Annotated in this window: 115 protein-coding genes and 2 tRNA genes (1 of these 117 running past the window's edge); 66 read left to right on the top strand and 51 right to left on the bottom strand. The window is 56.9% G+C overall.

Translation table 11 applies throughout. The features are described 5' to 3' along the window. The 9 genes from AC2FH8_RS15595 to AC2FH8_RS15555 form a co-directional block, all read right to left on the bottom strand. On the bottom strand, window positions 1-695 hold the 5' portion of the coding sequence (locus AC2FH8_RS15595; protein WP_142637960.1) for a type II secretion system F family protein. Its footprint begins 283 nt before the window's first position; only the first 695 of its 978 coding nucleotides appear in the window; its start codon is at window positions 693-695; its stop codon lies off the left edge, out of view. Between the two features lie 10 nt (window positions 696-705). Then, entirely contained in the window at window positions 706-1,674 is a 969-nt protein-coding gene (locus AC2FH8_RS15590; protein WP_142637962.1) for a type II secretion system F family protein, read from the bottom strand. 11 nt (window positions 1,675-1,685) lie between these two features. After that, window positions 1,686-3,128 carry a TadA family conjugal transfer-associated ATPase gene (locus AC2FH8_RS15585; RefSeq protein ID WP_142637964.1) on the bottom strand — a complete coding sequence of 481 codons (1,443 nt, stop codon included), beginning with the start codon at window positions 3,126-3,128 and terminating at the stop codon, window positions 1,686-1,688. Window positions 3,129-3,152: 24 nt separating this feature from the next. Further along, entirely contained in the window at window positions 3,153-4,388 is a 1,236-nt protein-coding gene (locus AC2FH8_RS15580) for a CpaE/TadZ family protein (protein WP_496690178.1), read from the bottom strand. 194 nt (window positions 4,389-4,582) lie between these two features. Further along, window positions 4,583-5,212 (bottom strand): OmpA family protein, encoded by a 630-nt coding sequence (locus AC2FH8_RS15575; protein ID WP_282027744.1) that lies wholly within the window; start codon window positions 5,210-5,212, stop codon window positions 4,583-4,585. Window positions 5,213-5,229: 17 nt separating this feature from the next. Then, window positions 5,230-6,636: a type II and III secretion system protein family protein gene (locus AC2FH8_RS15570; protein WP_142637970.1), complete on the bottom strand. Its 1,407-nt coding sequence runs from the start codon at window positions 6,634-6,636 to the stop codon at window positions 5,230-5,232. A gap of 194 nt (window positions 6,637-6,830) precedes the next feature. After that, window positions 6,831-7,712 (bottom strand): Flp pilus assembly protein CpaB, encoded by an 882-nt coding sequence (gene cpaB / locus AC2FH8_RS15565; protein WP_142637972.1) that lies wholly within the window; start codon window positions 7,710-7,712, stop codon window positions 6,831-6,833. Between the two features lie 143 nt (window positions 7,713-7,855). Then, the gene (locus tag AC2FH8_RS15560; RefSeq protein WP_142637974.1) at window positions 7,856-8,065 is read right to left on the bottom strand and encodes a hypothetical protein; all 210 of its coding nucleotides are present in this window, start codon (window positions 8,063-8,065) and stop codon (window positions 7,856-7,858) included. An 81-nt stretch (window positions 8,066-8,146) separates the two neighbouring features. Further along, window positions 8,147-8,353: a hypothetical protein gene (locus tag AC2FH8_RS15555; RefSeq protein WP_142637976.1), complete on the bottom strand. Its 207-nt coding sequence runs from the start codon at window positions 8,351-8,353 to the stop codon at window positions 8,147-8,149. 352 nt (window positions 8,354-8,705) lie between these two features. Here AC2FH8_RS15555 and AC2FH8_RS15550 point away from each other — a divergent pair, with 352 nt between their 5' ends. Continuing rightward, window positions 8,706-9,572 carry a lytic transglycosylase domain-containing protein gene (locus AC2FH8_RS15550; RefSeq protein ID WP_496690177.1) on the top strand — a complete coding sequence of 289 codons (867 nt, stop codon included), beginning with the start codon at window positions 8,706-8,708 and terminating at the stop codon, window positions 9,570-9,572. A gap of 43 nt (window positions 9,573-9,615) precedes the next feature. Here the strand turns inward: AC2FH8_RS15550 and AC2FH8_RS15545 are convergent, their stop codons facing one another. From AC2FH8_RS15545 to tldD, 5 genes are all read right to left on the bottom strand, one after another. Beyond that, window positions 9,616-10,242 carry a 3-oxoacid CoA-transferase subunit B gene (locus AC2FH8_RS15545; protein WP_142637980.1) on the bottom strand — a complete coding sequence of 209 codons (627 nt, stop codon included), beginning with the start codon at window positions 10,240-10,242 and terminating at the stop codon, window positions 9,616-9,618. Further along, entirely contained in the window at window positions 10,242-10,946 is a 705-nt protein-coding gene (locus tag AC2FH8_RS15540) for a CoA transferase subunit A (RefSeq protein WP_496690176.1), read from the bottom strand. Before AC2FH8_RS15540 ends, AC2FH8_RS15545 begins: the two co-directional genes overlap by 1 nt. A gap of 91 nt (window positions 10,947-11,037) precedes the next feature. Continuing rightward, window positions 11,038-13,671 (bottom strand): type I DNA topoisomerase, encoded by a 2,634-nt coding sequence (gene topA, locus AC2FH8_RS15535; RefSeq protein WP_496690175.1) that lies wholly within the window; start codon window positions 13,669-13,671, stop codon window positions 11,038-11,040. A 150-nt stretch (window positions 13,672-13,821) separates the two neighbouring features. Further along, a complete protein-coding gene (dprA, locus tag AC2FH8_RS15530; RefSeq protein ID WP_496690174.1) occupies window positions 13,822-14,952 on the bottom strand; it encodes a DNA-processing protein DprA in 1,131 nt (376 codons plus the stop codon). 237 nt (window positions 14,953-15,189) lie between these two features. Beyond that, window positions 15,190-16,611 carry a metalloprotease TldD gene (gene tldD, locus AC2FH8_RS15525; RefSeq protein ID WP_496690173.1) on the bottom strand — a complete coding sequence of 474 codons (1,422 nt, stop codon included), beginning with the start codon at window positions 16,609-16,611 and terminating at the stop codon, window positions 15,190-15,192. Window positions 16,612-16,787: 176 nt separating this feature from the next. On the opposite strand from tldD, the gene coxB reads away from it, so the two are divergent. From coxB to AC2FH8_RS15470, 11 genes are all read left to right on the top strand, one after another. Further along, window positions 16,788-17,699: a cytochrome c oxidase subunit II gene (gene coxB / locus AC2FH8_RS15520; RefSeq protein ID WP_142637990.1), complete on the top strand. Its 912-nt coding sequence runs from the start codon at window positions 16,788-16,790 to the stop codon at window positions 17,697-17,699. A gap of 87 nt (window positions 17,700-17,786) precedes the next feature. Next, window positions 17,787-18,743: a heme o synthase gene (gene cyoE / locus AC2FH8_RS15515; RefSeq protein ID WP_142637992.1), complete on the top strand. Its 957-nt coding sequence runs from the start codon at window positions 17,787-17,789 to the stop codon at window positions 18,741-18,743. Beyond that, window positions 18,740-18,901 carry a cytochrome c oxidase system small membrane protein gene (locus tag AC2FH8_RS15510; protein WP_185956706.1) on the top strand — a complete coding sequence of 54 codons (162 nt, stop codon included), beginning with the start codon at window positions 18,740-18,742 and terminating at the stop codon, window positions 18,899-18,901. Before cyoE ends, AC2FH8_RS15510 begins: the two co-directional genes overlap by 4 nt. After that, entirely contained in the window at window positions 18,901-19,476 is a 576-nt protein-coding gene (locus tag AC2FH8_RS15505; RefSeq protein WP_496690172.1) for a cytochrome c oxidase assembly protein, read from the top strand. Before AC2FH8_RS15510 ends, AC2FH8_RS15505 begins: the two co-directional genes overlap by 1 nt. Window positions 19,477-19,498: 22 nt before the next feature. After that, entirely contained in the window at window positions 19,499-20,314 is an 816-nt protein-coding gene (locus AC2FH8_RS15500) for a cytochrome c oxidase subunit 3 (RefSeq protein ID WP_142637996.1), read from the top strand. A gap of 155 nt (window positions 20,315-20,469) precedes the next feature. Continuing rightward, window positions 20,470-21,147, top strand: coding sequence for an SURF1 family protein (locus AC2FH8_RS15495; RefSeq protein WP_496690171.1), 678 nt, complete (start codon window positions 20,470-20,472; stop codon window positions 21,145-21,147). Then, window positions 21,144-22,532, top strand: a complete 1,389-nt coding sequence (gene thrC, locus AC2FH8_RS15490) for a threonine synthase (RefSeq protein WP_496690170.1) — start codon at window positions 21,144-21,146, stop codon at window positions 22,530-22,532. The genes AC2FH8_RS15495 and thrC overlap by 4 nt, the downstream gene beginning before the upstream one ends. Then, window positions 22,529-23,791 carry a M16 family metallopeptidase gene (locus AC2FH8_RS15485; RefSeq protein ID WP_142638002.1) on the top strand — a complete coding sequence of 421 codons (1,263 nt, stop codon included), beginning with the start codon at window positions 22,529-22,531 and terminating at the stop codon, window positions 23,789-23,791. Before thrC ends, AC2FH8_RS15485 begins: the two co-directional genes overlap by 4 nt. Continuing rightward, window positions 23,791-24,375 carry a GNAT family N-acetyltransferase gene (locus AC2FH8_RS15480; protein ID WP_271950493.1) on the top strand — a complete coding sequence of 195 codons (585 nt, stop codon included), beginning with the start codon at window positions 23,791-23,793 and terminating at the stop codon, window positions 24,373-24,375. The genes AC2FH8_RS15485 and AC2FH8_RS15480 overlap by 1 nt, the downstream gene beginning before the upstream one ends. A gap of 104 nt (window positions 24,376-24,479) precedes the next feature. Further along, window positions 24,480-25,298 carry an MBL fold metallo-hydrolase gene (locus AC2FH8_RS15475; protein WP_496690169.1) on the top strand — a complete coding sequence of 273 codons (819 nt, stop codon included), beginning with the start codon at window positions 24,480-24,482 and terminating at the stop codon, window positions 25,296-25,298. Between the two features lie 38 nt (window positions 25,299-25,336). Next, window positions 25,337-26,752: an FAD-binding oxidoreductase gene (locus tag AC2FH8_RS15470; RefSeq protein ID WP_496690168.1), complete on the top strand. Its 1,416-nt coding sequence runs from the start codon at window positions 25,337-25,339 to the stop codon at window positions 26,750-26,752. 12 nt (window positions 26,753-26,764) lie between these two features. Here the strand turns inward: AC2FH8_RS15470 and AC2FH8_RS15465 are convergent, their stop codons facing one another. Then, window positions 26,765-27,304: an adenine phosphoribosyltransferase gene (locus AC2FH8_RS15465; protein ID WP_142638010.1), complete on the bottom strand. Its 540-nt coding sequence runs from the start codon at window positions 27,302-27,304 to the stop codon at window positions 26,765-26,767. Between the two features lie 312 nt (window positions 27,305-27,616). On the opposite strand from AC2FH8_RS15465, the gene AC2FH8_RS15460 reads away from it, so the two are divergent. After that, a complete protein-coding gene (locus AC2FH8_RS15460) occupies window positions 27,617-27,790 on the top strand; it encodes a hypothetical protein (RefSeq protein WP_185956707.1) in 174 nt (57 codons plus the stop codon). A gap of 4 nt (window positions 27,791-27,794) precedes the next feature. Here the strand turns inward: AC2FH8_RS15460 and AC2FH8_RS15455 are convergent, their stop codons facing one another. From AC2FH8_RS15455 to AC2FH8_RS15445, 3 genes are all read right to left on the bottom strand, one after another. Beyond that, the gene (locus tag AC2FH8_RS15455) at window positions 27,795-28,424 is read right to left on the bottom strand and encodes a LysE family translocator (protein ID WP_496690167.1); all 630 of its coding nucleotides are present in this window, start codon (window positions 28,422-28,424) and stop codon (window positions 27,795-27,797) included. A gap of 51 nt (window positions 28,425-28,475) precedes the next feature. Then, window positions 28,476-29,492, bottom strand: a complete 1,017-nt coding sequence (locus tag AC2FH8_RS15450; RefSeq protein ID WP_496690166.1) for a DUF418 domain-containing protein — start codon at window positions 29,490-29,492, stop codon at window positions 28,476-28,478. A 99-nt stretch (window positions 29,493-29,591) separates the two neighbouring features. Continuing rightward, window positions 29,592-30,464 carry an S-methyl-5'-thioadenosine phosphorylase gene (locus tag AC2FH8_RS15445; protein WP_496690165.1) on the bottom strand — a complete coding sequence of 291 codons (873 nt, stop codon included), beginning with the start codon at window positions 30,462-30,464 and terminating at the stop codon, window positions 29,592-29,594. Window positions 30,465-30,765: 301 nt separating this feature from the next. Between AC2FH8_RS15445 and AC2FH8_RS15440 the strand changes: the two genes are divergently transcribed. After that, entirely contained in the window at window positions 30,766-32,400 is a 1,635-nt protein-coding gene (locus tag AC2FH8_RS15440; protein WP_142638018.1) for a SulP family inorganic anion transporter, read from the top strand. Between the two features lie 31 nt (window positions 32,401-32,431). On the opposite strand, the gene AC2FH8_RS15435 is transcribed toward AC2FH8_RS15440, so the two are convergent. Further along, window positions 32,432-33,070 carry a CatB-related O-acetyltransferase gene (locus AC2FH8_RS15435; protein ID WP_496690164.1) on the bottom strand — a complete coding sequence of 213 codons (639 nt, stop codon included), beginning with the start codon at window positions 33,068-33,070 and terminating at the stop codon, window positions 32,432-32,434. After that, window positions 33,070-33,675 carry a flavin reductase family protein gene (locus tag AC2FH8_RS15430; protein ID WP_496690163.1) on the bottom strand — a complete coding sequence of 202 codons (606 nt, stop codon included), beginning with the start codon at window positions 33,673-33,675 and terminating at the stop codon, window positions 33,070-33,072. Before AC2FH8_RS15430 ends, AC2FH8_RS15435 begins: the two co-directional genes overlap by 1 nt. A 71-nt stretch (window positions 33,676-33,746) precedes the next feature. Between AC2FH8_RS15430 and AC2FH8_RS15425 the strand changes: the two genes are divergently transcribed. The 5 genes from AC2FH8_RS15425 to AC2FH8_RS15405 all read left to right on the top strand — a co-directional run bounded on the left by AC2FH8_RS15425 (window position 33,747) and on the right by AC2FH8_RS15405 (window position 36,776). Next, window positions 33,747-34,241 carry a GNAT family N-acetyltransferase gene (locus AC2FH8_RS15425; protein ID WP_142638024.1) on the top strand — a complete coding sequence of 165 codons (495 nt, stop codon included), beginning with the start codon at window positions 33,747-33,749 and terminating at the stop codon, window positions 34,239-34,241. 53 nt (window positions 34,242-34,294) lie between these two features. Next, complete coding sequence (locus AC2FH8_RS15420) at window positions 34,295-35,053, top strand: EcsC family protein (protein WP_142638025.1); 759 nt, start codon at window positions 34,295-34,297, stop codon at window positions 35,051-35,053. 96 nt (window positions 35,054-35,149) lie between these two features. Continuing rightward, window positions 35,150-35,608: an NUDIX hydrolase gene (locus AC2FH8_RS15415; RefSeq protein WP_271950475.1), complete on the top strand. Its 459-nt coding sequence runs from the start codon at window positions 35,150-35,152 to the stop codon at window positions 35,606-35,608. Between the two features lie 70 nt (window positions 35,609-35,678). Then, complete coding sequence (locus tag AC2FH8_RS15410; protein WP_271950473.1) at window positions 35,679-36,134, top strand: DUF1178 family protein; 456 nt, start codon at window positions 35,679-35,681, stop codon at window positions 36,132-36,134. Between the two features lie 3 nt (window positions 36,135-36,137). Then, window positions 36,138-36,776: an SDR family NAD(P)-dependent oxidoreductase gene (locus tag AC2FH8_RS15405; RefSeq protein WP_496690162.1), complete on the top strand. Its 639-nt coding sequence runs from the start codon at window positions 36,138-36,140 to the stop codon at window positions 36,774-36,776. Here the strand turns inward: AC2FH8_RS15405 and AC2FH8_RS15400 are convergent. Further along, the gene (locus AC2FH8_RS15400; RefSeq protein ID WP_271950471.1) at window positions 36,770-37,126 is read right to left on the bottom strand and encodes a hypothetical protein; all 357 of its coding nucleotides are present in this window, start codon (window positions 37,124-37,126) and stop codon (window positions 36,770-36,772) included. The two genes, AC2FH8_RS15405 and AC2FH8_RS15400, sit on opposite strands and share 7 nt — an antisense overlap. 164 nt (window positions 37,127-37,290) lie before the next feature. Here AC2FH8_RS15400 and AC2FH8_RS15395 point away from each other — a divergent pair, with 164 nt between their 5' ends. From AC2FH8_RS15395 to AC2FH8_RS15370, 6 genes are all read left to right on the top strand, one after another. Next, a complete protein-coding gene (locus AC2FH8_RS15395; protein WP_142638035.1) occupies window positions 37,291-38,529 on the top strand; it encodes an aspartate kinase in 1,239 nt (412 codons plus the stop codon). A gap of 46 nt (window positions 38,530-38,575) precedes the next feature. Further along, window positions 38,576-40,819, top strand: a complete 2,244-nt coding sequence (gene ptsP / locus AC2FH8_RS15390) for a phosphoenolpyruvate--protein phosphotransferase (RefSeq protein WP_142638037.1) — start codon at window positions 38,576-38,578, stop codon at window positions 40,817-40,819. A gap of 138 nt (window positions 40,820-40,957) precedes the next feature. After that, on the top strand, window positions 40,958-42,403 hold the full coding sequence (zwf, locus tag AC2FH8_RS15385; protein WP_496690161.1) for a glucose-6-phosphate dehydrogenase: 1,446 nt from the start codon (window positions 40,958-40,960) through the stop codon (window positions 42,401-42,403). A gap of 2 nt (window positions 42,404-42,405) precedes the next feature. Then, window positions 42,406-44,211 carry a phosphogluconate dehydratase gene (edd, locus tag AC2FH8_RS15380; RefSeq protein WP_496690160.1) on the top strand — a complete coding sequence of 602 codons (1,806 nt, stop codon included), beginning with the start codon at window positions 42,406-42,408 and terminating at the stop codon, window positions 44,209-44,211. A 5-nt stretch (window positions 44,212-44,216) separates the two neighbouring features. Further along, entirely contained in the window at window positions 44,217-44,849 is a 633-nt protein-coding gene (locus AC2FH8_RS15375) for a bifunctional 4-hydroxy-2-oxoglutarate aldolase/2-dehydro-3-deoxy-phosphogluconate aldolase (protein ID WP_142638043.1), read from the top strand. A 50-nt stretch (window positions 44,850-44,899) separates the two neighbouring features. Beyond that, window positions 44,900-46,090: a pyridoxal-phosphate-dependent aminotransferase family protein gene (locus AC2FH8_RS15370; protein ID WP_496690159.1), complete on the top strand. Its 1,191-nt coding sequence runs from the start codon at window positions 44,900-44,902 to the stop codon at window positions 46,088-46,090. A 126-nt stretch (window positions 46,091-46,216) separates the two neighbouring features. Here AC2FH8_RS15370 and AC2FH8_RS15365 read toward each other — a convergent pair whose 3' ends face one another. Further along, window positions 46,217-47,332, bottom strand: a complete 1,116-nt coding sequence (locus tag AC2FH8_RS15365) for a pyridoxal phosphate-dependent aminotransferase (RefSeq protein ID WP_271950460.1) — start codon at window positions 47,330-47,332, stop codon at window positions 46,217-46,219. An 87-nt stretch (window positions 47,333-47,419) separates the two neighbouring features. On the opposite strand from AC2FH8_RS15365, the gene AC2FH8_RS15360 reads away from it, so the two are divergent. Both AC2FH8_RS15360 and AC2FH8_RS15355 read left to right on the top strand, forming a co-directional pair. Further along, window positions 47,420-48,496, top strand: a complete 1,077-nt coding sequence (locus AC2FH8_RS15360) for an SMP-30/gluconolactonase/LRE family protein (RefSeq protein ID WP_496690158.1) — start codon at window positions 47,420-47,422, stop codon at window positions 48,494-48,496. Window positions 48,497-48,562: 66 nt separating this feature from the next. Further along, a complete protein-coding gene (locus AC2FH8_RS15355; RefSeq protein WP_496690157.1) occupies window positions 48,563-49,345 on the top strand; it encodes a crotonase/enoyl-CoA hydratase family protein in 783 nt (260 codons plus the stop codon). Window positions 49,346-49,550: 205 nt separating this feature from the next. On the opposite strand, the gene AC2FH8_RS15350 is transcribed toward AC2FH8_RS15355, so the two are convergent. Continuing rightward, window positions 49,551-50,714 carry a benzoate/H(+) symporter BenE family transporter gene (locus AC2FH8_RS15350; protein ID WP_246097247.1) on the bottom strand — a complete coding sequence of 388 codons (1,164 nt, stop codon included), beginning with the start codon at window positions 50,712-50,714 and terminating at the stop codon, window positions 49,551-49,553. A 143-nt stretch (window positions 50,715-50,857) separates the two neighbouring features. After that, the gene (locus AC2FH8_RS15345) at window positions 50,858-54,010 is read right to left on the bottom strand and encodes a valine--tRNA ligase (protein WP_281995776.1); all 3,153 of its coding nucleotides are present in this window, start codon (window positions 54,008-54,010) and stop codon (window positions 50,858-50,860) included. Window positions 54,011-54,152: 142 nt separating this feature from the next. On the opposite strand from AC2FH8_RS15345, the gene AC2FH8_RS15340 reads away from it, so the two are divergent. From AC2FH8_RS15340 to AC2FH8_RS15330, 3 genes are all read left to right on the top strand, one after another. After that, window positions 54,153-56,444 (top strand): xanthine dehydrogenase family protein molybdopterin-binding subunit, encoded by a 2,292-nt coding sequence (locus AC2FH8_RS15340; protein ID WP_496690156.1) that lies wholly within the window; start codon window positions 54,153-54,155, stop codon window positions 56,442-56,444. Next, window positions 56,422-57,498 (top strand): T6SS phospholipase effector Tle1-like catalytic domain-containing protein, encoded by a 1,077-nt coding sequence (locus AC2FH8_RS15335; RefSeq protein WP_142638056.1) that lies wholly within the window; start codon window positions 56,422-56,424, stop codon window positions 57,496-57,498. The genes AC2FH8_RS15340 and AC2FH8_RS15335 overlap by 23 nt, the downstream gene beginning before the upstream one ends. A 124-nt stretch (window positions 57,499-57,622) precedes the next feature. Then, a complete protein-coding gene (locus tag AC2FH8_RS15330) occupies window positions 57,623-58,711 on the top strand; it encodes a Hint domain-containing protein (protein ID WP_496690155.1) in 1,089 nt (362 codons plus the stop codon). A 101-nt stretch (window positions 58,712-58,812) separates the two neighbouring features. Here AC2FH8_RS15330 and AC2FH8_RS15325 read toward each other — a convergent pair whose 3' ends face one another. Beyond that, entirely contained in the window at window positions 58,813-59,388 is a 576-nt protein-coding gene (locus AC2FH8_RS15325; protein ID WP_142638060.1) for a GcrA family cell cycle regulator, read from the bottom strand. A 126-nt stretch (window positions 59,389-59,514) separates the two neighbouring features. Here AC2FH8_RS15325 and AC2FH8_RS15320 point away from each other — a divergent pair, with 126 nt between their 5' ends. Beyond that, window positions 59,515-60,318, top strand: coding sequence for an ABC transporter permease (locus AC2FH8_RS15320; protein ID WP_496690154.1), 804 nt, complete (start codon window positions 59,515-59,517; stop codon window positions 60,316-60,318). Here AC2FH8_RS15320 and AC2FH8_RS15315 read toward each other — a convergent pair. After that, window positions 60,300-61,193 carry a DMT family transporter gene (locus tag AC2FH8_RS15315; RefSeq protein WP_496690153.1) on the bottom strand — a complete coding sequence of 298 codons (894 nt, stop codon included), beginning with the start codon at window positions 61,191-61,193 and terminating at the stop codon, window positions 60,300-60,302. The two genes, AC2FH8_RS15320 and AC2FH8_RS15315, sit on opposite strands and share 19 nt — an antisense overlap. Before the next feature lie 47 nt (window positions 61,194-61,240). After that, window positions 61,241-61,618, bottom strand: coding sequence for a MerR family transcriptional regulator (locus tag AC2FH8_RS15310; protein WP_496690152.1), 378 nt, complete (start codon window positions 61,616-61,618; stop codon window positions 61,241-61,243). A gap of 61 nt (window positions 61,619-61,679) precedes the next feature. Here AC2FH8_RS15310 and AC2FH8_RS15305 point away from each other — a divergent pair, with 61 nt between their 5' ends. From AC2FH8_RS15305 to AC2FH8_RS15280, 6 genes are all read left to right on the top strand, one after another. Continuing rightward, window positions 61,680-61,937, top strand: a complete 258-nt coding sequence (locus tag AC2FH8_RS15305; protein ID WP_142638066.1) for a zinc ribbon domain-containing protein — start codon at window positions 61,680-61,682, stop codon at window positions 61,935-61,937. A gap of 239 nt (window positions 61,938-62,176) precedes the next feature. Next, window positions 62,177-63,364 carry an aspartate aminotransferase family protein gene (locus AC2FH8_RS15300; protein WP_496690151.1) on the top strand — a complete coding sequence of 396 codons (1,188 nt, stop codon included), beginning with the start codon at window positions 62,177-62,179 and terminating at the stop codon, window positions 63,362-63,364. 28 nt (window positions 63,365-63,392) lie between these two features. Next, a complete protein-coding gene (gene argF, locus AC2FH8_RS15295; protein WP_271950442.1) occupies window positions 63,393-64,319 on the top strand; it encodes an ornithine carbamoyltransferase in 927 nt (308 codons plus the stop codon). A gap of 57 nt (window positions 64,320-64,376) precedes the next feature. Then, window positions 64,377-64,718 carry a 5-carboxymethyl-2-hydroxymuconate Delta-isomerase gene (locus tag AC2FH8_RS15290; RefSeq protein ID WP_142638071.1) on the top strand — a complete coding sequence of 114 codons (342 nt, stop codon included), beginning with the start codon at window positions 64,377-64,379 and terminating at the stop codon, window positions 64,716-64,718. 309 nt (window positions 64,719-65,027) lie between these two features. Further along, window positions 65,028-65,990, top strand: coding sequence for a pirin family protein (locus AC2FH8_RS15285; protein WP_496690150.1), 963 nt, complete (start codon window positions 65,028-65,030; stop codon window positions 65,988-65,990). Window positions 65,991-66,057: 67 nt separating this feature from the next. Continuing rightward, entirely contained in the window at window positions 66,058-67,023 is a 966-nt protein-coding gene (locus AC2FH8_RS15280) for a 2-dehydropantoate 2-reductase (protein ID WP_496690149.1), read from the top strand. Between the two features lie 4 nt (window positions 67,024-67,027). Here AC2FH8_RS15280 and AC2FH8_RS15275 read toward each other — a convergent pair whose 3' ends face one another. The 3 genes from AC2FH8_RS15275 to hrpB form a co-directional block, all read right to left on the bottom strand. Next, complete coding sequence (locus tag AC2FH8_RS15275) at window positions 67,028-68,506, bottom strand: inorganic phosphate transporter (RefSeq protein ID WP_496690148.1); 1,479 nt, start codon at window positions 68,504-68,506, stop codon at window positions 67,028-67,030. 93 nt (window positions 68,507-68,599) lie between these two features. Then, complete coding sequence (locus AC2FH8_RS15270) at window positions 68,600-69,058, bottom strand: NUDIX hydrolase (protein WP_282027762.1); 459 nt, start codon at window positions 69,056-69,058, stop codon at window positions 68,600-68,602. 139 nt (window positions 69,059-69,197) lie between these two features. Continuing rightward, window positions 69,198-71,630, bottom strand: a complete 2,433-nt coding sequence (gene hrpB / locus AC2FH8_RS15265) for an ATP-dependent helicase HrpB (protein ID WP_496690147.1) — start codon at window positions 71,628-71,630, stop codon at window positions 69,198-69,200. 153 nt (window positions 71,631-71,783) lie between these two features. Between hrpB and meaB the strand changes: the two genes are divergently transcribed. The 5 genes from meaB to AC2FH8_RS15240 all read left to right on the top strand — a co-directional run bounded on the left by meaB (window position 71,784) and on the right by AC2FH8_RS15240 (window position 75,773). Then, window positions 71,784-72,761: a methylmalonyl Co-A mutase-associated GTPase MeaB gene (meaB, locus tag AC2FH8_RS15260; protein ID WP_142638208.1), complete on the top strand. Its 978-nt coding sequence runs from the start codon at window positions 71,784-71,786 to the stop codon at window positions 72,759-72,761. A 149-nt stretch (window positions 72,762-72,910) separates the two neighbouring features. Next, window positions 72,911-74,059: a Hint domain-containing protein gene (locus tag AC2FH8_RS15255; RefSeq protein ID WP_496690146.1), complete on the top strand. Its 1,149-nt coding sequence runs from the start codon at window positions 72,911-72,913 to the stop codon at window positions 74,057-74,059. Between the two features lie 160 nt (window positions 74,060-74,219). Beyond that, entirely contained in the window at window positions 74,220-74,507 is a 288-nt protein-coding gene (gene rpmB, locus AC2FH8_RS15250) for a 50S ribosomal protein L28 (protein WP_142638086.1), read from the top strand. 408 nt (window positions 74,508-74,915) lie between these two features. Further along, on the top strand, window positions 74,916-75,266 hold the full coding sequence (locus AC2FH8_RS15245; RefSeq protein ID WP_142638088.1) for a hypothetical protein: 351 nt from the start codon (window positions 74,916-74,918) through the stop codon (window positions 75,264-75,266). A 42-nt stretch (window positions 75,267-75,308) separates the two neighbouring features. Beyond that, on the top strand, window positions 75,309-75,773 hold the full coding sequence (locus tag AC2FH8_RS15240) for a copper chaperone PCu(A)C (protein WP_281995789.1): 465 nt from the start codon (window positions 75,309-75,311) through the stop codon (window positions 75,771-75,773). 81 nt (window positions 75,774-75,854) lie between these two features. Here the strand turns inward: AC2FH8_RS15240 and AC2FH8_RS15235 are convergent, their stop codons facing one another. Further along, window positions 75,855-76,463 (bottom strand): HdeD family acid-resistance protein, encoded by a 609-nt coding sequence (locus AC2FH8_RS15235; protein WP_496690145.1) that lies wholly within the window; start codon window positions 76,461-76,463, stop codon window positions 75,855-75,857. Between the two features lie 54 nt (window positions 76,464-76,517). Then, window positions 76,518-77,213, bottom strand: a complete 696-nt coding sequence (locus AC2FH8_RS15230) for an NAD-dependent deacylase (RefSeq protein WP_496690144.1) — start codon at window positions 77,211-77,213, stop codon at window positions 76,518-76,520. 28 nt (window positions 77,214-77,241) lie between these two features. Between AC2FH8_RS15230 and AC2FH8_RS15225 the strand changes: the two genes are divergently transcribed. Beyond that, a complete protein-coding gene (locus AC2FH8_RS15225) occupies window positions 77,242-77,685 on the top strand; it encodes a low molecular weight protein-tyrosine-phosphatase (protein WP_142638096.1) in 444 nt (147 codons plus the stop codon). A gap of 67 nt (window positions 77,686-77,752) precedes the next feature. Here AC2FH8_RS15225 and AC2FH8_RS15220 read toward each other — a convergent pair whose 3' ends face one another. The 3 genes from AC2FH8_RS15220 to AC2FH8_RS15210 form a co-directional block, all read right to left on the bottom strand. Beyond that, window positions 77,753-78,679 carry a DMT family transporter gene (locus tag AC2FH8_RS15220; protein WP_496690143.1) on the bottom strand — a complete coding sequence of 309 codons (927 nt, stop codon included), beginning with the start codon at window positions 78,677-78,679 and terminating at the stop codon, window positions 77,753-77,755. 159 nt (window positions 78,680-78,838) lie between these two features. After that, window positions 78,839-79,780, bottom strand: a complete 942-nt coding sequence (locus AC2FH8_RS15215; protein WP_496690181.1) for a LysR family transcriptional regulator — start codon at window positions 79,778-79,780, stop codon at window positions 78,839-78,841. Window positions 79,781-79,846: 66 nt separating this feature from the next. Continuing rightward, on the bottom strand, window positions 79,847-80,158 hold the full coding sequence (locus AC2FH8_RS15210; RefSeq protein WP_142638101.1) for a hypothetical protein: 312 nt from the start codon (window positions 80,156-80,158) through the stop codon (window positions 79,847-79,849). Window positions 80,159-80,350: 192 nt separating this feature from the next. Here AC2FH8_RS15210 and AC2FH8_RS15205 point away from each other — a divergent pair, with 192 nt between their 5' ends. The 5 genes from AC2FH8_RS15205 (at window position 80,351) to AC2FH8_RS15185 (ending at window position 85,161) form a co-directional block, all read left to right on the top strand. After that, a complete protein-coding gene (locus AC2FH8_RS15205; RefSeq protein ID WP_496690142.1) occupies window positions 80,351-81,364 on the top strand; it encodes a hypothetical protein in 1,014 nt (337 codons plus the stop codon). Between the two features lie 142 nt (window positions 81,365-81,506). Continuing rightward, entirely contained in the window at window positions 81,507-83,306 is a 1,800-nt protein-coding gene (gene lepA / locus AC2FH8_RS15200) for a translation elongation factor 4 (RefSeq protein WP_281973236.1), read from the top strand. Between the two features lie 72 nt (window positions 83,307-83,378). Beyond that, the gene (locus tag AC2FH8_RS15195) at window positions 83,379-84,260 is read left to right on the top strand and encodes a DUF2971 domain-containing protein (protein ID WP_496690141.1); all 882 of its coding nucleotides are present in this window, start codon (window positions 83,379-83,381) and stop codon (window positions 84,258-84,260) included. Window positions 84,261-84,570: 310 nt separating this feature from the next. Beyond that, window positions 84,571-84,750 (top strand): CTP synthetase, encoded by a 180-nt coding sequence (locus AC2FH8_RS15190; RefSeq protein ID WP_142638109.1) that lies wholly within the window; start codon window positions 84,571-84,573, stop codon window positions 84,748-84,750. A gap of 90 nt (window positions 84,751-84,840) precedes the next feature. Then, on the top strand, window positions 84,841-85,161 hold the full coding sequence (locus AC2FH8_RS15185) for a hypothetical protein (protein WP_142638110.1): 321 nt from the start codon (window positions 84,841-84,843) through the stop codon (window positions 85,159-85,161). A 1,289-nt stretch (window positions 85,162-86,450) separates the two neighbouring features. On the opposite strand, the gene AC2FH8_RS15180 is transcribed toward AC2FH8_RS15185, so the two are convergent. From AC2FH8_RS15180 to AC2FH8_RS15165, 4 genes are all read right to left on the bottom strand, one after another. After that, on the bottom strand, window positions 86,451-86,588 hold the full coding sequence (locus AC2FH8_RS15180; protein WP_142638111.1) for an entericidin A/B family lipoprotein: 138 nt from the start codon (window positions 86,586-86,588) through the stop codon (window positions 86,451-86,453). A gap of 76 nt (window positions 86,589-86,664) precedes the next feature. Beyond that, window positions 86,665-87,459, bottom strand: a complete 795-nt coding sequence (locus AC2FH8_RS15175; protein WP_496690140.1) for a metal ABC transporter permease — start codon at window positions 87,457-87,459, stop codon at window positions 86,665-86,667. Next, a complete protein-coding gene (locus tag AC2FH8_RS15170) occupies window positions 87,459-88,208 on the bottom strand; it encodes a metal ABC transporter ATP-binding protein (protein ID WP_496690139.1) in 750 nt (249 codons plus the stop codon). Before AC2FH8_RS15170 ends, AC2FH8_RS15175 begins: the two co-directional genes overlap by 1 nt. Then, complete coding sequence (locus AC2FH8_RS15165; protein ID WP_142638114.1) at window positions 88,205-88,684, bottom strand: Fur family transcriptional regulator; 480 nt, start codon at window positions 88,682-88,684, stop codon at window positions 88,205-88,207. The genes AC2FH8_RS15170 and AC2FH8_RS15165 overlap by 4 nt, the downstream gene beginning before the upstream one ends. 93 nt (window positions 88,685-88,777) lie before the next feature. Here AC2FH8_RS15165 and AC2FH8_RS15160 point away from each other — a divergent pair, with 93 nt between their 5' ends. Continuing rightward, window positions 88,778-89,815, top strand: coding sequence for a zinc ABC transporter substrate-binding protein (locus tag AC2FH8_RS15160; RefSeq protein ID WP_496690138.1), 1,038 nt, complete (start codon window positions 88,778-88,780; stop codon window positions 89,813-89,815). A gap of 23 nt (window positions 89,816-89,838) precedes the next feature. Here AC2FH8_RS15160 and AC2FH8_RS15155 read toward each other — a convergent pair whose 3' ends face one another. After that, window positions 89,839-90,174, bottom strand: coding sequence for an ArsR/SmtB family transcription factor (locus tag AC2FH8_RS15155; protein WP_142638116.1), 336 nt, complete (start codon window positions 90,172-90,174; stop codon window positions 89,839-89,841). A gap of 320 nt (window positions 90,175-90,494) precedes the next feature. Between AC2FH8_RS15155 and AC2FH8_RS15150 the strand changes: the two genes are divergently transcribed. The 6 genes from AC2FH8_RS15150 (at window position 90,495) to AC2FH8_RS15125 (ending at window position 94,261) form a co-directional block, all read left to right on the top strand. Then, window positions 90,495-91,127, top strand: a complete 633-nt coding sequence (locus AC2FH8_RS15150; protein WP_142638117.1) for an ATP-dependent Clp protease proteolytic subunit — start codon at window positions 90,495-90,497, stop codon at window positions 91,125-91,127. 133 nt (window positions 91,128-91,260) lie between these two features. Beyond that, on the top strand, window positions 91,261-92,526 hold the full coding sequence (gene clpX, locus AC2FH8_RS15145; RefSeq protein WP_142638118.1) for an ATP-dependent Clp protease ATP-binding subunit ClpX: 1,266 nt from the start codon (window positions 91,261-91,263) through the stop codon (window positions 92,524-92,526). A 66-nt stretch (window positions 92,527-92,592) separates the two neighbouring features. Then, complete coding sequence (locus AC2FH8_RS15140) at window positions 92,593-92,967, top strand: Rid family hydrolase (protein ID WP_142638120.1); 375 nt, start codon at window positions 92,593-92,595, stop codon at window positions 92,965-92,967. A gap of 79 nt (window positions 92,968-93,046) precedes the next feature. Then, window positions 93,047-93,430, top strand: coding sequence for an NADH:ubiquinone oxidoreductase subunit NDUFA12 (locus AC2FH8_RS15135; protein ID WP_142638122.1), 384 nt, complete (start codon window positions 93,047-93,049; stop codon window positions 93,428-93,430). 13 nt (window positions 93,431-93,443) lie between these two features. After that, window positions 93,444-93,896: an outer membrane lipid asymmetry maintenance protein MlaD gene (gene mlaD, locus AC2FH8_RS15130; protein ID WP_496690137.1), complete on the top strand. Its 453-nt coding sequence runs from the start codon at window positions 93,444-93,446 to the stop codon at window positions 93,894-93,896. Beyond that, window positions 93,893-94,261 (top strand): DUF2155 domain-containing protein, encoded by a 369-nt coding sequence (locus AC2FH8_RS15125; RefSeq protein WP_142638127.1) that lies wholly within the window; start codon window positions 93,893-93,895, stop codon window positions 94,259-94,261. Before mlaD ends, AC2FH8_RS15125 begins: the two co-directional genes overlap by 4 nt. Here AC2FH8_RS15125 and aat read toward each other — a convergent pair. From aat to AC2FH8_RS15105, 4 genes are all read right to left on the bottom strand, one after another. Further along, on the bottom strand, window positions 94,216-94,848 hold the full coding sequence (gene aat / locus AC2FH8_RS15120) for a leucyl/phenylalanyl-tRNA--protein transferase (protein WP_496690136.1): 633 nt from the start codon (window positions 94,846-94,848) through the stop codon (window positions 94,216-94,218). The genes AC2FH8_RS15125 and aat overlap by 46 nt on opposite strands. Before the next feature lie 48 nt (window positions 94,849-94,896). After that, the gene (accC, locus tag AC2FH8_RS15115; RefSeq protein WP_496690135.1) at window positions 94,897-96,246 is read right to left on the bottom strand and encodes an acetyl-CoA carboxylase biotin carboxylase subunit; all 1,350 of its coding nucleotides are present in this window, start codon (window positions 96,244-96,246) and stop codon (window positions 94,897-94,899) included. Between the two features lie 9 nt (window positions 96,247-96,255). After that, window positions 96,256-96,747 carry an acetyl-CoA carboxylase biotin carboxyl carrier protein gene (accB, locus tag AC2FH8_RS15110; protein WP_496690134.1) on the bottom strand — a complete coding sequence of 164 codons (492 nt, stop codon included), beginning with the start codon at window positions 96,745-96,747 and terminating at the stop codon, window positions 96,256-96,258. A gap of 152 nt (window positions 96,748-96,899) precedes the next feature. Next, window positions 96,900-97,436, bottom strand: coding sequence for a helix-turn-helix domain-containing protein (locus tag AC2FH8_RS15105; protein WP_142638135.1), 537 nt, complete (start codon window positions 97,434-97,436; stop codon window positions 96,900-96,902). A gap of 223 nt (window positions 97,437-97,659) precedes the next feature. Between AC2FH8_RS15105 and AC2FH8_RS15100 the strand changes: the two genes are divergently transcribed. The 5 genes from AC2FH8_RS15100 to AC2FH8_RS15080 all read left to right on the top strand — a co-directional run bounded on the left by AC2FH8_RS15100 (window position 97,660) and on the right by AC2FH8_RS15080 (window position 103,563). Then, complete coding sequence (locus AC2FH8_RS15100; protein WP_281995802.1) at window positions 97,660-98,958, top strand: helix-turn-helix domain-containing protein; 1,299 nt, start codon at window positions 97,660-97,662, stop codon at window positions 98,956-98,958. 78 nt (window positions 98,959-99,036) lie between these two features. Continuing rightward, window positions 99,037-99,417 (top strand): response regulator transcription factor, encoded by a 381-nt coding sequence (locus AC2FH8_RS15095; protein WP_142638139.1) that lies wholly within the window; start codon window positions 99,037-99,039, stop codon window positions 99,415-99,417. Continuing rightward, window positions 99,414-99,716 carry a hypothetical protein gene (locus tag AC2FH8_RS15090; RefSeq protein ID WP_496690133.1) on the top strand — a complete coding sequence of 101 codons (303 nt, stop codon included), beginning with the start codon at window positions 99,414-99,416 and terminating at the stop codon, window positions 99,714-99,716. Before AC2FH8_RS15095 ends, AC2FH8_RS15090 begins: the two co-directional genes overlap by 4 nt. Then, the gene (locus AC2FH8_RS15085) at window positions 99,716-102,394 is read left to right on the top strand and encodes an ATP-binding protein (protein WP_496690132.1); all 2,679 of its coding nucleotides are present in this window, start codon (window positions 99,716-99,718) and stop codon (window positions 102,392-102,394) included. Before AC2FH8_RS15090 ends, AC2FH8_RS15085 begins: the two co-directional genes overlap by 1 nt. Before the next feature lie 50 nt (window positions 102,395-102,444). After that, entirely contained in the window at window positions 102,445-103,563 is a 1,119-nt protein-coding gene (locus AC2FH8_RS15080) for a FliM/FliN family flagellar motor C-terminal domain-containing protein (protein WP_496690131.1), read from the top strand. A gap of 8 nt (window positions 103,564-103,571) precedes the next feature. Here the strand turns inward: AC2FH8_RS15080 and AC2FH8_RS15075 are convergent, their stop codons facing one another. Genes AC2FH8_RS15075 through AC2FH8_RS15060 form a run of 4 tightly spaced genes read right to left on the bottom strand, consistent with a single transcriptional unit; the run spans window position 103,572 to window position 105,765 of the window. Further along, window positions 103,572-104,003: a protein tyrosine phosphatase family protein gene (locus AC2FH8_RS15075; protein WP_142638147.1), complete on the bottom strand. Its 432-nt coding sequence runs from the start codon at window positions 104,001-104,003 to the stop codon at window positions 103,572-103,574. 9 nt (window positions 104,004-104,012) lie between these two features. Continuing rightward, window positions 104,013-104,444, bottom strand: a complete 432-nt coding sequence (locus AC2FH8_RS15070) for a DUF6691 family protein (protein ID WP_142638149.1) — start codon at window positions 104,442-104,444, stop codon at window positions 104,013-104,015. Then, on the bottom strand, window positions 104,444-104,866 hold the full coding sequence (locus AC2FH8_RS15065; RefSeq protein WP_142638151.1) for a YeeE/YedE family protein: 423 nt from the start codon (window positions 104,864-104,866) through the stop codon (window positions 104,444-104,446). Before AC2FH8_RS15065 ends, AC2FH8_RS15070 begins: the two co-directional genes overlap by 1 nt. Before the next feature lie 35 nt (window positions 104,867-104,901). Further along, complete coding sequence (locus AC2FH8_RS15060) at window positions 104,902-105,765, bottom strand: MBL fold metallo-hydrolase (RefSeq protein WP_496690130.1); 864 nt, start codon at window positions 105,763-105,765, stop codon at window positions 104,902-104,904. Between the two features lie 246 nt (window positions 105,766-106,011). On the opposite strand from AC2FH8_RS15060, the gene AC2FH8_RS15055 reads away from it, so the two are divergent. Next, the gene (locus AC2FH8_RS15055) at window positions 106,012-106,227 is read left to right on the top strand and encodes a hypothetical protein (RefSeq protein ID WP_142638155.1); all 216 of its coding nucleotides are present in this window, start codon (window positions 106,012-106,014) and stop codon (window positions 106,225-106,227) included. 9 nt (window positions 106,228-106,236) lie between these two features. Here AC2FH8_RS15055 and AC2FH8_RS15050 read toward each other — a convergent pair whose 3' ends face one another. After that, complete coding sequence (locus tag AC2FH8_RS15050) at window positions 106,237-106,455, bottom strand: carboxymuconolactone decarboxylase family protein (RefSeq protein WP_142638212.1); 219 nt, start codon at window positions 106,453-106,455, stop codon at window positions 106,237-106,239. A gap of 162 nt (window positions 106,456-106,617) precedes the next feature. On the opposite strand from AC2FH8_RS15050, the gene AC2FH8_RS15045 reads away from it, so the two are divergent. Then, the gene (locus tag AC2FH8_RS15045; RefSeq protein WP_142638157.1) at window positions 106,618-106,884 is read left to right on the top strand and encodes a DUF2312 domain-containing protein; all 267 of its coding nucleotides are present in this window, start codon (window positions 106,618-106,620) and stop codon (window positions 106,882-106,884) included. A 22-nt stretch (window positions 106,885-106,906) separates the two neighbouring features. Here AC2FH8_RS15045 and AC2FH8_RS15040 read toward each other — a convergent pair whose 3' ends face one another. Continuing rightward, the gene (locus AC2FH8_RS15040; RefSeq protein WP_246097250.1) at window positions 106,907-107,464 is read right to left on the bottom strand and encodes a hypothetical protein; all 558 of its coding nucleotides are present in this window, start codon (window positions 107,462-107,464) and stop codon (window positions 106,907-106,909) included. A gap of 499 nt (window positions 107,465-107,963) precedes the next feature. Between AC2FH8_RS15040 and AC2FH8_RS15035 the strand changes: the two genes are divergently transcribed. The 3 genes from AC2FH8_RS15035 to AC2FH8_RS15025 all read left to right on the top strand — a co-directional run bounded on the left by AC2FH8_RS15035 (window position 107,964) and on the right by AC2FH8_RS15025 (window position 108,961). Continuing rightward, window positions 107,964-108,039 (top strand) — tRNA-Thr (locus AC2FH8_RS15035). Window positions 108,040-108,278: 239 nt separating this feature from the next. Continuing rightward, window positions 108,279-108,364: transfer RNA gene (locus AC2FH8_RS15030), tRNA-Leu, on the top strand. A gap of 225 nt (window positions 108,365-108,589) precedes the next feature. Then, the gene (locus AC2FH8_RS15025; RefSeq protein WP_142638196.1) at window positions 108,590-108,961 is read left to right on the top strand and encodes a rhodanese-like domain-containing protein; all 372 of its coding nucleotides are present in this window, start codon (window positions 108,590-108,592) and stop codon (window positions 108,959-108,961) included. A 48-nt stretch (window positions 108,962-109,009) separates the two neighbouring features. Here AC2FH8_RS15025 and AC2FH8_RS15020 read toward each other — a convergent pair whose 3' ends face one another. Beyond that, window positions 109,010-109,810 (bottom strand): alpha/beta fold hydrolase, encoded by an 801-nt coding sequence (locus AC2FH8_RS15020; RefSeq protein WP_399171133.1) that lies wholly within the window; start codon window positions 109,808-109,810, stop codon window positions 109,010-109,012. Between the two features lie 49 nt (window positions 109,811-109,859). Between AC2FH8_RS15020 and AC2FH8_RS15015 the strand changes: the two genes are divergently transcribed. Continuing rightward, entirely contained in the window at window positions 109,860-110,234 is a 375-nt protein-coding gene (locus AC2FH8_RS15015; RefSeq protein WP_282027770.1) for a hypothetical protein, read from the top strand. Window positions 110,235-110,366: the final 132 nt, after the last annotated feature.

The following is a 110,366-nucleotide window of genomic DNA, read 5'->3' as shown; positions in this document are numbered from 1 at the left end:
TTGTCCTTACCGGCCTTCAATTCGTGGGCGACGACTTCAAATTCAAGCGAAATCTCAGGGTAGGAAGCTTTCATTTCGCGTGCGACGCGAACGATGGCCTGGTCCAGCGACTGGCCAGCCTCGACACAGACCAGCATCAGGTCAAGAGTATCGGGAAAGCCTGCGGTGATCGCTTCTTGCCGTTCTGCGACCCTTCGGGTGATCCAATAGCGTGGCAGAAAATACCCGGCGGCCGACGGGACAAGAACTCGTATTATCATCTGCTGTGCGGTAAATTCCTGACCGTCGGAAAGGACAGTGACCAGCAAAACACCAATCACAATTCCGATGATGCCCAAGGAAAATTGAGCGAAGTGGAAGAACCGAACTGCGTCCTTTGATTGATACCCCGCCTGCCGCAGTTTCAGCTGCATGGCAGACAGTTCTTCCTTATTCTGTGGCTCAAGGAAGTTGGCAAACTTCTCAAGCTGCTCGTTTCGCCCGCTGGTTCTGAGCTTGTCCTTTTTGACCTTCTTATCCTGTCGAGGGGCTGCATTAGAACGCTGCAGTTTCTTCAGGGGATCTTCTGGCTGGCTCAGGATCAAGGGGACTGTGATCAAGATCATGAACAGTCCAAGTACACCAACCACGATCAGTGGACCGAAGGGGCCAAGGAGCTCGGTTAGAAAGTCATTTATTTGGGTCAGGATTTCCATGGTGGTGTCCTCAGACCTTGATGTCGGTTAGAATGCGCATGACGATCAGGTTCAGTGTCAGCATGATGCCGACAAAGAAACAGGCAGGAATGAACCATGGGTGATCCATAACTTCGTCATAGTACCCGGGGTCGTTCACCAAAATGAATCCCAGGCAGAACAGTGGAAATCCAGATAGGAATTTTCCTGACCATTTTGCCTCGGCTGTGATAGCGTTGACGCGCCGGAAAAGTCGAAAACGGGCCCGGATCACCTTGGCCAGACCGGCCAGAATTTCGGCCAGGTTACCACCGGATTGCTGTTGGATGCCGACGGCCACTGCCAAAAACCGTAGATCCTGCATATCCAGTCGTTGTGCCAGATCTTTGAGAGATTCACCGACGTCACGGCCATAGGCACATTCATCAGCGATAACTCCGAATTCAGTGGCGAGTGGATCCTGGACTTCATTTGCGACGATTTGAATGGTGGACACAAAAGGGTTCCCGACGCGAAGCGACCGAACCATCAATTCCACAGCATCTGGCAACTGTTCTTCCAGCATTGCCATACGCTTTTTGGCCTTGTTGTTTACCCACGCATAGACACCACCAACACCGATTGCGACCGAAATTGCGGCCCGCATTATGGTTTCCGTTCCCGTTGCAATGCTGAGCCCCATGAAGGCAAAGCCTGTCACCAACACCATAATCAGGATCAACTGACGGGGTGTGAAGGCGATGGCGGCCTTCTGAGCCTTGTCCGCCAACAGGGAATAGAGCGGAATACTCTGGGACTTCATATGCTGCTGCATTTCCTTGCGCAGCTGTTCCAGAACTTGTTCGCGCCCGACGCCTTTATCCAGCATGTCCAGACGGCGGTTCACGCGGCTGTTCAGACTGATGGATTTTCCGAAGGCAACCAGATAGATTCCTTCCACCAACGCAAGTACGCCTACGAAGATCGCGACGTAGATCAGTGCCTCCATAGGCAGTTGCATTTCAAGATCTCCTACATAGTCGTTGGTTCGTAAATCGAAGGGGGCAGATCATAGCCCCACAGACGGAAGCGTTCGGAGTAGTGGCTGCGAACGCCTGTCGCGGTAAAATGGCCAATGATCTTGTTGTCGGGCGTTAATCCAACGCGTTGAAAACGAAAGATTTCCTGCATGGAAATCACATCGCCTTCCATACCAGTGATTTCGGTGATCGAAGTCATACGCCGCGAGCCGTCCTGCAGGCGGCTTGCCTGAACGATCAGGTTCACAGCACTGGAGATCTGGCTACGGACGGCCTTGATCGGCATTTCGATCCCGGCCATCGCGATCATGTTTTCAAGGCGCGAAATCCCGTCTCGGGCCGAGTTCGCGTGGATCGTTGTCATCGAGCCATCATGGCCAGTGTTCATGGCCTGTAGCATGTCGATAACTTCCGATCCCCGTGTCTCACCCACGATGATACGGTCGGGACGCATACGAAGGGCGTTTTTCAGACAGTCGCGGGGGCTGACTTCACCCTTGCCTTCGACGTTAGGCGGGCGGCTTTCCATCCGGCCAACATGAGACTGTTGCAGCTGGAGTTCCGCTGTATCCTCGATGGTCAGAATACGCTCGGCGTCGTCGATAAAGCTGGACAATGCGTTTAGCGTGGTTGTTTTACCGGAACCGGTACCGCCCGAAACGATCACATTCAGGCGTGTAGATACAGCAGCCTGCAGATAGGCGGCCATTTCTTCGGTGAAGGCACCAAAATTCACCAGGTCATCAATGGCCAGCTTATCTTTTTTGAACTTACGAATGGATACCAGCGAGCCGTCAACGGCAATCGGTGGCACCATGGCGTTGAAACGCGAGCCATCCGCCAGACGGGCGTCCACATAGGGGTTGGATTCGTCAACACGGCGGCCCACGGCGGATACGATCTTGTCGATGATCCGCATCAGGTGCTTTTCGTCTTTAAAGGTAACGTCGCTAATTTCTAGCTTACCGAACCGTTCAACAAAAATTTGCTGCGGGCCGTTGACCAGAATATCGCTGACAGAGTCGTCCTGAAGCAAGGTCTCGAGAGGGCCAAGACCGGTTACTTCGTCATACAGTTCCTTGTTCAGCTGTTGCCGGTCGTCGCGGTTTAGAACGATGTTGCGGGATTCCAGAACCTCACTGGCAATCGCACTGATTTCCGAGCGCAGCTCGGATTCTCCAGCTTTCTCAAGGGCCGCAAGGTTCAGGTTTTCAAGAAGCTCGCGGTGGAGTTCGATCTTGATTTCGCCCAGACGCTCTTTGCGCTTGCGTTCCTTGTCCGCCCCTACAACCTCGACCGCCTTTTTGGGGGTGGGTCGCCGGGCAACAGCAGTAGCGGTTGATGCTTGCTCCGCTGCAGGTGCAGGTGTGGCCTCGGGCGATTTAGCCGGTGCCTGGACCGGTTGTGCTTCGGGTTTTTTATATCTTGAAAACACGGCGGCTCTCCCTGTGGGATTGTGTTATGCGGCTTCGGCGCTACTGCTGCCCAGGCTGTGCAGCGACTTCGCAAGCTTTGCGATTTCCTTGCGCAGTGGGTTCTTGGCCGCAGCGTTGGCCAATGGCAGACCGTGATCACCGCTTTGCATCACCGGTTTGCCGCCATCCGGCAGTTGAAGATCAATAGAGATACCCAGGCTTTCACCCATGCGCTTGACCCGGCCCTTACCATTCAGATCGGTAAATTTCGGGGCGCGATTGAGAGCGAAACGCAACTTATTGAAGGGTAGTTCCTCGGCCTGTAAAGCGCGCTTGAGGCGCAATGCGTTCTGAGCCGAACGCATGTCCAGTTCTATCAGGGCAAAGTAAACATGGGCGGCCTGCAGTACAGTTTCCGACCAGTGAACCAATGTCGTTGGCATGTCGACGATCACATAATCGAAGTGCTTTCGTGCCTTTTCGATCACCCGTTCGATATCTTCTTGCGTAATCAGATCCAAAGGCACCATATCCGACGGCGCAGTTAGCACCTGCAGCTTGTCCTCATAGGACTGAAGCGCCTGGGTAAAGAGGTCATCATCCATTGCCGCCGTATCAGACAGCATCTCGAATACAGTTTCTCGACGGGGAAGATCCAGATATGTCGAAACCGTTCCGTATTGCAGGTCCAGGTCAATCAAACAAACCGAAGGGGCCTCTTTGTCAGAGACCGTTGCCAGTTCCCAAGCTAGGTTGACGGCCATAGTCGTCGACCCGACCCCACCGGCAAGTCCTTGAACCACAAACAAAGCACCCTCTTTAGAGTCGCCAGCTGCACGTGCGGCATCTGATCCGGGGGCAACGGCGACGGGTTCGGGTTTGTTCATCCGGTCGATTGCTTCTTGCAATTCACCTTCTGGAAGAGGGTAGGGGACGAATTCGTCCGCGCCCTTGCGCAACAACTGATGCAGCGAAGCCGGGGTCACGTCCTCGGCAATCAGAACTATTTTGATTTTTTTGTCTTTGGCCTGTGTGATGATTTCACCCATCAGTGACAGGTTGTCTTCATCCTCGCCATCAATGGCCAACGCGACAAATTGCAGTGAATTCGCCTCGGGTTGGTTGAAAAATGTCAGGGCTTCGGCAAAGCCGAGATCGCCCCAACGCTCACCCAAAGCGCCTTCCATATCTTCTATAAGCAGATCGAAATTCTGGACATCACGACTAATCGTGCAGGCCAGAATTGCAGTCTCTTCGTTTTGCGGCGTGGCGCTTGTCATTAACACAATCCTCGTCGAAGGGTAGGCGAACCATCCTGGCCCAGAGGACAGGATTGGCTTGCTGTCACCCTATTGCGGCCATTTTCGGACGCAGGTCACCCAATTGTTGAAAATGTGGCTTGGAACTTAGGCAAGAATTAGGCGCAAAAGAACCAATTGTAGGGAATTGGGCGACGATGTCGCCCAATCACAGTTTATTGTTCGCTTGTATCGCCAATAGCTGTTTCGCGGCGCAGCTGGGATTCATAAACCGCGCTTTCCACGTACTCACGATTGACGATAGCGGCGTATTTGCCATCGAGTAGCTGGGGTGCACGATCAACGAAGCCTGATACTTCGGTCACGGTGCGCCTGTTGCGACGGTCTCGATCCGGCGTAGCCACGAGAGGTCGAGACTTACCGAATGAAACAACCGCCTCCAACCGCGAGCGAGAGATACCCTGCCGCGTAAGGAACGCAACAGCCGCATTCGCGCGCCGCTGGCCCAGGCTTTGGTTATATGCCGTTGATCCAACAGCATCCGTATGGCCATAGACCCGGAACCGTGCCTCGGGGAACTGTTTGATCCAGTTCGCCTGACGCAAGAGTACTCGCTGAGCTGTTTCGTCCAGTTGCGCGCTGTTGAAATCAAAGTTGATCTGGGTCGGCACTTCGGCTGCGAACCGTTGGCCCAGGATCTGGGCATATGTCAGTTCGCCATTCATTACTTGAATGTTATTCAGTGTCGCATTCCCGAACGCGCCTTGATCGGCTTCGTATCCGGCCTCACGCGTACATGCGGCGACAGCGACCGAAAGACCCAGTGTGATGATCCACTTCTGCATTGGTCCTATCCTCCTAATCAATCCAGGACGTAGCCGTACGAGCTACCGAAGTCCTGATTCGCGACTTCCGAAGCTGCACCGGCACCCAGACGTTCAGTCCGACCGACTTTGCCATTAACGAACAGATCAAATTCGCTGGGTGGTTTGACCCGATCCGTAGGCAGAGCCAGTGCCTCACCACGTGTCGGCGACACAAGGTGGGCTGTGATGATGATCACCAGTTCACTTTGCTGACGCTGATATTCCGCGCTGCGGAAGAGGGCGCCAAGAACCGGGACGTCACCCAACCAAGGAATCTGGCTGTTCAGGTCGGTGAAATCATCCTGGATCAAGCCAGCGATCGCAAAGCTTTCACCATCGCGCAGCTCAACCGTTGTGCTGGTCTGGCGTGTGATGAAAGATGGAACATTATCACCTTGAATGGTGAAGTTCGACGAACCATCGATAGCTGACACGGCAGCAGCCATTTCAAGGTTGATCAGATCACCATCCACAACGCGGGGGATAAAGTCGATTTCAACACCGAAGGCTTTGTATTCAATCGCAATTACGCCGTCGTCCTGCGGTACCGGAATAGGAACTTCACCACCTGCAAGGAACGTCGCTTCCTGACCCGAAAGTGCGGATAGGTTAGGCTCTGCTAGGCTGCGCGCCAGTCCTTTGGACTCGAGTGCCTCCAGCAGCAGACGAACCTGTGTGGAGCCTGCGCCAAAGCCGAACAGAATTGCGCCGGTATTCGTCTGTACCGCCGGAATGTTGTTGTTCAGGGCATTTGCCAAAGCACCAGCATTGTTCAGCGTGTTGATACCGCCAGTCACATCACTGCCGCCGAAACCAAGCGATGCAGTCAGGCTTTTAGCCACCGACCGATTCATCTCGGCAAAGCGCACTTTCAGCATGACCTGCTGAACGCCGCCAACCGACATCAGGTTCGATACGCGCTCCGGTGCATAGCGCTCTGCCAGCTCCAATGCCCGCGCCAACTTGGCAGCGCTAGAAATTGTGCCAGAAAGAACGATACCGTCATTGGCGGTGCGAACTTCGATAGGCTCGGTTGGCAAAATCTGGCGCAGACGTTCTTTAAACTCGGTAACATCCGGTGCCACACGGACCCGAACATTAGCAAGTAGATTACCTGCACCGTCGAACAATGTCAGGGTCGTCAGGCCAGGAGCCTTACCCAAAACATAGATAGTACGATCCGAAAGCGACGAAATATCAGCGATGCCTGCATTGGCGATGCTGAGCTCGGCAAACGGTTGCTCACTTTCTACAACTATTGCGCGGTTCATTGGCACATCAAGCGTTTCCGCTGTACCCTTCTTTACCACGCGAAGTGTTTCAGCCCAGGCAGCATTGCCGACTGGGCCAACTACGAGCGCCAAGCCCAATAGGGCTGCGCTTATCCAGGAACTTCTTTTCATGTGACCTGCCTCTCCGATCACGCCTCGTTTTTTGCGGCTACTGCCTTATGTCTGATAACACTGCGCGAATTGAGAATTTATTGCAATAATCAATGGTTTCTGGAATTTTCCTTATGTGGACAATGCGCAACATGCGAACAAATTAGGGCCGCGCAATTCGCGCGGCCCCGGTCATGTAACGCACTGATTTTCTGTTAATTTGTGCAGGGTGTTACTATTCCCGTGTCGACGATCTCGGCACCGCGGCGCGTCTTGACCGTACAGACCTCTTCCGCGATTTTGGGTGCCACGGGGACGACATCTTTAATGCCCAGAAGTTTTCTTTGGTCAACTTCGACCGCGCTTGCGATTGTGTCGTCTTGCACGCCAACCAGCGCCAAAGACAGGCGGCCGGTGTTCTGAGCCTGAGCCAGTGCCGCGATTTGTTCCGGAGTAGCAGCGACCGTAACGGTGCGCGCGATCGTGGCTCCGGTCAGATCGGACCCGGCGCTCTGGTCAACAGCGATCAACTCAATGCTGGTTTGAATCAGGCGGGTGATTTCGCCGCGCGACCCATCGATTCCGCCACCATACGAACCGGTCCAATAAACATCGATACTGTCACCAGGGCGAAGGAAGCCGGATACGCCCGAGGCAACGTCCACGCTGATTGCAAATGCGCGCTTACCTTTCGCGATTCGTGATGTCAGACCCGCTGCCTCGCCTGGTTTGGTTACTTTGACCTCCATCAGGGCTTCGTCTTTTTCCATGGTCCTCAGAACGAAGCGGTCGCCACTTGCATCCTCTGGAAACAGGACGGCCATTTCAAGGAAGCTTCCTTCGGGAATTGCATCCTCAGGCCATTTCACGATCCGCACATCTTCAGCGGCCAGACGCTCACCATACTTAAGAGCACGGTTCGAAACCAGAACGTCCACCGTCGGGACGGACTTAACATTTGCCAATGCTTCCTGAGCCGCCAAACGTTCTCTGGCCAATTCCGCCTGATACTGAGAAATATAGTCCCGCGCCATATAAACAGCTCCTCCTGCCAGAGCCACCCCAACAATCAGGACAAGTCCAAATACTGCACGCATGCGCGTTCCCTCATTTATTTGTATGCGATGTCAGTCGTCATAGGGAATACGACTTCAACTGACTATTGGTTACAGGAGAATTGTGTCGAAAAGGGGGACAATGAAGTATTTTTTTGACGCCCGTGTCCTTAGTGCCAGATTGATCAATCTGATTCCGATGCCTGTTCCTGATTCGCAGAATAGACCTCTATACCGCGAAGTGCGTTACCCGTCTCGGTATCGACGTGTTGTACCCCGCCCGTCAAGTTGAATACGGTGACAAGTCCAAGGCCGACCAGCGCAGCAGTAAGCACCACCCAATCAACGGTGATTGCGCCATGTTCCCCGGATAAGAATTTTGAAATACCCTTCATCGCAGGACCTCGTCTTTTTTCTATAAAAAAGGGGGCCGCGATCTGACGAGCGCAGCCCCCTTCAAAATTCTATCTAAATAATTACGGGGTTGTTGGGCCCGCGTTAGGTGCAGTAACAACAACACCCGTCAGGGCGGTGTCAATGTCGCCAGCCAGATCGTCGACACCGTCGCTAACCTGTGTCCAAGCAACAGCGGCCAGGCCAACAACAGCTGCGGTCAGAACGACCCAGTCTACTGTTACGGCGCCGTCTTCGTCAGTGGTGAAGTTCTTGATGAACTTGATCATGTTACGTCCCTCCTAAAGGATCTAATAAGTCTAATGAACCTCGGCGTCTTCCAGAGCTTCGTCTCTCAGTCCGCTCCCGATCGTCTCGGTATGGCATTATGTTTGCCTGTTGGGCGTGGCAGGAATTGGGCCAAACCCCAAATTTTTGTGCCTCAGCTTAACTTTTTGGTAGCCTTCCGATTAACTAATTGAAATTAAAGAAATAAAAATAATCCCTTCGTACGAGTACCGATAAAACCCGATGCAAAATGGCGCCAAATGAGGCGAAATTGCCCCAATTCACATTGTTTTTCTGGCCTTACAGACAGATTCGGGGTTCAAATTGACGCAAAAGAGAACGTGAGGCAGGCAAATGAATCTCCGGAACGCAATAACTTGCGCCGGCTTGGCGCTGGCAGTGGTGTCGGCACCTGTGTCTGTCCCCGCCAACGAAGTCGAACCGCGCGGCGTATATAAACGGATCAAAGCAGCCAAGCCCGGACAGCGCCCGCGCATTACGGTTCAGATATCGCCTACAGAACATGCCTCAGCACCTTCGGCGCCCAGCACAGGGGCTGAGATCGTAGTTCCTGAGATTATCGCGAGGACACGTGTTACGCCTCCGGGGTTTCCGGGAATTACGCCGCAAAACAAACCCGTCGGGTCATATAAAGCGTTCTGGGACAGGATCTCACCCGGGATAGATGAGGCCAGTTCGGGTCGTTTGCAGGACTCGATAAATGCGCTTGCCGCCATAAACGTAGCCTCGCCCCGATTGCAGACGCTTCAGAATATTGCTCAGCGGCAGGGGATCGACATTTTACGCTCGACCGTAGGGACAAATGTGTCGCCTGCGTTGGTGCTGGCCGTCATCTCGGTTGAATCGGCAGGCCGGGAGAAGGCGGAAAGTTCGGCCGGGGCGCAGGGGCTGATGCAGCTTATGCCCGCGACCGCGAAACGATTTGGGGTCGAGGACAGCCTTCACCCGGGGCAGAACATCTCGGGCGGAGTGAAATACCTGAACTGGCTGATGGAAGAGTTTGGAAACGACCCGATCCTGGTCCTGGCCGGATATAATGCGGGCGAGGGTGCGGTTCGCAAACATGGTGGTGTACCGCCTTATGCGGAAACACGGGACTATGTGCCCAAGGTTCTCGCGGCTTTTCAGGTGGCGCGAGCGCTGTGTTCGACACCGCCCGAGTTGATTTCTGACGGGTGCGTGTTTCAGGCTCTTAATTGACCAAGGCCCACACTGAAGTGGGCCTTGCCATTAGGTGAATTGATCAGTCGACAATCGTCGCCTGTGTCGCGGCGCGCATCTCATCTTCGCTGACACCATCTGCGAGCTCTACGATCTTCAGGCCGCCATCGACCACATCCAGAACTCCAAAATTGGTGATGATGCGATCCACAACACCCTTGCCGGTCAGCGGCAGGGTGCACTCTTTCAGCACTTTCGATTCACCGTGTTTGTTGGTGTGATCCATAACCACGATCACACGTCCGACACCTGCAACCAAATCCATCGCGCCGCCCATGCCTTTGACCAGCTTGCCGGGAATCATCCAGTTGGCCAGATCGCCTTTTTCATCCACTTCCATGGCACCCAGGATTGCCGCGGCGATTTTGCCGCCCCGGATCATGGCGAAAGACGTAGCGCTGTCGAAATAAGCAGTCCGAGACAGTTCGGTGATCGTCTGCTTGCCTGCGTTGATCAGGTCCGGGTCTTCGTCGCCCTCGAAAGGAAAGGGACCCATACCAAGCATTCCGTTTTCGGATTGCAGGGTGATATCCTTGTCGCCAACATAATTTGCCACCAGCGTCGGGATACCGATGCCGAGGTTTACATACATGCCGTCTTCCAGCTCTTGCGCCGCGCGGGCGGCCATCTGATTCCGGTCCCAGGGCATTATGCGTCCTCCTTCTTGCGGGTGGTGCGCTGTTCGATGCGCTTTTCGTGATTGCCCTGAATGATACGATGCACGTAAATTCCAGGTAGGTGGATCATGTCAGGGTCCAGAGAGCCACGGGGCACGATCTCTTCAACTTCGACCACACAGATCTTACCGCAAGTGGCGGCGGGCACGTTGAAGTTTCGGGCGGTCTTGCGGAACACTAGATTGCCGGTGTCGTCGGCTTTCCACGCCTTGATAATCGCCAGGTCTGCAAAAATACCTTCTTCGAGAATATAGGTCTCGTCGTTGAAGTCTTTGTGTTCTTTCCCATCGGCAATAACAGTGCCTACGCCCGTTTTTGTGTAGAAACCCGGGATCCCGGCACCACCTGCGCGCATCCGTTCGGCCAGGGTGCCTTGAGGGTTGAATTCCAGTTCAAGCTCACCGCTGAGGTACTGACGCATGAATTCGGCGTTTTCGCCCACATATGAACTGATCATCTTTTTGACCTGCTTCGTTTGCAGCAGGATACCGATACCGAAATCGTCCACGCCCGCATTGTTCGAGGCAAAGGTCAGGTCTTTGGTACCCGAGGTCTTGATTGCCTCAAGCAGAAGCTCGGGAATCCCGCACAGGCCAAACCCGCCAGCGGCGATCAACATGCCATCCGAAAGCACGCCATCGAGCGCTTCGTTGGCATTGGCATAGATTTTCTTCATGGAAAACTCCCCCAATGAGATGGTGTTGGGCAGGTTGTGCCGTCACGTCACGGGGAAGTCAATGAAACCGGGCGAAGGGTGGTATTTCTACCTAACCGGCCTTCTTGGTTGTCTTCTTGGCGGCTTTTTTCTTGGGCGCCGCCTTTTTCTTGGTCCCTTTCAGGGCCGCGCGCTCATTGACCAGTTCGATGGCCATTTCCTGCGTTACGTCCTCGGGTTTGATGTCCTTGGGAATGGTCGCGTTGACCTTTTCCCACTTCACATATGGACCATAGCGCCCATCCAGAACCTGCATTGCGCCACCATCGGGATGTTCCCCCAGTTCTTTCAGCGCTTTGGCCGCAGCCCGGCGTCCGCGTCCCGGATTGGAGCGCTTTTCAGCAAGCAATTCGACCGCGCGGTTCATGCCGATCTCGAACACGTCATTGGGGTCTTTGAGGTTTGCATAAACCGGTTTGGCCTCATCCGCCAGCTGGTGCATCAGATATGGTCCGAACCGCCCGAAATTCGAGCTGATCATACCACCCTCGGGGTGCTCACCAATCTGGCGGGGCAGGGATAGCAATGTCAGCGCCTTGTCCAGATCCATATCATCCTTGCTCCAGCCACGTGGCAGCGAGGCGCGCGGAGGTTTCTTGTTCTCGGGCGTTGGCTCTCCACGTTGAACATAAGGTCCGAACCGACCGGTCTTCAGCCAGATATCATCACCTGAATCTTCACCCAGCAGGCGCTCTTCACCCTCGGCACCTTCACCGGCGATAGGACGGGTATAGGTGCATTCGGGATAGTTGCCGCAGCCGACGAACCCGCCAGTGCGTGAAGTTTTCAGGTGCAACTGGCCTGCGCCGCATTTCGGACAGACACGCGGGTCAGATCCATCCTCGCGTGGCGGATAGAGCTGCGGTGCCAATGCTTCGTCCAGTTTGTCCAGCACTTCGGAAATGCGCAGTTCCGATGTCTCGCCAATCGCGGCCGAGAAGTCGCGCCAGAATTTGCCCAACAGATCCTTATAGTCCCGATCACCTGCACTCACATCGTCCAGCTGTTCTTCCAGATTGGCGGTGAATTCATAACCGACATACTGACGGAAGAAGTTCAGCAGAAAAATCGTGACGATCCGCCCCTTTTCTTCGGGGATCAGCCGGTTCTTGTCCTTGCGTACATATTCCCGGTCCTGAATCGTTGTGACAATCGAGGCATAGGTCGACGGTCGCCCGATCCCCAGCTCTTCCATCCGCTTGACCAGCGTCGCCTCGGTATAGCGCGGCGGCGGTTGAGTGTGATGTTGCAGCGCCAGAACTGATTCATTGTCTGACAGAATGGCCTCTTTCGCGGCCCGGTCCGTGCCATCGCTTGTCGCTTTGGTGAACTGATCCCGCAACGTGGTTTTAGAGAACCGTGCGGGGTCGCCCTGCATGATCTGGGGCAGGCGTTTGTCATCCTCATCGGCGACATCATCGCGGCCTTCTTCATAGACACGCATGAACCCGTCAAACATCACCACCTGACCGGTCGCGCGCAGGCCAACCTGCCCATCTTCGCTGCCGATTTCGACAGTTGTGCGTTCCAGCCGGGCAGCAGCCATCTGGCAGGCAATGGTGCGTTTCCAGATCAGGTCATAGAGCTTGCGCTGATCGTCGTCCGTTACCTTCAGCGCTTTGGTATCGCGGGTCATATCCGTAGGCCGGATGCATTCGTGGGCTTCCTGCGCGTTCTTTGCCTTGTTCTTATAAATGCGAGGGCTGTCCGGCACATATTCCGCGCCATAGCGGTCGGCGATGGTCTCGCGCGTAGCCGCCACGGCCTCGGGGGCCATGTCGATGCCATCGGTTCGCATATAGGTAATGTAGCCGGCCTCATACAAGCGCTGTGCCACTTGCATCGCGTGACGCGCACCCATGCCGAACTTGCGGCTGGCCTCTTGCTGCAGGGTCGAGGTCATGAAGGGTGCGCTGGGATTTCGAGCGGCGGGTTTCGCCTCGACCGAAGTGACACTGAGCGCGCGGCTGGTGATCGCCTGCACCGCCAGTTCGGCCTGGGTTGAGTTGGACAGATCGTGCTTGTCCAGCTTTTTACCGGCCAGTGTGACTAGGCGTGCCTCATAGGTCTGACCACGGGGTGTTTCGAACAGGGCGCGCACCGACCAGTATTCCACCGGTTTGAACGCCTCGATTTCCATCTCTCTCTCGACGATCAGGCGCAGGCAGACAGACTGCACGCGGCCTGCGGATTTTGCACCAGGCAGTTTGCGCCACAAGACGGGCGACAGGTTGAACCCCACAAGATAATCCAGCGCACGGCGGGCCAGATAGGCCTCGACAAGTGGCATGTCCACCTGACGGGGGTTTCGCATTGCCTCGGTCACTGCGTCCTTAGTGATGGCGTTGAAGGTCACCCGGCTGACAGGCGTATCCTTTTTGATCGACCGGCGTTTGGTCAGTGCTTCCTGCAAATGCCAACTGATCGCTTCACCCTCACGATCGGGGTCGGTGGCGAGGATCAGGGCGTTGTCTTCTTTCAGCGCGTCGGCGATGGCTTTGACATGTTTGCGGCTGTCATTCCCGACCTCCCATTTCATCGCAAACTCATCCTCGGTATCGACCGAGCCATCTTTGGGCGGCAGATCTCGAACATGGCCGTAAGACGCCAGAACCGTGTAGTCCGGGCCAAGATATTTATTGATTGTTTTGGCCTTGGCAGGGGATTCTACAACAACTACAGGCATTTAAGGGGAAACCTCGCTCGACGGAATTGGCGCCTTCTATGAGTGTGCAAGATGTGTAGGGCAAGAGCGAATTGTCAATGCGTTCCTTTGAAAGCAAGGATTTATAGGCGATTTCAATGGGATACATGTGTAAGATTGGATATCCAACACTCAGGCGGTCAATGACAGAAGACCCCCGGGTTGGCGTTGAATACGTCCGTCCAGTTCCAGATCGACCAAAACCGGGGCAATTTCACCCGCCGTTGCCTCAACATCGCGGATCAACTGGTCTTCGGCGATAGGAGAGGGGCCGAGCCGGGTCAGAATTAGGCGTTCCAGGTCATTGGTTGAGCATGGTGTGCGGGGTAAATTCTTTTGGAGCATTTGCTGGGGTTCGAATAGGTTCGCTTGCTGCGGTAGCGCTTCGATCACATCTTCTGCAGACCTTATCAAAGTAGCACCGTCGCGGATCAGCAGGTTGCAGCCAGCCGCACGCGCGTCAAACGGGTGTCCGGGCACAGCCAGAACATCGCGCCCCTGGTCCAAGGCGTCGCGCGCTGTAATCAGGCTGCCGGATTTGGCGGCGGCTTCGACCACAATAACGGCCTTTGCCAGGCCCGAAATGATCCGGTTACGACGCGGGAAATGGCGCGCCTGTGGCGTGACGCCCATGGGTTGCTCCGAGACGCGCAGCCCGGAACCTGCGATTTCAGCGGCAAGATCGGTATTTTCAGCAGGGTAAACCACGTCGACCCCCCCCGCCATAACGGCGATGGTGCCTGTTTCAACCGTGGCTAGGTGCGCCGCGGTATCAATCCCGCGGGCCAGGCCAGAAACGATCACATAACCCTGTTTTCCCAGATCGGTCGCCAATCCGCGCGCCATTCGCGCGCCCAGAGATGAGCAGTTGCGGGCACCGACCATAGCGACCGAGGGGCGCTGTAAAAGAGAGAGGTCGCCGATTGCCCACAACATTGGCGGAGCATCATTCAGATCATGTAAAGCGGATGGGAAATCGGCGGACCCTAGGCACAAAAGCCGCGCATTGGCAGCTTTTGCGGCCTTGAGTTCCGCCTCAATCACGCCGGGCGGGCAGATTTCATACCCTTCTATTCCGGCAGCGCGTGCCATTTCCGGCAGCGCGGCCAGCGCATTCTGCGCCGAGCCATGTTCGCGAAGCAGCCGCCGAAACGTCGCCGGGCCCACTTTGCGAGAACGCAACAGACGAAGCCAGGAAAACCGATCCTCTTCCGTGGTGGGTGGGAGTGTGGGGTGATTGGAAGAAAGCTGCTCTTCGGTCATCCGTTGCTCCGTCTGATTGCAGAACTGGTTTACGGCTGCCAGGGTTAACAGCGTGTGAATCCCTTCAAATTTTCCGGATATATTTCGAGGCTCGGGTGTCTCAGTTGCGTAGGTTGTTGAAAAACAACGGCAAAAAATACAGCCGAGTCGGAAGTCGGAAAACACCTCTCCGCAAAGTATCAATGCATATCCAAAGCGGGCGTTAACCCTGCGCTTTGGAAGCAGTGACCGATTCTACTAGGCCGCCGATCCTCCAATCGTCAGCCCATCCATCAGGACCGTAGGTTGCCCGACGCCCACGGGCACCCATTGGCCATCCTTGCCACACGTGCCCATTCCCGGATCCAAGGCCATGTCGTTGCCCAACCCGCGAACGCGTTTGAGGGCAGAGGGGCCATCGCCAATCAATGTTGCCCCTTTGACCGGCGCGCCGATTTTGCCGTTTTCAACCCGGTATGCCTCGGTGCAGGAAAACACGAACTTGCCATTGGTGATATCCACCTGGCCGCCGCCAAAGCCAACCGCCCAGATGCCATCCTTTATATTGGCTACCAAAGCGGCGGGATCGGCATCGCCACCCAACATGATTGTATTTGTCATCCGTGGCATTGGTTTATGGGCATAGCTTTGACGCCGCCCATTCCCGGTTGGCGCAACACCCATCAGACGGGCGTTTTGACGATCCTGCATATATCCGGTCAGGATGCCGTCTTCGATCAGCACAGTGCGCGAACTGGGTGTACCCTCATCATCGACGCTGATTGACCCGCGCCGGTCTGCGATTGTGCCGTCATCAACGACCGTCACACCTTTGGACGCGATCTGTTGACCCATCAGCCCGGCAAAGGCGGAACTGCCCTTGCGGTTGAAATCCCCTTCAAGGCCGTGGCCGATTGCTTCGTGCAGCAAGATGCCGGGCCAGCCAGGGCCCAGTGCGACCTCCATCACGCCCGCAGGGGCGGGAACAGCCTCGAGGTTGACCATGGCGATGCGAAGGGCCTCGCGGGCTTTATCCTGCCAGTCGGTTGGGTCGATCAGCCCGTCCAGGCCGATCCGGCCACCTCCACCGGTCGAGCCGCTCTCACGACGGCCGTTCTGTTCCACGATGACCGAGATATTCAACCGGGTCATGGGGCGGACATCGCGGACCAGAATGCCGTCAGGGCGCAGAATCTCAACCTCCTGCACCGCAGCAGCAATAGTGGCGCTGACCTGTACTACACGGGGATCAAGATCACGGGCAAAGGCGTCAATCTCGCGCAATGTTTCGATTTTGACGGGGAAACTGGCAGATTCGATCGGGTCTTCGTCTGTATAGAGGCGCTTGTTGGTGGCCCGGGGGGCATCAGCTAGCGTTCCGCCACCATCACGGACCGCCAGCCGCGCGGTCTCGGCGGCCCGTTTCAGGGCAGGGATCGAGATGTCCGTTGAATGCGCATAGCCTGCCACTTCGCCCTGTACGGCGCGCAGGCCGAAACCTTCGGACGCGTCATAAGAAGCGGTCCGCAAGCGCCCGTCATCAAAGACCAGAGACTCGGATTTCCGGCGTTCAACGTACAGTTCTCCGTCCTCGGCCCCGGCGGTGGCGGATTGCAGTACTGCAAGCGCTTCGTCATGTGGAAGAGCGCTTTCAAACGGGCGAAACGGGTCGTTGGGCATCTCTTGGGACCTTTCGAGTTTGATCCAGATCAAAAATAGCGTCTGTTTGACGCAAGCATTTTGCTTTATCTACCCGCAGGAATATGGTTTTTAACGCGGCCAAAGACAACGGGTGAGGTGTGGCCGATTCACACCTTTTCGCCAGGGACGCAAAGATCAAACGATCAGGACAGAAAATGAAGAACGCTTTGAAGCTTTCGGGGCTTATGACAGCCCTCTCCAGCCTTCCCGCCATGGCTCAGGAGCTTGAGATTATCGGTCAGCCGGTTGACGGCGGCATAGGATTCCAGCCTGCAGCCACAAGCCTTGCCGAGGGGATTCATCGCCTGGATAATATGATTCTGGTGATTATTACCGCGATCTGCATATTCGTTGCGGGCCTGCTGGTTTACTGCATCATGCGTTATAACCAACGCGTCAACCCGACCCCGGCGCGATTCTCGCACTATACTCCGGTCGAGATCGTCTGGACGTTGGGTCCGATTCTGATTCTAGTATTCATCGGTGCTTTCTCTCTGCCGGTTCTGTTCAAGCAGCAGGAAATTCCCGAAGGTGATGTCGTTATCAAGGTTGTCGGCAACCAGTGGTATTGGACATATGAGTATGTCGATCACGATTTTGCATTCGACAGCTATCTGCTCGGCCACCCAGCCACGTTGGACGAAGGTACTCGCCCCGCCGATGCGGACGTGACGGCATTTGTCCTGGATGACGCGATGCGGGCCAAGCTGGCAGACGCAGGGTATAGCGACGATGAGTGGCTGCTGGCCACCGACACAGCGGTAGTTGTCCCGGTTGGCAAGGTCATCGTGATGCAAGTGACTGCTTCCGACGTGATCCATTCCTGGACCATTCCGTCCTTCGGTGTGAAGCAGGACGGTGTACCCGGACGCCTGGCTGAGCTGTGGTTTGAGGCCGAAAAGGAAGGCATCTATTTCGGCCAGTGTTCGGAACTGTGCGGCAAAGACCATGCCTATATGCCGATCACTGTCAAAGTTGTCAGCCAAGAGGCGTATGACGCGTGGCTGAAAGGTGCGATCGACGAGTATGCGGGCCTGCCGCAGAACTATCAGGTCGCTTCGAACTGATTTCAGTAAGGGCGGGATGCGTCCCGCCTGCTACAAGATGCAGGCTGTGCGAGAGATCGCACAGCCTTCGCCCCAAAAGGACCCGAGATGAGCGACGCAAGCATCAATGCAAGCCAAACGACCGCCCAAGCGTATGCGAATGAGGCCAGCTTTGGCGATTACTTCGCCCTGCTGAAGCCGCGCGTGATGTCGCTGGTTGTATTCACGGCGCTTGTTGGTCTGCTGGCAGCGCCGGTACCGGTACATCCGTTCGTTGGGTTCTGCGCGATATTGTTCATTGCCATCGGAGGTGGCGCATCCGGCGCGCTGAACATGTGGTGGGATGCAGATATCGACCGCGTTATGAAGCGCACCAAAGGTCGCCCCATACCGTCGGGCAAGGTACAAGAGGGCGAAGCGATGGCCTTGGGCCTGGCACTGTCCGGCCTGTCGGTGATCATGTTGGGTCTTGCAACCAACTGGTTCGCCGGAGCCTTTCTGGGCTTCACCATCTTCTTCTATGTCGTTGTCTACACGATGTGGCTCAAGCGCTCGACGCCACAGAACATCGTGATTGGCGGCGCAGCTGGGGCTTTCCCGCCGGTCATCGGTTGGGTCGCTGCAACCGGATCCATGTCCGTCGAACCTTGGCTGATGTTTGCCCTCACCTTCATGTGGACGCCGCCGCATTTCTGGGCGCTGGCCCTGTTTATGCGGTCGGATTACGACGATGCGGGTGTGCCGATGTTGACGGTAACCCATGGTCGGCGGGCGACGCGCTGGCATATTCTGGTCTACACCGTTCTGCTGGCAGTGCTTGCGATTGGAACCGGCTTTTCGGCAATCGGCGGTCCGATCTATCTGACTGTCGCTATTGTACTGAACGCGTTGTTCCTGCGCGGAGCATGGGCAATCTCGCGTCGGACCGAGGATGACTCCGAGGCTGATAACTTCAAAGTTGAGCGTGGCTTTTTCAAGCTCTCGCTGCTGTATCTTTTCCTGCATTTCGGCGCGATCCTTGCCGAAGCACTGCTGAAACCTTACGGGCTGGGAGGCTGGGCATGAGCCTGCGCAAAAGCCATGAGTTGCATCAACGTCGGTTCAGCCGAAATCTGGGCGTTGGCCTGACGCTTGCTGCATTCATCGTGCTGATCTTTGGGCTGACGATTGTCAAAGTCTCAGGGACCGATTTTAACAGGGCCATGCAAGAGGTGCAGAACTGATGGCGCTCACGGGGCCGCAAAAAACCGTCGTGCAAACCGTCGGCGTTGTTGTTCTGATGGGCAGCCTCGCCTGGGCTTCGGTACCGTTTTACGACTGGTTTTGCCGGGTCACCGGGTATGGCGGCACAACCGGAGTGGCTGAAGCCGCGCCAGAGGACATCCTTGTGCGCACTGTTACCGTTCGCTTTGACGCCTCAAAGGCGAAAGACATGGCCTGGGAATTTAAGCCGGTCGAGCGCCAGATGGAAATCCGCATCGGTGAAACGGGCCTGGCCTTCTATGAGGCATATAACCCCACGGACCGCCCGATTGCCGGTCAGGCGTCTTACAACGTTGCGCCTTATTCGGCCGGTGGGTATTTCCAGAAGATCGCCTGTTTCTGTTTTGAAGAACAGGTGTTGCAACCCGGAGAACGGGTTCAGATGCCGGTGAGCTTTTTCGTCGATCCCGAAATGGTCGAGGATCTGGAAGCCAAATATGTGCATACGATCACTCTGTCGTATACATTCTACGAAATTGACCTGCCCGAGGGCTATGCCGCCCTTGATGTTCAGGCTGATACAAACAAGAACTAACGCCTGTAGGTGAGGGACGCTGATGGCACACGCAAAAAATCATGATTACCACATTCTGACCCCTTCGATCTGGCCACTGATCGGCGCCGCGGGCGGCTTTGTAATGTTGTTCGGGGCCGTCCTCTGGATGCACGGCGTCACCTCCTACATGTTCTGGGCCGGTCTTGTTGCGGTTCTTTACACCATGTTCGCCTGGTGGTCCGAAGTGGTGGCCGAAAGCCGTGTAGGCGATCACACGCCGGTCGTGCGCATTGGCCTGCGCTATGGGTTCATCCTGTTCGTGATGTCCGAGGTGATGTTCTTCTTCGCCTGGTTCTGGTCGTTCTTCAAACACCGTATGTACCCGATGTACGACTATGCGGGCACCGAGTACATCCAGCCGGATATCCACGCGGTTGACCCGTTCCACTTGCCGCTGATCAACACGCTGGTCCTGCTGCTTTCGGGCTGTGCCATCACCTGGGCGCACCACGCGCTGGTGCATGACAATGACCGCAAGGCGCTGATCAACGGCCTAGCTATTGGTATCGTTTTGGGCATCGCCTTTACCGCTCTGCAGGGCTTTGAGTACTACGAATTGCTGGCGCATGAGGGCTGGAAATTCGGTGGTGATCAGTTCTATTCGAACTTCTTCATGGCAACCGGCTTTCACGGCTTTCACGTGATTATCGGCACCATCTTCTTGTCGGTCTGTTTGATCCGGGCACTGAAGGGTGATTTCACGCCGGAAAAGCACGTCGGTTTCGAGGCCGCGGCCTGGTACTGGCACTTTGTTGACGTTGTCTGGCTGTTCCTGTTCTTCGCAGTCTATATCTGGGGACAAGCCCCTTTGATCTGACGCCGGACCGGTAAAAAAATTGCAAAAGCCGCCCCCAAGGGCGGCTTTTTCTCTATCAGGGTGCAAGATTGCACCCGATACAAATGGGTGGTTGCAATTCAGTTCATACCGCCCTTAACAAGACGCCGGTTTCTGCAACAAGGTTTGACCCCGCCATGCGCCGCATAACTTTCCTGCTGATCTTCGGGCTCGCCGGTCTGGGCGTACTTGTGTCGCTGGGCGTCTGGCAGGTACAGCGGCTTGGGTGGAAACAAGACGTGTTGGCCGAGATTAACGACCGGATCTCTGCCGAGCCTGTTTCCCTGCCGCAGCAGCCTTCCGAGACACGGGACAAGTACCTACCGGTTTTCGTCCAGGGTGAGATGCAGCCGGGTGAAATCCATGTTCTGGTTTCGGTAAAACAGGTTGGTGCCGGCTACCGGGTTATCCAAGCTTTTGATACTGGAATTCAAAAGATACTGGTGGATCGGGGCTTTATCCCGACCACTGACAAACAGGTAGACAGGCAAACCGGGAAGATGGCGCTGACGGGCAATTTGCATTGGCCGGATGAGATCGACAGCTATACGCCCGAGCCAGATGTGGATGCCAATATCTGGTTTGCCCGCGATGTTCCCAATCTTGCTGCAGCTCTGGGAACCGACCCGGTTCTGCTGATCGCACGGTCCCAAACCGATCCGAATGTGACCCCTCTGCCAGTGGACACTGCGGGCATCCCGAATGATCATCTGGGATACGCAATCACATGGTTTGGCCTGGCTTTGGTCTGGGCTGCGATGACTGGTTATTTCCTGTGGCGCGGTCGCGCCCCATCAGAAAGTGAAGCGCAATGAAATATGTCTCAACCCGCGGGCAGGCGCCCGAACTGAGTTTTGAAGAGGCGATGCTGACCGGGCTGGCCCGCGACGGAGGCCTGTATCTGCCCGCTGAAATCCCGGTCTTGAGCCACGATGAAATCGCCGCGTTGGCAGGACTGTCTTATGAGGACATCGCCTTTCGCGTGATGTGGCCCTATGTCAGCGGATCATTTGGGGAAGATGAGTTCAAACAGATCATTGCCCGCGCCTATAAAGGGTTCGGCCATGACGCCCGCGCACCGTTGAAGCAGTTGAACGAGAACCACTTCCTGCTGGAGTTGTTTCACGGCCCGACACTGGCCTTCAAAGACTTCGCCATGCAGCTAATCGGTCAGTTGTTCCAGGTGGCGCTGAAGCGTCGCGGGGATCGGGTGACTATCGTGGGCGCGACCAGCGGTGATACCGGTTCGGCCGCGATTGAGGCGTTCCGGGGGCTGGATGCGGTAGACGTGTTTATCCTGTATCCGCATGGCCGCGTTTCCGAGGTGCAGCGTCGTCAGATGACCACACCTGCGGACAACAATGTGCATGCTCTGGCCGTCGACGGGGACTTTGACGACTGTCAGGCCGCGTTGAAGGATATGTTCAACGATTTCGACTTCCGTGACGGTGTGAAACTGGCGGGGGTGAACTCGATCAACTTTGCCCGCGTGCTGGCACAGATCGTCTATTACTTCTCAGCTGCGGTCAGCCTTGGCGCGCCACATCGCAAGGTCAGCTTTACCGTGCCTACGGGTAATTTCGGGGACATCTTTGCGGGCTACCTGACCAAACGCATGGGCTTGCCGATTGACCGGTTGGTAGTGGCGACCAACCAGAATGACATTCTGCATCGGTGTCTGGCAGGCGAAGGGTATTTCAAGGGAGACACGATCCCTTCGATCAGCCCTTCGATGGATATTCAGGTCAGCTCGAACTTTGAACGGGCGCTGTATTATGCCTATGACGAGGATGGCAATTCTGTGGCTCAGCTGATGGACGAGCTGAAGACGGGCGGCTTCAATGTCGGCCAAGGCGCGATGGAAGCGTTGCGCGAAAGCTTCGACTCGGGCCGCGTGTCCGAAGAGGAAACACTGGCGACGATCACAGCCACGCTGGCCCACAGCACCGAACTGGTCTGCCCCCATACTGCCGTGGGTATCAAAGTTGCCGAGGAGCACCGCGACGCGAACGTCCCGATGATCACTTTGGCGACCGCACACCCGGCCAAGTTCCCGGCTGCGGTCGAGAAGGCGAGTGGCGTACATCCGCCTCTTCCCTCTCGCATGTCTGATCTGTATGAACGTCCGGAACGGGTGACCCGCATCGCCAATGATCTGGGCGCCCTTGAGGATCATATCAAAGGGCATATCGCCGAGTGACTGTCAGACAAGACCAACTGAAGAACGGCTTCCGTATCGTCAGTGAACATATGCCGGGGCTGCAATCTGCGGCCATAGGCATCTGGGTAACCGCCGGTGCGCGCAATGAGCGGATCGAACAGAATGGCATAGCCCATTTCCTTGAGCATATGGCGTTCAAGGGAACCAAACGGCGATCCGCGCTGCAAATTGCCGAAGCGATCGAGGATGTGGGCGGGTATATCAACGCCTATACTTCGCGCGAAGTGACGGCCTATTACGCGCGCGTTCTAAAAGACGATGTGGCGCTGGCGATGGATGTCATCGGTGACATCGTCCTGAACCCGATCTTCGATCCGCGCGAGATTGAGGTCGAACGCGGTGTGATCCTACAGGAAATCGGTCAGGCCTATGACACGCCCGACGATGTAATCTTTGACTGGCTGCAAGAGCAGAGCTATCACGATCAGCCTCTGGGCCGGACCATACTTGGCCCCACTGAACGCGTCAGCGCATTCTCGCGCGAGGATCTGTCGGGTTTCGTGGCCGAGCATTATGGCCCTGAACAGATGATCCTATCCGCTGCTGGTGCGGTGGATCACGATGCACTGATGAAAACGGCCGAAGAGATGTTTGGTCACCTGCAACCACGCAAGGGTTTGATCCCTGAAGTGGCCCGATTTACCGGTGGTGAGGCGCGGCAGGAGAAAGAACTGGAGCAAGCTCATTTCGCTTTGGCGCTGGAAAGCCCCGGCTATCGCGACGACGCGATCTATACCGCGCAGATTTATTCGACCGCGCTGGGCGGGGGTATGTCTTCGCGCTTGTTTCAGGAAGTGCGGGAAACGCGCGGGCTTTGCTATACGATCTTTGCCCAGGCTGGCGCCTATGCCGACACCGGCACTACTACGATCTACGCGGGGACATCTGCGGATCAGATCGGTGAGTTGGCGACGATCACCATTGACGAAATGAAACGTGCCGCCGAGGATATGAGCCCCGAAGAGGTCGCGCGTGCTCGTGCGCAAATGAAGGCCGGAATGCTGATGGGGCTGGAAAGCCCCTCGAACCGGGCCGAGCGTCTGGCGCGTCTGGTGCAGATCTGGGGACGGGTGCCGTCGCTTGAGGATACTGTTGCCAAGATTGACGCGGTCAGCACCGAAGATGTCCGCAGCTTTGCCGAGCAGATAGCAGCACAAGCGCCAGCGGCGCTGGCGCTGTATGGTCCGGTATCAGGTGCACCCACACTCGCGGACTTACAGGAGAGGCGCGCGGCGTGATGCTTCTGGGCAGACGCAAGCTGAAACTTGAAACCGAGCGGCTCAGCTTGCGCCCGCCCGTGCACTCCGACTTTAATGACTGGGCAGCGCTGCGGCGCTCGTCCAGAGATTTTCTGACCCAGTGGGAGCCGATCTGGGCTTCGGATCATCTGAGCCGGAAGTCCTTTACCAACCGGGTCTACTGGGCGCAGCGATCTGTTGCGAGCGGGACGGCGATTCCGTTGTTCCTGTTCCGGCGCTCTGATGATCTGCTGGTTGGTGCGATCACGCTGGACAATGTGCGCCGTGGCCCGGCACAGGCTGGGACCCTGGGCTATTGGACCGGTCAGGCTTTTGCCCGCAACGGCTATATGCGCGAAGCTATTGGCGCGGTGGTCCATCATGCCTTCACGCGGTTGGACCTGAGTCGGATCGAGGCGGCGTGTTTGCCCGAAAACAAACCTTCGCGTGGGTTGCTGGAAAGCTCGGGCTTTAAATACGAAGGCGTGGCGCAGTCCTATCTGCAGATTGACGGGCGCTGGCGAACGCATGTGTTGTATGCCTGCCTGCGCTCAGACCGGCGCGGGAAGACCGAAGCCGGGTAGGTGGCCTCGGTGAGGCCATTGGGGCTCTGCCCCAAACCCCGAGGTATTTTAGGCCAGATGAACTAGGGGCATGACTTGGCGGGCACTTGCGCTACAATCAAGTTATGCGCTGGGTGGTTTTTTCATTTTTGGTGATCTCGGGCGGGGCTGTGGCACAGGAGCGGCGGCCAAGCCATTGCATCGCCATTGCGGATGCGGCACCAGGGATCGAATACCTGCATAAAGCGGGGTGGCAAGATCCGGTGCCGGAGTATTCCGTCCGGATCAGCTATGTCGCGCATGCGTCTTTTCTGATCCAGACACCGGGCGGGTTGAACGCCGTGACAGATTTCACCGGCTTCATCGGCGGGGCCAGTTTGATTCCCGATGTGGTGACGATGAACCACGCCCATGGCACGCATTGGACCGCGCATCCCGATCCTGCCATTCCGCATGTGCTGGAAGGGTGGGGCGTGTTCGGGGAGGGGATCGAACATCATCTGGATCTGGAAGAGATGTTGGTGCGCAATGTCTCGACCGATATCCGGTCCGTCTATGGCGGGGTCGAAGAACGTGGCAATTCGATCTTTGTGTTTGAGGTTGCCGGGCTGTGCATTGGGCATCTGGGTCATCTGCACCACATTCCGTCGGACGCGCAATTTGCGGCCCTTGGACGGTTGGATGTTGTCATGGCAGCGGTGGATGGTGGGACGACCATGCCGCTGCCCGAAATGATTACAGTTCTGAAACGGTTGAAGAGTTCGGTCATCATTCCGATGCATTGGTTTTCAGACTATTCGCTGGATCGGTTTCTGGCGGATGTCAGGGGCGATTTCCCGGTTGAGCGCGATGGCGTGTCGGAAATCACCGTATCCCTGCGCTCACTTCCGGACCGGCCAACGGTGGTTGTGTTAGAGCCGCAATACCTGATCGAGTTGGAATAGGGCTTGTCGGGACCTGTTGCCTTGGGCAAGGAATGGGCATGACCCTGAATCCCGCAGACGATCAATTCGCCCAATCAATTCGCGCCGCCTTGCCGGATGAAGTGCTGCGACCGGTCACCGCGCGATATCTCGAGGAGCCGCGCCGTCGGATTTCCGGGCAGGCGGGGGTGCTTGCGGTGCCCAGAACGGCCGAGGAGGTGGCGGTTCTGATCCGATTGGCTGCCGAGGCATCGGTCCCGGTGGTGCCATATGGGGGCGGCACCGGTGTGGTTGGCGGTCAGGTGACGTCGGACGGGCCTGCGCCTTTGCTGATCTCGCTAGAGCGGATGACAGCGATCCGGGCTGTCTATCCGACAGAGAATGTGATGATTGCAGAAGGTGGTGTGATCCTTGCAGATGTGCAGGCGGCTGCCGAAGGCGCGAACCGGTTATTTCCACTTTCCCTTGCCTCACAGGGGTCATGTAGGATCGGAGGGAACCTGTCGACAAATGCAGGGGGAGTTAACGTGTTGCGCTATGGAAACGCCCGTGACCTGTGTCTGGGCCTTGAGGCGGTTCTACCAAGCGGCGAAATCTGGCATGGGCTCAGCCGGTTGCGAAAGGACAATACCGGGTATGATCTGCGCAATCTTTTGATCGGAGCCGAAGGGACGCTAGGGATCATCACTGCGGCGGCACTCAAGCTGTTTCCCCGCCCTGAGGCGGTTGGAACGGCCATGGTTCAGGTCACCTCTGCCGAAGCGGCGGTTGATTTTCTGGCGCTGGCGCGGGACCTCATGGGGGACAGCGTCAGTGCATTTGAATTGCTTCACCAACAGGGTCTTTTGTTCCTGAGTGAGGTTCTGCCAGACACGCGGCAGGCCTTTGCCGAGCCGCCCGAATGGTCTGTACTGATCGAGATTGGCTTGTCGATGGGCCAATCACCTGAAACCGCGTTTGAGGTGCTGTACGAGGCCGCTGAGGCACGTGGGCTGGTCACCGATGCGGTGATTGCACAAAGCGAGGCGCAGCGGCAGGACATGTGGGCCGTGCGCGAGCGTATTCCGGATGCAAACCGGCTGATCGGGTCGGTCTCAAGCCACGATATCTCGGTGCCGATCTCGGCCATCCCAGAATTTATCCGGCGTGGTGCAGATGTTGTGGCCGCGCTTGGTCCGTATCGGGTGAACTGTTTCGGGCATCTGGGCGACGGCAACCTACATTACAATGTGTTTCCGGCAAACGGGCATTCCCGGTCAGAGTATGACGCCGAAAGTGCGAAGGTAAAAAGAGCCGTTCATGACCTTGTGCATGAGTTTCAGGGATCCGTCAGCGCAGAGCACGGTATCGGGCGATTGAAGACCGAAGATCTGGAGCGATATGGCGATCCGGTCAAACTGAGCGCGATGCGGGCGATCAAATCGGCGTTGGACCCCAAAGGGATCATGAACCCCGGCGCGGTCCTGCGGCTGTAAGTGCGGGATCCGTCAGAGTCCTTCGAATTCGCACAGGACATGAACATCCATGCCCATCTCTTCCAGAACCTTGCGCCCGCCCAGTTCTGGCAGGTCAATGATGAAGGAACATGACACGATCTCGCCGCCCAGCCGTTCGATCAGTTTGATCCCGGCGGCGGCGGTGCCTCCGGTGGCCAGCAGGTCATCCACGACCAGAATTTTCTCACCCGGTTGGATGGCATCATCGTGAATCTCGACGATAGCCTCGCCGTATTCCAGCGTGTAATCCTGGCTGATTGTTGTGCCGGGCAGCTTGCCCTTTTTGCGGATGGGGACGAAACCGACGCTCAGCTGATGAGCGATGGCGCCGCCCAATATGAAACCGCGCGCCTCAAGCCCCACAACCTTGTCGATCTGTTCGCCGGCATAGGGGTGCAACATCTGATCAATCGCCATACGAAACCCGCGCGGGTCTGCAAACAAGGTGGTGACATCCCGAAACATGATCCCTTCGTGCGGAAAATCGACGATGGTTCGGATGTAATCCTTGACCGACTTGTTTCTTGACATGACCAACCCCTTCTGGCGTCAAAACACGCTGGGTTGTTTGGCCCATCGGGGACGGTCATGCAAGAACAGAATGAACGTGCTGGCTTGCAATCTTCCTAGAACGTGCGATTGCCTATCTCACCGAAAAAACCAGATAGGTTTCCCAAGACGTCTTCTTTTTTAGCCAATGCGTTGGTTCCGAAAAAGAATTACCTGAATTGAACACAGGCTACTTGCAAAGATTCCGCAAGGTTGTTAGCTGCCCATCATATGTTTTATATATACTAAGTATATACGTTTTATTTCTTCTGAAGTCTTTTGGAGACAAAGTGCATGTCAGGGACAGATCGTAAGATTTCAGTCAAAAAGGACAGCCAGCTGGTTCTGCGGCTGGATCGTGGCGAGCGCGATGCTTTTGTAGAGCTGTGCAGGGAACTCGACACGTCGGCGGCGCGGGAAATCAGGCGGTTTATTCGCGGATTTATGAAGGATCACGCTGTAGATTAGGCCCTCAGGCCGGGCGACGCAGGATTGACGTGGCGATCCCCATACCGATCAGGGTCAGCCCCCCGAAACGCGTCAATGCGCGAATGGTGCTTGCGCGGCCGATCATATGGCGCAGCCGATCTGCCAAAAGGGCATAGGCCAATGCGTTCAACCAGGCCAGCCCGACGAAGGTGCCTATCAGGATCGCGAATTGAGGGCCCAAAGGTTCGGTAGGGCGCAGGAATTGCGGCACGAAGGCGATAAAGAACGCAATCGATTTGGGGTTCAGGGCGGTTACAGCGGCCGCGTGACCAAAGACGCCTCGCGCAGTGATATCTGCGCCGGGTTCAACCGCTTGCAGCCCCGCCGATGGGGCGCTGCGCAGTAACTTGATGCCCAGCCAGACCAGATAGGCCGCGCCGACCCACTTTAGGACAGAAAACAACGCGGCTGAGGCCAGCACCAACGCCCCCAATCCCAGCAATGAGGCCGTCATGGCCACCAAATCGCCAACCGCCACCCCGGTGGCGGAAGCTACGGCAACGCTGCGGCCTTTGGACAGCGCATAGCTGAGCACCAGCAGCACGGTGGGGCCGGGGATCAGCAGCAAAGCGGTGGATGCGGCTACAAAGGCCAGCCAGATGTCAAAGGGCATGTGATCTCCGATTAAGATACGCCAGTATCAAGCTTTGGTGATGGGCAAAGGTCAAGCCCCTGAGGGCCGGGTCACGCGGTGCATCAACGCCTCAAGTGGTCCGCGTCTGAAGCGCAGGAACCATAGCAGCGCAAATCCTGAGGACAGCACGCAGAAACCCAAGGCGTAGCCAACGATCTGTGGCGCGCTGAGCGATCCGTCCAGCAGGCCGGCCTCTTCCAGAATGCCCATCCCGATTACGATATGCGCAATATAAAGCGTCAGGCTTTGCCGTCCGGGCGCAGTCAGCGCCATCGCGGCGCCCAGCCCCTGAATCCGCAGCCAGAGCTTTAGCAACAGGCCTATCACCACACAGGCGGTTCCAGCCCCGGCCAAAATGTAAAACGGCCCCGGAGGGATGGATTGAGTGCCCAGATAGGCGGCCAGGTCAGGATCGGTTGTCAGCTTTTGCGGAAACAGGGCCAGAACGGCTGCGCCAAATCCCCACATGATCAACCGGTGCTGAACACAGACCGTCTGTAGTTGCGATCGCCCAATCGCCATACCGATCAGCAAGAACGCTGCCCAAGGTAGAACGGGGTGCCAACCATTGAACAGCAAGTTTCGTACAAAGCCCGGTATCGTCCACAGGTCGGTATGGGTCAGGGAAACCCAATCCCATCCCTGATTGTAGTCAAAGATAAGATTGGCGAGAACAGCCAGGACAACGACACTGCATGCCCCAAGCCACAAACCAAAGATGGACGAGGACAGAAACGCCGCGCCGACAACAAAATACAATGCATAGAAATGCAGGATATCGGCCTCAAACATGGTCATGTTGATCAGGCCAAGTACGAACAGAAATGCAGCCCGTCGTAACAGAATTCCAGCAGAAGGGCTGGACAGGCCAATACCGATCCCGGCCAGAATGACATACAATGCAGCAGCACGACCTTCCAGTGCATCGACAAGCGCCGATGCCCAGTCATCTGTCGGTTTGACCTGCGCCGCGATGCGAAAGTTCACCAGCACCATGCCGCAAAATGCCAGAAAGCGTGCGGCGTCCAGGGCCTCGAGCCGTTTCATTCCTATCCTCTTCGTTCCCTGCCGCCCGTACCGAACTTAAAAGGCTGCCTTTCGGTTAAGTACTGATGCGGCCGACCGGAATAGGGTTGATACCAATCGCTAGAGCACCCGCCCCGCGACTGCGTCCAGTTTCGCCAGCAGCGCCGGATCACGTTTTTCTGGCGCGGTCAGGATAGCGTATTCCAGCGCCCGGTCACACCCGTGCGGGCAGGGCAGGCGCGCTGCTCCCAGCAACTCTGGCAAGTCCTTGACCAGCGCTCGGCCTTTTTCGGCGTTCCCGGTCAGGGTGGCGATAATGGCGGTCACGTCGACCTCGCCATGGTCCGGGTGCCAACTGTCATAGTCGGTGACCATCGCGATCGAAGCATAACAAAGCTCGGCTTCTCGGGCGAGTTTAGCCTCGGGCATGTTGGTCATTCCGATCACATCGCAGCCCCAATGCTCGCGGTACATTTTGGATTCCGCCAGTGTCGAGAACTGCGGCCCCTCCATCGCCAGATAGGTGCCGCCGCGATGAATGGTGATGCCGGCGGCCTTGCCAGCCGTCTCGCAAGCATCTGACAAACGTGGGCAGGTCGGGTGGGCGACGCTGACATGGGCCACGCAGCCGGAGCTGAAAAAGCTTTTGTCCCGCGCAAAGGTGCGATCGATGAACTGGTCGACGACAACAAAATCTCCGGGCGCCATATGCTCGCGGAATGATCCGCAGGCCGAGATCGAGATCACATCCGTGATCCCCAGACGTTTCAGCGCGTCAATATTGGCGCGATAGGGCACGTCCGTCGGCGAATGAATGTGGCCACGCCCGTGGCGAGGCAGGAACGCCATCTCGATCTCGTTCAGCGCGCCGGTCAGTATTTGGTCCGAAGGCCTACCCCAAGGCGTTTCAACCGAGACCCATTGCGCATTCTCCAATCCGTCGATGTCGTAAATGCCTGATCCGCCGATGACGGCAATCTTGGTCTGGGTCACTGGTTTTCTCCGATTACGGTGCTTGTTCAAGGATTTGTGCGCTGGGCTGCCTGGTTTGACAAGGGTGAACGCCCGGTGGTTCTATCACTTTTTCGCAGGGGTTCGGGTCGTTGCTATCCGAGCCAGGCAGAGCATCAAGCCAAGGTGTGACGGCAACGAACCGACATCAATTCACCTATTCGCGAGATATGTGCTATGCGTGCTGCGCATATCAGCCTCCCGCCTGATGCGGTGGCTCAAAAACCGGTTCACAGATAGAAGTCCCTTTTTCGCGCGAACCCATAAACCAACAGGACGCCCTATGCCCCGAGCTATGCTGGCAAGCTTTGCCAATCGTATCGCCAAACCTGATCTTCGTTGGGTTCCGGATGAGGGCCTGACCGTCTCGCGCCTTCGGATCGAGCTGCTGTCCGGCCTGACGGTTGCACTTGCTTTGGTCCCTGAGGCGGTGGCCTTTGCGTTTGTCGCGGGCGTGCATCCTCTGGTTGGTTTGTATGCTGCGTTCATGGTGGGGCTGATCACTGCACTGATCGGTGGACGTCCGGGTATGATTTCGGGCGCAACCGGGGCGCTGGCCGTGGTGATGGTTGCCTTGGTGGCAGAACATGGGGTCGAATACCTCTTCGCTACAGTGGTTTTGATGGGAATACTGCAGCTGATCGCAGGGGCGATGCACTGGGGGCGTTTTATCAGGCTGGTACCGCATCCAGTGATGCTGGGGTTTGTGAACGGATTGGCCATCGTGATTTTTCTGGCCCAGATGGGCCAGTTCAAAGTTCCCGGTAGCATGGAAAACACGGGCCATGGCATGAGCGGTGGCGAATGGCTTTCCGGTATTCAGCTTTTTACCATGTTGGGTCTGGTCGGCCTGACTATGGCGGTGATCCTTATCGTGCCACGCATTACACGCATTGTCCCGGCGCCTTTGGCAGGGATCATGGTCGTCGCAGCATTGGTGATTGGTTTTGGACTGGACGTCCCACGGGTGGGCGATCTTGCCTCGATCGAAGGTGGCTTGCCGCCGTTCCACATCCCGATGGTGCCGCTGAACTGGGAGACGTTTGAGATCATCCTGCCATACGCCGTCATATTGGCAGCGATTGGCCTGATCGAGTCGCTTCTGACGCTGAACCTTGTTGGCGAAATCACCGGCAAACGTGGTGGTGCCTCGCAAGAATGTATCGCCCAAGGGTTTGCCAATGTGGCCACGGGCTTTTTCGGAGGCATGGGCGGCTGTGCCATGATAGGTCAGTCCATGATCAACGTGAAATCAGGTGGGCGCACGCGCATTGCCGGTATCGCAGCGGCGCTGTTCCTGTTGGTATTCATCCTGTTCGCTTCCCCGCTGATTGAGCAGATTCCATTGGCCGCTTTGGTCGGGGTGATGTTCATGGTGGTGATCGGGACCTTCGCCTGGAACTCGTTCAAGATCATGCGCAAAGTGCCTTTGATGGACGCGTTTGTCATTGTGCTGGTGACTGTCGTGACCGTGATGGAGGACCTGGCGGTAGCGGTTGTTGTTGGTGTGATCGTCTCGGCCCTGGCTTATGCTTGGAACAACGCCAAGCGTATCCATGCAATCACCCGCGATTCACTGACGGAAAAAGGCGCAAAGGTCTACGAGATTCAAGGGCCGCTGTTCTTTGGTTCGTCCGAGGGATTTGTTGAGATATTCGACGTTTCAAACGACCCGGAAACCGTGATTGTCGATTTTGCCGAAAGCCGTGTGGTGGATCAGTCGGCATTGCAGGCCATCGAGAACATCGCTTCGAAATATGAAGCCGCAGGAAAGCGCGTCATGCTCCGTCACCTCAGTCGTGACTGTCACAAACTGCTGAACAAGGCAGGCCATTTGATGGTCGACAGCGACGATGACCCCGATTACGCGCTGGCGGTCGATTATTCTGTTCGCACCGGCATTCTGGGTGGGCACTGATTGTGAAAGGCGGCCAAATGGGCCGCCTTTTTTAGGGGGCTAAACGCTCCAGCATATCGACGTTTCCGGACAGCAGAGCACTTTCGGCTTCGGTAATCAGATCAGTTGGCCAATCCCACCACTTCAAAGCAAGCAGCCGGTCGATTGTACCGGCCTCAAACCGATACCGTCGTACTTCTGCAGGATTGCCTGTCACGATTGCATAAGGCGGTACTGTTCCGCGCACGACGGATCCTGCACCGATAATGGCGCCATCTCCGATTTCAGCGCCAGGCATGATCAAGGCACCGTATGCGATCCAAACGTCATTTCCGATCACGGTATCGCGCCTGTCAGGTTGATATTCCAACAGCTTTTCGGGATCGAAAACGGGAAAAGGATAGCATGTCGCCCCGCTCATGGCGTGATTGGCCGATGAAGTGATGAACCGGACGCCGTGGGCGATTTGACAGAATCTACCCAAGACAAGTTTTTCGCGGGAAAACGGGAATAGATAAGGGGCAAGGCGTTGCGCCCAATCCTCTGGTGCGTCGAAATCCGACGCATAGCTGTATTCACCGGCTTCTATTCTGGGGTGGTCGATAGCCTGAGACAGTAAGACCGTTCCCGGGTGGTCCGAGCCGTCAGGCAATGTGATTGGGTATCGGCGCGATGCGTCAGGTAAAGGCATTAGTCATCCGGTCTTGAAAGACTGAACAGCTCGGACGCAACCGAATAATCCCGGTAGCCAAGCCGTGCCAGTGGTTTGAAAGACGTCACATCGAATTTGCTATCCCGCATATGGTCGTCGTTCAGATGCACTCCTGTCACTTCGCCAAACACAACCCGGTTCGCCTGTCCGGGCAGGGTCACGATCTGCGTGAGCTTGCATTCCAATGCGGCTGGGGCACCTTCGACACGGGCGCAGGGGATGGTCTCGCATTCGATTGCGGTAAGGCCGGCGTGTTTGAACTCGTCGACATGTTTGGGCAGCGCGGCTGAACTGGCGTTCATTGCGTCGCGGTGGGCGTGGGCGACAACGTTCACGCAGAATACGCCTGTTGCCTCGATATTGGCGATGCTGTCTTTTCCACCGTCCTGATCGGCCTTGGTTCCGGTCGAGGCAAACATGACCTGCGGGGGTGTGTAGGCCACACCATTAAAGAACGAATAGGGCGCGAGGTTGTTGGTCCCATCCGCGCCACGGGTTGATATCCAGCCGATCGGGCGCGGGGTGATAATGGCGTTGAACGGATTGTGTGGCAGGCCGTGGCCGTCTTCTGGGCGATAGAACATAAGGTCTCCAAGCGTTTGCCCAAGGCGTAACGAAATGCTAGGGCGAATTCCAGCTAGGAAAAGAGGGCAGGGTGCAGCAATTCGTGATCAGGCCGGAGGAGCCGGACGATTGGTGGGAAGTCGAGGCTTTGTACGATTTGTGCTTTGCGCCCGGGCGCGAAGCGCTGTCTTCGTATCGCCTGCGCGATGATGTTCCGCCAATGTCAGGCTTGTCACAAGTGGTGCGGGACGGGCAGGATATCCTGGCCGGTGCAATAAGATTCTGGCCCGTGCATGTTGGCGATCAGGACGCGCTGCTTTTGGGCCCTGTGGCCGTCCACCCGACCCATCAAGGTGAAGGACTGGGTGGATTTTTGATCCATGAAGGATTGCGGGCCGGGCGAACCAAGGGTTGGGACAGGGTCATGTTGGTCGGGGATGCACCCTATTATGCTCGGTTTGGTTTCACCCGTCTGACCGGGGTCGAGATGCCCCCGCCAACCAACCCGGATCGGGTTCTGGGCGTGGACCTGATACCCGGCGGATGGGACGGAATAACTGGTCCGGTAACCCGCTGGAGCCGCTGAGCTATTGAAACCGTTGCGGTAAGTGCCGATGTTCTAGGGGCAGGAGGGTACTTATGCAGGACATGGTTCTTGTCGGAAAACTCAATGCCGAAGCGGAACTGGACCGTTTGGCCGGATTTTACCAATCCGCCGGAGGGCCGGGCGTCAAGTTGTTGAACAGTGTCGGTGGCTCGGCAGAGTCATTGCTTGAACAGCTGCCGCCATCTGTGCGCGAAGTCCTAACCGGGGCGACAGAAAAGGCGCTTTGGATTGCGATGAACGCGGCTGAAGGGTCGCGTAGGGCGGTGCCCGATCAGTTGCCATGGGTCAATACGGCCCTGACGACAGCCATGGGAGCTGCAGGCGGTATCGGTGGCGTTCCGACCGCATTGATGGAGTTACCGGCAACCACGACCATGCTGCTGCGTTCAATTCAGGGCGCTGCGGCGCGCGAAGGGTTTGACCCTTCTGAGGATGGTGTCAAATTCGACTGTGTCCGGGTATTGTCAGCCGCTGGTCCGATGTCTTTCGATGACGGTGCGGATCTGGGTTTCTTTTCGGCGCGCCTGACCCTGACAGGCCCAGCTTTGCAAAAGCTGATATCTGCCGTTGCCCCGAAACTGGCGGTGGTTTTGGGGCAAAAACTGGCTGCGCAATCTGTGCCTGTGTTGGGCGCCATAGCCGGCGGCGGTACGAATTATGTCTATACACGCTATTACCAACAGATCGCCCGCGTCCATTTTGGCCTGAGGCGGCTGTCAGTAGATGCCGATATTCCGCATGAGGTTCTGATCCGCAAACTTGAGGCGCGGATGCAAGGGATTGAAAAATAACGCTTCACATGGCATTCTTCAGGCGCAGGTCCGATAAATAAGCGCAAAAGCGCACCGGGCAGGCGGATAAAACGTTCCCTGGAGAGGCAGCAGGACGTGATCGAGCAAAGGCAACTCAACCTGCATCAAGCGGGCACTGTACGAGTCGTACGGCAATCGGCAGCTCTGTGCTATCGTGTCCAACGCGGCACGCCTCAAGTGTTGCTCATTACAACGCGTGGTTCCGGTCGTTGGATAATACCCAAGGGGAATTTGATCGAAGGCCTCTCACCCTCCGGGACAGCCAGTCAAGAAGCCTGGGAAGAGGCGGGTGTGACCGGTACTTGCACTCCAAATGCCTTTGGGCAGTTCCTGCATTACAAGCGGAGGTACAAGAAAGGATCAGCGGTTTATCTGGTCGATGTCTATCCGCTGGTGGTCAAATCCCTGGCCGCGCGATACCCTGAATGGCAAGAGCGCAAGCGCAGGTGGTTTTCGCTGGGACATGCCGCCTCTCGGGTTAATTCGCCCGATCTTGCATCATTGTTACGCAATGTAGAGCATTTGTATCACTGATGTCCCCCTCAGGGGCTTGCCATTGCAATAGTGGTTGGTATCTATTTGGCATCCGACATCTGGACAGAACATGATTCAATATGCGTTGAAATGTAATAGCGGTCACAGCTTTGACAGTTGGTTTCAATCAGCCGCCGCTTACGACAAACTTGCCGCCGCGGGCATGGTGACATGCGCTGTGTGCGGTGATCCGCAAGTTGAAAAAGCAATCATGACCCCGCGTGTCCGCCCCGGACGTACGGTCGAATCTCGTACCACGGTTCCGGCATCTCGGGATGAGGTCGTCAACATGGCAACGCCAAGCGTTGATGTCGAGAAAGCCCTTTCTGAGCTGCGGCGCAAAGTCGAGGACAACTCGGATTATGTTGGCAAGGATTTTGCCAAAGAGGCCCGTAAGATACATTTGGGCGACGCGCCGGAACGTGCGATCTATGGCGAGGCCAAGCCAGAAGAAGCCAGGGCATTGATCGATGACGGCGTTCCTGTTGCGCCGCTGCCTTTCGTACCTTCGCGCAAGACGAACTAGCCCATGCATGTTGTTATCACCGGTGCTGGGCGGGGGATCGGAAAGGTTCTGGCGGACAGGTATCGGGCGCAAGGATGCGATGTAACGGGCACGGCTCGGGATGGCAGCGCGGAGGTGGCGCTGGATGTAACAGACCCAAAACAATATAAAGCGATGGCGGAAAAACTGGCAATGCGCCCTGTTGATCTGCTGGTCTGCAATGCCGGTGTATATCTGGATAAATCCCAAACCATCGATGGCTACCCCGCCGAAATGTGGGCGCAGAGTTTCGCTGCCAATGTGACGGGGGTCTTTCTGACAGTTCAGGCCTTGTTGCCCAATCTGCGCGCGGCACAGGGAAAGATTGCGATTTTATCCTCGCAGATGGCCTCGCACACGCGGGCGCCTGGTGGCAGCTATATCTACCGCTCGTCCAAGGCGGCGGTTCTGAACCTGGGGCGTAATCTTGCTGTGGACCTGCGCGGCGACGGCATTTCAGTAGGCATTTACCATCCCGGCTGGGTTCAGACGGATATGGGTGGGACCGGGGCTGATATCACGGTTGATAAGGCTGTTCAGGGCCTAATCAACCGTTTCGATACTCTGTCACTTGAAAGTACTGGGTGCTTTGAAACCTATGAAGGCCAGTCGCACCCTTACTGACGGGCAAGAGCGACTTTAGGGATCTCATATACCTCACCTGGATCAACGAAAATCACCATAATATCGCCTCGGTTTTCATAGGTGATCTTAGCTGCCGAATTTGTTGAATCCGGGATACCATCGGAGAAATAGATGTTGCGGACTTCGCCATTTCCCATCGCAACCGCAAGCGTAGAGCTGCCGTCGTCACGGCGCCGCATTTCGGCGTTGCAAGTGCGCATCGCCTCGCCTGGGCTGGTCGCACAGGGCACTTTCCCCAAGGCGTTTTGACCGTCGGTGCCGGTCAGCGAGGCGACTTGCGCCGCCGCAGGTGTGGAAAATAGGGCAAGGACAAGGGCAAGACGGTGCATTGAATACCTCGTAGTGAATTTGATGCGTCAGGCTTACACCGTCATACGCGGTTGTAAAGCGATGCTAGGCCCCGACTGATGCGGTATTGCACTCTTGCTCTTGCGGCCCCCCTCGCATAAGACGCACGGGATCTGAATTCCAAGGCGCGGAGACATCAGCCCCCATGCCCGTACTCGTGATGAAATTCGGCGGCACATCCGTCGCAAATCTGGACCGTATCCGCCGTGCTGCAAAGCGCATCGGCGTTGAGGTGGCCAAGGGTTATGACGTGATCGTCATCGTCTCGGCCATGTCGGGCAAGACCAACGAGCTGGTGGGCTGGGTCAACGAAACCTCGCCACTGTTTGATGCGCGCGAATATGACGCCGTGGTGTCTTCGGGGGAAAACGTCACCGCCGGCCTTATGGCGCTGACATTGCAAGAGATGGACGTACCAGCCCGCAGTTGGCAGGGCTGGCAGGTGCCGTTGCTGACCACCAGCGCCCACAGCCAGGCCCGGATCGAGGATATCCCGACCGACAACCTGAACCAGAAATTCGGCGAGGGCATGAAAGTGGCCGTTGTCGCGGGTTTCCAGGGTCTTAGCCCTGAAGGCCGTATCACGACACTGGGCCGTGGCGGGTCGGATACCACTGCGGTGGCCTTTGCTGCCGCATTCGGGGCCGAGCGCTGCGACATCTATACCGATGTAGACGGCGTTTACACGACCGACCCGCGCATCTGCCAAAAAGCGCGTAAGCTGGATCGGATCTCATTCGAAGAAATGCTGGAACTGGCCTCGCTTGGGGCTAAGGTGCTGCAAACCCGCTCGGTTGAGCTGGCGATGCGATATAAAGTGAAATTGCGCGTTCTCTCAAGTTTTGAAGAACAATCCGACGAGGCCGGTACGCTGGTCTGCGACGAGGAGGATATCATGGAATCCAATGTTGTGGCCGGTGTGGCCTATTCTCGTGACGAGGCCAAGATGACCGTCGTTTCCGTGGCGGACCGCCCCGGTATCGCCTCGATCATCTTTACGGCGCTTAGCGACGCGGGCGTGAATGTGGATATGATCGTTCAGAACATCTCGGACGAAGGGCGCACGGATATGACCTTTTCCTGCCCCACGGATCAGGTGACGCGCGCCGAAAAGGCGCTGTTGGCTGTGAAAGACCGGGGAGAGCTGAACTATGCCGACCTGGTCGCAGATAATGATGTCTGCAAGGTTTCTGTGGTCGGGATTGGAATGCGTTCGCAATCGGGTGTTGCGGCCAAAATGTTCAAGATACTCTCGGATGAGGGTATCAACATCAAGGTCATTACAACCTCTGAGATAAAAATTTCCGTCTTGGTAGACAGGAAATACATGGAACTTGCGGTTCAGGCACTGCATGATGCCTTTGAATTGGACAAGGCGGCCTGAGCAATTCAGCCAAGGGTCACGCCTGAAACCTTAGACTGGTTGGGCTATGGCAGACGGCACTGAAACAGAATCCCGTAAGCTGCTGGGGCGGCTGCGTGAAGAGATGGCGAGCGAAGCTGCCGGTCAGGAACGTCTTGACCGGATCACTCACCTGATCGCAGACAGTATCCGGGCCGAAGTCTGCTCGATCTATCTGTTCCGCGACGAAGAAACCCTGGAACTTTGTGCGACCGAAGGCCTGTCGCCCGAGGCTGTTCATAAGACCCGTATGCGCATGGGCGAAGGACTGGTGGGGCGCGTCGCGAAATCCGGCAAAATCGTGAATACGCCCGATGCGCCGTCAGCCAAGGGCTTTCGCTATATGCCGGAAACGGGCGAGGAGCGTTTCTCGTCTTTTCTGGGTGTGCCGATTCAGCGGCTGGGTGAAAAGCTTGGCGTTCTGGTTGTTCAGTCCCGAAACGCGCGCGAATATTCTGCGGATGAAGTTTATGCGCTGGAAGTGGTTGCAATGGTTCTGGCCGAAATGGCTGAACTGGGAGCATTCGTTGGCGAGGGCGCGGCCCTGTCGCCACGCCACCAGCAACCGGTTCAGTTTACAGGCGGCCCTGCACAAGAGGGCTCGGCCGAAGGCCATGTCTGGCTGCACGAACCGCGCGTTGTTGTTACCAACCCGATTGCCGATGACCCGCATCGCGAACAAGAACGTCTGACCGAGGCGGTTGAAGAATTGCGCGTCGGTGTCGACAAGATGCTCGAGATATCCAAGAACGGCGACAAGGAACAGCTGCAGGTTCTGGAAGCCTATCGCATGTTCGCCAACTCCAAAGGTTGGATGCGCCGGATGGAAGAGGACATTGCACTTGGGCTTAGCGCCGAAGCTGCGGTGGAAAAGGAACAATCCCAGGCGCGCGCGCGCATGAGCCAAGTCTCCGACCCCTATCTGCGCGAGCGATTGGCGGATTTGGACGATCTCAGCAACCGTCTGCTGCGCATTTTGACCGGGCAAGGACAGACAAACAGTGCCGACCTGCCACCGGACCCAATCCTGGTTGCCCGGAATATCGGTCCAGGTGACCTGCTGGAATATGGCCGGTCCTTGAAAGGCATCGTGCTCGAAGAGGGCTCGGTCGGAAGCCATGCCACCATTGTTGCCCGTGCTTTGGCCATACCACTGGTGGTCCATGTTGGGCGCATTACGACCGAGGCCCTGAACGGAGACCATATCCTGGTTGATGGCGATCAGGGCACTGTGCAGCTCAGACCAGAAGATACCGTGGTCAGCGCGTTCCGCGATAAGGTCGCGATGCAGGCCAAGGCGCAGGAACGCTATGCCTCAATCCGCGAAACGCCAACGGTGACGCGGGATGGAGAGCGGATCAATCTGGTGATGAACGCGGGTCTGATGGCGGACCTGCCTTCGCTGAACAATTCCGGTGCCGAAGGAGTGGGCCTGTTTCGTACCGAGCTGCAGTTCCTGATCCGCAATAAGATGCCCAAGCGTTCCGAGCTTGTGACGCAATATCAGCGGGTTCTGGATGCGGCCGATAAAAAGCGTGTGGTATTTCGCACGCTGGATATCGGGTCCGACAAAGTTCTGCCCTACATGAAACACATCGAGGAGCCGAACCCGGCCTTAGGCTGGCGCGCAATTCGGGTTGGCCTGGATAAACGCGGCGTGATGAGGATGCAGCTGCAGGCTCTGATCCGGGCCGCCAATGGTCGTCCGTTGACGGTCATGTTCCCATTCGTGGCACAAGCGGAAGAGTATTATGAAGCGCGATGGGAAGTGAATAAGACCATCGACCGCGAGAAACGTCTGGGCCATGCCCTGCCTGAAAGTATTGAAGTCGGAGCGATGTTGGAAACACCCTCACTCGCTTTTGCACCGCAGAAGTTTTTTGACGAAGTCGATTTCATTTCGATTGGTGGCAATGATCTGAAACAGTTCTTCTTTGCTGCCGACCGTGAAAACGAGTTGGTCCGCCGCCGCTATGACTCGCTGAATGTCAGTTTCCTGACTTTTATCGAACGGATCGTAGAACGCTGCAACATCTCGGATACGCCACTCAGCTTCTGCGGTGAAGACGCAGGACGCCCGGTCGAGGCACTGTGTCTGGCCGCGATGGGAATCCGGACGTTGTCGATGCGCCCGGCGTCGATTGGGCCGGTCAAAAGCGTATTGTTGCGGGCAGATCTGCAAGCAGTGCGCAAGATCATATCGGACGCTCGTCATCGCGGAGAGCAATCCGTGCGGCCGGCTGTGATGGAATGGTTACGCAGCCAGGGGTAGTGCGTCAAATCCACCCTTGCTTTCTTTTCTCGCTTTGCCTAAGGAAATGGTGAATGTTAGCGATAACATTTTCTATTCACCGGCGCTGTTAGCTTTAAGTGCTATTGTGGTTCAGCAGAGGATTGAAGGAGCCCGACGATGGTTTCACGCGTAATTCCCGTTAACCCGTTCGATCTGGTGCTGTTTGGCTCGACCGGTGATCTGGCGCAGCGAAAAATCCTGCCGGGTTTGTGTCATCGTTTCGAAGTCGGCCAGATGCCAGACGAAGCCCGGATTATCGGGTCTGCCCGATCCGCCATTGATAGCGACGCGTTTCGGGATCAGATACGCGCCTCGATGAAAGAGTTCGCGCCGGAATTCAAAAAAGACGTTCTGGACCGCTTTCTGTCACGCGTGGAATATGTACAGGTTGATGCCTTGGGTGATGCGGGCTGGGACAATCTGGCCAAGTCATTGCGCCCAGACGTTGTGCGAGCGTTTTACCTTTCTGTCGGCCCAAGCTTGTTCTCGGGCATTGCGAAACGGCTGAACGATCACGATCTTGCAACGCCTGACAGTCGTATCGTTGTGGAAAAGCCGTTTGGTCATGATCTGGCCTCGTCCAAGGCGCTGAACGAAGGGCTGCGCGCCTGTTTCGAAGAACATCAGATCTATAGGATCGACCACTATTTGGGCAAAGAGACCGTGCAGAACCTGATGGCCCTGCGCTTTGCCAATTCCCTGTTCGAGCCGTTGTGGAACGCAACACATGTCGACCACGTCCAGATCACCGTGGCTGAAACCGTCGGCGTCGAGGGGCGCGGGGCCTATTACGATCAGTCGGGTGCAATGCGGGATATGATCCAGAACCACTTGGTACAGCTGCTGTGCCTGACAGCGATGGAGCCGCCGTCCAAGTTCTCTCCCAACGCGGTTCGCGATGAAAAGGTCAAAGTGATCGAGGCGCTTGAGCCGGTGATGCCTGCGGATATCGCCCGCGGTCAATACCGCACGGGCGAGGGCGGTGACGGGTATCTGGACCATGTCGGCAACCCTGCAAGCCGGACAGAAAGCTATATTGCGCTAAAGGTTCATTTGGGTAACTGGCGTTGGGCTGGGGTGCCTTTTTATCTGCGCACCGGAAAACGTTTGCGTGCGCGCGAGTCGGAAATCGCCGTCTACTTCAAGGATCCTCCACACACTATCTTCCCCAATGTAGGGCCATTGCATGGAAATGTGCTGGTGATCCGTCTGCAACCGGACGAAGGGATCACCCTGCGCACCACCATCAAAGATCCCGGTCCGGGCGGGTTCCGCCTGTCGGATGTGTCGCTGGATATGAGCTTTGCCGAGGCGTTGGGCGCAGATGCGCGGGCTCAGGACGCTTATGAACGGCTGGTGATGGATGTGATCCGCGGTGACCAGACCCTGTTCATGCGTGGCGACGAGGCCGAAGCCGCCTGGGCTTGGGTTGACCCTATTATTCAGGGTTGGGAAAACCGGGGTGACCGGCCATCGAAATATGATCAAGGCAGTTCCGGGCCTGAAGAAGCTCTGATGCTGATGCATCGCGACGGGCGCCGCTGGCGTCAGATCGGAGGTTAGACATGGTTAATGCAGTTATCACCGACGTCACGCAACGGATTATAGCGCGCAGCGCCGATTTGCGTGGTCCGCATCTTGAGCGGATGGAACAGGCCCGGTCCAAAGGCCCGGCGCGGGCGCATCTGTCCTGCAGCGGTCAGGCCCACGCCTATGCCGGCGCAGGCGATGACCAACAATCGATGGCCACTGGTACGGCGGGCAATCTGGGCATAGTTACTGCCTATAACGACATGCTGTCGGCCCATCAGCCGTTCGAGCGCTATCCCGGCCTGATCCGCAATGCGATCCGCGCCGCAGGTGGAACCGCACAGGTGGCAGGTGGCGTACCGGCAATGTGTGACGGCGTCACGCAGGGCGAGGCGGGGATGGAACTGTCGCTGTTCTCACGTGACGTGATCGCGCTGGCCACAGGGGTGGCGCTGAGCCACAACACTTATGACGCTGCCGTGTTTCTGGGGGTCTGCGACAAGATCGTGCCCGGCCTTGTGATCGGCGCGCAGGCGTTCGGCCATCTGCCAGCTGTATTCTTGCCCGCAGGCCCGATGACCAGCGGTTTGCCAAATGACGAAAAGGCCAAGATCCGCCAGAAATTTGCCGCCGGAGAGATCAACCGCGCCGAGCTCATGGCCGCCGAGATGGCCGCCTATCATGGCCCCGGCACCTGCACCTTTTATGGCACCGCCAATACCAACCAGATGCTGATGGAGTTCATGGGCCTGCATCTTCCGGGATCCAGCTTTGTCAATCCAAACACACCGCTGCGCGATGCGCTGACTGAAGAAGGTGCGCGCCGTGCTCTGTCGCTCAGTGCGCTGGGCAACAACTATGCGCCGGTCTGCCAGATACTTGACGAACGTGCCTTTGTGAACGGCATTGTCGGTCTGATGGCCACGGGCGGGTCGACAAACCTGCTGATCCACCTAATCGCGATGGCGCGCGCGGGCGGTATCGTGCTGGATTGGCAGGATTTTTCCGAAATCTCCGCCGTGGTGCCTTTGGTCGCGCGAGTCTATCCCAACGGACTGGCCGATGTGAACCATTTCCACGCCGCGGGCGGGCTGGGCTATTGCATTGGCACGCTGCTCGAAGACGGGTTGCTGCACCCCGACACGCTGACCGTCGCGGGGCAGGGGCTGCACAATTATACCAAAGAACCCAAGCTGAAAGACGGCGACCTGACCTGGGAGGACGGCGCAGGCCAAAGCCTGAATGACAAGATATTGCGCCCCGCCAAAGACCCGTTCCAACCTACAGGAGGTCTCTCGCGGCTCAGCGGCAATCTGGGTACCGGAGTGATGAAGGTTTCGGCGGTTGCCCCCGAGCATCAGGTGGTCGAGGCCCCGGTACGGGTGTTCCAAACTCAGGATGCGGTCAAGGCGGCGTTCAAAGCCGGAGAGTTCACGGATGACGTCATCGTCGTTGTGCGCTTTCAGGGACCCAAGGCGAATGGCATGCCCGAATTGCATTCATTGACGCCGATGCTGTCGATCCTTCAGGGCCGGGGGCAAAAGGTGGCGCTGGTGACCGATGGCCGTATGTCCGGCGCCTCCGGCAAGGTTCCCGCTGCCATTCATATCTGCCCCGAGGCTCTGGATGGCGGTGCGATCGCCTATTTGCAGGATGGCGACATTCTGCGCGTGGATGCCATAAACGGCGCGCTCGAAATCCTCACCCCAGGTGTGCTTGACCGCACTCCGGCCACGGCTGACCTTTCTGCCAACCAACATGGTGTCGGGCGCGATCTGTTCGGCGCGTTTCGCAACGCTGTCGGCACCGCGGATACCGGCGCCAGCATCTTCGGAGTGTAAGACCTATGTCCAAGACACAACGCACCCGTGAAATCTGTGCCCTTGCCCCGATTGTCCCGGTTCTTGTAATTGACGACGCCGCCAGCGCACGACCTCTGGCCGAAGCTCTGGTCGCGGGCGGTCTTCCTGCGCTCGAAGTGACCTTGCGCACCCCGGCTGCGCTCGATGCGATCCGGGCGATGGCGCAGGTTCCCGGTGGCGTCGTCGGGGCGGGTACATTGATCACGCCGGATGACGTGCGCGCCGCGAAAGAGGCTGGCGCGCAGTTTGGCGTCTCGCCCGGTGCCACCGACGCCCTGATCGCCGCATGTGAAGCCCAAGACCTGCCCCTGCTGCCCGGCGCCGCAACCGCCACCGAGGCGATGGCCCTGCTGGAAAAAGGCTATGACATGCTGAAATTCTTCCCGGCCGAGGCCTCGGGCGGGGCGCCTGCGCTCAAGGCTATCGGCGCGCCCTTGCCGCAAATCACCTTCTGCCCAACGGGCGGTGTATCGCCTTCAAATGCCCGAGATTACCTGTCTTTGTCCAACGTGATCTGTGCGGGCGGCAGCTGGGTAGCACCCAAACAGATGGTCGCAGAAGGCAACTGGTCCGGGATCGAAACGCTTGCCCGGGATGCCGCCAAGCTGATGGATTGACGCCGAAATTGGCCACGTTAGGGTAGGGCCAATTCAAACAGGTTGATCCCATGACACATCCAATCTCCCTCGCGCGTGGGCGCGAGTATCTGGCCATTCCAGGCCCCTCGGTCATGCCTGACGCTGTGCTGCAGGCGATGCACCGACCGTCACCTAATATCTACGATGGCGAATTGATCGAGATGATGCCCGATCTGATCCGCGATCTGCGTCGCGTTGCCCGCACGGTCCATAACGTGGCCATCTACATTGCCAACGGCCATGGCACGTGGGAGGCGGCACTGTCGAACACCATCGCGCCCGGTGAGACAGTGCTTGCCCCCGCATCGGGGCGGTTTACCCATGGATGGGCCGAAATGGCCGAAGGGATCGGCGCCAAAGTGGATGTGATTGATTTCGGAACCAGCTCGGTCTGGGGTTTCGATCGCATTGCCGAGGTGCTACGCGCTGATTCATCGTATGATATCAAGGCTATACTTGCAGTTCACGTGGATACCTCGAGCTCAATTCGCAACAACCTCCCGGCGCTGCGCGCGTTGCTGGATGATCTGGGTCACCCGGCGCTGGTGATGGCGGACTGCATCGCCTCGCTGGGATGTGAGCAATTCGAGATGGATGCCTGGGGTGTCGACGTGACTGTTACCGCCTGTCAAAAAGGGCTGATGACCCCACCGGGCGTGGGGTTTGTATTCTTCAACGACAAGGCGCAGGCAAAACGGGCCGCAATGCCGCGTGTTTCCCGGTATTGGGACTGGCAGCCACGAGCCAATCCCGAGCTATTCTACCAATACTTCGATGGTACCGCGCCGACCCATCATCTCTATGGGCTGCGGGCCGCGCTCGACCTGATCCACGCGGAAGGGATCGAAAATGTCTGGGCGCGCCATCAACGCCTCGCTCAGGCAATCTGGACCGCCTGCGAAATCTGGGCACAGGGCGGTGCGCTGTCGTTGAATGTAGCTGACCGCGCAGACCGAAGTCATGCGGTCACCGCGCTGTGCCTGAGTGGAGGGCTCGGAACCCCATTGCGGTCCTATACCGAACAATCGCTGGGCCTGACTTTGGGAATAGGCCTCGGGATGGAAGATTGGGACGGCTGTTTTCGCCTGGGCCATATGGGACACATCAATGCACAGATGGTCATGGCGATGCTTGGCGGCGTGGAAACTGCCATGGCCGCCCTTGATATTCCGCGCGGCACGGGTGCGTTAGAAGCCGCCGCCACCGCGCTTGTGACCTGAGACCAGCCCCCGATCTCAGTGCTAATCTGTATCTTCATCTGACTCAAAATACTTTCGGGGGGAATCGCGCAAACGGCGCGATGGGGGCAGACAGCCCCCCCGTCCCGATGGCCATAAGCGAGAGCTTCAGACGTTCAGCGCCCGGGCGTCAGCAAGCGCTTTTGGCAAAGAGGCGGCAAAAGCCCCTAGATTGGAGGCATCGCCGCAGCTCACTCGAATGCACCTGTTCTGAGGCGCGGCAAAGGGCATCCGAACGAAAACCCCCTGCGCCACCAGCGACTCCAGAACAGCCTTGGCAAACACCCCATCCTGACCGCAATCAATGGCCACGAAATTGGTGGCTGAGGGTAAAGGGTGCAGCCCGTTCTCCAACGCTATCGCGTTGATCCTCTCGCGCGCATCTGAGATGCGGGCACGGATTTGTAACAGCCAAACCTCATCCTGCAGCGCAGCCAACGCGCCTGCTTGTGCAGCCTTGTTCATACCGAAATGGTTGCGCACCTTGTTGAACGCCGAGATCAGGTCTGACGCCCCAATGGCATAGCCGACACGCGCGCCGGCCATTCCGTATACTTTGGAAAACGTGCGCATCCGGATCACACGCGGGTCATCTGCGGCAACTGGCGCTGCAGTCCCGTCGGGGGCGCATTCCACATATGCCTCGTCCAGAACCAGCAGACAGCCATCGGGCAGCGCATCCAATACAGCCACGATATCAGTGCCCGAATGCCAGCTGCCCATAGGGTTGTCAGGATTGGCCAGATAGACCAGCTTAGCCTCGACCTCAGCGGCCTTGGTAAAGAGTGCTTGAGGGTCTTCGTGGTCGTCGCGATAGGGAACCGTGTGTATCACCCCGCCAAACCCGGCGACGTGATAGTTGAAGGTCGGATAGGCCCCGTCCGAGGTCACAACCGTATCTCCTTGCCCAACCAGCAGGCGCACCAGATAGCCCAGCAACCCATCAATGCCTTCGCCAACCACGATATTTTCGGGTGAGACGGAGTGGTACTCAGCCAGGGCGTGGCGCAGGTTGTGGTTTTCTGGATCGCCATACATCCAGATATCGCCAGTTGCCCCCCGCATGGCCTCGACAGCGCGTGGCGAAGGGCCAAAGACATTCTCATTCGCACCCAGCCGGGCCACAAATGGTGCACCGCGCTGTCGTTCCTGTGTTTCAGGGCCGACAAAAGGCACAGAAGCAGGAAGAGATTGGGCAAGCGGGGTATAGCGTGGATTGGTCATGCAACCAGATAAACGCAAGTTCATCCGACAGGCAACCTTGCTTTGCCTGCACAGTGCCCACAGTCTGGCACCAACAAAAACAAAGGAATGTCCATGCGCATCGTGATTGGTTTGGCTTTAGTGGGACTTGCCTATTTGATATTTTGGCCTGTTGACGTGGACCCAGTGGCCTGGGAGCCGCCCGAAGCTCCGGGCTTTACCGGCGCGTTTGCCGAGAACAACGCTTTGGACAGCCTCGAACTAGTCTCTTTGCCGGATGGCGAGGAAGGCCCGGAAGACATCGCGATCATGCCGGATGGCACGATCTACACGACATCCATATCCGGCACGCTTTATCGGATCGACGGCGACAGCCCGGTCAAGATCGACGACCTGGGTGGGCGCCCTTTGGGTCTGCAAGCTGGGCCGGACGGCGCGCTATATATCGCAGATAGCTACCGGGGGCTGATGCGCTGGACCGGGCCCGGCACGCTGGTATCCCTTGTGTCTGAGATTGGCGGGTCTCCGGTGGTCTATGCCAATCAGTTGGACGTGGCTCCGGACGGTACGGTCTATTTCTCGAACTCGTCTGATCGGTTCGATCCCGAAACCATGGGCGGTACCAAAGCCACCTCAGTCCTGACCATCTGGGAGCAGTCGGATACGGGATACGTGGCCCGCTATTCCCCTGATGGCACAACAAAAAAGGTGGCCGAGGGCTTTGTCTATACCAATGGTGTAGCGCTTTCCCCGCAGACGGATTTTCTGCTGATCGCCGAAACTGGCCGTGCGCGGGTGCACAAGCTCTGGCTAACTGGGCCGAGTGCTGGGCAGCGCGAGGTGTTGATGGAAAACCTGCCGGGATACCCCGATAACCTCACGGCGCAGGGCGACGGCACTTATTGGATGGCCTTCGCCAGCCCGCGGGTGCCGAGTGAAGCTTTGATGCCCTATCCCTTTTTGCGCAAGGTGATCTGGCGGCTGGGTCCTTTGGTGCGACCGGTGCCGATTCATCGCGGCATGATCGTCCAATTCGACGGGGATGGCACAATCCTGCAAACCTTGCAGGACCCCGGCGGGCGGCTGGGCATCACCACGGCGGGTCAGGTCGTTGGTGACCTGTTCTATGTCATGACGCTGGATTCGCCGTGGTATGGCCGTATGTCCGTCGCTGATTTGCCCTGACGTCGTGGTGGCACTGTCCTCATCTTGCTGGCATGGTTGACGCAACACTGATTTCCGGAGGGACCAATGTCTCGCGTTTCCATCGAATACAAAGACCATATCGCCCATGTCACGCTAACCCGTGGCGACAAGATGAACGCGCTGGACGAAGCCATGATCAAGGCGATCCTGTCTGCCGGGCAAGAGGTGGCGGTTTCCGACGCCCGCGCCGTGGTGCTGTCGGGTGAGGGTAAAAGCTTCTGCGCCGGTCTCGACATGGCCAGTTTCGCCAGCATGGCCCACAAGGACCCAACCGAATGGCTGATGAACCGCAGCCATGACGACGCCAACGAAATGCAGGAGCTTGCCTTGATCTGGCGCCGTGTCCCCGTTCCAGTCATCTGTGCCATTCAGGGTGTGGCCTATGGTGGTGGTCTGCAAATCGCACTGGGCGCGGATATCCGCATTGCCCACCCCGAGGCGAAATTGGCGGTGATGGAGATGAAATGGGGTATCATTCCCGACATGGGCGGCATGGTTCTGCTGCCCGAGCTTGTCCGCTCGGACGTGCTGCGCTTGCTGACGTATACTGCACGTCCAATAGGCGCGCCGCAGGCGGCTGATTGGGGGCTGGTCACGAAAATCTCGGACGATCCTCTGACCGAGGCGCTGGCTCTGGCTGAAGACATCGCAGGCCAAAGCCCTTCAGCCATCCGTGCCGCCAAGCGCCTGATCGACGTGGCCGAAACCCGTTCGCGAGCCGACGTTCTGCTGGCCGAATCTGCCGAACAGGTGGAGCTGATCGGCAAACCCGATCAGATGGAGGTTGTCATGGCGCAGATGCAGGGCCGTAAGCCCAAGTTCAAGTAGTCACCACATGAATCCCGATGCGCATCGCGGACCTGCACGTCAGGCAGTGGGGTGTAGGCTTTGCGCATCTGATCCAGCGTTACTTGAAATGAATTCTCTGGGTTGGACCTAGGTCTGTGCTTTCTTGATCCGGCGTACCACCAGAGTTCCCAATGATCCAAATTTTGGCCGGTTTTACTTTGGCTGTGGCCTCAAGGCAAAGCGGCTATCGCAGCCAGTTAGTCACCAGATAGGCAATGCCACCAGCCAGCAAACCCCAGACCGCGGCCCCCAGCCCGAAGACTGTGATACCGGACGCAGTGATAGCAAAAGTCAGGATCGCCGCCTCACGCTCGGCCACAACCTCCAGCGCAGCGTGGATCGCATTTGCCAGCACACCGATCAGTGCGACCCCGGCCAGCGTCCCCATCAGCAACGGATCGGCATGGGCGGCAAATCCGGTGATGGCCACGGCAAAAACACCAAACAGGCAATAGAATACGCCACCCATGATGGCCGACCAATAGCGCAGCGCAGGATCGGGATGACTGTCCTGATTTGAGCACATCGCGGCGGTGATGGCGGCAAGGCAGGTGGCGGGGGCTCCGAACGGGGCGGACAACAGGCTGGCCCCTCCGACGGCCGAGAACAGTTTGCCCGGCACGGGCGTAAAGCCAAAGCTGCGCATCACCGCGATGCCGGGGATGTTCTGTGTCGCCATGGTGACGATGAACAGCGGCATTCCGATCCCTATGGCCGAGGCCAGCGAGAATGTAGGCATGGCCCAGATCGGTGCCGCAATCAGACGCTCGGGCATGATCGTTGTATCTCCGGCGTTCAGGATGACTATAATGGCTGCTGCGATCACTGCCGCGGGAACCGCAAACAGCCGGTTGAACCGCCCCGCGATGAACCATGTCAGGATTACGGGTAGCGCCTGCCACGGAATCTCGACGGCCGCCTTGAACGGGAGGATACATAGAGGCATCAGAACCCCGGCAAGCATTGCCTGCGCTAACGTGGTCGGGATTGCAGCTGCCAACCTTCCCAGCGGCTTCCACAACCCAGCCACAACCGTCAAAGCGCCAGCGCACAGGAACGCACCGATAGCTCCTGAGAATCCCTCGACAGGTGTGGCGGATACAGCCAACAGCGCGACACCCGGCGTGGACCAGGCGACACTGATCGGCAACTTGTAGCGCAAGCTCAGCGCGATGGCGGCCAGCCCCATGGCGATGGCGGCGGTCATCAGGCCCGATGCGGCCTCCTCCGGTGACGCACCCATCGCATCCAGCCCCTGCAATACAATGGGGAATGAGCTGAAAAAGCCGACGATGGCCACAACCAATCCGGTTGAGATGGTCTGCATTGGTGGAAATGCGCGTGTCATCCTGCCCTCAGCGTTATCAACCTGCACTTGCTAGCAATCGTAAGCGGAGGTGAACAGGGCGAAATCCGGACCGGGGAACGAAAACCCCGCCAACGCGGGCGTGGCGGGGTCTGGTATCTTGAACGGTTTGGAGCAGACGAAGATCAGGCGATTTCGGCCAGACGTGCCAGCGCCTCGTTCAGTTTCACCTCTTCCTCTTCACGGGCGGCGAGGTTGGCTTTGGCTTCGGCGACAACCTCTTCCGGGGCCGAGGCCACAAATTTCGGATTGTTCAGACGACCGCGCAAACCACCCAATTCCTTGGCAAGTTTGCCCTTGGCCTTTTCCAGTCGTTCCTTTTCGGCGCCGATATCGATGATATCTGCCAGCGGCAAACCGAACGTCGCACCCGGCGCGGCAATCGAGATCGTTCCCTTGGGAAATGCATCCACTTTGGTCAGGCTGTCGATCCGCGCCAGCCGCTTGATCAGCGCCTCGTTACGGTCCCATGCAGCTTGGCCATGCGCGTCAATCTCTGTCACCAGCATCGGTACATAAAGGCCCGCCGGAACCCGCATCTGCGCACGAGCTGAGCGCGTGTTCTCGATCACCGAGATCACCCAGTTCATTTCGCGGTCCGCCTCTGGGTCGACCAGTTCGGTGCCGTAAGTCGGCCAGTCGGCGTGCACGACCATCTTGGCGCGCGTGCCTGTCAGGCCCCACAGTTCCTCGGTAACGAAGGGCATGATTGGGTGCAGCAAGACCATGCACTGGTCCAGAACCCAGCGCATGGTAGCGCGGGTCTCGGCCTGTGCTTCGGCATCGTCACCCTGTAGCAGCGGTTTGGAGAGTTCAACGTACCAGTCGCAGACCTTACCCCAGACAAAGGCGTAAAGCCCGTTGGCCGCATCGTTGAAACGATAGCTTTCCAGTGCGGCGTCGACCTCGGCCCGTACGCGGGCAGTTTCGCCTATGATCCAACGGTTTACGGCGGCCTTGGGTTTCAGATCAGCGACGTCTAGTTGCGGTACGGCGTCGGTGAAGACCTCGTTCATCTCGGCAAAGCGAACAGCGTTCCAAAGTTTTGTACCAAAGTTGCGATAGCCGGTGATGCGTTCGCGAGACAGTTTCAACACGCCACCAATCGCCGCCATCGAGGCATTGGTAAAGCGCAGCGCGTCGGCGCCGAACTCGTCCACGATCTCCAACGGGTCGATGACGTTGCCGGTGGTCTTGGACATCTTCTTGCCCTTCTCGTCGCGGACGAGCTGGTGCAGGTAGACGGTGTGGAACGGGATCTGATCGACCACCGCCAGTTGCATCATCATCATCCGGGCGACCCAGAAGAACAGGATGTCAAAGCCGGTGATCAGAACGTCCGTGGGGAAGTAGCGTTCCAGCTCCTCGGTCTGCTCGGGCCAGCCCAGCGTGCCGATGGGCCAGAGGCCGGAGGAGAACCAGGTGTCGAGAACGTCGGGGTCACGCCAAACCGGATAAACCAGCTTCGTCGGGTCTTGTTCAACTGCATACTGAGCAAGACTTTCGGCGAATTGATGGATCGCTTCTTGCTTATCGGCAACTTCGATTACAGTTGCGTGGCTTAGCGGGCTGGGAATGTTTGCATTATCGTCCAGGAATTTTTCAGTCACTGCCTCCAGACTCGACGCGCATTCCATGACATTGCCACGGTGCAACATACCGCCTTCGTTCAGCAAACGACCCAATTCGACCAGATCAAGGTTGCCGTCGTTCTCGTCATCTTTGAAGTTTTCGGCCGACAGGTCGAGGCCATACCAAACCGGAATCTGATGCCCCCACCACAACTGGCGCGAGATACACCAGGGCTCGATGTTTTCCAGCCAGTGGTAATAGGTCTTCTCGCCCGACTCGGGGATGATCTTGACCGTGCCGTCCTTGACCGCGTCCAGCGCGGGGCCGACGACTTTTTCGGCATCCACGAACCACTGGTCGGTGAACATCGGTTCGATCACGACCTTCGAGCGGTCGCCAAAGGGTTGCATGATCGGTTTGCTCTCGACCAGCGGGACGAGTGCAGCCGGGTCGTCGTCCTCACCCAGCTTTGTGCCCAGAACCGGGTTGTCGGCACGGGTCATGACGGCCAGACCGTCGTTGGTGATCTCTTCGACCACCTTGGCGCGCGCCTCGAACCGGTCAAGCCCGCGCAGGTGATCGGGGATCAGGTTGATTGCGTCGATCTCATTCTCGGTGAACTCCTTGCCGCGCGCGTATTCCTGCGCCTTGCCGGCCTCTTCGGCATAGGGCGCGCCATCGGCTCGCAATGCGCCACGCGTGTCCATCAGACGGTACATCGGAATACCGCCACGCTTGGCGACCATGTTGTCGTTGAAATCATGCGCGCCGGTGATCTTCACCGCGCCCGAGCCGAAATCGGGATCGGGATAGTCATCAGTAATGATCGGAATCTGCCGACGATGCTCTTTCGGTCCAACAGGAATTTCACATAGTTTTCCTATGATTGGCGCGTAGCGCTCATCTGACGGATGAACCGCAACCGCGCCGTCGCCCAGCATTGTTTCGGGCCGTGTCGTGGCGATTGAGATATAGTCGCGCTGTTCCTCAAGCACGATATTCCCGTCCTCATCCTTTTCGACATACGTATAGGTCTCACCACCCGCCAGCGGGTACTTGAAGTGCCACATATGGCCCGCGACCTCGATATTCTCGACCTCAAGATCCGAGATTGCGGTCTCAAAATGCGGGTCCCAGTTGACCAGACGCTTGCCGCGATAGATCAGGCCCTTTTCGTACATTTCTACGAAGACCTTGATGACGGCATCGTGGAAATTTGCAGAATTCTCATGCCCTGTGCGCGGGTCACCCGGTGCACCTGCCATGGTAAACGCGTTGCGGGACCAATCGCAGCTGGCGCCAAGACGCTTGAGCTGTTCAATGATCGTGCCGCCGTATTCACCCTTCCATTCCCAGACTTTCTCAAGGAACTTCTCGCGCCCGAGTTCACGCCGCCCTTCGTTGCCCTGCGCCGCCAGCATCTTTTCAACCTGCATCTGCGTGGCGATGCCCGCGTGGTCCTGACCGGGTTGCCAAAGCGTGTCGAAGCCGCGCATCCGGTGCCAGCGGGTCAGGATATCCTGCAGCGTGTTATTGAACGCGTGTCCCACATGCAGCGCCCCCGTCACGTTGGGTGGCGGGATCATGATGGTAAAGCTTTCATCGCGCGATCTGTTCGCGCCCGCCTTGAAGGCTCCGGCCTGTTCCCAGGCCTCGTAAATGCGGGCCTCGGCCTCGGCCGCGTTGAATGTCTTTTCCATCGCCATTGGATGCGTCCTGCGTCAACAAATTCGGGTTAGCGCTTGCAATATCGAAAGGATAGCAAAAGGGAAAGGGCCAAGCGCCGGGGCTATGGACTATGATGCATCGCAGCCTAATGTCGCCTAGAGGCAGAGACAGGAGCGCGCGGTGGAAAAGTTTGGCAAAAGCCAGCCCGTCAAACGGACCGAGGACCAGCGGTTTCTGACCGGGCAGGGGCATTATATGGACGATGTCCTACCGCACGGGGCTTTGCAAGCGGTATTCGTGCGATCCCAGGTGGCGCATGGGGTGATTGGGGCGCTGGATCTGGATGACGCGCGCGCGGCCGAAGGGGTGCGGCTGATCATGACGCTGGACGACCTGAAGGCCGCCGGGATCGACACGTGTATGAATGCGGCCATCCTGAATAACCGAGACGGTTCGAAAGCCGCTGCGCCGGACCGGCATATGCTGGCCGCGGATCGCATACGGTTTGTCGGAGAACCCGTCGCTGTAGTCATTGCCGACACCGCCTTACAGGCCCGCGATGCGGCCGAGCTGATCTGGGTCGAAACCTCAGACTTGCCCGTAAAACTGGACGTGTGTGCGGGCGGAGAAACGCTGCACGCGGAAACTCCGGATAATCGGGCATTCGACTGGGCGCTGGGCGATGAGGCGGCAACTATTGCTGCGTTTCAGCAGGCGGCTCATACCGTTGCACTGAATGTGGAAGACAATCGAGTGATCATCACGTCGATTGAACCGCGGGGCTGTCAGGCGCATTGGGTTGATGGGCGGTTGCACTTTTCCTATGGCGGGCAGGGGGTTTGGGCCATGCGTGGTCAGCTGGCGCAAAAGTTGCGACTCAGCCCCGAGGATATCCGCGTCACGACCCCGGATGTCGGTGGCGGGTTCGGCATGAAGGTCATGCCCTATCCCGAATATTTCTGTGTGGCCGTAGCTGCGATGAAACTGGGCCAGCCTGTTCACTGGATGTCTGACCGTTCCGAGGCAATGTTGTCCGATCACCATGGCCGCGACCTGTCTTCGCTGGCCGAGCTGGCATTTGACAGCGATCACCGGATCACCGCCTATCGGGTGCACAGCAAGGTAAATCTTGGGGCCTATAACAGCCATTTCGGCCAGGCGATACAAACCAATCTCTTCAGCAAAGTGTTGATGGGCGCCTATGATGTACAAACCACCTATCTGCGGGTCGAGGGGTTCTTTACCAATACAACGCAGGTTGACGCCTATCGCGGCGCAGGGCGACCCGAGGCCATATATGTCCTTGAACGCGCTATCGACCGCGCGGCCCGAGAACTGGGCGTAGATCCCTGGGAGTTGAGGCGCAAGAATTTCATCCGGCCTGAGGCATTTCCTTACAAGACCGCGACCGGCGAAACATATGATGTCGGTGATTTCGACATGGTTCTGTCCCAAAGCCAAAGACAGTCCGGCGGCTTTGCTGCCCGCAAGAGCGCCGATGCCGAACGCGGTTTGTTCAGGGGGCAGGGGATTTGTTACTATATCGAAAGCATTTTGGGCGACCCTTCCGAGAACGCAAAGATAGAGTTCGTTGAGGATGGCACCTTGAAACTTTTTGTGGGAACCCAATCCAACGGGCAGGGGCACGAAACGGTCTATGCTCAGTTCCTGTCTGACCAAACCGGGGTTCCCCTGGATTGCATCACCGTAGTTCAAGGTGACAGCGACCAGCTTCCGAATGGTGGGGGAACCGGGGGATCGCGATCAGTTACGGTGCAAAGTACAGCGACGCTTTCCACGATCGACGTCATGGTTGCCGCATTCACGCCCTATCTCGCAGATAAGATGGGGGTGGAGGAAAGCGACGTGCGCTTTGATTTTGAAACCTTCCGCGCGCCGGGATCAAACCTGACGCCCACTTTGACCGAGGCCGCGGATATGGCCCGTGCCGACGGGCGCGTTGATTTGTTGCAGCATCAGGCAAGCATCACACTGGACGACCGTAGCTATCCCAACGGGGCACATGTTGCCGAAATCGTGATTGACCCTTGTACCGGCGAAACATGGGTAGACCGCTATACTGTGGTCGATGATTTCGGTAATCTTATCAATCCGATGCTGGCCGAGGGGCAAGTTCATGGCGGTGTCGCACAAGGCATCGGTCAGGCGCTGTCCGAACATGTTGTCCATGATGCGCAGGGGCAACTGCTCACGGCATCGTTGATGGATTACGCCTTGCCCCGCGCAGCCGAGATACCCATGATTAAGTTCACCTCGGCGCCGGTACCGTCAACCTCTAACCCGTTGGGAATGAAAGGATGCGGAGAGGCCGGCACCGTGGGCGCGCTGGCTGCAGTGGCAAATGCGGTTCAGGATGCGCTCTGGGATCACGGGGTGCGGCAGGCCGATATGCCTTTTACGCCGCACAAAGTATGGGAACTGCTGAACGATGCAACTGTCGCGGCTGAGTAGAAAGGTACTGGGGTGGCTTGGACGGCCGCTGCGATCCGAGCATTCGGCCGAAACGCGCCATCGTGAACCTGTCAGCCATGTCATCATTCTAGACGGCACCATGTCGACGCTTGAGCCCGGATATGAAACTCATGCGGGGCAGGCGCTGCGGCTGTGCTGCGAGATGGGAAGCAAGGTATCCGTCTTCTATGAGGCCGGTGTGCAATGGGAAAGCTGGAAGTCCTCGTTGGATGTGATGATGGGGCGGGGGATCAATCGCCAGATACGCCGGGCCTATGGATATCTGGCCTCGCGGTATAAGCCCGGCGACCGTATCTATTTCATCGGCTACTCACGTGGGGCCTACGGTGTGCGCAGCCTTGCGGGTGTTATCGACATGATTGGCCTGCTCAAGGCCGAGCACGCGACCGTTAGGAATATCAAACAGGCCTACCGCCACTATGAATGCAATGCCAATGGTAGCGCTGCCGCTGCGTTTCGCCGGCAGTTCTGCCATGAAGATGTTGCAATCGAAATGATCGGCGTGTGGGATACAGTAAAAGCGCTGGGCTTGCGTCTACCGCTGCTTTGGCGTTGGGCCGAGGATCGCCACGCCTTCCACAACCATCAGCTTGGTCCCGCTACGCGCCACGGCTACCACGCGATGGCGCTGGATGAAACGCGCGAGGTATTCGAGCCGGTCCTGTGGAAATGTACTCCCGATTTTAAAGGCCATATCGAGCAAGTCTGGTTCCGAGGCACCCATGGCGATGTGGGTGGCCAGTTGAACGGGTTTGAAGAAGCCCGCCCTCTTAGCAACATCTCGCTGGTTTGGATGCTGGATAAGGCAGAGCTGCACGGCCTGCCATTGCCGGAGGGATGGAGAGACCGCTTTGTGATCGACCCTCATGCGCGTTCGGTCGGAACATGGCGCGGTTGGGGTAAGATTTTCCTACTGCGCAAGCACCGCAAAGTAGGCCGCGACCGATCCGAGCGGTTGCATGTCTCGGTTTCGCCAAACGAACTGCCCGGTTGGGTGCCAATGCTGGATTTGCCATCGCATCCAGCGCAGTAATTCGGTTCCAGCTGCGAACAAAAATCACTGGGAACATTTACTGGTTAGTGAGACCCTAATACTCATATATTGAAACAAGTATCGGATCATCATACTCACGCCGAACACAAAGGCGAATTGACATATGGCAGACCCATATTTTTCCGAACTCAAGTACCTAGGAGGTCCACCACAGGACTTTATCGAGGTCGCTGTTGACGCGGGTGCGGATGTTTCTGGGCTTGTTGTTACGATCTACAACTCTGACGGATCTATCCGCAGCACTAACACGCTTGATGGGATCACCCCGACGACAGTCGCAGGCCGGGACGTCTATGTAATTGACTCAGCCAGTTCCGCCACCTTTACCGGGCTCGGTAAAACCAATGGTATCTCTTTATCCGACGGGTCAACGGTTTATCAGTTCAGCTCTTTCAGCGATCCCCCCAGCCCCGGCCCGATAACGGCGACAGCTGGCCCCGCCAATGGGATGAGCTCGACGGTTATCGGCGAGGCCGGGGCGGGAGATTCACTTATTTCCACCGACGATGGTGGAACCTATACGGTGAACACCACTCCGACACCGGGCACCATACCGTGCCTGACGGCAGGAACGTTGATTGCGACCGATCAGGGCCCAGTTTTGATCGAGAGTTTGAAGCAAGGTGATCGTGTCTTGACGGATCATGGCTGCACGCAGCCTTTGTCACAAATCATTCGGCGACATGTCAGTGTGCGGGATTTGCGCCGCAATCCCAAGCTTTACCCAGTACGCATTTGCGCTGGCGCGCTAGGGCAGGGCCTGCCCAGACGCGACCTGCTCGTGTCCCGTCAGCACCGGATGCTGATATCCTCGGCGATCGTTAAGCGCATGTTTGAGTGCCCCGAGGTTCTGGTCTCAGCTATAAAGTTGGTCGAGCTTCCGGGGATATACGTCGACGACAGAATTACAGAAGTTACTTATTTCCACCTGGTGTTTTCTGAACATGAGGTAATTTATGCAGATGGCGCCCCGACCGAGAGCCTTTTGCTTGGCGATGAAGCACTGAAATCTCTACCGGCAGCAGCCATGGAAGAGCTTTTTACGCTGTTCCCCGATCTTGTCGAAACCCCGATGCAAAAGACCAGCTACAAAATCCCAGAGGGGGGGCGGCAAAAGCGATTGATCGCTCGGCATGCACGGAACCGGCGGCCGCTTTTGGCAGATTACAACTCTTCTTCGATTCCAGTGTGATCGCTCTTAGATGACGCAGAGCCAAAACAGGTGTATTGCCTACATTCCGGCCTGCTGCGGGCACCGCGTTCTGTTGCTAGGTGCCTGCCGTCGTCAAAGCCTTACCGCCGCCGGTCGCGACGTGAGCTCATAGGCTGGAACGCCACACCCACATGCGCTTCGCAATAAGGTTTGCCTGCCTCAACGGGCAGACCGCAAAACCAGAAATCCTCGGTCGCGGGGTCGCCGACGGGCCATTTGCAGGTCTTCTCGGTCAGTTCCATCAGCGTCAGCTTTTTGGCTTTCTTCTCAACCTCGTTGACCTTGGCCAGCGCCTCGGGGCTGATCTCGTTCGCTGAAGGTTGCGGCGGCAGCGGTTGACCAGCCGGGATGATCTGACGGCGGGCCGGAACAGCGGGCTTGGCCTCGGCTGCCGGCGCTGCGGCTGGACGTGCCGGTTCCGTCTTGGGCGTGGGTTTGGGCTTGGCCTCGGCCTTGGGCGCGGGCGCTGGTTTTTCCTTTGGCTCAGCCTTGGCGGGGGTCGCGCCGGTTGCGCGATTCGACAGGCCCAGCCGGTGGACTTTGCCGATAACCGCATTGCGGGTCACACCGCCCAGTTCCTTGGCGATCTGGCTGGCCGACTGGCCCTCGCCCCACATCTTTTTAAGCAGCTCTACACGCTCGTCAGTCCAGGACATCATTTGCCTTTCAAAAGCGGAAAGCGGCCCCGGATTCGGGCCGCCTTGGGAATTCGTCTCAGCCCCCTATTTTAAACACTGCGGTCCGAGTTACAAGCGGTCTTCGAATCAGGTAGAGGGCAGATCATGCAGAATCTCATGGATCAGGAGGCACGCCGCTTTGGTGCGGTGAACTGGATGGGTCTCTATACGCTGGCCCGGCGGGAAACTTTGCGGTTTATGGCGGTGTGGACGCAGACACTTTTGGCACCGCTGGTGACTGCGGGGCTGTTTCTGCTGATCTTCAACATCGCTATCGGGCCCAGCCGGTCTGATGTGATGGGCGTGCCATTTTTTATCTTTCTGGCGCCGGGCATCATGATGATGACGGTGATCCAGAATGCGTTTGCCAATACTTCGTCCTCGATGGTGATCTCGAAAGTACAGGGCAACATCGTCGATACCCTTATGCCGCCGCTTTCGCCGTTAGAGATTCTGCTGGGATACCTTGCGGGCGGCATTGCCCGTGGCTTTCTGATCGCTGTTGTCGTAGCAACCGCGCTGGCGCTGGTGCTGGGTATTGTCCCGCAGAACCCACTGATCGCCATGATCTTTGTAGTGCTGGGAGGGGCCTTTATGGGCGCGCTGGGCCTTTTTGCCGGGATATTCGCCAATAAGTTCGACCAGATGGCTGCGATTACCAACTTCATCGTCACGCCTTTGGCGTTTCTTTCTGGAACCTTTTACTCGGTCGAGGCATTGCCGCCGGTTTTGTACCGGCTAAGCCACGCCAACCCGGTTTTCTATCTGATCGACGGGCTGCGCTATGGTATGATTGGGGTTTCGGACAGCTCGCCCTACCTTGGGATGTTGATCTGCACGGCTGCAACACTGGTGGTCGGTGCACTGACCTGGCAGATGCTGCGAACGGGCTATCGGCTCAAGGCCTGACGGTGCCGCGCCTCGCGCCACACAAGAATCAGCCCTCCGGCCAAGATGATGGCAGATCCAATTAGGCTGACCGCGTCGGGGACCACATCGAATATCGCAAAATCATATAGCGCAGCGAACAGCAGTGTCGCATAGCTTATCGGCGCTACGAAAGACGCATCTGCCCGCGCCATGCCGTTAACGAAACAGGCCTGTGCGCAAGCCATCAATGCGCCGATCCCCGCAAGGGCTGCCCATTGCGCTGGGTTGGGCATCTGAAACACGAAACTCACCGCGACTGATGCGATGGTCAGGCCCATCGCGTTGTTCACCAATAGAATTTGGATCGGGCTCTCTCGCCCTGACAGCTTTTTGATAAAGATCAGCTCCATCCCGATGACGACCGCCGCCGCCAGCGCCAGTAACGCCGCAGGTTGGAAGCTCGCAGGTGTCGGGCGCAGCAGAACCATTGCCCCGATCAGGGCCACCGCCGCCGCCAGCCAGCGCCAGGGACCGACGCCTTCTTTCAGCAAGGGAATGGCCAGAACCATCGCAAAGACCGGGTTCAAGAACGAAATCGCCGTCGCATCCGCCATCGGTATGAACGCGACCGATGCAAACATCAGCGTGATTCCCAGCCAGCCAAAGCTTGTCCTACCGATATGCAGCCCCCAATGGGGCCGCCGCAGTTTAGGGCGCATGATGCCCACTGCCGAAACGATGACCAGGAAGGCGAATAGAAACCGCCCGTGGCTGATCTGCATTGGATGCAAAGGAGCACCTAGCGTATCTGTCCCCAAAGCTTTGGCCAGCAGGGTGGTTGCCGCAAGGAATGCACTGGCGACAAAAATCAACAGTGCCGCAAGGGGCGGGTTATGCGCTTTGGGAACGAACATGCGTAAGCGGTGATGTACGGGTGGACGAAAGGCAAGAGGTAAAACGGTCAGGGCTGTCCCGACGGTGTAGCAAGAGCCTGTTTGGCCTGTCGCAAGCTGTCCAGAAAACGATTTGCGCGCTCGATCCGCGCCTCAACCTCTTCGATCCGTTCCTGAAGAAATGCTACGCCGTCAAAGCTTTCGGGATCAGCCGCACCAAGTTGCCCCAGCAGGGTTGCAAGTTGCGCGATACTGATCCCCGCCGCCTGTGCATCGCCGATCTGTTCCAGCGTGATCAGCGTGTCATCCGGATAGTCGCGATAGCTGTTTGTCGCTTCTGGCCCGGGGCGCGAGGCAATCAATCCGTGCCGTTCGTAAAACCGCAATGTGTCGCGGGGCAGCCCGCTTCGGCGGGACAGTTCTCCGATACGCATCTGTAAAACCATTGACTATACTCTATGGTTTTGATCTTATGGCCCGTGGTCAAAGCCTGCAAGGGGAAAGATGATGGGATCCAAATGTCAAAGCTGCGGCATGCCTCTTAGCAAGGATACCGAAGGGGGAGGCAGCGAAGCGGACGGAACCCGCAGCACACGGTATTGTTCACTCTGTTACGCTGACGGTGCGTTTCGACATCCCGATGCCTCGTTCGAGGAATTTCAGTCCCATTGTCTGGATGCGCTGGTGAACAAGGGCATGCCCCGCATTCTGGCCTGGGCTTTTACGCGCGGTATGGGTCGATTAGACCGCTGGAGCGAAGGCTGATACGGGGGTTGCAGCGTTACAGCAACAAAGCCCTTTTCATCGCAAATCTTCGGCGCTATACGGCATCCATGATCAAACACGCTGATATCCTGCGACTTCGACGCCGACGCTTTGCCGCGTAACCGGCCCGTTTGATCCTTTTGCGCTGCCCAAATCGGCGCATCTCCCACCAAATCAGTTGACGAACATGGCCCTCGTGTATCACTCACGGGGCTCAACATATCGAAAAGGATGATCCGATGATCCCGTCCGTTCTGCCGACCTATAATCGTGCGCCCCTGACCTTTGTGAAGGGCGAAGGCGCTTGGCTGACCGAGGCGGATGGCCGACGTTTTCTGGATATGGGTGCGGGGATTGCTGTGAATGCACTGGGCCATGCGCATCCGGCGCTGGTGAACGCGCTGACGGAACAGGCCCACGCGCTGTGGCATGTGTCGAACCTTTATAACATCCCTCAGCAGCAGCAGCTGGCTGATAAGCTGGTTGAACATACCTTTGCTGACACGGTGTTCTTTACCAATTCAGGCACGGAAGCTTGCGAGCTGGCTGTGAAAATGGCACGCAAATATTTCTACGATAAAGATCAGCCCGAACGGGTCGACATCATCACCTTTGACGGTTCGTTTCACGGTCGGTCTTCGGCAGGTATCGCCGCTGCGGGGTCCGAGAAGATGACCAAAGGCTTTGGCCCGCTGCTGCCCGGCTTTGTACACCTGACATTTGGTGATCTTGACGGCGTCACCAATGCGATCTCGGACAAGACCGCGGCGATCTTGATCGAACCCATTCAGGGCGAGGGCGGTATTCGCCCCGTCCCTGATGCCGAACTCAAAGCGCTGCGTCAGATCTGCGACGACAACGGCCTGTTGCTGATCCTCGACGAGGTCCAATGCGGCGTTGGGCGTACCGGTAAACTTTTTGCCCATGAATGGGCGGGCATCACGCCTGACATCATGATGGTCGCCAAGGGCATCGGTGGAGGGTTCCCTCTGGGTGCGGTGCTGGCCACCGAAGACGCGGCCAGCGGCATGACGGCAGGTACGCACGGGTCGACCTATGGCGGAAACCCTCTCGGTTGCGCGGTGGGCTGCGCGGTGATCGACCAGGTTGCAACCCCCGCCTTTCTGGACGGGGTCAATCGCAAGGCGGGCATGTTGCGCCAGAAGCTCGAAGGATTGATTGCAAATCATCCGGACGTGTTCGAAGAGGTGCGCGGCGCAGGGCTCATGCTGGGTCTGAAATGCAAGGCGACCAACTTGGACGTGGTGAATGCGGGATATGATAACGGCCTCATCACCGTTCCCGCCGCTGACAATGTGATCCGCCTATTGCCGCCTTTGACCCTGACAGAGGACGACATTGCACAGGCGGTTATTCGTCTGGAGAAAACGGCCGCGCAGGTCGATAGCAATCTGGCGTCTGCCTGAGCCCACCCGATTAGAAAAGCGAAACGACATGAAGCACTTCCTCGACATTCACAAAACCAATGCCGCCGCTTTGCGGGGCATGATCGACCAGGCTGCTGCCATGAAGCAGGCGCGTCTGGGGCAGCCAAAGGCGGCACCGGATGACGAATTGGCACTCAAAGACCGCATGGTCGCCCTGATCTTTGAAAAACCGTCAACCCGGACGCGCGTGTCCTTTGATGTGGGCGTGCGCCAGATGGGTGGTCAGACGATGGTCCTTTCGGGCAAGGACATGCAGTTGGGCCACGGCGAAACCATCGCTGACACCGCCCGCGTGCTGTCGCGCTATGTCGATATGATCATGATCCGGACATTTGACGAAACCATCCTAACCGAAATGGCGGAATACTCGGACGTGCCGGTGATCAACGGCCTGACCGATCGCACCCATCCTTGCCAAATCATGGCCGATGTTCTGACGTTCGAAGAGCACCGAGGCCCGATCGCTGGGAAGAAAGTCGTTTGGACTGGCGATGGTAACAATGTGTGTGCCTCGTTCCTTCACGCGGCGGGCCAGTTCGGGTTTGATCTGACTTTTACGGGCCCGGCGCAATTCGACCCCGAAGAGGATTTCATGGGTTTTGCCCGTCAAAAAGGGTCCAAGATTGTTGTAGAACGGGACCCCTACAAGGCTGTAGATGGGGCCGATCTAGTTGTCGCCGATACCTGGGTTTCGATGCACGACTCTCAATCCGCGAAAGAACGGCGCCATAACCTGCTGCGTCCTTATCAGGTAAACGCCGAATTGATGGCCCATGCCAAACCCGATGCGCTGTTCATGCATTGCCTTCCTGCGCACCGCGAAGAAGAAGCGACATCCGATGTCATGGATGGGCCGAACTCGGTCATTTTTGACGAGGCCGAAAACCGACTGCACGCCCAGAAGGCCGTTATGCGTTGGTGTCTGGGTGTCTGAACACATGAAAATGGCAAGAGAGAGCCGCGTGCTCTCTCATGATTTCCGGAGTGCACAATGCCCCATTTAGTCCTCGAATTCTCTCAGGGCCTTGAAGAGAAACATGATTTCCATGCGGTCTGCGAGAAGTTGTTTGCGGTGCTTTCTGAACATGCTGAGTTTGATGCACCGGCCCTTAAGATCCGTGCCAATCCGGTCACCTATTTTCGGATCGGGACCGAACCGCAGACCTTTGTCCATGCGACGCTTTTATTGATGCAGGGCCGGGATGAGGCCACGCGAGCTGAACTGAACGCTACCGTTTTGGATGTTCTGACTGTTGCCATGCCCGAGGTTGGCAGCATCACGGTGCAAGAGGTCGAACTGAACCGTGCGTCTTATGCCAAACGCCTGGCGTGATTGTGTTTGGCAATTTGTCTATCTGAAGCACGGCGACTGACACATTCTTTGGCCGCAAGCAACATTCCTTTGCAGGGCAGCAAAAATGCCCTGCATTCCCCGTCAAACAGGTGATCGGATAGCGAGCTGTTTGGATGGTTCTTTTCTCAGGTGGAACTCCTGTTAGAATTGTTATGTAATAACATTAATGATATGTCATAACGGACAAAAATCCACCGGAGTTGTGCATTTATTGAGGTTTCTTTCAGGTGCAGCGGCCTGCATCTTGCAGGGGCGAACCGTTGCCTGCCGAAAAAGGGAGAAACTGGAATGAGCTGGAACCCGTCTCACAACCCCGATCGTTTGACTGAGAACCCGTTTTTAGAGGCACTGATCATTCCTCGTGCACGTGATCTGGGTGGGTTCGAGGTGCGCCGCGCGCTACCCTCGGTCAAACGACAGCTTGTTGGCCCGTTCATTTTCTTTGACCAGGTCGGCCCTGCAGAATTCATCACAGAAGGCGGTATAGACGTTCGGCCACACCCTCATATCGGGTTGGGCACGGTCACCTACCTGTATAAAGGGGAATTTGAGCATCGTGATAGCTTGGGCACCCATCAGATGATCTATCCCGGTGAGGTCAACTGGATGATTGCAGGACGTGGCGTGACCCATTCTGAACGCACCAGCAAGGAAACGCGCAGCAAAAGACACAGTCTTTTTGGCATTCAGACCTGGATCGCGCTGCCAGAGGAACAGGAAGATATTGCACCGGACTTCGAACATCATAAACAATCTGCGCTGCCCCATATTCAGGATTCTGGGGTCAGCGCTCGTCTTATCCTTGGCTCGGCTTATGGTGAAAGCAGCCCGGTCACGACACTGTCTGAAACCTTCTATCTGGACGTGCAGCTTGCCCCTGGGGCCTCTTTTCCTTTGCCTGATGATCAAGAAGACCGCGGTGTTTATGTGACGGAAGGAACGGTTGAGATCGCCGGGGATCAGTTCACCCAAGGTCGTATGATGGTGTTTCGGCCAAGGGATCGCCTTTCCGTTCAGGCAGGGCCGCAAGGTGCGCGGCTAATGTTGCTTGGAGGTGCGACGTTGAACGAGGATCGTTATATCTGGTGGAACTTCGTGTCGTCCTCAAAGGAAAAGATAGAAGCAGCCACCCGCGAATGGAAAACGGCGGACTGGGCCAAAGGGGCTTTTCAACTGCCTCCGGGGGACGATCAAGACTTCATCCCGATTTCAGAAGACCTTGAACGCACCCGTCCGAGGCGCGCGCGCTGACCTGGCGTCAGTTGGCCTTGTCTGACAGGCGGATCGCGGCAATCTTTGACCGAAGGGGAGGGGCGTCATGAGGATCGCAATCGCGGGGGCGGGCAGCATTGGATGTTACTGCGGGGCTTTGCTGGCCCGATCCGGTCACGATGTCACCCTGTTGGGGCGGGCACGAATCCTCGACCCGATCCGGGATAAGGGGCTGATGGTCACAGATTTTTCAGGCCTGCGGTGTCATGTGACCAACCTGTCCCTGACCGAAGATCCGGCGGAACTGAGTGATGCTGAAATAGTCATTGTCACGGTAAAGACCGGCGCGACGGAAGAGATGGCGAAGGATATCGGGAAACACGCTCCAGACGCTGTGATCCTCTCCTGGCAAAATGGGCTGGAAAACGCAGGCACCTTACGTACGATGCTTCCGCACCACGATGTCCGCGCCGGTATGGTGCCGTTCAACGTCGTACCAACAGATACTGGCGGATTTCATCGCGCGACTTCTGGTGAAATCGTTATCCAATCCGGCCTCGGCGATTTGGGCGCAAAACTGACTGGCCCCGACCTACCGGTGTCAGAGAGTGACCAGATCGAAGCCGTCCAATGGGGCAAGCTGGTGATCAATCTCAATAACGCGCTGAATGCGTTGTCCGGATTGACGTTGAAACAGCAGTTGCTGGACCGCAACTGGCGCCAACTGATGGCGGATCAGATGTCCGAGGCTCTGACCGTGCTGCACTCCGCCGGTCAACCGATTGTGTCAATGACGCCGCTGCCCGCATGGATGACACCGTATATCCTGCGCCTGCCGACGCCCTTGTTTTCGCGGGTTGCCTCCCGGATGTTGACCATTGACCCCTCGGCGCGCACCTCTATGGCCTATGACCTGTTGGCAGGGCGCCCAACGGAAATCGACAGTCTGCAAGGCGAGATCATCCGTTTGGGCGAGCGGCAAGGCATTGCGACCCCAATCTGCGCGCAGGTTCGCGAAAAGATTGCACAGAACCCAAAATCCCCGCTTACTCCCGAGCAAATCCGAATCTGATGGGCTAGAGAAAAGCCGTCAGTGCCCAGAAGATAGCGGCTGATAACACTGCGGTAGCGGGGACCGTTATGATCCAGGCAGCCACGATCGTCATGAAATGCGAGCGACGGACGAGTTTCCGGCGTTTTTTCTCTTCCTGTGCCTGGCGCCGCTCGGGCAGTCGTTGGTGGTTCGCGTTCTTTCTGCGCCGCTCGGCATGCCATTCGCGATAGAAGCCCACTCCGAAGACCGCTCCCACTGCGATATGGGTGGAACTGACGGGCAGGCCCAGCCAACTGGCCAGGATCACAGTGATCGCCGCAGAAAGGGCGACACAGAATGCGCGCATTGGGTTGAGCTTGGTGATCTGACTGCCGACCATCCTGATCAATTTTGGGCCAAACAGGAACAGCCCAAAGGAAATTCCCAGCGCTCCGATCACCATCACCCAGGTTGGAATTGCGACTTGTGCAGCGAAATCCCCGAACTGCGCCGTATGCACGATTGCCGCCAACGGACCAACCGCATTTGCCACGTCATTGGCGCCGTGGGCAAAGCTAAGAAATGTTGCTGAAATAATAAGTGGTAGCCCAAACAGCGTTTTCAGAGACTTCGTTCTGTTTTCTAGTCCTTCTGATCTGCGATGCACCCAAGGGACTGTCACCAGCCATGTCAGAAATCCGGTGGCCAGACCGAACAGCAAAGCGACTTCAAGCTCAACTTTGACCAGCTTGTTCAGGCCTTTGACGGCCAAATAGGTGGTAAAGGCACCAGCCATGACAGCAACGAGTATCGGCACCCAACGGCGAGCAGCGGCGATCTTGTCGTCTTGATACTGAATTTTGGCATTGATCAAAGCCAGAAAGCCAGCGGCAATAGTTCCACCTAACACAGGAGAGATGATCCAACTGGCGGCAATGGCGCTCATCGTGGTCCAACTGACCGCGCTTAGGCCAGCTGCTGCGATGCCCGCCCCCATGACGCCCCCTACCACCGAATGTGTGGTCGAAACAGGCGCGCCGACCCAGGTGGCCAAGTTGACCCACATGGCCGAAGATATCAGAGCCGCCATCATCGCCCAGATAAAGACGGTGCTGTCGTGAACCGATGCCGGGTCTATAATCCCTTTCGAAATCGTCGACACGACATCCCCACCTGCCAGCAAGGCCCCCGCGCTTTCTGCGATGGCGGCGATGACGATTGCGCCGGTCATGGTCAGCGCGTTGGCCCCGACAGCGGGGCCCATGTTATTGGCAACGTCATTTGCGCCGATATTGATGGCCATATAGGCCCCAAAACCCGCTGCTGCGACAACGATCAACCCGCCATCAGCCCGCCCAAAAATCACTGCGGCCGTCAGCCCGGCCAGCGCAATAAAGGCGAAGGCGATACCCGGCGCCAGCATGGGGCGTGCCACATGGGCATTGGCATACTCAACGCGCGAGATGCGCGCCAGATCGCTGTCCAGCGATTGCCAACGGGGTTTGGAGCTTGGGTTCGACATCAGGCTATTGCGGGCGGTTTCCAAAAGAACACCCGCGGCTATACGGTTTAGCTCAGACGAGCAACCGTGGCGTCATCACTTTTTGTGGAGGTGTCACAGCTGCAGCAGCAAAGCGCGCAGTTCTGGTTCCTGAACACGTCCGGCCGCTATCACGGGCGAAACCCACTCGCGGGTCCTTTCCTCGGCCTCGGGGTAGATATCGGCCAGTTCCTGCACTTCGATCCGATAGACATTGGTCACCACAGTCTGGCTGGCCCCGTCTTTCAGGATCTTGTCATAAGTATATTGCCCAACTGGGTCTTTGGATAGGGATTGGGCGCGCACGCCGGCTTCTTCCCAGGCCTCTTGCCGGGCAGCCTCGGCGCCATCCAGGCCATCAATCGGCCAACCTTTGGGGATGATCCAGCGTCCGGTGTCCCGGCTGGTGATCAAAAGAACCTGCAGCCCGTCCTGCGTTTCGCGGGTGCACAAGGCGCCAAACTGCACCCGATGGGGGCGCAGGAACAGAGGCCGGGCGACCTCTTCCCAAATATTTCGCAGCCATTTTGTCATGTTTGTCGTTCGCGAACCCGGGTTTTACCTGAACAGCCCACATAGCAATGAAACAGATAATCTTCAATGAACGCCCGGAATCACCATGCTTTCCGCATCTTCACACCAAGAATTTTCGACGAAAATTCCAGACGCCCGCCTAATTACGACGTTTTGCGCGCAAGGTGGGGTCGGCCTTGGTCGGATCTTCGGGCCAAGGGTGTCTGGGATATTGCGCGCGCATGTCTTTGCGCACATCCGCGTATGATCCAGCCCAGAAACCGGGCAGGTCGCGCGTGATCTGGATGGGTCGTTGGGCCGGTGAAAGAAGCGTGATCTTGAGGGCCTCACCGCCAATGACCGGATGGCGCGTGACGCCAAACAGTTCCTGCAGCCGCACCGAGATTTCCGGTACTGCACCGCCATAATCTATCGGCACCTTTCGCCCCAGAGGAGTTTCAAACGACCCTGGAGCGCGCCGGTCCAGTTCCTGCGTCTGGGCCCAGTCCAGTCGGGCGCGCAACGCTGGCAAAAGGTCGAAACGTTTCCAGTCTTCAGCATTGCGGACGCCGGAAAGCATCGGCAACAGCCAGTCTTGCAGCGTGTCGGTCAACCCCTCGATCGAGAAATCAGGCAGCTCTGCGCCTTCGGTCCGGACCAGTTCCACCCGTGCCGCCAATCGCGCAGCGGCCCCGTTCAAACGCAGGCCAAGATCACGGACGCCATCCAGCATCGCCAATGCAACTGCTTCGTCCGGAACCTCTTTCCAAACACGATCACTCAACGTGATTGCGCCGAGCCGTTCTTGTTTGCGCGCAACGACACGGCGGTCACGTTTTGACCAGTCGCAGACCTCGATCCAGGTGATCTGATCCTCGAACAAGTCACGAATTTCCTTTTCCGAGATCTGTGCGGCCATGCGCACCTTTGCTTCGCGGGGGTTGCCATCGGTATCGGTCACAACCAGGTAAGGCGCGGCAGCCAGCGTATCGCTGCCATCCAGCACAACACCCTTCCCTCCTGACAACACATAACGCGGCTCATCCCCTTTGCGCCGTTGTCCAATGCGATCGGGATAGGCGAGTGCGGCTGTTGCCGCTGGGCTGAAGTCGGATGGGGTGCCTTTGGATCGCAGTCGCTTGGCCTCGGTCTTTATCCGTTCCAACGCACCAATGTTGACCTGCCAGACACGGTTACACTGAAAGGCGCGCACATCCCGTATGGCTTCGAGCCGGAGCAGCATATCCACCGGCGCACCGCGCAGAGGGTCGCGTTCGGCCATCAGGGCGGCCAAAGGCGCAGCGCCGGGGCCTGCCTGTTCCAGCATATGCCCCAGTCGCGGGTGCAGAGGTAACGCAGCCAGTGACCGCCCGTGGTCGGTGATCCGCCCCTTTCCATCCAGCGCGCCCAGCATTGTCAGCAACGTGCGGGCCTCTGCCATCGTGCCCTCGGGTGGAGGGGTCAGGAAAGACAGTTCTTCGGGGTCCGCCCCCCAAAGTGCCAGTTCCAGCGCCAGGCCGGTCAGGTCGGTTGCCTCGATCTCGGCCGGGGGATAGGCGGCCAGCGCGCCTTCTTCGCCCTTCGACCATAAGCGATAGCACTTGCCTTCGGCGACACGACCAGCGCGGCCAGCGCGCTGCGTTGCCTCGGCGCGCGTCACCCGCTCGGTCACTAGTCTGGACATACCCGAACCCGGATCGAAACGCGCCCGCCGAGCCTGTCCCATGTCCAAGACCACGCGAATGTCTGGAATGGTCAACGAGGTTTCGGCAATGGACGTAGCCAAAACCACTTTGCGACCGGTTTCGACCGGTGCAATCGCTTGGCGCTGGGCAGCAAAAGGCATCGCGCCGAATAGTGGTCGCACCGTAGCTTTGCTGGATAACCGGCCAGCCAAGGCGGCCTCTGCCCGGCGGATTTCGCCTTCTCCGGGCAGGAACACCAACATCCCACCTTCTGTTTCGCGCTCGGCCTGAACCACAAGATCGACCAATGCGTCCAGCTTTCGCGCCTGATGTCCTAGCGGTCGGTCCAGCCAACGTGTTTCGACCGGGTAGCTGCGCCCTTGGGACGTAACAACGGGGGCCTCCATCAACCGTCCCACAGGCTCAGCGTCTAGCGTTGCCGACATTGCCAGCAGGATCAGATCGTCCCGCAATGCCCCGGCGACCTCAAGGCACAAGGCCAGGCCGAGATCCGCGCTCAGGGAACGTTCATGGAATTCATCGAAAATCACCGCACTAATGCCGGGCAGATCGGGTTTGACTTGCAGCATCCGGGTCAGGATACCTTCGGTGACGACCTCGATCCGGGTCGATTTCGATACCTTCGCCTCGCCTCGCACGCGATAACCAACTGTGTCGCCCACGCGCTGTCCCAGCGTATCGGCCATGCGCTCAGCAGCAGCCCGGGCCGCCAGGCGGCGTGGTTCCAGCATCACGATCTTGCCATCGCATAGCCCCGCCTCGAGTATCGCCAGCGGCACTCGTGTTGTTTTCCCCGCGCCCGGAGGTGCCTGCAGCACTGCGCGGCCCAAAGCCTTTAGGGCGGCAAGAAGGTCAGGAATGGCGTCGTCGATGGGCAGGCGTATCATGCGGGCTTTATCCGCCAACGGTACGACAAGGTCCAGTTCCGTCTCTTATGCCCGGAAAGCGTATATCCCAGAGGTAAATTCTTGTGCGCTCTGGTCTGGACAAACCCCTCATTGGGACGGCAACTAGAACTGCCGCAACTGATTGGGGGCGAAATGGAACTGGACAGCCTGAGTGACAGGATTTTGAACGGAGACCGGCGCGCGCTGGCCCGTGGCATCACGCTGGTGGAAAGCGGTCGCGCCGATCATCGTGCGCAGGCGACGGAACTGCTGACCAGATTGACCAAAGAGGGCCGCCAGGCCCTGCGGATCGGATTGTCAGGGACGCCCGGCGTCGGCAAGTCCACGTTCATCGAGAGCTTTGGCATGATGCTGACAGGGCAGGGGCTGCGCGTTGCGGTTCTTGCGGTTGATCCCAGCTCGACTCGGTCGGGCGGGTCCATTCTGGGGGACAAGACCCGGATGGAACGCCTGAGCCGCGAGAAAAACGCCTTTATCCGTCCATCACCCAGCCAGTCGCACCTGGGCGGTGTTGCCCGCCGCACACGTGAGGCCATCGCTTTATGTGAGGCCGCAGGGTTCGATGTTGTTTTGATCGAAACGGTTGGTGTCGGGCAATCCGAGACGGTTGTCTCCGAGTTGTCGGATCTGTTTATGCTGTTGCTTGCCCCGGCGGGCGGTGACGAACTGCAAGGCGTCAAGCGCGGTATCATGGAAATGGCCGACATGATCTTGGTCAACAAGGCGGATGGTGACCTGAAATCTGCCGCCACTCGCACCTGCGCCGACTATTCCGGGGCGCTGCGTCTGTTGCGTAAACGACCCCAGGACCCGGAAGGGTTTCCCAAGGCGATGACTGTCTCAGCGGTCGAGGAACATGGGCTGGCTCAAGCCTGGGAGGAGATGCAGTCCCTCAGCAAATGGCGCCGTGAAAATGGCCACTGGGAGGTCAACCGCGCCACGCAAGCACAATATTGGTTCGAACAAGAGGTTCGGTCTGCCCTTCTGGCACGCCTGGCGACTCCACAAGCGCGCTCGGAAATGGAGCGTCTGGGCTCGCAGGTCAGCACTGGTCAGCTCAGTCCTTCGGTTGCGGCGGAACATATGTTGTCTGCTTTAGTCGCTGGCTAAGGGCTTATTCAAGCCTTTGATCTCATTCTCTTTCTGATTTCGGATCGGTGGGTTATCGCCCATAGGTTGCAAGTTGACCCAAATTTGATGCAAACTCAGGTTAAGGCCGCGCATCTGTCGCCAGGCCGGATATGCGGGAACCGTCAGCTATGCCCGATATTACTGGGACCAACGGCAACGACGATATCGACGTTAACAATGACACGGGGACGCTGAACGGTTCACCGGCTGGAACTCCGATTGATAATATCCGCGGCCGGGGTGGCGACGATGACGTCGACATCAATAACAGCACGATTACCGGGAATGTCATCGGCAATGCCGGCTCTGACACGATCACCGTCACCAGCAGCACCATTGGTGGCAGGATTGCCAGCGGGTCGGATGATGATACTGTCGATATCAGTGGCTCGAGTGTTGGAAACATCCGGCTGGGGAGCGGCAACGATACCCTGAATTTCACCAGCACCAGCGTCAGTGGCGATTTGCAGGGTGGCGGCGGAACCGACACGTTGAACTTGCCTGTGGGTACCGTCATCACCGATACCAATTTTGGCGTCATTAACGTCGTAGATGGCGTAGGCTATACCCTGTCCAGCGGGACATTCACCCTACCATCCGGTATCACGGTCACATATTCTGCCTTTGAGAACGGAAGTGGCGTTCCTTGTTTTACCCGTGACACGCACATCCTGACGAAGGACGGCATGAAAGCAATCCAAGCGCTGCGGATCGGGGACATGGTCCCGACCATGGGGTGCGACCCTCAGCCTATACGCTGGATCGGTCGTCGACAGTTTGACCGCGCCGCCTTGCTGGAAAATCCCCGGCTCTTGCCGGTACGAATCCTTGCAGGTGCGTTGGGCGAGGGGTTGCCGCATCGCGATCTTCTGGTCTCACGCCAGCACAGGATGCTGGTGCAGTCCAGAATCGCGGAACGCATGTTCGGTACCACCGAAGTTTTGATTCCGGCGATCAAACTGACCGCACTGCCGGGAATCTATATCGATGAGGCCGTGCAATCGGTTGAGTATTTTCACCTGCTATTTGATCGCCATCATGTCATCTTTGCCGAAGATGCCCCAACCGAAAGCCTGTTCACCGGAGTCGAGGCCCTGAAATCCCTCGGATCGGAGGCGCGGCAAGAAATTTTCGAAATCTTTCCGGAACTGATCGAAAACCATGGTGAAAATCCGGCCCGGTTCATTCCATGTGGACGTCAACAATCCCATCTGATCCAGCGGCATTTGAAGAACAACAAACCCTTGCTGCAACGCAATGGCGCCTACGTCTTATAGAGTTTAAGATGGGTGCAAAGATTTCGCACGGCCCGTCTTGACCCTTCCTGTGATTCCCACTAAACGCATCCAACCAGTTTTCGGGCGCGACTTCGGGTTGCGCCCCTTGTGATTTGGCCACGGGTCCTGTACCCAGCCCGCAGATACAAAGGAAGAAACCATGTCGCGCCGTTGCGAACTGACCGGAAAAGGCCCGATGACTGGCAACAATGTCAGCCACGCCAAAAACAGAACTCGTCGTCGTTTTCTGCCCAACCTGAACGACGTAACCCTGCAGTCGGAAACCCTGGGTCGTGGCGTCAAGCTGCGTATCTCGGCCGCTGCCCTGCGTTCAGTTGACCACCGTGGTGGTCTGGATGCGTTCCTGGCCAAAGCCAAGGATGACGAGCTGTCCACCAACGCACTGAAAGTGAAAAAAGAAATCGCCAAGGCTCAAGCTGCGGTCTAAGCGTTCTTTTTCACCAAAGATTTCGACCCTGTACCCGAACGGTGCAGGGTCTTTTCTTTTGCCTGATTGAGTTTAGACGATTTCGCCGTCAGAGCGTGATCTTGTTCACATACAGTGTTCTGATGTTTGAATATGTTTGTTCATATTCTATTGGCGGAGTTCGATCTCATGTCTTTCAAATCCTTTGATTCCCTCTCCCTGTTGGCGGCCTTTTTTGGCAAGACATTTGGGACATGTGTGCGGATGCAGCGTCAGGTGAACAGGTTGCATACCAGCCTGACAAAAGGGTCTGTCAAACGTCCCGGAATGGACAACTGACCTCGTACTGACCAAAAATGACCCGAGGGCTTCTGGCGCATTCGATTGTGCTTGAAGCCCTTTTTGTCTCGGGCGTATACCGAAGGCAGGATGAAACACTTTCGGAACAGATTTCTATCATTTGCCCTGTCGCTGCTGGTCATTCTGACTGGTCAGGGGGTGGCTGCGTCGCGTGGCGTTGATACTGCAGTCGGGCAGATGGTGCTGTGTACTGGTGTTGGTCCTGTTGTGATCTATATGGATGCGGAGGGGCAACCGGCGAAGCCCCCGCATTTCTGCCCCGACTATGCGCTGACGTTACTGGGTGCTATTGCCGTCGTTTCACATGTGCTGCCCGATGCACCAAGTTATGCCGGGCCATTTTTAGAGCGCGGCGACAGGAGCCTAATAGCAGCGCCCGTTCCGTTTCAGCCCGCCCGCGCGCCACCTGCAAGAGCCTGATTAAATTTAACTTTTTCAGGCACTTGACATAGGAGAGGCGCAATGTCCCTCACTTCCAAACTTTTGGCAACCCTGGCTGCGGCCGCATTTGCCACCACTGCAATGGCGCAGGAAACCATCACACTAGAAGATGCCTATGCGCGCTCCGCCGGCAAAACGGCGAAAGCGGGCGCGGCCTTTATGGTGATTCAGAACACGGGCGAGGCGGATGACCGTCTTGTTCGTGCGGAATCGGAGGCGGCTGCACGGATTGAGCTGCACACGCATCTGATCGATGCCAATGGCGTGGCGCAGATGACCCATGTCGAAGAGGGGTTCGTCATCCCTGCCGGTGGTGCGCATGCGCTCAAGCGCGGGGGCGATCACGTGATGTTCATGGGATTGGTTGCCCCGTTTGAACATGGTGCAACTGTGCCTGTGACGCTGGTTTTTGAAAAGGCCGGTGAAGTTGAGATCGACGTGCCGGTTGATCTGGAACGAAAAGACATGGGCGCCCACTCGAACTAAGGTCACGTCAACCTTCAAGCCGCTATGCGGCCGTCATCCAAGCGTCAGGCCGGGCTTTGCCCGGCCTGTTTGCCTATCGCTTCAACGGTTAACAACCCGCATCGAAACGCGGTCATGCGCCCGTTTGAAGCGCATTGCCAGAAAGAACATCACGGCGGCGAAAGCCAGAGCGGAAAAGGCAATGGCCCACCCCAGTGCGACCATGCCACTGCCGGGCCAGAACAACAGCACCAACCCAATGATCAGCGCAATGATCCCCGAGTTTCGCACCATCACGGCATCCGGGTTGTTGCTGGGTATCTGCCGCCATGCCAGCAACGAACCGATGCCGACGATCAGCGCCCAAGCACCCAGCAGGAAAAACGTCAGCCGCGCAACACCCTCGGGCCAGATCAACAGGACAAGCCCAATCAATAGAGCCCCGATGCCGACGCCGCCGATCAATCCGCGCCGTCCAAAGCCCAGTAGGGTCAGGCCGCCATCTAGAACCAAAAGCAGGCCGACCAGTCGCAACAGCAAAGAGATACTGCCCGTTGGCCAAAACAGCGCGGCGATCCCCAATGCTCCGGCCAGACATCCGCGCAACAGGAAGGTCCACCACAGATTTGCAAGTTGGTCGCCAAATGTATCGCGGCCCTCCATACTGGAATCGTCCAGGATTTCTTCGCGCGTGTGGTGGGGGTCGGTCATGGGAGCCTCTTATTTCGATTGTCGTATCAATAATTTTGGTGCCGGTCTGGCGGGCTAAGATTCGCGCAGCAGCTTTTGAACCCAGCGTGGCACGGTTTCGGATGCAGGGCCAAGTATCACCTGATCGAAACTCGAGGCGCCGGATGACGGATCTAGGTTCAACTCGACGGTTCGTGCGCCTGACATTGTCGCCTCGTGCACAAATGCTGCGGCGGGGTAGACCTGACCCGAGGTGCCGATTGAAGTGAAGATTGCAGCATTGGCCAGGTGATCGTAGATCAGGTCCATAAAATAGGGCATCTCACCGAACCATACAACATCGGGTCGGGCGGTTGGGCCACCGCAGGCGGGGCAGGGTTCACCCACCGACATCTCGGGCGGGGCGACCCAGCGGTGATCGCAGGTGGTGCATAAGGCCCCAGCGAGGGTGCCGTGCATATGGATCACATTCTCGGATCCTGCGGCTTCGTGGAGGCCGTCGACATTCTGGGTCACGATGATAACCTTGCCGGGCCAGTTGCGTTGCAGATGGGTCAGCGCGGTATGGGCCGGATTGGGTTGCGCCTGTGCGGCCTGCACACGGCGCGCGTTGTAGAACTTGTGCACCACCGCCGGATTGCGGGCAAAGCCTTCGGGCGTGGCGACATCCTCGATCCTGTGCTGCGCCCACAGACCTCCTTCGTCGCGGAATGTGCCCAGCCCGCTTTCGGCGGAAATCCCGGCACCGGTCAGAATGACGATCTTTTCCATTTCCGCCTCACGCGTTACACCCGGTTGTATGACACACCGTATCCTTTTCGTCTGTTTGGGCAATATCTGCCGGTCTCCGGCCGCCGAAGGTGCCTTTCGCGCCCGTGCGCCGCATCATGCCACCGACAGCGCCGGAACCTCTGGCTGGCACATCGGAGACCCGCCTTATGGCCCAATGCAGCAGGCTGCTCATGCCCGTAGTATCGACATCAGCGATCTGCGCGCGCGCAAATTCGTGGCCGAAGATTTTGACCGCTTTGACCTGATCATCGGAATGGATGCAGAGAACCTTACCAATATCGAAAACTTGCGTCCCCGTGGCAACAAAACTCCGGTTCGCTTGCTGACTGATTTCGCTACTGAGACAGGCGCGGATCATGTGCCCGATCCGTATTACACCCGTGATTTCGAGGGCACGCTGGATTTGATCGAAAAGGCCGTCGCAGGTCTTGACGCACATCTGAGGGCTTAGTTGTAGATGCTCTGATGTCTTCGACATTCAGGTGTAAAATCAATCGACGCCTGCATCGGGGCCAAGCTCACCTGTTTGGTTCTTTCGCAATCACAGTGGATAAGGTACGTGTCGTCCGGCTTCTGGTGATCGCAATCGCACCCAAAACCAAAGCGCAGGCTACGGCCTGTGGTGTTGTGATTGCTTCGCCAAAGGCAAGAAAGCCCACAGCAAACATTGTCGGCAATTCAATGCTGCCGACGACCGCAGTTTGAGAAGCGCCGATCAACGGCGAGCAGATCGTATAAATGAGCTGTGGCACAAGCGCTGTGACCAGGCCAATTCCGACGATCAAAATCCAGTCGGATTGCCCCAGCGGGAGCAACTTGGCAACATCGGCGTTCAACATCAGCGGCAACAGCCCGAGAACCGATCCCAAGGAAACCGAAGCAATGCGCGCAAGCGGTGCGATGCGGGACAACCTGTGAACCAAGACACATATGCCGAAGCCGAACCCGATTGGCGCTGCTAGCGACATCAGAAGCGTTGGTATGTGCTGTATCGGAACGGATGCGGGCGATCCTGCAATGAGTGCCGCCAACGTAATGAGGCCCGAGGCGAACAATGCGCGCCTTGTGGGTGTATCGGCGAACAAAGTCCAGGCAATGATCAGCGTGAAAACCGGATAGGTCATATAGAGAACGCCCACAGTCGATGCGGGTAATGTCTCCAGCGCCGTCACATATCCAATCCATCCAAGGCCCATTACCGCGCCTGCCGAAAGCCCCCAAGCAATCTCGCGCCAAGCGTTTCGGTGTATTATAAGAACAGGCAGCAGCAGAATTGCCGTAACGATGTAGCGATAGAACGCGACGGCATAAGGCGCGACGCCTTGCTCGGTCAGCCCTCGGCTAAAATAAGGAACCAGCCCGAAACAAATTGAGGCGAAAAGAACGCCGGCAACCGCAATCGGATAGGGAATAGTTGGTCTGGTCTGTGTTGATATCGTTGCCATTCCAATTTGCTATCACAGGTTTGCGACTGCTGTAGCAGAGATTCGTCGAGCGGTTGCTTCGGTTCGCAAAGCTAACCCTAGTTCAGTTCTGTATGAAGATGGTGGCAGAAACACACGGCGCGTTGGTAAATATGCTTCCAATATCTGCGGTACCCTACACTAACTCATCACCTTCAACTGCCCGCCCAGCCACGGCACCTGCGCGACTGCCGGATCAACAATCTGGCTCCGCATCAGCCGTCGGATCATGTCTGCAACCTCTTTGGGTACTTGGTCCGACCAGTCAGAGCGGGTGAACAGCGAAATTGTGCGGGCGAAGTCACCGAACGGGACCGGATGCGCCTCCATCCCGTCATGAAACCGCGTCGCACGCATATATCCCAGTGGTGTTGTGATCGCCCAGCCAAGCCCCTGTGCGACCATTGCCATCAGCGCCAGGTGCGAGCCGATTTCAAACCGTTCCTCGAACTCCATTTGCTGGCGCGCCAGATGCGCCTCGATCTGGCGACTGATCAGCTGATCTCGGGCGTATCGCAGAAAGGGCAGGTCCTGTATTGAATTCCCCTTACCCTTTGGGGTCACCAGAATGAAAGGGTCCTGAACCAGAGGGTATTCAATCACACCCTTCAGGACCTCTCCGGAATGCGCGGATACAGCCATATGCAGCCTCTGCGCCTCCAGCTCGGCGAACAGGTTTAGGCTGGGCAACGTGATCAGTTTGAATTTCGACCGGGTTAGGCTGTCGGCGAGCAAAGTCGCCAGCCGCGGGGTCAGATCGTTGTCGAAATCGTCAATCAAACCGATGGAGAGGGTGGTCAGATGCCCCAGATCCATCACGGTCAGTTCGCTTTGGGCCATTTGCAGTTCGGCCAGCACGACCTCGGCCCGCGCCAGAAAGCTGCGGCCGGCTTGCGTTAAACGCATTGGTCGTCGCCCGTGATCGACCAGATCAGTGCCCAATGCCTTTTCCAGATTGCGCAACTGCTGAGAAACCGAAGGCTGGCTGAGCCCCGTGATCTCGGCGGCCAGTGCCACCGATCCTGTCCGCGCCAAAGCCTCGAACACCTCAAGGCCCCGCAGGGTCAGCCCTTTCATTACCATCTGATACACCTTTCGCTGCGCCATATCTGAGGTGCAGTGCGCATCAGGTCAAGCAGCGTGACCGGCTTAGTTGCAGATTGCCTGCGCCATCTGGCCAAAGTTCTTATACCGATCCCACAGCGCATCATCGCGCGAAGTCTGCGACATCTTCAACTCCTGCGCCTGATGGGGGTCGGTGAACCACTTGGCGACGGTCTTCTGATCACCACGCGTCAACGCCTGATCCGCGACGCGCTGAATGCAGCTGCACCGCGCCCGCGTTGCCGCCGACCGGTCCGACGCCAGACACGCCCGTTTGATCTGCGCAGCCTCGCTCGGTGCCGGAGCCATCGCCGTCAACGATGCCGCGCAGAATGCGATTAAGAGGAACTGTTTCATGCTCTTGCCTCGTTTTTGCCTGCCCGGACGGGTCTGATGCCCCTCTCGGTCTGTGGCGGAGTATGAATCAAACGGGGGGAGGGATCAATTGTTTTGACAGGCAAATCAAACGGTGTTGATTTGACGAGGGCACAACTACGCACTGAGGTGCGTCGGAAATGAATAAAAGCAGCTTATTCAAGGAGCAATTTTGTGGTTTCGATCAAAACGTTTTTCTTCTCGATCGCAGTCTGTTTGTCTCCGATAGCAGCTTTGTCAGATTCTGGTTCTCTGCAAGGCGAAGACGTGCCGGAATTCAACGAGGCGGTTCAAGCATGGTTGGATGGCGATGATTTGGTCGCATTGCAAAATCTGGCTGGACAGGCGCAACAAGGCAATACTGCGGCGCAAATCTTGCTGGCGAGTATAGCAAGCGGCAGCAAATACCACTCTCATGTTACTACAGATATGGAGCGCAAGGAGCGCATTGCTTTGTTGCGCAAACCCGGCGGTCTGTCTGGTAAATCTTGGCTGACCGAAGCACAGAACTCAGAGGCCTTAGCCCTGGCGCTTCTTCAAGCGTCCAAGATAGGAGAGAAGGCTCCGGCAATTGCAACGCTCATAGAGTTGGGCGAGCCGCAGACAGCAATAATTGCTGCGCAATCTATGCTGTTAAATGGTGAGGCTGAAGAACTTGTTTCTGTCTTGCAGGGTCTGGATGACAAACTTCCCGAAGAGGCTGATGTATTATTGGCATGGGCGCTTTTTCAAGCTTCACAAGGCTCAGACAGCCCATATGCAGGATCGGCTCGTGTTCCTAGAACTTTGACTGGTAATGAGCATTTCCGACTGTCTGAGTTTGCTTGGGGCCATCTCTCGCCACGCGCACTGGTCGAAGATGGCGAAGCGCGTGAAGCGGCAATTAAACACAGCGGCAATATCCGAGCTTGGACGCCGGTTCGAAATTTCTGTGAAGATCAATGCCCGGACTCTATTTCGGAATGTACTGCAACCGGCGGAAGTTACCTTACGACGCCATTGTCACCGCGCAGCCCGTTGGAAAGTGTAATTTCGAACGAAGTTTATTGGGCCAGTAAGCGTGTCACCGGCGATCTTGCTAGGTCCACTTGGGAAATCATCGTGGAGGCTGAGAGTGATGCCAAGGTTCCCGACGCATGTTTCATACGAAGTATGAAAGAACTGCAGCTAGTCGAAGGTCATGGGTAGGAGCGTTAGGTAAGATTTAGCGGGCCCAAGATGGAGCATACTGATGTATTTGCGCCTTAGCTGTTCTCTGTTTCAAATTTGATCGCCGCTGTTGTTTCAGCAGCCATTGACCAAACCTCAAAATCTATACATATCCCAATCCATGACAGACCTCGCTCATATCCGCAATTTCTCCATCGTCGCGCATATCGACCATGGCAAATCCACCCTTGCTGACCGGCTCATCCAAGAGACCGGTACGGTCAAGGATCGTGACATGAAGGAACAGCTGCTCGACAGCATGGATATCGAGCGCGAGCGCGGCATCACCATCAAGGCCAACACGGTCCGCATCGATTATACCGCCGACAATGGCGAGAAATACGTGCTGAACCTGATCGACACTCCCGGCCACGTGGACTTTGCCTATGAGGTCAGCCGGTCGATGCGCGCGGTCGAAGGCTCTCTGCTGGTTGTGGACTCGACCCAAGGGGTCGAGGCGCAGACGCTGGCGAACGTGTATCAAGCCATCGACGCTGACCACGACATCGTGCCGGTGCTGAACAAGATCGACCTGCCTGCGTCCGATTGTGACCGCGTGGCCGAACAGATCGAGGATGTGATCGGCATCGACGCGTCCGAGGCGATTCAGGTCAGCGCCAAGACCGGGCAGGGCATCCATGAGACGTTGGAGGCCATTGTCACCCATCTGCCGGCCCCCAAGGGTAATCTGGATGCACCGCTCAAGGCGATGCTGGTCGATAGCTGGTACGACGCCTATCTCGGCGTCATCGTTCTGGTCCGCATCATGGACGGCACCCTGAAAAAGGGCATGCGGGTCAAGTTCATGTCGAACAACACCCTGCACCATGTCGACCGCGTCGGCGTCTTCCGGCCTGAGATGGAGATGGTGGACAGCCTCGGTCCCGGCGAAATCGGCTTTCTCACCGCCTCGATCAAACAGGTCCGCGACACGCGCGTTGGTGACACGATCACCAATGACCGCAATGGCGCAGAAATCGCGCTGGACGGCTTTAAACCCGCGCAACCGGTGGTGTTCTGTGGCCTCTTCCCCGTCGACAGTTCCGAATTCGAAGACCTGCGCGACGCGATCGACAAGCTGGCGCTGAATGACGCCAGCTTCAGCTTTGAAATGGAAACCTCGGCAGCACTTGGCTTTGGCTTCCGCTGCGGCTTCCTGGGCCTGCTGCACCTTGAGGTCATTCGCGACCGGATTGAGCGCGAATATGATATCGAGCTGATCACCACCGCGCCCTCGGTGATCTATCACGTCTTCATGAAAGACGGCGAGATGATCGAGCTGCACAACCCCGCCGACATGCCCGACCCGTCAAAGGTCGACCATATCGAAGAGCCGCGCATCAAGGCGACCATCCTTGTGCCGGATGAATTCCTGGGCGACGTACTGAAACTGTGCCAGGACCGCCGCGGCATCCAGATGGACCTGACCTATGCGGGCTCGCGCGCGATGGTCGTCTATGACCTGCCGCTGAATGAGGTCGTCTTTGACTTCTACGACCGCCTGAAATCGGTGACCAAGGGCTATGCCTCGTTTGATTATCAGATGACCGGCTATACCGAGGACGCGCTGGTCAAGATGTCGGTGCTGGTGAATGATGAACCGGTCGATGCGCTGTCGACCATGGTTCACCGTGACCGGGCCGAGATGCGGGGCCGGGCGATGTGCGAGAAGCTCAAAGACCTTATCCCGCGCCACATGTTCAAAATCCCGATCCAGGCCGCAATCGGAGGTAAGGTCATCGCCCGCGAGACCCTCTCGGCCCTGCGCAAGGACGTGACCGCCAAATGTTACGGAGGCGACGCTACGCGGAAACGCAAACTGCTGGACAAGCAGAAGGCAGGTAAGAAAAAGATGCGTCAGTTCGGGAAAGTGGATATTCCGCAGGAGGCATTTATCTCAGCGTTGAAGATGGACAGCTAAAAGCTGCCTAATTTTACTTCTGTTAACGCCTTTGGATGCAAAGTTGGTATCCAAGAAGCACGAAGCGTTCCGATGGCATTTTTAGAATACGATCCAAACAGTACTTTGTATCACTACACGTCCGCCTTGGGTTTCAAAGGCATATTAGAGACTAAATCTCTTTGGTTTTCAGATTTGACTACAACCAACGATCCCAGGGAAATAAATCTAGGCAGGGAACTGCTTCTATCTTCAATTCAAAGTCTTGGGGAAATGATGCCACCCGAGACACGAAACACATTTATTGTTGAGCTCGCCTCAAAGCTTGAATACTACTTTGAGCGACGCGGTATTATGTCCTGTTCGTTTTCACACTACGGTGACTCGCTTCCAATGTGGCGAGAGTACGCTTCGAATTCGGAAGGCCTGAGCATTGGGTTTAGGCCAACGGCAATCAAAGACATGCCGATTAGAATTCAAAAGGTTGAGTACTTGAAAGAAGTTTCAGAGACGGAATTTCTTGGACTACTTATTCGGTTATTGGCTGGAATGGTAGATAATGCGCAAAGACTTGGTTTTGCAGAGTGGTTGAACGTTACAGTTCCACTAGTTTCTGCCGTGGTTTCTACAAAACACGCTTCTTGGGAATACGAAGGAGAAGTTCGTGGGACCCACGCTGCTGTAGAGATAGACGGGCCGGGATACATAAATGGCGTTCGAATACCAAGCTATGAATATCCAGACGGGAACGAAGTCTGCTTTGAGCTCAAGAGCCGTGGTGACAATGGGCGAATAAAATTCATTCCCCTTCCGTTTGGGAAGTACAGCAAGGGATCACACGATTCGAGAAAGGCGATCTCGGAAGTTATCATTGGCCCTAAGAGCGATCTTTCTTTGGAAGAAGTTGAAAACCAGTTGGTGCGGGCAGGGTTTGAGAGTTTTGAGGTTAAAAACTCTGATTGCCTGCTTAGGTAGCCTATATTTAGTGATCGTCCGAATAAGGTAACGCTCCTTGCCAGCGATACATTTGGTTTTGCGGAGTTTACCCTTAGTCGAACCACCCGCCCGGCAGCACCGCCGGGCCGCGCCGACCCGCCTCCGTTAAACCGAGGTTTGCCTCCGGCAAAACGGGCGGCGCGTTTTCGTTTCGGTGCTCCGCCCGTTCCCGGCTGAATTCGACCACTGGACGAATTCCAAGACGCCTCTCACTCTGACCCAGATCAAAGACCGCATGCGCTCTCAATCCTAGGATCCGCGGAAGTTGAATCCCTGATATGAGGCCCCCATGCTTCCCCTAATGCTGATCGTACATATCTTCCTTGGCTCTACCTTTGCCGGGTCCGCTGTGATTGCGGTTCTGTCGATGGGGTATACGACGCTATACCCTATCCTGATCGCTGCCGGAGCTGGCTTTATTGCGGCGTTTCCGGTTTCGTATCTGGTGACCCGAAAGATCGCGGGATAAGGCCTGTTCGACCCATTGTGACCAACCTCACAGCCGCATCCCGGCTGGCCTGCTAAAGTTTACCTTGCGGAACCCTAGCAGGAGGCGCAGATGTCCACGTCCATGATCCCATTCATTGCCCTCGGGTCAGCGGGTCTCTATTCCGTTGCCATGGTCGCGATGAAGTTCTGGTGGAAAATCCCTGGCCTGGGGCTTGGTCTGCTGATCGTCGCGACCCTGCTGGCCGGGGCGACGCTCGAACTCGCCGCGCTGCGCGACGAACGGTTGGGCATAATCTATACTGGCATTCTGGGGGCCGAGGTTGTTCTCATCGCCATCGCCTCATTCTTTCTGTTTGGTGAAAACTTCTCGCATCGCGAAGTGTTTGGCATTTCCCTGGTCGTGATCGGCACCGCGCTGGCCTGGGCCTAAGCGCGACAAACTGGTTAGGCTTTTTTAAAGCCTTCATGAAGCTTCCTTAAGGTAAGTTGCAACCAGCCCTCAGCCACCCAATCTGTGTAAAAGGCCAGCGAAAGGCCCAGTGCAGGAGGTGAGCCAGTGACAGCAAATTCAACTATCGAAGCGGTAAATGCCCCTTCATTTAGGTTGGCTGCGTGGGCTGGCGCAAGATCCTTGGGCTGTATGTAATTTTGAATTTGCGTAGCCTGCGCGATCGAACGAGTTCCGGGCTCGTCTCTGGTCTCCAGGTGAACTGAAGCGTCTCTGGTCCGGTTGGAATTTAGGGGGTACTGGCTGCGAATTGCCGCAGCGCTTAGTAGGTAACCCAACCGGGTCGGAGCGCTTCTCAAATTCAGAATTGGACTTCAACGCGGCGAGCGGGCAGGGCGTCCGGTGTGGCCGATATGCCTGGTCCCGCGGTCGTCGTGGTCAGAGGGGCCGTTGCGGCGGGTTCGATTCGAAAAAACCGGTGTCCGGACCGGGGCAATCGCGCGCCAAATCCCGCAGAATGGCTGTTCAACCCGTTTGCGCCTGCAGAAAGAGCCCGAATTCTGGGGCCGAGCACGCAATTTCACTTGTCCAATCGCAACTCTGCGCAGAAACGTAAAATCTAGAGTTATCCACATCACTCTCCAGCGAGATATCAACAGTTTATCCCCGACTATTTTTTATGCTGCAGTGCTATTTTCTTGCCTGATTATGACCGCGATGTAACAGTCAGGTTACCGCAGAGGTTCTTAGGATCCTGGGTGGGACGCAAAGGCCAAGGGGGTCGCTGCGGTGAAGGGAAATCTTAGGATTTTGTTCTACTGCAAAGACTTACCGGTGCGTGATCCGCTGATTTGGGCGTCAAGTTTGAAACAGGTGATCAAGCTCTCAGAAGGTTAATGCGTGCTGTGCGGGGCCCTCGGGCTCTGTTCAGCGGCTGTGGCCCCTTAGGGGGACAAAGCAACTGGATCGGGACGTCCCTCGGGCGTGTCGAACCGGTAAGGCGTCAGGGGTGTCCTTTGGGCACGTGCAAAGACCGCGTCTGCGCACCTGACGCCTTTTCCTTTTTCCGGGCCCCGGATTCATACAGGCAGCGATTTAATTCCCCCTAAAACGGGAACGGGGTTCTTGCGTTTAAGCAAGAACCCCGTGATCGTGTCAGAAATGCAATGCCGCGTCTATGCACCTGTGTCCGCAAGGATAGCGGGTGCGGGTGCGGAGGGCAACTATATCTTGTATGTCGCCCGATTTTAATCGCTACATTCCGAAAGGAATCAGATGTTTTCCTGAACCTCGGTGGCTGCGCCCTGAATTGCGTCACCTGCTTTTTCAATATCTTTACCGGCGCCTTTAGCGGTTTCACATGCGGCGAGTGTGCAAAGGGCCAGTCCAATAAGTGCGGCTCGGATCATAGGTCTCTCCTTTTGTATAAGTCCCGATTTTCGTAGCAGTTTTGCTAATGGTGAACCAGAGTTTTGAACCGGCAATCTATTCTTTACGAAAAAGCGGCCCGATGGCGGCGGTTACCAGAAAGATCACAGCTGCGGCGCAGACGATGCTGGGCCCGGCCGGAGTGTCGGCAAGATACGCACCGCACAGCCCGACAAGGGCGGCAGCTGATCCGATGATTGCGGCCCCGAACGCCATATTTTCAGGTGTTTTCACCAAAGACCGCGCGCCGGCTGCCGGGATGACGAGCAGGGCGGCAATCAACAGAACCCCTACCACTTTGATTGCCACGGCAACGGCCACCGCCATGGTCAGCGTCAACCACACCTCCTCGCGCTTTGGGTCAATGCCGGATGCATAGGCCATGTCCGGGTTCAGCGTGGCGACAAGTAGGGCTGACCAGCGCCAGATCATGACTGCCAGGATCAACGCGCCACCGCCCCAAATGGTTGCCAAATCGCCTTTGGTGACAGCCAGGATATCACCAAACAGAAAGGCATTTAAATCCAGCCGGACGTCGGACAGCAAGGCGACGGTGACTAGTCCTGCGGCCAGGGCTGTATGCGCTATTACGCCTAGTAATGTATCCATCGCCAACCCCTTGCCACGCAAAAGCGTGACGGTAAGCCCCATGGCAAGCGCTGACGCCACAATCGACGGCAGCATCGGAAGCGAAAACGCCAGAGACAGTGCCACACCCAGAACAGCCGCGTGCGCTGTGGCCTCGCCCAGATAGGCCATCCGGCGCCATACTACAAAGCACCCCAAAGGGGCCGCCGCGAGTGCAACGCCAATACCCGCCAGCGCCGCACGAACCATAAAATCGTCTAACATCAGTTGGTTGTTTCCTGGTCGTGGTGGTGGTCATGGTCGTGCGAATGGCTGTGTTGATGTTGGTAAAGGGCCATCATGCCCTTGGTTCCGCTGCCAAATAAGGCCCGGTATTCAGGTGCGTCCGCGACGGTATGAGGCGACCCCTCGCAGCATATATGTCCGTTCAGACATAGCACACGGTCTGAGGCCGCCATGACAACGTGCAGATCGTGACTGACCATCACGATCGCGCAACCAAGGTCGCGTCTGACCTGCTCAATGCGTTGATAGAAGGCAGCTGCACCCGGTTGATCCAGGCCTTGCGTCGCTTCATCCAAAAGCAAGACCTGAGGATCGTCAAGGAGTGCGCGCGCCAGCAGAACTCGTTGAAATTGACCGCCCGAAAGCTGGGTCATTTGCCGGTTGCGCAGATCCGGGACGCCCGCTCGTTCTAGGGCATCCAGCGCTTTGCGGGCCGAGATCCGTTTGGGTAAGCCCAGGAAACGTTGCACGGTCATCGGTAAAGCGGCGTCCAAAGCCAGTTTTTGCGGGACATAACCGATGCGCAGGCCGGGTGCGCGGCTTACCTGGCCTTCTGATGGGGTAATGGCCCCAATGATCGCCCGTAAAAGAGTCGACTTACCAGATCCGTTGGGCCCCACAATGGTCACGATCTCTGCTTCGGAAACTGCCGCATTCACATGTTCAAGGATCGTGCGGCCGTCGATCCGAATGGACATGTTTTTCAATGAAATAAGGGGGGTATTCATGCCGCCGACCCTACACATTCGGGACATAGGCCCTCGGCCTCGACCACTACTCGTTCGATTTGAAACCCCGAGGTGTTCGCCGCAGCGCCCAATCGGCCCTGTGTCAGCTCGGTTTCCGTTTCAGCCACCGCTTTGCAGGACCTGCAGATCAGAAACGCGGGGACATGGTCATGGGTCGGGTGGGCGCAGGCTGTATAGGCATTCAGTTGCTCGATACGATGCACGAACCCGTTTTGCACAAGGAAATCCAGTGCACGATACGCGACCGGAGGTTGCGACCCGAGCCCTTCTGCAGCTAGCACAGCCAGAATGTCATATGCGCCCATTGCCCGGTGCTTTTCCAACAGGATCTCAAGAACACGGCGTCGGACAGTGGTGAATTGCAGGCGCTTTGTTCTGCACTTGTTTTCGGCCTGAGACAGCGCAGTGTGAACGCAGTGGGCGTGATCGTGTTGTCTGAATCCAACAGTGCTCATGGCGGGACTCCAATGATTTTCAACTTGATATGTAATAACGTCCGGATTAACAAGCGCTCAACGAATGTAATAACATATCATCTCGGAGGGAATATGTTCCGACCCACACTGTATTTGTTCTCAATCGCGTTTGCAGGCCAAGCCATTGCCGAGGCGCCAAGCGTGGCCGTCGATATTGCGCCTGTCCATTCGCTGGTCGCCCGGGTGATGGACGGCGTGGGTGAGCCCAGCTTGATCATTCCACCCGGCGCGTCACCTCATGATCACGCTATGCGGCCTTCTGAGGCGCGGTCTTTGCAATCCGCCGAGATCGTTTTCTGGACCGGAGAAGAGCTGACCCCTTGGCTGGTTAAACCCTTGGGCGCGTTGTCGCCGGATGCGCTGCATGTCTCTTTGTTGGATGCGGATGGAACAATTCTCTATGAATTCCGGGATGCGACCGATCATGATGACCATGATGACCGTGCGGATCATGATGGCCACGACGATCACGCGGATCACGACGATCATGCGGGTCACGACGATCATGCGGGTCACGACGATCATGCGGGTCATGACGATCACGACGACCATGCGGGCCATGCAGACGACCATGGCCATGATCACGAAGGGGTAGACCCCCACGCCTGGCTGGATCCCGAAAATGCACGTATCTGGGTTCAGGTAATTGCCGCAACGCTCTCAGAGGCGGACCCTGAAAACGCCGATTCTTATCAGCAGAACGCGGCGACCGCAGATCGGGAACTGATTGAACTGAAAGAAAAAATTATGACAGATCTGACAGATATGCAGACGCTGTCATTCATAACGTTTCATGATGCCTATCAGTATTTCGAAAAGCGATTTGGGCTGGAGTCATCCGGCGCAGTCAGTCTTGGCGATGCGTCCTCTCCCGGGCCGGCGCGATTGGCGGCTTTGCGTGAAAAGGTTGAGCATGAAGGAATTGTTTGTGCCTTTTCCGAGCCACAATTTGACACAAGGCTGGTACGGACAGCGATCGAAGGAACCGGGGCCACGATCTTTGAATTGGATCCCGTAGGCGTGAGTTTTGACACAGGAATTTCGCACTATGACAGTTTGCTAATGGCCATGTCCGCCGGCTATCAAGACTGTTCCAAAAGTAAGTCGTAAGTAGCCGGGATAGCGGATTGCTCTTATTCTTCGTTGCAAAAGAGTTCGTAGACAACCTCTAACATCCGGCGTGGCCGTTCATCGGCAAGTCTATAAAAGATCGCCTTGCCTTCGCGGCGAGGCGTCACCAACCCTTCAAGTCGCAACCGCGACAGTTGTTGCGAAACAGCGGCTTGCCTCGCCGAAAGCAGCTCTTCCAGTTCTGTTACTGACTTTTCTCCCGATACCAGGTGGCACAGGATCATGAGACGCCCTTCGTGGCTGATGGCCTTGAGAAAATTTGCAGCATGCGTTGCGTTCTCAACCATTTTGTCGAAATTTTCCGGAGATGTTTCCTGTGAAAGTTGTGGAAGGGCCATCCTCTGTTTCCTTACCAGCCCACACTTTGGGCGCCTGTTTGTGTTGCTGCCTGGAGAAGGTCGCAAGTCAGCTAGTTATGAACATTTACTCTCATATGCATGAACCAAAATGAGGTGAGGGGAAAAGGGGAACTTGTGAGAGTTCGACGCAGATTTCGACTTTGAAGAGCGTATCGCTTTAGTCACCGCTGAATATCAATTTGCATTTGCAGGGCATGAAGTTTCCTGCACCCCTTGCAGCCCCACTGTGGCGATACTAAGACTCAGGTAACAGATTTTCGGGTAGTGTCCCGATCCATAGCAAAGCAGGCAGGTTTCTTATGTTCGATCCCGTTGACACATACATGAACACGCTTGTCCCAATGGTCGTTGAGCAGACCAGCAGGGGTGAGCGCGCATATGATATCTTCTCGCGCCTTCTGAAAGAGCGGATCATCTTTATCAACGGCCCGATCCACGACGGGATGAGCCATCTTGTGGTTGCTCAGCTGCTGCACCTTGAGGCGGAGAACCCGAACAAGGAAATCTCGATCTACATCAACTCGCCGGGTGGCGTGGTCACCAGCGGTTTGTCGATTTACGACACAATGCAGTATATCAAACCGAAATGTTCCACATTGGTGATCGGTCAAGCGGCCTCGATGGGGTCGGTTCTGCTGGCCGGTGGTGAGAAGGGCATGCGCTTTTCCCTGCCGAACAGCCGCATCATGGTGCACCAGCCCAGTGGCGGATATCAGGGGCAGGCAAGCGATATCATGATCCACGCAGCTGAGACGCAAAAGCTGAAGGATCGCCTGTATGATATCTATGTACGCCATACTGGACAGACCAAAAAGGCTGTTGAAAAGGCGCTGGACCGTGACAACTTCATGAGCCCGGAAGAGGCTAAGGAATGGGGTCACATAGACGAGATCGTTGAAAACCGCGCCAAGATGAGCGGCGAAGAGGGCTAAGCCCAGACCCCTCGTGTCGCCGATACGGGGGGTATTTTGAGATTGTAGCCGCCACAGTGCTGGCCTAAGCTGCACGAACAGGCGCAAGCGCGGCCCCGCAAAGGGGCATAGGATGGAGCCCGAAAGGTAGATCATGGCGACGAATTCAGGCGGTGACGGCAAAAACACGCTCTACTGCAGCTTCTGTGGCAAAAGCCAGCATGAGGTGCGTAAGCTGATTGCAGGTCCGACCGTGTTCATCTGTGATGAATGCGTCGAGCTGTGTATGGACATCATCCGCGAAGAGACGAAAGCCAACGGGCTGAAATCTTCTGACGGAGTGCCGACGCCGAAAGACATCTGCGAAGTTCTGGACGATTATGTGATCGGTCAGGCTACGGCCAAGCGGGTTCTGTCAGTAGCGGTTCACAACCACTATAAACGATTGAATCACGCTCAGAAGGCCGGCAGCGATATCGAGCTGGCCAAATCCAACATCCTGTTGATCGGCCCGACAGGCTGCGGCAAGACGTTGTTGGCGCAAACTCTGGCGCGCATTCTGGATGTGCCCTTTACCATGGCCGATGCGACCACGCTGACCGAAGCCGGTTATGTGGGCGAGGATGTCGAAAATATCATCCTCAAACTGTTGCAGGCCAGCGAATACAATGTCGAACGCGCGCAGCGCGGCATCGTTTACATCGATGAGGTCGACAAGATCACGCGCAAATCCGAGAATCCCTCGATCACGCGCGACGTGTCGGGCGAGGGCGTGCAGCAGGCGCTGCTGAAGCTGATGGAAGGCACCGTCGCCAGTGTTCCGCCGCAAGGTGGACGCAAGCATCCGCAGCAGGAATTCCTGCAAGTGGACACGACGAATATCCTGTTCATCTGCGGTGGTGCCTTTGCGGGTCTGGATAGAATTATCGCACAGCGCGGCAAAGGCTCGGCCATGGGCTTTGGTGCCGATGTGCGGGACAATGATGACCGCGGCGTGGGTGAGATTTTCAAAGAGCTGGAGCCTGAAGACCTGCTGAAATTCGGTCTGATCCCGGAATTTGTCGGACGTCTGCCAGTTCTGGCCACGCTTGAAGATCTCGACGAGGATGCGCTGGTCACCATTCTGACCAAACCCAAGAACGCGCTGGTCAAACAGTATCAGCGTCTGTTCGAACTGGAAGATGCCGAGCTGGGCTTTACCGACGATGCGCTCAAGGCTATCGCCAAACGCGCCATTGAACGGAAGACCGGTGCACGCGGGCTGCGCTCGATCCTTGAAGACATCCTTCTGGACACGATGTTCGAATTGCCTGGCATGAAGAACGTGACCGAGGTTGTCGTTAACGAAGAGGCTGTATCCTCGGACAAGCAGCCGCTGATCATCTATGCGGATGCGGCGGAATCAGCTTCGGCCGGGTAATCACTGAATTTGAATTACAACAGATGGCGCGGTGATCCCGCGCCATTTTGTGTTTGGGAGGGCAGGATGACGATAAGGCGAATTTCCTCGGGCGGTCAATATGAGGCCAAAGTCGGCTATTGCCGGGCAGTGGTTGCAAACGGTTTTGTCTTTGTTGCCGGAACCTGCGCACAAGGCGAAATCATTCCCAAAGATATCGTCGGACAGTGCAAATCCGCGCTGCAGGCGATTGAAAAGGCCTTGGATGAGGCTGGATCAAATTTGGCGCATGTGGTTCGGGTAAACTACTACCTTCCGGACATGTCAGAATTTGAACTGTGCTGGCCCTTGCTGGTTGAGGCATTTGGTGAAAACCCGCCGGCGGCGACAGTGACCGAATGCAACCTGATCACGCCAGAGGACCGCATCGAGATTGAAGTGACCGCAGTTTTGCCGGATTGATGCGCAACGTTACCCTAGCACTGGACCTTGGCGGACCTTTGGTCCATATCTGCAGAGACAAAAATGCCGGAGGCAGCCGATGGGAATCCTGAACAGTCTTTTGCGCGCCGTGACCTGGTGGAACGGGGCCACCCTGAACACCCAGATTTACACCGCGCGCAAAGGCGTGAAAGTCGGTGAAGATAATGAAGGCAATATATTTTATCGTACCGCGGATGACAGCAGGCGTTGGGTGATCTTCAACGGCGAGGCCGAGGCCAGCAGGGTTGATCCCGATTGGCACGGTTGGTTGCACCGCACCTGGGACGAACCGCCAACCGACAAACCTCTGGCACATAAATCCTGGGAAAAACCGCACCAGGAAAACCTGACAGGAACCGCGCTTGCTTATGCACCGGCGGGGTCTTTGCGCCGCCCGGATCCGGTCGAGCGTTCGGATTATGAGGCCTGGAACCCGGAATAAGACGAGGCGAGCAATGTCATCTTACAAAGTTTCAGAAGTTTTGGTCGGAGGCGCCGTCCTGGCCGGGGCAATAGCGTTTGGCGTCTATGCGAGCCAGTCGACAGGCCTGTCCCAGGGCGGTTCTGGTTATGAGCTTAACGCCTCTTTCCGCTCGCTCGAAGGCGTCGGCGTCGGAACGGACGTGCGGCTTGCCGGGGTCAAAATCGGCACCGTGACAGGGGTGACCCTGAACCCGGAAACCTACCGGGCGGACACGACTTTTGCGATTTCTGATGGAATTCTGGTCCCCGATGACAGTGCTATCGTGATCTCATCCGAAGGGTTGCTGGGTGGTAACTTTGTAGAAGTCATGCCAGGCGGATCGCCCTTTAACTTTGAACCGGGCGATCAGGTCGAGGATACACAGGGCGCAGTCAGCCTGATTTCGCTTTTGGTTAAGTTCGTCGCCGGAGATGGCGGCGAATGAAGCGATATGCTCTGATCGCGGCAATACTGGCAGCCTCTGGGGTAGCGGCACAGCAAAAGGTTCAATCCGGACCGGGTGCAATGCTCAGAGGGCTGGATAAGGTCAATGGCCAGACCGTTGATGTCGAACTGCAAAACGGCCAATCCAAGACAGTCTTTGGGCTGGATGTCGCACTGGGTGATTGCCGCTATCCTGCAGATAACCCAACAGGGGACGCGTTTGCCTACCTGACCATTTGGGAACAAGGCGGAACGGATCAACTGTTTGACGGGTGGATGATTGCCACCTCGCCAGCCCTGAATGCGCTTGATCATTCGCGCTATGACGTCTGGGTGATCCGCTGTATCACGCCATCCGGCGATTGATCGAGATCAGCAGAGAAATCTGCTGCAATAGTCACTGCCTCTTCCAGCGCGTTCCGATACTGTGCCCGCGGCACCTCGATCGCGCCGAGCGAGGCGAGATGCGCGGTTAAAAACTGCGTATCGAACAATTTGAACCCGCAGGACCGCAATCGGTCGACCAGATATGCCAGTGCAATTTTTGAGGCATCCTTGCGTCGGGAAAACATGCTTTCGCCAAAGAAGGCAGCGCCAACAGTAACGCCATAAACGCCCCCAACCAAATTCCGACCGTCCCAGATTTCCAGTGAATGGGCGTGACCGGATTGGTTCAGCTTATGGTAAAGGGTGCGAAGTTCCTGATTGATCCAGGTATCCGTGCGATCAGCGCAGCCATCAACAACGCCGGCAAAATCCCTGTTGATTGACACCGTGTACCCACAGTTCCGAATCCTGCGGGCCAAGCTGCGTGAGATGTGGAAACCGTCCAGAGGGAAGATGCCGCGAAACTTAGGATCAACCCAGAACAGGTCCGGATCATCGCGATGTTCAGCCATCGGGAAGATACCGATGGAATATCCATGGAGCAGTAATTCCGGGGAAAGGCTCATGCCAGGCGCCTCAGGGTCGGAAAGCGGTAGCCCTCCGACCCAGCAGAGTTAGTCGGCCATATTCTCCGCAAGCCAGTGCTCCAGCCAGTGGATGTTATAATCACCGCTTTGGACGTCACTTTCTTGCAGAAGTGCGTGGAACAAGGGAACCGTCGTGTCGATTCCGTCCACGATCAACTCTCCCAATGCGCGTTCCAGACGGGCCAGTGCTTCGGGTCGGTCGCGGCCCTGCACGATCAGTTTGGCGATCAGTGAGTCGTAGTAGGCCGGGATCGTGTACCCGTCATACAACGCTGAATCCATCCGCACACCCAGACCGCCCGGCGCATGGTAGGCCGAGATTTTTCCGGGGCAGGGCGAGAAGTTTGGCAGTTTCTCGGCGTTGATCCGAACCTCGATGGCGTGACCATTGATTTTCAGATCATCCTGACCGAATGACATTGGCTGACCAGCGGCAACGCGGATTTGTTCGCGCACCAGATCTACGCCAAAGATGCCCTCAGTGACCGGGTGTTCGACCTGTAGGCGGGTGTTCATCTCGATGAAATAGAAGTCGCCATTTTCGTACAGAAATTCGATCGTACCTGCACCGATATAGTTGATCTTGGCAACCGCATCGGCACAGACCTTACCGATCCTTGCGCGTTCTTCGGGGGTGATGCAGGGGCCGGGTGCCTCTTCGAATACCTTTTGGTGGCGGCGCTGCAGGGAACAGTCGCGCTCGCCCAGATGAACCGCTTGGCCCTTGCCATCGCCAAAGACCTGAATCTCGATGTGGCGCGGTGTGGTCAGGTATTTCTCAATATAGACCTCGTCATTACCAAATGCGGCTTTGCCTTCGGCGCGCGCGGTCATAAAGGCGCTTTCCATCTCATCCGCACTCATCGCGACTTTCATGCCGCGTCCGCCGCCACCGGCGGTGGCCTTGATGATGACAGGATAGCCGAATTCTTCACCGATCCGCTTGGCTGCGGCCAGATCCGGCACGCCACCATCTGAACCAGGCACACAGGGAACGCCCAAGGCTTTCATCGTGTCCTTGGCTGTGATCTTGTCCCCCATCACGCGGATATGCTCAGCGGTGGGGCCAATGAAGGTGATGTCGTGATCTTCGACGATCTGCACAAACTCGGCATTTTCAGACAAAAAGCCGTAGCCCGGGTGGATCGCCTGGGCGCCAGTGATCTCGCAGGCTGAGATGATCGCAGGCACCGACAGATAGCTTTGAGGGCTGGGCGGGGGGCCGATACAGACCGATTCGTCCGCCATGCGTACATGCATCGCGTCACTGTCTGCGGTTGAATGGACGGCGACTGTCTTAATCCCCATCTCGCGTGCGGCGCGGATGACGCGCAGGGCGATCTCGCCTCGGTTGGCAATCAGGATCTTGTCGAACATGGGGCCGCCTTACTCAACAATGACCAGAGGAGTGCCGAATTCCACAGCATCGCCATCACCCACCAAAATACGCTTGATAGTGCCGGATTTAGGCGCGTGGATGTGGTTCATGGTTTTCATCGCTTCGACGATCAGCAGCGTGTCGCCTTCGGAAACACTGGCACCGATGGAGATGAAGGACGGCGCACCCGGCTCGGGCTGCATGTACACGGTGCCGACCATGGGCGAAGTCACAGCGCCCGGATGGCTGGCTGGATCGTCACTTGCTGCGGGTGCTTCAGCTGCTGCTGGTGCGGCTGCCGGGGCTGCGGCTGGCGCGGCCGCCGGGACCGCAACCTGGACCGGAGCGGCGACGGGTGACATGCGGCTAACGCGTACGTTCAGGCTGTCATCTTCGCCATAATCACGCTTTACCTGCAACTCGGTCAGGTCGTTTTCCCGCAGCAGTTCGGCCAGTGCCTTGATAAACGCCACATCCGCTTCGTGTTTGGTATCTGTCATGAGTGTCCTCGACGGTTCCCCTTTGGCCCGTCTGTTTCGCGCGGGCTTTGGTCTGATTACGCAGCGTTATAAGCTAAGCGTACGGCCATGAAAAGCACAGTCTCGGCCTGTCAGATGGGGGTTTTGCTGAAGATTACCAGTGGTAAACAGCGTTACAGCGGCATTCCGGAGAGTTTCGCAACCAGTTCAGGCAGTTTACGTGCCCCGAATTTTTCAAGCAGCCGCGCACGGTAGGCTTCGATTGTACGATAGCTCAGGTTCAGTTCCGCACCGATTTCCTTGGCCGACAAGCCCTTGCAGGACAGAATGGCAACCTCGCGCTCACGGCTGGTTAGCTCGACCAAAGGGCGTTCCTCGGAAATATCCGAAAAACTCCAGATGCCATGGCGGAATGGATCTTCAGGCGTTAGCGAACGTCCGCGCGCGCGGCACCAGAATAAGTCGCTATCGCGGCGACGCATGACCCTCTCATCCGTGTAATATCCGGTGTCGCGCATGATTTGCAGGCTCCGTGCGCCGATACGTTCCCAATCTGCGACAGAAGGGTAGAGATGTAGCAGGGGCATGTTGCGGTAATCGGCCTCTTCACCGCCGAAAGTGCGTGCGAACTGCAGATTGCACCGGCGGATCACGCGGTTCTCCAACTCGACCAATCCGATCGGCGCATATTCAAAGGCTGGGTCGCTCATATGTCCATGGTGCAGGTGTTTTTCCGAAAATAGAAGGGGAAGGCCTGTGATTTTCGAAATATGCAAATGGGTTACACCGTGGTCCGGGTGTTTGGAACTGCGGGATGCGTTTGTGAAGAAAGTAAATTGCTCAAGAAAATTAATTGCTAAAGACTTATATTTAAATAATAGTTTTGAAAATGCTTCTGAGGTTGACCAAAGGAGCCAGCGGAAAAAGAGGAAAATTTTGCGGGACACGTTAACAGGCAGCCGTATTCGCGAAAGGCGGCAGATCGCAGGATTGCGTCAGGCCCAGCTTGCACGGCAGGTTGGAATCTCGGCATCCTATCTGAACCTGATCGAGCATAACCGCCGCAGGATCGGAGGAAAGCTGCTGGTGGATATCGCTGCGGCCCTGACCGTTGAGCCTTCGGTGCTAACCCAGGGGATCGAGGCGACGCTGATTTCTGCGCTGCGCGAGGCTGCGGCAGATGCTGTTGGCCAGAAAGCCGAAGTGGACGGGCTTGAGGAGTTCGCAAGTAGGTTTCCAGGGTGGGCGGGCGTTTTGGCGCAAATGCACAGCCGAGTGGTGTCGTTAGAGCGAACGATTGAAACCCTGTCGGATCGTTTGACGCACGATCCGCATCTGGCAGCATCCATGCACGAGGTCCTTTCGACAGCCGCCGCGATTCGTTCCACCGCTGCCATTCTTGCTGAAACGCAAGAGATTGAACCCGAGTGGCAAGACCGATTCCACCGGAACCTGCACCAGGATGCCGAACGGCTGGCCGATAGCTCCAAATCGCTGGTGGCCTATCTGGATGATTCCGAGGGGGCCGAGGATCGTCGCGGCGTCCCTCTGGAAGATGTCGAAGCATTTTTTGACAGGCATGATCACCATTTCCCGGAAATCGAAACCGGAGGGGGAAGCGCGGATGTTAATCTGAATGAGATTGATTCCTCTGCCGCGCGAAAAGTGGCGCGGGATATTCTGGACGTCTACGAATCCGACGCTCGGCTTTTGCCTCTGGATGCGCTCAAAGGGGCTTTGGATCGGGGAGTTACAGATCCTTTGCTTTTGGCAACAGAGTATTCAGTCGACATCGCCACCGTGCTGAGGCGGCTGGCCGCCTTGCCCAAAGGGTATTTGTCGCGCCCGACCGGGCTGGTGATATGTGATGCCTCAGGCAGCATTTTGTTCAGCAAATCGGTGCCCGGTTTTGCCATGCCCAGGTTCGGCGAGGCGTGTCCTCTGTGGCCGCTGTTTCAGGCGCTGAACCGGCCGCTGGTTCCGATCCGAAAACGGATCGTTCAGTTGGGGCGAACGGCCGCGGAATTCGATTGTTATGCCTATGCCTGGCCGCAATCCATTTCCGGCTATGATGATGCGCCGGTTTATCGTTCTGTCATGCTGGTTCGATCCGTCGAAGAAAGCCCTCAGGGCAGTCAGGCGGTTGCCCATGTTGGCCCAAGTTGCCGGGTCTGCCCCAATAAGGACTGTGAATCGCGCCGAGAGCCCTCGATTCTGAGCGAAGGTTTTTGACAGTTTCGTGACACTGCGCATAAGCTGTTTCGGACAGGTTGACAGTGGTGCAGCCCGTCTCGGGGAGGAATGAAATATATGAGCCGAAAGGTTCTGTTGATCGAGGATGAGCCGAACATTGCTGAAGCCATTCGGTTTTTGCTGACCCGCGAGGGATGGCAGGTTGAAACGCATGCTGAAGGGACGGATGCGCTGCTGGTGATTCAGGGCGCGAAGCCCGATCTTGTGATTCTGGATGTGATGCTGCCGGGCAAAAGCGGGATGGAGATTTTGCGCGACTTGCGCGAACTCGAAGAACTGCGAAATCTTCCGGTTCTGATGCTAACGGCTCGTGGCCAATCGAAAGATCGTGAGATGGCCGAGAATGCAGGGGTCAGCCGGTTCATGACAAAGCCGTTTTCCAATGCAGAAGTTCTGACCGCCGTCCGCGATTTGCACGCGCAGGCCTCGCGGTCATGAGCATGCAGGACGACCGCCAACCATCTGGTGCGCGGCCGTCGCTGTTTCTTGAGCGCCAAAGTTACCGCCGACGCAGGCTAACCGACGCCGCCCGTTTATTGCCTATATTGGGGGGCGCGCTGATTGCGATTCCGTTGCTGTGGCCGCGTGGGGGCGATGCAGCGGACGGAGTGCCGCTGTCTTCTGCGATTCTCTATATCTTCACATGCTGGGCGGTTTTGATCGTTGCCAGCGTTCTCTTTGGGTTCGCCGCAAGACGCATATCAACCGGCGATGATTCCGAGCCAGGTCAAGACTGATGGCAACGCTGAACGTGCTGATCCTGGTTTGTTTGGGCTATGTGGTGCTGTTGTTCAGCGTCGCATTTGCCGCCGACAGAATGGCCGCGGCGGGCAGGGGGGCGTGGCTGCGATCTCCGTTGATCTACACGCTGTCGCTGTCGATCTATTGTACCGCCTGGACCTTTTATGGCGCGGTAGGGAACGCCGCCCGGTCGGGGCTGGAGTTCGTAACGATCTATCTGGGACCCACGTTGGTCATGATCTGTTGGTGGTGGGGATTGCGCAAGCTGGTTCGGGTTGGCCGCAGCCAGAGGGTGACCTCAATCGCCGACCTGATTTCGTCTCGCTATGGCAAGTCGAACACTCTGGCGATTTGCGTCACAATTCTGGCCGTGTTGGGCGGGACGCCCTATATTGCGCTGCAACTTCAATCCATTACGCTGTCATTCTCAATCTTTGCCGAGGCCGACCCAAGCGGTCTTTACCGCGAAGGGTCCAGTGTGTTCTGGGTTGCGGCGGGGCTGGCAGTGTTCGCCATTCTGTTCGGTACCCGCAATCTGGATGCCAACGAACGCCATCATGGCGTTGTCACGGCCATCGCATTGGAATCTGTCGTTAAACTTTTTGCGCTGCTGGCCGTGGGCATTTTCGTTGTCTGGGGTATAGCCGGAGGAGTCGGTCCGATGATGGACCGCATCGATGCCTCTGAGATCGGGCAGTGGAATGTGAATGCCGGACGCTGGACCACGTTTATATTTTTATCGGCTGCGGCCTTTGTGTGTCTGCCGAGGATGTTTCAGGTGATGGTGGTGGAGAACGCCGATGAAGGGCATCTGAGGACAGCCGCATGGGCCTTCCCCCTGTATCTGCTGTTGATGAGTCTCTTTGTCGTGCCAATCGCGGTCGTAGGATTGGACCTTTTGCCCGAAGGATCGAATCCGGATCTGTTCGTGCTGACGGTGCCCCTGTCGCAGGGCAATGAATGGCTGGCGATGCTGTCCTTTATTGGCGGCTTTTCATCCGCCACATCGATGGTGATTGTCACGGCAATGGCCCTATCGACCATGGTGTCAAATCACGTCGTGATGCCGATCTGGTTTAGCCGGCAGGAGGGCGCTGGCGCCGTATCCGGTGATGTCCGCAATGTGGTTTTGCTGTCCCGGCGGATTTCAATCGCCGTGATCATGGTGCTTGGGTTCTCGTATTACCGCATTTCCGGCGGCGGGGCCGCGCTGGCCTCGATTGGTCTGGTGGCCTTTGCCGGGATTTCCCAGATTTTGCCTTCGCTGGTTGGCGGGCTGTTCTGGCGCGGGGCGACGCGAACAGGGGCTCTGATCGGACTGACGGTCGGGTTCTTGTTGTGGATCTACACGCTGTTGTTGCCCGGCATGGGCAGCGCGATTATGTCGGATAGTGTCCTGCAGAACGGACCGTTCGGATGGGGCTGGTTGCGCCCGCAGGCCTTGTTCGGGATCGACGGAATGGACCCGATGGTGCACGCTGTGTTGTGGTCGCTGTCGCTGAACACGCTGGCATTTTGCGCGGCCTCTTTGCTGAGTTTTCCAAGCCCGCTCGAACGTTTGCAGGGGGCGCAATTCGTCAACGTATTCGACCATTCGGTTGCGCTGCGCGGTTGGACCGGATCGGTAGCGCAAAGCGAAGACCTGATGATCATGACCCAGCGCATTTTGGGCGCAGGTCCGGCGCAAGAGTTCTTTCAGGCGCAGGCGGAACAGCAGGGTGGGCGTTCCAGCCTGCCCGAACCTACGCCTGGGTTTTTGGAGCGGTTGGAACGTGAACTCAGCGGCTCGGTCGGGGCGGCGACAGCGCATGCGATGATCGGGCAGATTGTTGGTGGTTCCTCCGTTTCGGTCGAGGATTTGCTCGCCGTGGCCGACGAATCCGCGCAGATGTTGGAATACTCCAGCCAACTGGAAGCGAAATCCGCTGAACTCAGCCGTACGGCGCGCCAACTGCGTGAGGCGAACACCAAGCTGACGCAAATTTCCGAACAGAAGGACGGGTTCCTCAGCCAAGTCAGCCACGAATTGCGAACCCCCATGACCTCGATCCGAGCATTTTCCGAGATCATGCGGGATACCGAAGGTCTGACCAGCGAAGAAAGAACGCGTTACGCTGCCATCATCCATGACGAGGCGCTTCGGTTGACACGGCTGCTGGATGACTTGCTGGACCTGAGCGTTCTGGAAAGTGGGCGAGTCAATTTGAACAAGAGCGGTGACACCCTGCGGTCGGTTTTGGATCGTGCTGTGTCCAGTGCCTTGGCTGGAACCAGCCAGAAACTAACCGTCCGGCGGTCGAAAACCTCCGAACGCGTTCTCCTGCATACGGATTTGGACCGTCTGGGGCAGGTGTTTATCAACCTGATTTCGAACGCTCAGAAATATTGTGATGCCAAAGAACCGGTTCTGACCATTTCCGCGCATGATGTCGGCGGACAGGTCGTCATTGATTTTGCTGATAACGGCACCGGCATTCCCCCGGATGCCCGGCAGATGGTTTTTGAGAAATTTGCCCGCGTCGGAGGCGACAAGGCAGGTGGTGCGGGGCTGGGATTAGCGATCTGCCGTGAGATTATGCAAAGACTGGGGGGCGATATCAGCTACTTGCCCGGCCATGGTGGGGCTGCGTTCCGGGTCAGGCTGCCACAGGCCTACCGACAGGCTGCGCAGTGACGGCTGTATAAACAGGTTGGTAACTATCGCCGGGTTAGACCTGAAAGAGAATGCAGGAACAATCAGCGGTTTTAGGCATGACGCAATCTGTCAGCGCGGCTCTGGCGCGCAAGCTTTCGATCAGTCAGGAGGAAAAGGGTGACAAGCCTCGCTCGATCCTACGTGCGCTGCGTCTGGCTTTTGCTCGCGCGGCAGAAGATCGTTTGCAGCTGCCGTTGTCGGTAATCGGCGCCAAACAATCCTGTCGGCCACCAGGTGGGCTGACACAGTCTTTGGATGAGGAATGGATATTGCTGCTCTTTTCAGGCTCTGACAGCAGCTTGGCTGCGATCTGCATGGATATAGGGTTAGTGTCGGCTGTCGTGCAGGCTCAGACAATAGGCGAGGTGATGCCGGGAGCGCATTCTGCGCGGGGGTTCACCGATACGGACGCGGCCATGGTGTCCCCTTGGATCGAAGAGGGGCTGTCCCGCGCGGCATCACTTGTCGAAACGGCGAGTGACCGCATGTGCCTGATCGGTTTTGAATATGCTTCGCGCCTTGCGGATCTGCGAACTTTGACCCTGGCGATGGTGGAAGAGGAATACCGAGTTTTTGAACTGACAGTCGAACTTGGCGGTGGGCTGAGACAAGGTCAGCTTTCAGTACTGTTGCCTATCCGACCGGCTGAAACGGCCGAGACGGAGGTGATTCATGATGAGCCAGAGGGCAGGCTTGATCAGGCATCGGGCGTGTTGAGAGCAGATTTGAATACGGTGGTCTGCCGGATGCCCTTGTCCCTGGCGACGCTGACAGAACTGGCGGTGGGGGATGTGTTGCCATTGATCGGGGCGCGGCTGGATCGTACCGAGATTGTGGCGATCGACCGCAGCCGGGCCGCGATCGGACGGCTCGGCCAATGCGGAGGACTGCGTGCGGTGCGCCTGAACGAAACCTACCAAACTCAGACATTTTCCCAGCCCGAAGCAAATGAGTTCCTTGAGGCGAGTTCAGCCAGTATACACGAAGAGGGGCCAACCGAACACGGGCAGGAAACAATGCCATTTTCCCGCGGCGCGCTGGGCCTAGAGGGGACAGAATTGAACCTCGAGAATTCGGAACACATGGTTGCCGAGATATCTCAACTGGCTGGTTTATCTGGGGATGAAAGCGCGCTGAAAGGCAGTTAGCAGACGGCTCAAGTCACTGATCTGCGTATTTCTTCCAAGGTTGGACGCAGGTTGTCCAACGCATAGCCTGCCTTGGTCGTCGCCTGAAGGATGTCTTCGGTGCTCATGCTTTCGCACTGCCCCAATGCCCAGATCACAGAACAACGCGTGCCCGATGCACAATATGCGAGAACCGGACCGGCACAGGATTCTGCCAGGTCACGTTGCAAGGAGACGTTTTCGGGCGTCATGGTCTGATGCGTCAGCTCTAGCACTTCGTATTCCAACCCGGCAGCACGCACGGCCTGTCCGATAGCATCTGACTGGAGATCCTCGGGAACTTCGCTGTTCGGCCGGTTGCAGATCACTTTGACAAAGCCTGCCTCGACAATAGTGGGAACATCCTCGACCGAAATTTGCGGCGAGACGGCATAGCGGGGGGTTATCGGTCGAATCTCCATGGCTACTGCTTAGGTCGCGTTTACGGTTCTGTCCAGTTTTGCACCTACGGCAGGAGCGGCATACATCCCTGCGAGCATGGAAATCAGAAACACAACGCCTCCGGTTCCGCCATACGTAAGAGACGCGATGGCTGGACCGGGACACAGTCCCGCTAATCCCCATCCCATGCCAAACATGACCGATCCGATGATAAGGCGGCGATCCAGTTCATGCTGCACCATTGTCGGGAAATTCCCACCCGACAGCGGTTTGCGATCTGGAACCAGCCTCCATGCGATCATCATGGGCACAATGGCTCCCCCCATCACAAATGCGAGTGTCGGATCCCAGTTGCCGAAAATATCCAGCCACCCCTGCACCTTGGTTGTGTCAGTCATGCCGGAAATCAACAGGCCTGCTCCGAACAAAGAGCCCGAAAGAAGCGATATCAGATTGCGCATCAGATCAACCCCCAGACATGGCGAAACAAGGCCAGCGTCACTGCCCCGGCCGCAATGTAAAGGATCGTTGCCACGATCCCGCGCACCGAAAACCGGGAAATGCCGCACACCCCATGTCCAGAGGTGCACCCGTTGGCAATTCGTGTCCCGATACCGACAAGCAGCCCAGCCCCGATCACAACCGTCAAATTCGAGGTCAGGTTTGTCTGCGGCCCCGGCGACAAAAACAGGCTTAGCATCAACGGCGTCCCAATCATCCCAGCGAGGAAATACAGCCGCTCGGCCGAGCGGTCAGAGCGATCGACAAGCCCTCCCAGGATACCGCTCGCCCCCATTACACGACCGTTTCCAAGCAGGTAAACTGCTGCGCCAAGACCAATCAACAGGCCGCCTACCAGTCCCCATATCCATTCTGAATACACTGATTTGTTCCCCCAAGAAGTTCGGCTCTAGCCGTCTAAAGTTTGTTCACTGGTAGTTTCAGGAACACGTCGCCATTCTCATCCTCAGGCGGCATCTGACCCGCCCGCATATTGACTTGTAAAGAGGGCAGGATCAGCCGCGGCATGGCCAAAGTGGCATCGCGGGCGTCGCGCATTTCAACGAATTCCTCGATAGGTCGACCTTGCCCGATATGCACGTTCAAGGATTTTTGCTCTTCAACAGTTGTTTCCCACGCAAACTCGTCCCGCCCAGGAGCTTTGTAGTCATGCCCGACAAAGATGCGTGTCGCATCCGGCAGTGAAAGGATCCTCTGGATCGAGTTGTACAAATCTCCGGACGATCCGCCGGGAAAGTCGCATCGCGCAGTGCCAAAATCCGGCATGAACAGCGTGTCTCCGACAAATGCCGCGTCGCCGATGACATAGGTCATGCAGGCGGGCGTATGGCCGGGGGTGTGCAAGACGTCACCTCTCATTTGACCGACATGAAATCCGTCGCCGTCGCGGAACAAGGCGTCGAACTGGCTACCATCGCGCTGAAACTCGGTACCCTCGTTGAAAATTTTCCCGAAAGTTTCCTGGATGGCGACGATTTGATCACCGATGCCAATCTTGCCTCCGAGTTTCTGCTGCAAATAGGGGGCTGCTGAAAGGTGGTCGGCATGGACATGGCTTTCCAGAATCCATTCGGTTCGCAACGAATTGGATTGGACATATCCGATGATCTCATCCGCAGATCGCGTATTGGTTCGGCCGGATGCGTGATCGAAATCCAGAACACTATCTATGATCGCGCAGGCATCGCCTTCAGGATCCTGAACCAGATAAGACACCGTGAATGTCTCGGCGTCAAAAAATGCTTTCACTTTGGGCGTCATGGTTTCCTCCGCCGGTTAGGTCTTAGTCATATATTAATAACGGAATGTGAAGCAATCAACATTTGGTGATTTGATGCCGGTCAAGGCAGAAGCGGCAAAGTCGGGCTAAAATCCAGGCATCCTGCGAAAGCGCGCCGATGTTAGGGGGCGGTCGGGCGAATTTTCGCGCGATAGAATAACCGAGTGATGTAAGTCTTAAAACCGTTACTAAACTATAGGTAACTGATGACATTTGGGAGGATGGATATGCCGAGAATCGATTTGTATTCCGAAGCCGAACAACTTGAGAAAAAACTGAAGGGCGCCAGTGTTGATACCCGCCTTGCCCTTCAGCCCAGTGTCACAAAGGTCATCGAGAAGATGCGTCTGCAGGGTGTTGAGGTTCCTGCGCGCCTGCGTCGCCTGGATGCGGCCCTGTGCGAGGACGTTATGGAAGCGCGTTTCGACAATCTGCCGGTTTGATGGCCGCAGTCAACCGAACGAGATTCCAAGTATAACCAGCATAAGACCTATCACCGACAAAAAGAGCGCGCCCATGTTCCAGGGCAGCACCCGTTGAACAACGGCGCGCAGTTCATCGTCAGACAGGCCGGATTTGCGGGCTTTCATGACATGCAGAATGCACCAAACCAGCCCAGCCAGGCCGATAAGTGACAGGGCGGCACCGCCCCAGGTGATGAATTCGAACATCGTTTTCCATTTTTCAGCGTCTGACCTGAGCGCTTAACTGATCGCGCTGGCCCGCACAAGCGAGACTGGTTTTTTGCATGCTTGCGGCTTGGCTCGCACCGATGTATCCCGCTTGTTGCCCACCTTTTCAGCATGACAAACCAGCCTCCGGGAGAGACTTAGATGGAAGAGAATACCGAAGATCAGGCCGCCGCGAATTACCGTGTAACCGCGGGTGAGTTGCGCCAGTTCATCGAACGGATCGAGCGTCTGGATGCGGAAAAGAAAGATTTGGCGGAGCAACAAAAAGAAGTGATGGCCGAGGCAAAAGCGCGGGGCTACGACACCAAGGTCATGCGGAAAGTGATCGCATTGCGCAAACGTGACAAAGACGACATCGCCGAGGAAGAGGCGGTGTTGGAAATGTACAAGGAAGCGTTGGGAATGTAACGGCTGCTTTCCCGCTATAGACTCAAGGTTTTAGAACCTGCACTCCGGGCATGGACTCAAGTCGGTCCATGTCCTGCGCATATAATTCTGCAAACGCGTCGACGATTTCCATGCTCCAATCTGGCAGATCAAGCTCTTCTGTTGTGAGCTCGGTTTTGGCGTGTTCCTCCAAAACCGTGGCAAGGTCGTCACGCAAATGTTCGTCCTGTTCCAGGCTTTGATCAATCAATGCCAGACCTTTGGATTTGCCTGAATCGTCTAGAAGTGACAGCAGTAAATCAAACTCATCAACCAGTGTGTTGTCCGAGGGAAGGGCCGCGATTGCACGGACTATATCTCCCCAGATCAGTGGTGCGTCCTCGTTGCTCCAGAGTGTGATTTTGACATTGGGCGCAAGATCTCTGATGTCCTCGACCATGCTGATCCAGCTGAGGCAGCTGATATCGGTACTTCGCATTTTGTCGAGGCGACTCTGTTCAGGTAGCGACATCAAAGCTTTGGGAATAAATCTGCCAGGGCTTAAAAAACCCATACAAAGCTCAATTTCGTGGTCAGGAAAGGACTTTTCAAGCAACTCCATTCGGCGTCCCGCATTTGGGTATAGCTGCCCGTCGTCCAGTGCATTTCCAACATCGCCTGCAAAGCTGGCGCATGAGTAAATCAAACGATCGACCTTCGGAGCTGATCGCAACCCATCCCGGAGCATTTCCATTGCGGCACCGATTTCATCCTGGTTTTCAATGGCAGCAAAGGCGGGTTCGAAAATTTGTCGATATCGGCGCGGGCCAAATACGGATGCACCATTTTGATGCAACGCGCCGGTGTTGCGTTGAAGGGACCGCAATACGAGACCTTCATCGGTGAACGCAGCACCTGCGTGGATTGCAACCTGCATATTCGGTTTTTACCCTCGCGTTCGTGCACATTATCTGCTGGGTTACAGGCTGTACTCCGCACAGTCAAACCAGGCGGAGTAAAATCTCTGGGCCAGACCCAGTACCACGAATACAGAAAATCGTTAAGCGGCGGCAAAATTCTGTCTTGAAGTCCGTAACAAGAGGCATTAATCGACACCAAGTGCCCCTATAGCTCAGCTGGTAGAGCAACTGATTTGTAATCAGTAGGTCCGCGGTTCGAGTCCGTGTGGGGGCACCATTTCACTCTAAGATTCTTTCTATTTCTTGATTTTCCAAAAGTCAGAATGATTGGGACAGCGCAGGCGAATTGCGTAACGAAGAGTTTTTCCGAGGACTTTTTCTGATGACCTGCGTAAATGGGGTGGTGGTCAAAGGCGGCGATTGAATTTCCGCAAGTTGCATCGGCGAAACGCATTGTGTTCATAGCCTTATGGCCTTACTGGTGCTTTCAGCCTAAAAACTGGCCCAACGCGCTGTGCGGGCGTGATGGAATGGTAGACATATCAGACTTAAAATCTGAAGGGCGTATGCCCGTGTGGGTTCGAGTCCCACCGCCCGCACCACCTCTGATGCCCTGATTGATTTTCAAGTCTCGATGCAGCAGAACCTCTCCCGGTTTGCTTTGGTTCGGGTTCGGCGGGAATTGAATACCGGGATTGGTTCAGCGCAAAAATCGGTGTCCTGCAATAAATGTCCAATATCTATCCAGCCTAAGGTGAAGGCCTGTCAGGCTACACCTTCCAGTTCCTGCATGTTAGCATCCCGTAAATTTCTTCAGGAGACACCATATGCCGTTGACCGTAAAACAAATGATGGAAGCTGCGAACTCCACCGTCGAGCGAATCCAGAGAGCCAAAGCGGTCGAGATCCTGGAGCGAGGTGGCCTGCTTCTGGACATCCGCGATGCAGCGGAATTGCAGCAGACAGGGCGTGCTTCGGGGTCACATCATATCCCGCGCGGTATGTTGGAATTTCGGGCCGATGACACTCTGCAATCACATGATCCAGAGCTTCGCAAAGATCGCCCAATTGTCTTGTATTGTGCCTCGGGTGGCCGCGCTGCCCTTGCGGGAAAACTGTTGCAGGACATGGGGTATGAGCAGGTCTATAACCTGGGTGGCTTGGTCGATTGGGTGAATGGCGGGGGCGAAGTCGCCTAGCCAATAGGAAACGCCAGAACCCGAGCTGTGATCGTTCGAGAGGTCAGGTCAGGCGTTGAGGAACGTCCTGACGGCGGCCTCGAACTCACGCGGTTTTTCCGCATGCAACCAATGTCCTGCACCAGGTATTTTTGCAAAACGTGCCGAAGGGAACATTCCGCGGATCACAGAGCGATGTTCAGGCAGCACATAGTCGGACTCCCCCCCGGACAAAAACAGTGTTTGACCACCCCAGGATGCGTCTATTTCAGGAAAGCCCATGATCTTGGGCATTTCAGAGGCCAAAGTATCCAGGTTCAAAAGCCAACGCTGTCCGTTGATGTCGAGTGACTGCGTGAAAAAGCTCTGAAGGGCTTTTTCGACTCCGTTGTCGGCCAGTTGTTGTTCAGCGTCCGAGCGACGCTCGACCCGGGAAAGGTCCACCGCGCGCATCGCTTCAATAAACTGAATCTGACTGTGGCTATAGGCCACCGGGGCGATGTCTGCCACCACCAGTTTGCGCAGCTTTGCGCTGTGCAGCAGGGCTAAAGTCATGGATGCCTTGCCGCCCATCGAATGTCCGACGACATCTGCCTGTCCGCCGAACTGGTCGATAACTTCGGCCAGATCATTCGCCAGATCGGAATACCCATGGTCATGCGTCCACATGCTGTTTGCGTGGTTGCGCATATCAACCGCCACAACTTGCCGCTCGTCAGATAGCCGGCGGGCGATGACCCCCCAGTTCCGGGCCGAGCCATATAGGCCATGGGCGATCAGCAAAGGGGGCTTGTCGGTTGGTTCACCATGTATGATCGTGTTCAGCATATAGCCGTGATACCCGCCGCAATCTGAAACGGCCAGCCCCATTGTGGCTCCTATTCCACATGGGTAAACTGTCAGCTCAGGAGGCCGCAGCATGCCGCAAGACACAGATATACAAATCCAAATTGCGCAGACCATACAGCTGTTGCGTGACAAGTTGGGTGTGCGCGACAAAACGCTGACCGCCTCGGTCAAAAAGGCCAAAAGGCAACTGCCGCGCCGGATATACAAACAGGCAATGGTCCTGGCTCAAGCAGAGCAGATGGCGGCCCATCCAAAACTGCGACTTGTGCTGGACAATCCAAAACTGATCCAGGCCTCGGAAGAGGTTCAAAAACATCTGGGGGGTATCAATTTGGCGGATCGGAGGATGGGATGGTTTCTGGGAATGCTGGGCGGGCTGACTTTTAACCTGTTGGCCTTTTCTGCTTTGTTGCTGATCTTCATGTTGTGGCAGGGGCTTATCTGACCACAAAAAAAACGGCGCCGGATTGGCGCCGTTTTGTTCTTGGATGACTGAATTCTTACAAGTTTGGATAGATAGGGAATCTGGCGCAGAGGTTTGCGACTTCGGCTTTGACTTTGGCCTCGACCTCACCGT

The organism is Ruegeria sp. CDSC025 (genome assembly GCF_059610805.1).
This window is presented reverse-complemented; position numbering and strand designations above follow the sequence as displayed.

Bases quoted from the DNA above. Each gene is read 5' to 3' on its own strand.
- AC2FH8_RS15305 (WP_142638066.1), top strand. From the start codon at position 61,680: ATGGGATCCAAATGTCAAAGCTGCGGCATGCCTCTTAGCAAGGATACC.
- AC2FH8_RS15475 (WP_496690169.1), top strand. From the start codon at position 24,480: ATGCGCTGGGTGGTTTTTTCATTTTTGGTGATCTCGGGCGGGGCTGTG.
- AC2FH8_RS15175 (WP_496690140.1), bottom strand. From the start codon at position 87,459: ATGTTAGACGATTTTATGGTTCGTGCGGCGCTGGCGGGTATTGGCGTT.
- AC2FH8_RS15215 (WP_496690181.1), bottom strand. From the start codon at position 79,780: ATGGTAATGAAAGGGCTGACCCTGCGGGGCCTTGAGGTGTTCGAGGCT.
- AC2FH8_RS15410 (WP_271950473.1), top strand. From the start codon at position 35,679: ATGATTCAATATGCGTTGAAATGTAATAGCGGTCACAGCTTTGACAGT.
- AC2FH8_RS15500 (WP_142637996.1), top strand. From the start codon at position 19,499: ATGGCACACGCAAAAAATCATGATTACCACATTCTGACCCCTTCGATC.
- mlaD (WP_496690137.1), top strand. From the start codon at position 93,444: ATGTCATCTTACAAAGTTTCAGAAGTTTTGGTCGGAGGCGCCGTCCTG.
- AC2FH8_RS15220 (WP_496690143.1), bottom strand. From the start codon at position 78,679: ATGGCAACGATATCAACACAGACCAGACCAACTATTCCCTATCCGATT.
- AC2FH8_RS15550 (WP_496690177.1), top strand. From the start codon at position 8,706: ATGAATCTCCGGAACGCAATAACTTGCGCCGGCTTGGCGCTGGCAGTG.
- AC2FH8_RS15405 (WP_496690162.1), top strand. From the start codon at position 36,138: ATGCATGTTGTTATCACCGGTGCTGGGCGGGGGATCGGAAAGGTTCTG.
- AC2FH8_RS15355 (WP_496690157.1), top strand. From the start codon at position 48,563: ATGTCTCGCGTTTCCATCGAATACAAAGACCATATCGCCCATGTCACG.
- AC2FH8_RS15325 (WP_142638060.1), bottom strand. From the start codon at position 59,388: ATGTCCTGGACTGACGAGCGTGTAGAGCTGCTTAAAAAGATGTGGGGC.
- AC2FH8_RS15240 (WP_281995789.1), top strand. From the start codon at position 75,309: ATGTCCCTCACTTCCAAACTTTTGGCAACCCTGGCTGCGGCCGCATTT.
- cpaB (WP_142637972.1), bottom strand. From the start codon at position 7,712: ATGCGTGCAGTATTTGGACTTGTCCTGATTGTTGGGGTGGCTCTGGCA.
- AC2FH8_RS15395 (WP_142638035.1), top strand. From the start codon at position 37,291: ATGCCCGTACTCGTGATGAAATTCGGCGGCACATCCGTCGCAAATCTG.
- AC2FH8_RS15255 (WP_496690146.1), top strand. From the start codon at position 72,911: ATGCCCGATATTACTGGGACCAACGGCAACGACGATATCGACGTTAAC.
- AC2FH8_RS15450 (WP_496690166.1), bottom strand. From the start codon at position 29,492: ATGAAACGGCTCGAGGCCCTGGACGCCGCACGCTTTCTGGCATTTTGC.
- thrC (WP_496690170.1), top strand. From the start codon at position 21,144: ATGAAATATGTCTCAACCCGCGGGCAGGCGCCCGAACTGAGTTTTGAA.
- coxB (WP_142637990.1), top strand. From the start codon at position 16,788: ATGAAGAACGCTTTGAAGCTTTCGGGGCTTATGACAGCCCTCTCCAGC.
- AC2FH8_RS15360 (WP_496690158.1), top strand. From the start codon at position 47,420: ATGTCCATGCGCATCGTGATTGGTTTGGCTTTAGTGGGACTTGCCTAT.
- accB (WP_496690134.1), bottom strand. From the start codon at position 96,747: ATGACAGATACCAAACACGAAGCGGATGTGGCGTTTATCAAGGCACTG.
- AC2FH8_RS15545 (WP_142637980.1), bottom strand. From the start codon at position 10,242: ATGCCCTGGGACCGGAATCAGATGGCCGCCCGCGCGGCGCAAGAGCTG.
- AC2FH8_RS15020 (WP_399171133.1), bottom strand. From the start codon at position 109,810: ATGGGGCTGGCCGTTTCAGATTGCGGCGGGTATCACGGCTATATGCTG.
- AC2FH8_RS15290 (WP_142638071.1), top strand. From the start codon at position 64,377: ATGCCCCATTTAGTCCTCGAATTCTCTCAGGGCCTTGAAGAGAAACAT.
- AC2FH8_RS15190 (WP_142638109.1), top strand. From the start codon at position 84,571: ATGCTTCCCCTAATGCTGATCGTACATATCTTCCTTGGCTCTACCTTT.
- AC2FH8_RS15230 (WP_496690144.1), bottom strand. From the start codon at position 77,213: ATGGAAAAGATCGTCATTCTGACCGGTGCCGGGATTTCCGCCGAAAGC.
- AC2FH8_RS15170 (WP_496690139.1), bottom strand. From the start codon at position 88,208: ATGAATACCCCCCTTATTTCATTGAAAAACATGTCCATTCGGATCGAC.
- argF (WP_271950442.1), top strand. From the start codon at position 63,393: ATGAAGCACTTCCTCGACATTCACAAAACCAATGCCGCCGCTTTGCGG.
- meaB (WP_142638208.1), top strand. From the start codon at position 71,784: ATGGAACTGGACAGCCTGAGTGACAGGATTTTGAACGGAGACCGGCGC.
- AC2FH8_RS15580 (WP_496690178.1), bottom strand. From the start codon at position 4,388: ATGACAAGCGCCACGCCGCAAAACGAAGAGACTGCAATTCTGGCCTGC.
- AC2FH8_RS15560 (WP_142637974.1), bottom strand. From the start codon at position 8,065: ATGAAGGGTATTTCAAAATTCTTATCCGGGGAACATGGCGCAATCACC.
- aat (WP_496690136.1), bottom strand. From the start codon at position 94,848: ATGAGCCTTTCCCCGGAATTACTGCTCCATGGATATTCCATCGGTATC.
- AC2FH8_RS15155 (WP_142638116.1), bottom strand. From the start codon at position 90,174: ATGGCCCTTCCACAACTTTCACAGGAAACATCTCCGGAAAATTTCGAC.
- AC2FH8_RS15370 (WP_496690159.1), top strand. From the start codon at position 44,900: ATGACACATCCAATCTCCCTCGCGCGTGGGCGCGAGTATCTGGCCATT.
- AC2FH8_RS15505 (WP_496690172.1), top strand. From the start codon at position 18,901: ATGGCGCTCACGGGGCCGCAAAAAACCGTCGTGCAAACCGTCGGCGTT.
- AC2FH8_RS15320 (WP_496690154.1), top strand. From the start codon at position 59,515: ATGCAGAATCTCATGGATCAGGAGGCACGCCGCTTTGGTGCGGTGAAC.
- clpX (WP_142638118.1), top strand. From the start codon at position 91,261: ATGGCGACGAATTCAGGCGGTGACGGCAAAAACACGCTCTACTGCAGC.
- hrpB (WP_496690147.1), bottom strand. From the start codon at position 71,630: ATGATACGCCTGCCCATCGACGACGCCATTCCTGACCTTCTTGCCGCC.
- AC2FH8_RS15460 (WP_185956707.1), top strand. From the start codon at position 27,617: ATGTCAGGGACAGATCGTAAGATTTCAGTCAAAAAGGACAGCCAGCTG.
- AC2FH8_RS15185 (WP_142638110.1), top strand. From the start codon at position 84,841: ATGTCCACGTCCATGATCCCATTCATTGCCCTCGGGTCAGCGGGTCTC.
- AC2FH8_RS15080 (WP_496690131.1), top strand. From the start codon at position 102,445: ATGCAGGAACAATCAGCGGTTTTAGGCATGACGCAATCTGTCAGCGCG.
- AC2FH8_RS15575 (WP_282027744.1), bottom strand. From the start codon at position 5,212: ATGCAGAAGTGGATCATCACACTGGGTCTTTCGGTCGCTGTCGCCGCA.
- rpmB (WP_142638086.1), top strand. From the start codon at position 74,220: ATGTCGCGCCGTTGCGAACTGACCGGAAAAGGCCCGATGACTGGCAAC.
- AC2FH8_RS15400 (WP_271950471.1), bottom strand. From the start codon at position 37,126: ATGCACCGTCTTGCCCTTGTCCTTGCCCTATTTTCCACACCTGCGGCG.
- AC2FH8_RS15350 (WP_246097247.1), bottom strand. From the start codon at position 50,714: ATGACACGCGCATTTCCACCAATGCAGACCATCTCAACCGGATTGGTT.
- AC2FH8_RS15025 (WP_142638196.1), top strand. From the start codon at position 108,590: ATGCCGTTGACCGTAAAACAAATGATGGAAGCTGCGAACTCCACCGTC.
- AC2FH8_RS15555 (WP_142637976.1), bottom strand. From the start codon at position 8,353: ATGATCAAGTTCATCAAGAACTTCACCACTGACGAAGACGGCGCCGTA.
- tldD (WP_496690173.1), bottom strand. From the start codon at position 16,611: ATGCCCAACGACCCGTTTCGCCCGTTTGAAAGCGCTCTTCCACATGAC.
- AC2FH8_RS15470 (WP_496690168.1), top strand. From the start codon at position 25,337: ATGACCCTGAATCCCGCAGACGATCAATTCGCCCAATCAATTCGCGCC.
- AC2FH8_RS15465 (WP_142638010.1), bottom strand. From the start codon at position 27,304: ATGTCAAGAAACAAGTCGGTCAAGGATTACATCCGAACCATCGTCGAT.
- AC2FH8_RS15070 (WP_142638149.1), bottom strand. From the start codon at position 104,444: ATGCGCAATCTGATATCGCTTCTTTCGGGCTCTTTGTTCGGAGCAGGC.
- AC2FH8_RS15275 (WP_496690148.1), bottom strand. From the start codon at position 68,506: ATGTCGAACCCAAGCTCCAAACCCCGTTGGCAATCGCTGGACAGCGAT.
- AC2FH8_RS15090 (WP_496690133.1), top strand. From the start codon at position 99,414: ATGAGCATGCAGGACGACCGCCAACCATCTGGTGCGCGGCCGTCGCTG.
- edd (WP_496690160.1), top strand. From the start codon at position 42,406: ATGGTTAATGCAGTTATCACCGACGTCACGCAACGGATTATAGCGCGC.
- AC2FH8_RS15590 (WP_142637962.1), bottom strand. From the start codon at position 1,674: ATGCAACTGCCTATGGAGGCACTGATCTACGTCGCGATCTTCGTAGGC.
- AC2FH8_RS15105 (WP_142638135.1), bottom strand. From the start codon at position 97,436: ATGAGCGACCCAGCCTTTGAATATGCGCCGATCGGATTGGTCGAGTTG.
- AC2FH8_RS15245 (WP_142638088.1), top strand. From the start codon at position 74,916: ATGAAACACTTTCGGAACAGATTTCTATCATTTGCCCTGTCGCTGCTG.
- AC2FH8_RS15015 (WP_282027770.1), top strand. From the start codon at position 109,860: ATGCCGCAAGACACAGATATACAAATCCAAATTGCGCAGACCATACAG.
- AC2FH8_RS15345 (WP_281995776.1), bottom strand. From the start codon at position 54,010: ATGGCGATGGAAAAGACATTCAACGCGGCCGAGGCCGAGGCCCGCATT.
- lepA (WP_281973236.1), top strand. From the start codon at position 81,507: ATGACAGACCTCGCTCATATCCGCAATTTCTCCATCGTCGCGCATATC.
- topA (WP_496690175.1), bottom strand. From the start codon at position 13,671: ATGCCTGTAGTTGTTGTAGAATCCCCTGCCAAGGCCAAAACAATCAAT.
- zwf (WP_496690161.1), top strand. From the start codon at position 40,958: ATGGTTTCACGCGTAATTCCCGTTAACCCGTTCGATCTGGTGCTGTTT.
- AC2FH8_RS15310 (WP_496690152.1), bottom strand. From the start codon at position 61,618: ATGGTTTTACAGATGCGTATCGGAGAACTGTCCCGCCGAAGCGGGCTG.
- AC2FH8_RS15150 (WP_142638117.1), top strand. From the start codon at position 90,495: ATGTTCGATCCCGTTGACACATACATGAACACGCTTGTCCCAATGGTC.
- AC2FH8_RS15440 (WP_142638018.1), top strand. From the start codon at position 30,766: ATGCCCCGAGCTATGCTGGCAAGCTTTGCCAATCGTATCGCCAAACCT.
- AC2FH8_RS15495 (WP_496690171.1), top strand. From the start codon at position 20,470: ATGCGCCGCATAACTTTCCTGCTGATCTTCGGGCTCGCCGGTCTGGGC.
- AC2FH8_RS15480 (WP_271950493.1), top strand. From the start codon at position 23,791: ATGCTTCTGGGCAGACGCAAGCTGAAACTTGAAACCGAGCGGCTCAGC.
- AC2FH8_RS15300 (WP_496690151.1), top strand. From the start codon at position 62,177: ATGATCCCGTCCGTTCTGCCGACCTATAATCGTGCGCCCCTGACCTTT.
- AC2FH8_RS15225 (WP_142638096.1), top strand. From the start codon at position 77,242: ATGACACACCGTATCCTTTTCGTCTGTTTGGGCAATATCTGCCGGTCT.
- AC2FH8_RS15050 (WP_142638212.1), bottom strand. From the start codon at position 106,455: ATGTTCGAATTCATCACCTGGGGCGGTGCCGCCCTGTCACTTATCGGC.
- AC2FH8_RS15125 (WP_142638127.1), top strand. From the start codon at position 93,893: ATGAAGCGATATGCTCTGATCGCGGCAATACTGGCAGCCTCTGGGGTA.
- AC2FH8_RS15180 (WP_142638111.1), bottom strand. From the start codon at position 86,588: ATGATCCGAGCCGCACTTATTGGACTGGCCCTTTGCACACTCGCCGCA.
- AC2FH8_RS15235 (WP_496690145.1), bottom strand. From the start codon at position 76,463: ATGACCGACCCCCACCACACGCGCGAAGAAATCCTGGACGATTCCAGT.
- accC (WP_496690135.1), bottom strand. From the start codon at position 96,246: ATGTTCGACAAGATCCTGATTGCCAACCGAGGCGAGATCGCCCTGCGC.
- AC2FH8_RS15420 (WP_142638025.1), top strand. From the start codon at position 34,295: ATGCAGGACATGGTTCTTGTCGGAAAACTCAATGCCGAAGCGGAACTG.
- AC2FH8_RS15055 (WP_142638155.1), top strand. From the start codon at position 106,012: ATGCCGAGAATCGATTTGTATTCCGAAGCCGAACAACTTGAGAAAAAA.
- AC2FH8_RS15270 (WP_282027762.1), bottom strand. From the start codon at position 69,058: ATGACAAAATGGCTGCGAAATATTTGGGAAGAGGTCGCCCGGCCTCTG.
- AC2FH8_RS15315 (WP_496690153.1), bottom strand. From the start codon at position 61,193: ATGTTCGTTCCCAAAGCGCATAACCCGCCCCTTGCGGCACTGTTGATT.
- AC2FH8_RS15210 (WP_142638101.1), bottom strand. From the start codon at position 80,158: ATGAAACAGTTCCTCTTAATCGCATTCTGCGCGGCATCGTTGACGGCG.
- ptsP (WP_142638037.1), top strand. From the start codon at position 38,576: ATGGCAGACGGCACTGAAACAGAATCCCGTAAGCTGCTGGGGCGGCTG.
- AC2FH8_RS15040 (WP_246097250.1), bottom strand. From the start codon at position 107,464: ATGGAGTTGCTTGAAAAGTCCTTTCCTGACCACGAAATTGAGCTTTGT.
- dprA (WP_496690174.1), bottom strand. From the start codon at position 14,952: ATGACCGAAGAGCAGCTTTCTTCCAATCACCCCACACTCCCACCCACC.
- AC2FH8_RS15455 (WP_496690167.1), bottom strand. From the start codon at position 28,424: ATGCCCTTTGACATCTGGCTGGCCTTTGTAGCCGCATCCACCGCTTTG.
- AC2FH8_RS15540 (WP_496690176.1), bottom strand. From the start codon at position 10,946: ATGAAGAAAATCTATGCCAATGCCAACGAAGCGCTCGATGGCGTGCTT.
- AC2FH8_RS15510 (WP_185956706.1), top strand. From the start codon at position 18,740: ATGAGCCTGCGCAAAAGCCATGAGTTGCATCAACGTCGGTTCAGCCGA.
- AC2FH8_RS15195 (WP_496690141.1), top strand. From the start codon at position 83,379: ATGGCATTTTTAGAATACGATCCAAACAGTACTTTGTATCACTACACG.
- AC2FH8_RS15085 (WP_496690132.1), top strand. From the start codon at position 99,716: ATGGCAACGCTGAACGTGCTGATCCTGGTTTGTTTGGGCTATGTGGTG.
- AC2FH8_RS15285 (WP_496690150.1), top strand. From the start codon at position 65,028: ATGAGCTGGAACCCGTCTCACAACCCCGATCGTTTGACTGAGAACCCG.
- AC2FH8_RS15375 (WP_142638043.1), top strand. From the start codon at position 44,217: ATGTCCAAGACACAACGCACCCGTGAAATCTGTGCCCTTGCCCCGATT.
- AC2FH8_RS15430 (WP_496690163.1), bottom strand. From the start codon at position 33,675: ATGTTCTATCGCCCAGAAGACGGCCACGGCCTGCCACACAATCCGTTC.
- AC2FH8_RS15435 (WP_496690164.1), bottom strand. From the start codon at position 33,070: ATGCCTTTACCTGACGCATCGCGCCGATACCCAATCACATTGCCTGAC.
- AC2FH8_RS15165 (WP_142638114.1), bottom strand. From the start codon at position 88,684: ATGAGCACTGTTGGATTCAGACAACACGATCACGCCCACTGCGTTCAC.
- AC2FH8_RS15330 (WP_496690155.1), top strand. From the start codon at position 57,623: ATGGCAGACCCATATTTTTCCGAACTCAAGTACCTAGGAGGTCCACCA.
- AC2FH8_RS15280 (WP_496690149.1), top strand. From the start codon at position 66,058: ATGAGGATCGCAATCGCGGGGGCGGGCAGCATTGGATGTTACTGCGGG.
- AC2FH8_RS15060 (WP_496690130.1), bottom strand. From the start codon at position 105,765: ATGACGCCCAAAGTGAAAGCATTTTTTGACGCCGAGACATTCACGGTG.
- AC2FH8_RS15095 (WP_142638139.1), top strand. From the start codon at position 99,037: ATGAGCCGAAAGGTTCTGTTGATCGAGGATGAGCCGAACATTGCTGAA.
- AC2FH8_RS15365 (WP_271950460.1), bottom strand. From the start codon at position 47,332: ATGACCAATCCACGCTATACCCCGCTTGCCCAATCTCTTCCTGCTTCT.
- AC2FH8_RS15045 (WP_142638157.1), top strand. From the start codon at position 106,618: ATGGAAGAGAATACCGAAGATCAGGCCGCCGCGAATTACCGTGTAACC.
- AC2FH8_RS15135 (WP_142638122.1), top strand. From the start codon at position 93,047: ATGGGAATCCTGAACAGTCTTTTGCGCGCCGTGACCTGGTGGAACGGG.
- AC2FH8_RS15075 (WP_142638147.1), bottom strand. From the start codon at position 104,003: ATGGAGATTCGACCGATAACCCCCCGCTATGCCGTCTCGCCGCAAATT.
- AC2FH8_RS15570 (WP_142637970.1), bottom strand. From the start codon at position 6,636: ATGAAAAGAAGTTCCTGGATAAGCGCAGCCCTATTGGGCTTGGCGCTC.
- AC2FH8_RS15335 (WP_142638056.1), top strand. From the start codon at position 56,422: ATGCAACTGTCGCGGCTGAGTAGAAAGGTACTGGGGTGGCTTGGACGG.
- AC2FH8_RS15160 (WP_496690138.1), top strand. From the start codon at position 88,778: ATGTTCCGACCCACACTGTATTTGTTCTCAATCGCGTTTGCAGGCCAA.
- AC2FH8_RS15140 (WP_142638120.1), top strand. From the start codon at position 92,593: ATGACGATAAGGCGAATTTCCTCGGGCGGTCAATATGAGGCCAAAGTC.
- cyoE (WP_142637992.1), top strand. From the start codon at position 17,787: ATGAGCGACGCAAGCATCAATGCAAGCCAAACGACCGCCCAAGCGTAT.